General features: G+C 70.7%; 111 protein-coding genes, 3 tRNA genes and 1 pseudogene (2 of these 115 only partly in view). 47 read left to right on the top strand and 68 right to left on the bottom strand.

Features of this window, described 5'->3' with window-relative positions; genetic code table 11:
- The 3 genes in view from ACZ4A5_RS03265 to ACZ4A5_RS03255 are tightly spaced (at most 11 nt apart) and all read left to right on the top strand, a layout consistent with a single transcriptional unit that may run on beyond the window.
- Positions 1-3,072: the 3' portion of a DUF6531 domain-containing protein gene (locus ACZ4A5_RS03265; RefSeq protein WP_467577898.1), read on the top strand. 1,095 nt of this gene lie to the left of the window's left edge; the window shows 3,072 of its 4,167 coding nt (coding positions 1,096-4,167); its start codon lies off the left edge, out of view; it ends in the stop codon at positions 3,070-3,072.
- Positions 3,073-3,083: 11 nt separating this feature from the next.
- Positions 3,084-3,533, top strand: coding sequence for a hypothetical protein (locus ACZ4A5_RS03260; RefSeq protein WP_467577896.1), 450 nt, complete (start codon positions 3,084-3,086; stop codon positions 3,531-3,533).
- On the top strand, positions 3,530-3,745 hold the full coding sequence (locus ACZ4A5_RS03255) for a hypothetical protein (RefSeq protein ID WP_467577894.1): 216 nt from the start codon (positions 3,530-3,532) through the stop codon (positions 3,743-3,745). Before ACZ4A5_RS03260 ends, ACZ4A5_RS03255 begins: the two co-directional genes overlap by 4 nt.
- 82 nt (positions 3,746-3,827) lie before the next feature.
- Here the strand turns inward: ACZ4A5_RS03255 and ACZ4A5_RS03250 are convergent, their stop codons facing one another.
- Positions 3,828-4,226, bottom strand: coding sequence for a hypothetical protein (locus tag ACZ4A5_RS03250; protein ID WP_467577891.1), 399 nt, complete (start codon positions 4,224-4,226; stop codon positions 3,828-3,830).
- A gap of 111 nt (positions 4,227-4,337) precedes the next feature.
- A complete protein-coding gene (locus ACZ4A5_RS03245) occupies positions 4,338-4,787 on the bottom strand; it encodes a hypothetical protein (protein ID WP_467577889.1) in 450 nt (149 codons plus the stop codon).
- A 255-nt stretch (positions 4,788-5,042) separates the two neighbouring features.
- On the opposite strand from ACZ4A5_RS03245, the gene ACZ4A5_RS03240 reads away from it, so the two are divergent.
- The gene (locus tag ACZ4A5_RS03240; RefSeq protein WP_467577886.1) at positions 5,043-5,483 is read left to right on the top strand and encodes a hypothetical protein; all 441 of its coding nucleotides are present in this window, start codon (positions 5,043-5,045) and stop codon (positions 5,481-5,483) included.
- A gap of 61 nt (positions 5,484-5,544) precedes the next feature.
- On the opposite strand, the gene ACZ4A5_RS03235 is transcribed toward ACZ4A5_RS03240, so the two are convergent.
- Positions 5,545-5,970, bottom strand: coding sequence for a nuclear transport factor 2 family protein (locus tag ACZ4A5_RS03235; protein WP_467577883.1), 426 nt, complete (start codon positions 5,968-5,970; stop codon positions 5,545-5,547).
- A 139-nt stretch (positions 5,971-6,109) separates the two neighbouring features.
- Here ACZ4A5_RS03235 and ACZ4A5_RS03230 point away from each other — a divergent pair, with 139 nt between their 5' ends.
- Positions 6,110-6,502: a contact-dependent growth inhibition system immunity protein gene (locus ACZ4A5_RS03230; RefSeq protein ID WP_467577880.1), complete on the top strand. Its 393-nt coding sequence runs from the start codon at positions 6,110-6,112 to the stop codon at positions 6,500-6,502.
- 22 nt (positions 6,503-6,524) lie between these two features.
- Here ACZ4A5_RS03230 and ACZ4A5_RS03225 read toward each other — a convergent pair whose 3' ends face one another.
- Positions 6,525-7,655 (bottom strand): site-2 protease family protein, encoded by a 1,131-nt coding sequence (locus ACZ4A5_RS03225; RefSeq protein WP_467577878.1) that lies wholly within the window; start codon positions 7,653-7,655, stop codon positions 6,525-6,527.
- Between the two features lie 231 nt (positions 7,656-7,886).
- On the opposite strand from ACZ4A5_RS03225, the gene ACZ4A5_RS03220 reads away from it, so the two are divergent.
- A complete protein-coding gene (locus tag ACZ4A5_RS03220) occupies positions 7,887-8,219 on the top strand; it encodes a hypothetical protein (protein WP_467577875.1) in 333 nt (110 codons plus the stop codon).
- 9 nt (positions 8,220-8,228) lie between these two features.
- Here the strand turns inward: ACZ4A5_RS03220 and ACZ4A5_RS03215 are convergent, their stop codons facing one another.
- The 3 genes from ACZ4A5_RS03215 to ACZ4A5_RS03205 are packed head-to-tail and all read right to left on the bottom strand — an operon-like array spanning position 8,229 to position 9,588.
- Positions 8,229-8,504 carry a hypothetical protein gene (locus tag ACZ4A5_RS03215; RefSeq protein WP_398871744.1) on the bottom strand — a complete coding sequence of 92 codons (276 nt, stop codon included), beginning with the start codon at positions 8,502-8,504 and terminating at the stop codon, positions 8,229-8,231.
- 26 nt (positions 8,505-8,530) lie between these two features.
- Positions 8,531-8,722 carry a DUF397 domain-containing protein gene (locus tag ACZ4A5_RS03210; RefSeq protein WP_398871742.1) on the bottom strand — a complete coding sequence of 64 codons (192 nt, stop codon included), beginning with the start codon at positions 8,720-8,722 and terminating at the stop codon, positions 8,531-8,533.
- Positions 8,723-8,733: 11 nt separating this feature from the next.
- Positions 8,734-9,588: a helix-turn-helix domain-containing protein gene (locus ACZ4A5_RS03205; protein WP_467577870.1), complete on the bottom strand. Its 855-nt coding sequence runs from the start codon at positions 9,586-9,588 to the stop codon at positions 8,734-8,736.
- Positions 9,589-9,835: 247 nt separating this feature from the next.
- Here ACZ4A5_RS03205 and ACZ4A5_RS03200 point away from each other — a divergent pair, with 247 nt between their 5' ends.
- The gene (locus tag ACZ4A5_RS03200; RefSeq protein WP_467577867.1) at positions 9,836-10,177 is read left to right on the top strand and encodes a DUF6255 family natural product biosynthesis protein; all 342 of its coding nucleotides are present in this window, start codon (positions 9,836-9,838) and stop codon (positions 10,175-10,177) included.
- Positions 10,084-10,851, top strand: coding sequence for a LuxR C-terminal-related transcriptional regulator (locus tag ACZ4A5_RS03195; RefSeq protein ID WP_467577864.1), 768 nt, complete (start codon positions 10,084-10,086; stop codon positions 10,849-10,851). The genes ACZ4A5_RS03200 and ACZ4A5_RS03195 overlap by 94 nt, the downstream gene beginning before the upstream one ends.
- Before the next feature lie 130 nt (positions 10,852-10,981).
- On the opposite strand, the gene ACZ4A5_RS03190 is transcribed toward ACZ4A5_RS03195, so the two are convergent.
- Both ACZ4A5_RS03190 and ACZ4A5_RS03185 read right to left on the bottom strand, forming a co-directional pair.
- The gene (locus ACZ4A5_RS03190; RefSeq protein ID WP_467578144.1) at positions 10,982-12,571 is read right to left on the bottom strand and encodes an ArnT family glycosyltransferase; all 1,590 of its coding nucleotides are present in this window, start codon (positions 12,569-12,571) and stop codon (positions 10,982-10,984) included.
- Positions 12,572-12,621: 50 nt separating this feature from the next.
- Complete coding sequence (locus ACZ4A5_RS03185) at positions 12,622-13,878, bottom strand: glycosyltransferase (protein WP_467577861.1); 1,257 nt, start codon at positions 13,876-13,878, stop codon at positions 12,622-12,624.
- Between the two features lie 247 nt (positions 13,879-14,125).
- On the opposite strand from ACZ4A5_RS03185, the gene ACZ4A5_RS03180 reads away from it, so the two are divergent.
- The 5 genes from ACZ4A5_RS03180 to ACZ4A5_RS03160 all read left to right on the top strand — a co-directional run bounded on the left by ACZ4A5_RS03180 (position 14,126) and on the right by ACZ4A5_RS03160 (position 18,601).
- A complete protein-coding gene (locus ACZ4A5_RS03180; protein ID WP_467577858.1) occupies positions 14,126-14,410 on the top strand; it encodes a hypothetical protein in 285 nt (94 codons plus the stop codon).
- A 526-nt stretch (positions 14,411-14,936) separates the two neighbouring features.
- Complete coding sequence (locus tag ACZ4A5_RS03175; protein ID WP_467577855.1) at positions 14,937-16,187, top strand: ATP-binding protein; 1,251 nt, start codon at positions 14,937-14,939, stop codon at positions 16,185-16,187.
- On the top strand, positions 16,184-17,275 hold the full coding sequence (locus tag ACZ4A5_RS03170) for a tetratricopeptide repeat protein (protein ID WP_467577852.1): 1,092 nt from the start codon (positions 16,184-16,186) through the stop codon (positions 17,273-17,275). The genes ACZ4A5_RS03175 and ACZ4A5_RS03170 overlap by 4 nt, the downstream gene beginning before the upstream one ends.
- 42 nt (positions 17,276-17,317) lie before the next feature.
- The gene (locus ACZ4A5_RS03165) at positions 17,318-17,677 is read left to right on the top strand and encodes a histidine triad nucleotide-binding protein (RefSeq protein ID WP_467577849.1); all 360 of its coding nucleotides are present in this window, start codon (positions 17,318-17,320) and stop codon (positions 17,675-17,677) included.
- Positions 17,678-17,692: 15 nt separating this feature from the next.
- The gene (locus tag ACZ4A5_RS03160) at positions 17,693-18,601 is read left to right on the top strand and encodes a ribonuclease Z (RefSeq protein ID WP_467577846.1); all 909 of its coding nucleotides are present in this window, start codon (positions 17,693-17,695) and stop codon (positions 18,599-18,601) included.
- 339 nt (positions 18,602-18,940) lie between these two features.
- Here the strand turns inward: ACZ4A5_RS03160 and ACZ4A5_RS03155 are convergent, their stop codons facing one another.
- Both ACZ4A5_RS03155 and ACZ4A5_RS03150 read right to left on the bottom strand, forming a co-directional pair.
- Positions 18,941-19,741 carry an HAD family acid phosphatase gene (locus tag ACZ4A5_RS03155; RefSeq protein ID WP_467577843.1) on the bottom strand — a complete coding sequence of 267 codons (801 nt, stop codon included), beginning with the start codon at positions 19,739-19,741 and terminating at the stop codon, positions 18,941-18,943.
- Positions 19,742-19,885: 144 nt separating this feature from the next.
- Entirely contained in the window at positions 19,886-21,265 is a 1,380-nt protein-coding gene (locus ACZ4A5_RS03150; RefSeq protein WP_467577840.1) for a 6-phospho-beta-glucosidase, read from the bottom strand.
- Between the two features lie 70 nt (positions 21,266-21,335).
- Here ACZ4A5_RS03150 and ACZ4A5_RS03145 point away from each other — a divergent pair, with 70 nt between their 5' ends.
- The 4 genes from ACZ4A5_RS03145 to ACZ4A5_RS03130 all read left to right on the top strand — a co-directional run bounded on the left by ACZ4A5_RS03145 (position 21,336) and on the right by ACZ4A5_RS03130 (position 25,413).
- Positions 21,336-22,508 (top strand): carbohydrate kinase family protein, encoded by a 1,173-nt coding sequence (locus ACZ4A5_RS03145; protein ID WP_467577837.1) that lies wholly within the window; start codon positions 21,336-21,338, stop codon positions 22,506-22,508.
- A 100-nt stretch (positions 22,509-22,608) separates the two neighbouring features.
- A complete protein-coding gene (locus tag ACZ4A5_RS03140) occupies positions 22,609-23,610 on the top strand; it encodes a PhoH family protein (protein ID WP_467577834.1) in 1,002 nt (333 codons plus the stop codon).
- Positions 23,611-23,623: 13 nt separating this feature from the next.
- A complete protein-coding gene (gene ybeY / locus ACZ4A5_RS03135) occupies positions 23,624-24,121 on the top strand; it encodes an rRNA maturation RNase YbeY (RefSeq protein WP_467577832.1) in 498 nt (165 codons plus the stop codon).
- Positions 24,118-25,413: a hemolysin family protein gene (locus ACZ4A5_RS03130; protein ID WP_467577830.1), complete on the top strand. Its 1,296-nt coding sequence runs from the start codon at positions 24,118-24,120 to the stop codon at positions 25,411-25,413. Before ybeY ends, ACZ4A5_RS03130 begins: the two co-directional genes overlap by 4 nt.
- 255 nt (positions 25,414-25,668) lie before the next feature.
- Here the strand turns inward: ACZ4A5_RS03130 and ACZ4A5_RS03125 are convergent, their stop codons facing one another.
- Positions 25,669-27,117: an MFS transporter gene (locus tag ACZ4A5_RS03125; protein WP_467577827.1), complete on the bottom strand. Its 1,449-nt coding sequence runs from the start codon at positions 27,115-27,117 to the stop codon at positions 25,669-25,671.
- Positions 27,118-27,290: 173 nt separating this feature from the next.
- Between ACZ4A5_RS03125 and ACZ4A5_RS03120 the strand changes: the two genes are divergently transcribed.
- The 3 genes from ACZ4A5_RS03120 to era all read left to right on the top strand — a co-directional run bounded on the left by ACZ4A5_RS03120 (position 27,291) and on the right by era (position 29,612).
- Positions 27,291-28,109, top strand: a complete 819-nt coding sequence (locus ACZ4A5_RS03120; protein WP_467577825.1) for a helix-turn-helix transcriptional regulator — start codon at positions 27,291-27,293, stop codon at positions 28,107-28,109.
- A gap of 122 nt (positions 28,110-28,231) precedes the next feature.
- Positions 28,232-28,579 (top strand): cytidine deaminase, encoded by a 348-nt coding sequence (locus ACZ4A5_RS03115; protein WP_467577823.1) that lies wholly within the window; start codon positions 28,232-28,234, stop codon positions 28,577-28,579.
- Positions 28,580-28,670: 91 nt separating this feature from the next.
- Positions 28,671-29,612: a GTPase Era gene (gene era / locus ACZ4A5_RS03110; protein WP_361527312.1), complete on the top strand. Its 942-nt coding sequence runs from the start codon at positions 28,671-28,673 to the stop codon at positions 29,610-29,612.
- A 19-nt stretch (positions 29,613-29,631) separates the two neighbouring features.
- On the opposite strand, the gene ACZ4A5_RS03105 is transcribed toward era, so the two are convergent.
- Positions 29,632-29,898 carry a protealysin inhibitor emfourin gene (locus ACZ4A5_RS03105; protein ID WP_467577820.1) on the bottom strand — a complete coding sequence of 89 codons (267 nt, stop codon included), beginning with the start codon at positions 29,896-29,898 and terminating at the stop codon, positions 29,632-29,634.
- Between the two features lie 29 nt (positions 29,899-29,927).
- Positions 29,928-30,971, bottom strand: a complete 1,044-nt coding sequence (locus ACZ4A5_RS03100; protein WP_467577818.1) for a M4 family metallopeptidase — start codon at positions 30,969-30,971, stop codon at positions 29,928-29,930.
- Between the two features lie 369 nt (positions 30,972-31,340).
- Here ACZ4A5_RS03100 and leuA point away from each other — a divergent pair, with 369 nt between their 5' ends.
- Positions 31,341-33,122 carry a 2-isopropylmalate synthase gene (gene leuA, locus ACZ4A5_RS03095; protein WP_467577816.1) on the top strand — a complete coding sequence of 594 codons (1,782 nt, stop codon included), beginning with the start codon at positions 31,341-31,343 and terminating at the stop codon, positions 33,120-33,122.
- Positions 33,123-33,482: 360 nt separating this feature from the next.
- Entirely contained in the window at positions 33,483-34,220 is a 738-nt protein-coding gene (locus ACZ4A5_RS03090) for a TerB family tellurite resistance protein (protein ID WP_467578142.1), read from the top strand.
- Between the two features lie 7 nt (positions 34,221-34,227).
- On the opposite strand, the gene ACZ4A5_RS03085 is transcribed toward ACZ4A5_RS03090, so the two are convergent.
- Positions 34,228-34,983 carry a hypothetical protein gene (locus ACZ4A5_RS03085; RefSeq protein WP_467577813.1) on the bottom strand — a complete coding sequence of 252 codons (756 nt, stop codon included), beginning with the start codon at positions 34,981-34,983 and terminating at the stop codon, positions 34,228-34,230.
- 182 nt (positions 34,984-35,165) lie between these two features.
- Between ACZ4A5_RS03085 and recO the strand changes: the two genes are divergently transcribed.
- Together recO and ACZ4A5_RS03075 are read left to right on the top strand one after the other, a co-directional pair.
- Complete coding sequence (gene recO, locus ACZ4A5_RS03080) at positions 35,166-35,912, top strand: DNA repair protein RecO (RefSeq protein WP_398871694.1); 747 nt, start codon at positions 35,166-35,168, stop codon at positions 35,910-35,912.
- A 40-nt stretch (positions 35,913-35,952) separates the two neighbouring features.
- Entirely contained in the window at positions 35,953-36,774 is an 822-nt protein-coding gene (locus tag ACZ4A5_RS03075) for an isoprenyl transferase (protein WP_467577808.1), read from the top strand.
- Positions 36,775-36,795: 21 nt separating this feature from the next.
- On the opposite strand, the gene ACZ4A5_RS03070 is transcribed toward ACZ4A5_RS03075, so the two are convergent.
- The 4 genes from ACZ4A5_RS03070 to ACZ4A5_RS03055 form a co-directional block, all read right to left on the bottom strand.
- On the bottom strand, positions 36,796-37,206 hold the full coding sequence (locus tag ACZ4A5_RS03070; RefSeq protein ID WP_467577805.1) for a Fur family transcriptional regulator: 411 nt from the start codon (positions 37,204-37,206) through the stop codon (positions 36,796-36,798).
- A gap of 198 nt (positions 37,207-37,404) precedes the next feature.
- The gene (locus ACZ4A5_RS03065) at positions 37,405-38,301 is read right to left on the bottom strand and encodes a metal ABC transporter permease (protein ID WP_467577802.1); all 897 of its coding nucleotides are present in this window, start codon (positions 38,299-38,301) and stop codon (positions 37,405-37,407) included.
- Positions 38,301-39,071, bottom strand: a complete 771-nt coding sequence (locus ACZ4A5_RS03060) for a metal ABC transporter ATP-binding protein (protein WP_467578140.1) — start codon at positions 39,069-39,071, stop codon at positions 38,301-38,303. Before ACZ4A5_RS03060 ends, ACZ4A5_RS03065 begins: the two co-directional genes overlap by 1 nt.
- Positions 39,072-39,085: 14 nt before the next feature.
- Positions 39,086-40,063: a metal ABC transporter substrate-binding protein gene (locus tag ACZ4A5_RS03055; RefSeq protein WP_467577799.1), complete on the bottom strand. Its 978-nt coding sequence runs from the start codon at positions 40,061-40,063 to the stop codon at positions 39,086-39,088.
- A gap of 176 nt (positions 40,064-40,239) precedes the next feature.
- Between ACZ4A5_RS03055 and ACZ4A5_RS03050 the strand changes: the two genes are divergently transcribed.
- On the top strand, positions 40,240-41,622 hold the full coding sequence (locus ACZ4A5_RS03050; protein ID WP_467577796.1) for a glycine--tRNA ligase: 1,383 nt from the start codon (positions 40,240-40,242) through the stop codon (positions 41,620-41,622).
- 72 nt (positions 41,623-41,694) lie between these two features.
- Here ACZ4A5_RS03050 and ACZ4A5_RS03045 read toward each other — a convergent pair whose 3' ends face one another.
- On the bottom strand, positions 41,695-42,297 hold the full coding sequence (locus ACZ4A5_RS03045; RefSeq protein WP_467577793.1) for a Uma2 family endonuclease: 603 nt from the start codon (positions 42,295-42,297) through the stop codon (positions 41,695-41,697).
- 261 nt (positions 42,298-42,558) lie between these two features.
- Between ACZ4A5_RS03045 and ACZ4A5_RS03040 the strand changes: the two genes are divergently transcribed.
- The 4 genes from ACZ4A5_RS03040 to ACZ4A5_RS03025 all read left to right on the top strand — a co-directional run bounded on the left by ACZ4A5_RS03040 (position 42,559) and on the right by ACZ4A5_RS03025 (position 46,643).
- On the top strand, positions 42,559-43,929 hold the full coding sequence (locus tag ACZ4A5_RS03040) for a M14 family zinc carboxypeptidase (protein ID WP_467577790.1): 1,371 nt from the start codon (positions 42,559-42,561) through the stop codon (positions 43,927-43,929).
- Positions 43,930-44,057: 128 nt separating this feature from the next.
- Entirely contained in the window at positions 44,058-45,317 is a 1,260-nt protein-coding gene (locus ACZ4A5_RS03035) for a sensor histidine kinase (RefSeq protein ID WP_467577787.1), read from the top strand.
- On the top strand, positions 45,305-45,949 hold the full coding sequence (locus ACZ4A5_RS03030) for a response regulator transcription factor (RefSeq protein WP_467577784.1): 645 nt from the start codon (positions 45,305-45,307) through the stop codon (positions 45,947-45,949). The genes ACZ4A5_RS03035 and ACZ4A5_RS03030 overlap by 13 nt, the downstream gene beginning before the upstream one ends.
- A 31-nt stretch (positions 45,950-45,980) precedes the next feature.
- The gene (locus ACZ4A5_RS03025; RefSeq protein ID WP_467577781.1) at positions 45,981-46,643 is read left to right on the top strand and encodes an HAD family hydrolase; all 663 of its coding nucleotides are present in this window, start codon (positions 45,981-45,983) and stop codon (positions 46,641-46,643) included.
- Here the strand turns inward: ACZ4A5_RS03025 and ACZ4A5_RS03020 are convergent.
- Positions 46,624-47,901: a transcriptional regulator gene (locus ACZ4A5_RS03020; RefSeq protein ID WP_398871672.1), complete on the bottom strand. Its 1,278-nt coding sequence runs from the start codon at positions 47,899-47,901 to the stop codon at positions 46,624-46,626. The genes ACZ4A5_RS03025 and ACZ4A5_RS03020 overlap by 20 nt on opposite strands.
- Positions 47,902-48,088: 187 nt before the next feature.
- Between ACZ4A5_RS03020 and ACZ4A5_RS03015 the strand changes: the two genes are divergently transcribed.
- Positions 48,089-48,406, top strand: a complete 318-nt coding sequence (locus ACZ4A5_RS03015) for a DUF6415 family natural product biosynthesis protein (RefSeq protein WP_467577777.1) — start codon at positions 48,089-48,091, stop codon at positions 48,404-48,406.
- A gap of 43 nt (positions 48,407-48,449) precedes the next feature.
- Here the strand turns inward: ACZ4A5_RS03015 and ACZ4A5_RS03010 are convergent, their stop codons facing one another.
- The 3 genes from ACZ4A5_RS03010 to ACZ4A5_RS03000 form a co-directional block, all read right to left on the bottom strand.
- On the bottom strand, positions 48,450-49,034 hold the full coding sequence (locus tag ACZ4A5_RS03010) for a TetR/AcrR family transcriptional regulator (protein ID WP_467577774.1): 585 nt from the start codon (positions 49,032-49,034) through the stop codon (positions 48,450-48,452).
- 64 nt (positions 49,035-49,098) lie between these two features.
- Entirely contained in the window at positions 49,099-50,103 is a 1,005-nt protein-coding gene (locus tag ACZ4A5_RS03005) for an aldo/keto reductase (RefSeq protein ID WP_467577772.1), read from the bottom strand.
- 174 nt (positions 50,104-50,277) lie between these two features.
- Positions 50,278-51,720, bottom strand: a complete 1,443-nt coding sequence (locus ACZ4A5_RS03000) for an MFS transporter (RefSeq protein WP_467577769.1) — start codon at positions 51,718-51,720, stop codon at positions 50,278-50,280.
- A 101-nt stretch (positions 51,721-51,821) separates the two neighbouring features.
- Between ACZ4A5_RS03000 and ACZ4A5_RS02995 the strand changes: the two genes are divergently transcribed.
- Complete coding sequence (locus ACZ4A5_RS02995) at positions 51,822-52,742, top strand: helix-turn-helix transcriptional regulator (RefSeq protein WP_467577766.1); 921 nt, start codon at positions 51,822-51,824, stop codon at positions 52,740-52,742.
- A gap of 512 nt (positions 52,743-53,254) precedes the next feature.
- On the opposite strand, the gene ACZ4A5_RS02990 is transcribed toward ACZ4A5_RS02995, so the two are convergent.
- Together ACZ4A5_RS02990 and ACZ4A5_RS02985 are read right to left on the bottom strand one after the other, a co-directional pair.
- Positions 53,255-53,683: a MarR family winged helix-turn-helix transcriptional regulator gene (locus tag ACZ4A5_RS02990; RefSeq protein WP_467577763.1), complete on the bottom strand. Its 429-nt coding sequence runs from the start codon at positions 53,681-53,683 to the stop codon at positions 53,255-53,257.
- A gap of 7 nt (positions 53,684-53,690) precedes the next feature.
- On the bottom strand, positions 53,691-55,124 hold the full coding sequence (locus ACZ4A5_RS02985) for an MFS transporter (protein WP_467577760.1): 1,434 nt from the start codon (positions 55,122-55,124) through the stop codon (positions 53,691-53,693).
- Positions 55,125-55,210: 86 nt separating this feature from the next.
- On the opposite strand from ACZ4A5_RS02985, the gene dusB reads away from it, so the two are divergent.
- The 3 genes from dusB (at position 55,211) to ACZ4A5_RS02970 (ending at position 61,594) form a co-directional block, all read left to right on the top strand.
- Positions 55,211-56,353, top strand: coding sequence for a tRNA dihydrouridine synthase DusB (gene dusB / locus ACZ4A5_RS02980; protein WP_398871656.1), 1,143 nt, complete (start codon positions 55,211-55,213; stop codon positions 56,351-56,353).
- Positions 56,354-56,785: 432 nt separating this feature from the next.
- A complete protein-coding gene (gene ppdK, locus ACZ4A5_RS02975; protein ID WP_467577757.1) occupies positions 56,786-59,500 on the top strand; it encodes a pyruvate, phosphate dikinase in 2,715 nt (904 codons plus the stop codon).
- A 1,044-nt stretch (positions 59,501-60,544) separates the two neighbouring features.
- Positions 60,545-61,594: an ArsR/SmtB family transcription factor gene (locus tag ACZ4A5_RS02970; RefSeq protein ID WP_398871652.1), complete on the top strand. Its 1,050-nt coding sequence runs from the start codon at positions 60,545-60,547 to the stop codon at positions 61,592-61,594.
- Between the two features lie 129 nt (positions 61,595-61,723).
- Here the strand turns inward: ACZ4A5_RS02970 and ACZ4A5_RS02965 are convergent, their stop codons facing one another.
- The 4 genes from ACZ4A5_RS02965 to ACZ4A5_RS02950 form a co-directional block, all read right to left on the bottom strand.
- Positions 61,724-62,569, bottom strand: a complete 846-nt coding sequence (locus tag ACZ4A5_RS02965) for a carbohydrate ABC transporter permease (RefSeq protein ID WP_467577754.1) — start codon at positions 62,567-62,569, stop codon at positions 61,724-61,726.
- Positions 62,566-63,507 carry a carbohydrate ABC transporter permease gene (locus ACZ4A5_RS02960; protein WP_467577752.1) on the bottom strand — a complete coding sequence of 314 codons (942 nt, stop codon included), beginning with the start codon at positions 63,505-63,507 and terminating at the stop codon, positions 62,566-62,568. Before ACZ4A5_RS02960 ends, ACZ4A5_RS02965 begins: the two co-directional genes overlap by 4 nt.
- A complete protein-coding gene (locus ACZ4A5_RS02955) occupies positions 63,508-64,755 on the bottom strand; it encodes an ABC transporter substrate-binding protein (RefSeq protein ID WP_467577749.1) in 1,248 nt (415 codons plus the stop codon).
- A 1,136-nt stretch (positions 64,756-65,891) separates the two neighbouring features.
- Positions 65,892-66,116 carry a hypothetical protein gene (locus ACZ4A5_RS02950; RefSeq protein ID WP_467577747.1) on the bottom strand — a complete coding sequence of 75 codons (225 nt, stop codon included), beginning with the start codon at positions 66,114-66,116 and terminating at the stop codon, positions 65,892-65,894.
- A gap of 326 nt (positions 66,117-66,442) precedes the next feature.
- On the opposite strand from ACZ4A5_RS02950, the pseudogene ACZ4A5_RS02945 reads away from it, so the two are divergent.
- Positions 66,443-67,475: pseudogene (locus tag ACZ4A5_RS02945) on the top strand (helix-turn-helix domain-containing protein).
- A gap of 534 nt (positions 67,476-68,009) precedes the next feature.
- Here the strand turns inward: ACZ4A5_RS02945 and ACZ4A5_RS02940 are convergent.
- A complete protein-coding gene (locus ACZ4A5_RS02940) occupies positions 68,010-69,860 on the bottom strand; it encodes an APC family permease (RefSeq protein WP_467577744.1) in 1,851 nt (616 codons plus the stop codon).
- Positions 69,861-70,082: 222 nt separating this feature from the next.
- On the opposite strand from ACZ4A5_RS02940, the gene ACZ4A5_RS02935 reads away from it, so the two are divergent.
- Complete coding sequence (locus tag ACZ4A5_RS02935) at positions 70,083-70,691, top strand: hypothetical protein (RefSeq protein ID WP_467577741.1); 609 nt, start codon at positions 70,083-70,085, stop codon at positions 70,689-70,691.
- A 12-nt stretch (positions 70,692-70,703) separates the two neighbouring features.
- Here the strand turns inward: ACZ4A5_RS02935 and ACZ4A5_RS02930 are convergent, their stop codons facing one another.
- Positions 70,704-71,609 (bottom strand): oxidoreductase, encoded by a 906-nt coding sequence (locus ACZ4A5_RS02930; RefSeq protein ID WP_467577739.1) that lies wholly within the window; start codon positions 71,607-71,609, stop codon positions 70,704-70,706.
- Positions 71,610-71,837: 228 nt separating this feature from the next.
- Between ACZ4A5_RS02930 and ACZ4A5_RS02925 the strand changes: the two genes are divergently transcribed.
- Both ACZ4A5_RS02925 and ACZ4A5_RS02920 read left to right on the top strand, forming a co-directional pair.
- A complete protein-coding gene (locus ACZ4A5_RS02925; RefSeq protein WP_467578138.1) occupies positions 71,838-72,614 on the top strand; it encodes a TSUP family transporter in 777 nt (258 codons plus the stop codon).
- A gap of 222 nt (positions 72,615-72,836) precedes the next feature.
- Complete coding sequence (locus tag ACZ4A5_RS02920) at positions 72,837-73,727, top strand: trypsin-like serine peptidase (protein WP_467577736.1); 891 nt, start codon at positions 72,837-72,839, stop codon at positions 73,725-73,727.
- Between the two features lie 36 nt (positions 73,728-73,763).
- Here the strand turns inward: ACZ4A5_RS02920 and ACZ4A5_RS02915 are convergent, their stop codons facing one another.
- Positions 73,764-74,438: a SanA/YdcF family protein gene (locus ACZ4A5_RS02915; protein WP_467578136.1), complete on the bottom strand. Its 675-nt coding sequence runs from the start codon at positions 74,436-74,438 to the stop codon at positions 73,764-73,766.
- Between the two features lie 138 nt (positions 74,439-74,576).
- Between ACZ4A5_RS02915 and ACZ4A5_RS02910 the strand changes: the two genes are divergently transcribed.
- The 4 genes from ACZ4A5_RS02910 (at position 74,577) to ACZ4A5_RS02895 (ending at position 80,786) form a co-directional block, all read left to right on the top strand.
- Positions 74,577-75,902, top strand: a complete 1,326-nt coding sequence (locus ACZ4A5_RS02910; RefSeq protein ID WP_467577733.1) for a deoxyguanosinetriphosphate triphosphohydrolase — start codon at positions 74,577-74,579, stop codon at positions 75,900-75,902.
- 163 nt (positions 75,903-76,065) lie between these two features.
- Complete coding sequence (locus ACZ4A5_RS02905; protein WP_467577731.1) at positions 76,066-77,331, top strand: NAD(P)/FAD-dependent oxidoreductase; 1,266 nt, start codon at positions 76,066-76,068, stop codon at positions 77,329-77,331.
- A 50-nt stretch (positions 77,332-77,381) separates the two neighbouring features.
- A complete protein-coding gene (gene dnaG / locus ACZ4A5_RS02900; protein ID WP_467577729.1) occupies positions 77,382-79,280 on the top strand; it encodes a DNA primase in 1,899 nt (632 codons plus the stop codon).
- A 312-nt stretch (positions 79,281-79,592) separates the two neighbouring features.
- The gene (locus tag ACZ4A5_RS02895; protein ID WP_467577727.1) at positions 79,593-80,786 is read left to right on the top strand and encodes an RNA polymerase sigma factor; all 1,194 of its coding nucleotides are present in this window, start codon (positions 79,593-79,595) and stop codon (positions 80,784-80,786) included.
- Positions 80,787-80,816: 30 nt separating this feature from the next.
- On the opposite strand, the gene ACZ4A5_RS02890 is transcribed toward ACZ4A5_RS02895, so the two are convergent.
- Both ACZ4A5_RS02890 and ACZ4A5_RS02885 read right to left on the bottom strand, forming a co-directional pair.
- Positions 80,817-82,241, bottom strand: a complete 1,425-nt coding sequence (locus ACZ4A5_RS02890; protein ID WP_467577725.1) for an FGGY family carbohydrate kinase — start codon at positions 82,239-82,241, stop codon at positions 80,817-80,819.
- Between the two features lie 42 nt (positions 82,242-82,283).
- Positions 82,284-82,583, bottom strand: a complete 300-nt coding sequence (locus tag ACZ4A5_RS02885) for a YtxH domain-containing protein (protein ID WP_398871628.1) — start codon at positions 82,581-82,583, stop codon at positions 82,284-82,286.
- A 209-nt stretch (positions 82,584-82,792) separates the two neighbouring features.
- Here ACZ4A5_RS02885 and ACZ4A5_RS02880 point away from each other — a divergent pair.
- The 3 genes from ACZ4A5_RS02880 to ACZ4A5_RS02870 all read left to right on the top strand — a co-directional run bounded on the left by ACZ4A5_RS02880 (position 82,793) and on the right by ACZ4A5_RS02870 (position 83,196).
- Positions 82,793-82,865 (top strand) — tRNA-Asn (locus ACZ4A5_RS02880).
- 5 nt (positions 82,866-82,870) lie between these two features.
- A tRNA-Asn gene (locus ACZ4A5_RS02875) sits at positions 82,871-82,946 on the top strand.
- A gap of 176 nt (positions 82,947-83,122) precedes the next feature.
- Positions 83,123-83,196: transfer RNA gene (locus tag ACZ4A5_RS02870), tRNA-Ile, on the top strand.
- A 127-nt stretch (positions 83,197-83,323) separates the two neighbouring features.
- Here ACZ4A5_RS02870 and ACZ4A5_RS02865 read toward each other — a convergent pair.
- Complete coding sequence (locus ACZ4A5_RS02865) at positions 83,324-84,907, bottom strand: tyrosine-type recombinase/integrase (RefSeq protein WP_467577721.1); 1,584 nt, start codon at positions 84,905-84,907, stop codon at positions 83,324-83,326.
- A gap of 154 nt (positions 84,908-85,061) precedes the next feature.
- Between ACZ4A5_RS02865 and ACZ4A5_RS02860 the strand changes: the two genes are divergently transcribed.
- Positions 85,062-85,268 (top strand): helix-turn-helix transcriptional regulator, encoded by a 207-nt coding sequence (locus tag ACZ4A5_RS02860; protein ID WP_467577718.1) that lies wholly within the window; start codon positions 85,062-85,064, stop codon positions 85,266-85,268.
- Between the two features lie 80 nt (positions 85,269-85,348).
- On the opposite strand, the gene ACZ4A5_RS02855 is transcribed toward ACZ4A5_RS02860, so the two are convergent.
- From ACZ4A5_RS02855 to hemC (ACZ4A5_RS02700), 32 genes are all read right to left on the bottom strand, one after another.
- Positions 85,349-86,377: a YgjP-like metallopeptidase domain-containing protein gene (locus ACZ4A5_RS02855; RefSeq protein ID WP_467577715.1), complete on the bottom strand. Its 1,029-nt coding sequence runs from the start codon at positions 86,375-86,377 to the stop codon at positions 85,349-85,351.
- Positions 86,378-86,446: 69 nt separating this feature from the next.
- Positions 86,447-86,794 (bottom strand): hypothetical protein, encoded by a 348-nt coding sequence (locus ACZ4A5_RS02850; RefSeq protein WP_467577712.1) that lies wholly within the window; start codon positions 86,792-86,794, stop codon positions 86,447-86,449.
- A gap of 57 nt (positions 86,795-86,851) precedes the next feature.
- Positions 86,852-87,508 carry a hypothetical protein gene (locus tag ACZ4A5_RS02845; protein WP_467577709.1) on the bottom strand — a complete coding sequence of 219 codons (657 nt, stop codon included), beginning with the start codon at positions 87,506-87,508 and terminating at the stop codon, positions 86,852-86,854.
- Between the two features lie 61 nt (positions 87,509-87,569).
- The gene (locus ACZ4A5_RS02840; protein WP_467577707.1) at positions 87,570-87,926 is read right to left on the bottom strand and encodes a hypothetical protein; all 357 of its coding nucleotides are present in this window, start codon (positions 87,924-87,926) and stop codon (positions 87,570-87,572) included.
- Positions 87,927-87,983: 57 nt separating this feature from the next.
- Entirely contained in the window at positions 87,984-88,772 is a 789-nt protein-coding gene (locus tag ACZ4A5_RS02835) for an adenine nucleotide alpha hydrolase family protein (protein ID WP_467577704.1), read from the bottom strand.
- Positions 88,769-89,839: an N-6 DNA methylase gene (locus tag ACZ4A5_RS02830; RefSeq protein WP_467577701.1), complete on the bottom strand. Its 1,071-nt coding sequence runs from the start codon at positions 89,837-89,839 to the stop codon at positions 88,769-88,771. Before ACZ4A5_RS02830 ends, ACZ4A5_RS02835 begins: the two co-directional genes overlap by 4 nt.
- Before the next feature lie 223 nt (positions 89,840-90,062).
- Positions 90,063-90,278 (bottom strand): hypothetical protein, encoded by a 216-nt coding sequence (locus tag ACZ4A5_RS02825; protein ID WP_467577698.1) that lies wholly within the window; start codon positions 90,276-90,278, stop codon positions 90,063-90,065.
- Positions 90,279-90,491: 213 nt separating this feature from the next.
- The gene (locus tag ACZ4A5_RS02820) at positions 90,492-91,448 is read right to left on the bottom strand and encodes a hypothetical protein (protein ID WP_467577695.1); all 957 of its coding nucleotides are present in this window, start codon (positions 91,446-91,448) and stop codon (positions 90,492-90,494) included.
- 46 nt (positions 91,449-91,494) lie between these two features.
- A complete protein-coding gene (locus ACZ4A5_RS02815; RefSeq protein ID WP_467577692.1) occupies positions 91,495-92,727 on the bottom strand; it encodes a DNA cytosine methyltransferase in 1,233 nt (410 codons plus the stop codon).
- Positions 92,724-93,074 (bottom strand): hypothetical protein, encoded by a 351-nt coding sequence (locus ACZ4A5_RS02810; protein ID WP_467577690.1) that lies wholly within the window; start codon positions 93,072-93,074, stop codon positions 92,724-92,726. Before ACZ4A5_RS02810 ends, ACZ4A5_RS02815 begins: the two co-directional genes overlap by 4 nt.
- Positions 93,075-93,078: 4 nt before the next feature.
- Positions 93,079-93,618, bottom strand: a complete 540-nt coding sequence (locus tag ACZ4A5_RS02805) for a hypothetical protein (RefSeq protein ID WP_467577687.1) — start codon at positions 93,616-93,618, stop codon at positions 93,079-93,081.
- A 55-nt stretch (positions 93,619-93,673) separates the two neighbouring features.
- Entirely contained in the window at positions 93,674-94,126 is a 453-nt protein-coding gene (locus tag ACZ4A5_RS02800) for a hypothetical protein (protein WP_467577683.1), read from the bottom strand.
- Positions 94,127-94,273: 147 nt separating this feature from the next.
- A complete protein-coding gene (locus ACZ4A5_RS02795; protein ID WP_364960633.1) occupies positions 94,274-94,588 on the bottom strand; it encodes a hypothetical protein in 315 nt (104 codons plus the stop codon).
- 198 nt (positions 94,589-94,786) lie between these two features.
- Complete coding sequence (locus ACZ4A5_RS02790) at positions 94,787-95,407, bottom strand: hypothetical protein (RefSeq protein ID WP_467577681.1); 621 nt, start codon at positions 95,405-95,407, stop codon at positions 94,787-94,789.
- An 87-nt stretch (positions 95,408-95,494) separates the two neighbouring features.
- Positions 95,495-95,833, bottom strand: coding sequence for a hypothetical protein (locus ACZ4A5_RS02785; protein WP_467577678.1), 339 nt, complete (start codon positions 95,831-95,833; stop codon positions 95,495-95,497).
- A gap of 68 nt (positions 95,834-95,901) precedes the next feature.
- Positions 95,902-96,252 carry a hypothetical protein gene (locus ACZ4A5_RS02780; protein ID WP_467577676.1) on the bottom strand — a complete coding sequence of 117 codons (351 nt, stop codon included), beginning with the start codon at positions 96,250-96,252 and terminating at the stop codon, positions 95,902-95,904.
- Positions 96,253-96,340: 88 nt separating this feature from the next.
- Positions 96,341-96,592: a hypothetical protein gene (locus ACZ4A5_RS02775; RefSeq protein ID WP_467577673.1), complete on the bottom strand. Its 252-nt coding sequence runs from the start codon at positions 96,590-96,592 to the stop codon at positions 96,341-96,343.
- A gap of 126 nt (positions 96,593-96,718) precedes the next feature.
- On the bottom strand, positions 96,719-97,174 hold the full coding sequence (locus ACZ4A5_RS02770) for a hypothetical protein (RefSeq protein WP_467577671.1): 456 nt from the start codon (positions 97,172-97,174) through the stop codon (positions 96,719-96,721).
- 26 nt (positions 97,175-97,200) lie between these two features.
- Positions 97,201-97,716 carry a hypothetical protein gene (locus tag ACZ4A5_RS02765; RefSeq protein WP_467577668.1) on the bottom strand — a complete coding sequence of 172 codons (516 nt, stop codon included), beginning with the start codon at positions 97,714-97,716 and terminating at the stop codon, positions 97,201-97,203.
- Entirely contained in the window at positions 97,713-98,315 is a 603-nt protein-coding gene (locus ACZ4A5_RS02760; RefSeq protein ID WP_467577665.1) for a hypothetical protein, read from the bottom strand. The genes ACZ4A5_RS02765 and ACZ4A5_RS02760 overlap by 4 nt, the downstream gene beginning before the upstream one ends.
- 200 nt (positions 98,316-98,515) lie before the next feature.
- On the bottom strand, positions 98,516-99,394 hold the full coding sequence (locus tag ACZ4A5_RS02755) for a hypothetical protein (RefSeq protein WP_467577662.1): 879 nt from the start codon (positions 99,392-99,394) through the stop codon (positions 98,516-98,518).
- 79 nt (positions 99,395-99,473) lie between these two features.
- Entirely contained in the window at positions 99,474-100,625 is a 1,152-nt protein-coding gene (locus ACZ4A5_RS02750) for a PD-(D/E)XK nuclease family protein (protein WP_467577660.1), read from the bottom strand.
- Between the two features lie 64 nt (positions 100,626-100,689).
- The gene (locus ACZ4A5_RS02745) at positions 100,690-101,814 is read right to left on the bottom strand and encodes a hypothetical protein (RefSeq protein WP_467577658.1); all 1,125 of its coding nucleotides are present in this window, start codon (positions 101,812-101,814) and stop codon (positions 100,690-100,692) included.
- Positions 101,815-101,852: 38 nt separating this feature from the next.
- A complete protein-coding gene (locus ACZ4A5_RS02740) occupies positions 101,853-102,203 on the bottom strand; it encodes a hypothetical protein (RefSeq protein WP_467577655.1) in 351 nt (116 codons plus the stop codon).
- 124 nt (positions 102,204-102,327) lie between these two features.
- A complete protein-coding gene (locus tag ACZ4A5_RS02735) occupies positions 102,328-102,900 on the bottom strand; it encodes a hypothetical protein (RefSeq protein ID WP_467577651.1) in 573 nt (190 codons plus the stop codon).
- Between the two features lie 326 nt (positions 102,901-103,226).
- Positions 103,227-104,405 carry a bifunctional class I SAM-dependent methyltransferase/NUDIX hydrolase gene (locus ACZ4A5_RS02730; protein ID WP_467577649.1) on the bottom strand — a complete coding sequence of 393 codons (1,179 nt, stop codon included), beginning with the start codon at positions 104,403-104,405 and terminating at the stop codon, positions 103,227-103,229.
- Positions 104,405-104,995, bottom strand: a complete 591-nt coding sequence (locus ACZ4A5_RS02725) for a class I SAM-dependent methyltransferase (RefSeq protein ID WP_467577647.1) — start codon at positions 104,993-104,995, stop codon at positions 104,405-104,407. Before ACZ4A5_RS02725 ends, ACZ4A5_RS02730 begins: the two co-directional genes overlap by 1 nt.
- Entirely contained in the window at positions 104,992-106,281 is a 1,290-nt protein-coding gene (locus tag ACZ4A5_RS02720; protein WP_467577644.1) for an MFS transporter, read from the bottom strand. Before ACZ4A5_RS02720 ends, ACZ4A5_RS02725 begins: the two co-directional genes overlap by 4 nt.
- On the bottom strand, positions 106,278-108,335 hold the full coding sequence (locus ACZ4A5_RS02715; protein WP_467577642.1) for an ABC transporter ATP-binding protein: 2,058 nt from the start codon (positions 108,333-108,335) through the stop codon (positions 106,278-106,280). The genes ACZ4A5_RS02720 and ACZ4A5_RS02715 overlap by 4 nt, the downstream gene beginning before the upstream one ends.
- Entirely contained in the window at positions 108,332-108,796 is a 465-nt protein-coding gene (locus ACZ4A5_RS02710; RefSeq protein WP_467577639.1) for an NUDIX hydrolase, read from the bottom strand. Before ACZ4A5_RS02710 ends, ACZ4A5_RS02715 begins: the two co-directional genes overlap by 4 nt.
- A gap of 330 nt (positions 108,797-109,126) precedes the next feature.
- On the bottom strand, positions 109,127-109,813 hold the full coding sequence (locus tag ACZ4A5_RS02705; RefSeq protein WP_467577637.1) for a hypothetical protein: 687 nt from the start codon (positions 109,811-109,813) through the stop codon (positions 109,127-109,129).
- Between the two features lie 58 nt (positions 109,814-109,871).
- Entirely contained in the window at positions 109,872-110,783 is a 912-nt protein-coding gene (gene hemC, locus ACZ4A5_RS02700; protein ID WP_467577634.1) for a hydroxymethylbilane synthase, read from the bottom strand.
- A gap of 105 nt (positions 110,784-110,888) precedes the next feature.
- On the opposite strand from hemC (ACZ4A5_RS02700), the gene hemC (ACZ4A5_RS02695) reads away from it, so the two are divergent.
- Positions 110,889-111,062 carry the 5' end (the start) of a hydroxymethylbilane synthase gene (gene hemC / locus ACZ4A5_RS02695; protein ID WP_467577631.1) on the top strand. Its footprint extends 759 nt past the window's final position, so 174 of the gene's 933 nt are visible here — the first part of the coding sequence; it begins with the start codon at positions 110,889-110,891; its stop codon lies beyond the right edge, outside the window.

Genomic DNA, 111,062 nt, shown 5'->3' with positions numbered 1-111,062 from the left:
ACCGTCACCGACCCGGCCACCGGTGTCGTACGGACCTTCGGCGGGCTCACCCCCACCGACGTCCCCGGCGCCGTCCAGCTGCCACTGACCGAGGTGTCCGACCGCAACGGCGCGCGAATCGGCATCGAACGCACCGCGACCGGCGTCCCGACCGCCCTCCGGCACTCCGGCGGCTACTACCTCGCCGTCGACACCGAGGGCACGCGCGTCACCGCCCTGCGCCTGCTGGACGAGGCCCCCTCGCCGTACGACCCGATGGGCGCGCCCGGCCGGGGCACGGATCTGGTCCGCTACGGCTACGACGACGCGGGAAACCTCACCGAGGTCATCAACTCCAGTGGCAATCCACTGCGGTTCACCTACGACGCCGAGGGCAGGCTCACCGCCTGGACCGACCGCAACGGCATGTCGTACGGCTATCACTACGACGCGCGCAGCCGGGTCGTGCGCACCGAGGGCACCGACGGCTTCCTCTCCGGCAGCCTCGTCTACGACGACGAGAACCGCGTCACGACCGTCACCGACTCGCTCGGCCGGCGGAGCACCTACCGCCACAACGCCGACGCCCGCGTGGTCGAGGAGACCGACCCGCTCGGCCACACGACCCGCACGGAGTGGGAGCCGAGGGGCGAGCAGCCCCTCGCCGTCACCGACCCGCTGGGCCGTACGACGCGCTACGCGTACGACGAGGCCGGGAACCTCACCCGTGTCACCCTCCCCGACGGCACCACGGGCACGGCGGCCCACAATGACCGCTGCCTGCCGACCGAGGTCACCGAGCCCGGCGGCGGGGTGTGGCGCCACGCGTACGACGAGCGTGGCAACCTCCTCGCCACGACGGACCCGGGCGGCGCGGAAACCCGTTACGGCTACGACGAGTCGGGCCACCTGGCGTCGGTCACCGACGCCCTCGGCCACACCCGCCGCGTCACCTGCGACGCGGCCGGGCTGCCGGTCGCCGTCACCGACCCCCTCGGCCACACCACCACCGTCACGCGCGACCGCTTCGGCCGCGTCATAGAGGCGACGGATCCGCTGGGGCACACGACCCGCACGACGTGGACGCCGGAGGGCAAGCCGAGCCGGCGCGAGTACGCGGACGGCACGCACGAGTCGTGGGCGTGGGACGGCGAGGGCAACCTCCTCAGCCACACCGACCAGGCGGGCAACACGACCCGCCACACGGTCGGCCACTTCGACCTCCCGGCCTCCCGTACGGACCCCGACGGCACGACGTACGCCTTCGCCTACGACACCGAGCTGCGGCTCACGGGCGTGACGAATCCACAGGGCCTGACCTGGTCGTACGCCTACGACGAGGCGGGCCGCCTGGCGTCGGAGACGGACTTCAACGGCCGCACGCTGAGCTATGAACACGACGCGGCGGGTGGGCTGACGGCCCGCACGAACGGCGCGGGCGAGACGCTCCACTTCGTGCGGGACGCGCTGGGGCGGGTGGTGGAGCAGGGCGCGGCGACGCTCTCCTACGACGCGGCGGGCGGCCTGGTGCGGGCGGTCAACCCCGACGCGGAGGTCGTCCTCGAACGCGACGCGCTCGGCCGCGTGCTGTCCGAGACGGTCAACGGCCGTACGGCGTCGTACGCGTACGACGCCGTGGGCCGCCGCACCCGGCGCGTCACCCCGTCCGGCGTCACGTCGAAGTGGACGTACGACCCGGCGGGCCGGCCCGTGGAACTGCGCGGCGACGGCGGCACGCTCACCTTCGCCTACGACGCGGCCGGCCGGGAGACGGAACGGCGCCTGGGCGACGCCGCCGTGCTCACGCAGGAGTGGGACCGGGCCGACCGCCTCACGTCCCAGATCGTCACGGGCCCGGCCGCCCGCATCCTCCAGCACCGCACGTACGCGTACCGCGAGGACGGCTACCTCACGGAGATCCGCGAACTCACGTCGGGCACGCGCCGTTTCGACCTGGACCGCACGGGCCGCGTCACCGCCGTGAACGCCCACGGCTGGAAGGAGACGTACGCCTACGACGCCGCCGGCAACCTCACCTACGCCAAGGCCCCGGCCCACGAGGCGCCGGGCGCGCGCGACGTCGAGGGCACGATCGTCCGCCGCGCGGGCCGCACGACGTACGAACACGACGCGCAGGGCCGCCTGGTCCGCCGGTGCCGCAAGCTCCTCAGCGGCCGGACGCGCACCTGGACCTTCGAGTGGGACGCGGAGGACCGCCTCACGGCGGCGGTGACACCGGAGGGGGAGCGGTGGGAGTACGCGTACGACGCGCTGGGCCGCCGAATATCGAAGCGGTGCGGGCTGGACGAGACGCTGTTCTCGTGGGACGGCACGAGACTGTCGGAACAGACCGCTCCTGACGACGCGATCACGACATGGGACTACGCCCCGGGCACGCACCGCCCTCTGACCCAGACGACGCACGTTCGCCACGCGCCATCCGGCTCGTCGATCGCGCATTTCGCGGAGCCGGCGCCGACGTTCCACGCGATCGTCACAGACGCGGTGGGAACACCGACGGAATTGGTGACGCCGTCGGGGGAGCTGGCGTGGCAGCGGCGGACGTCTCTTTGGGGGACGAGCTTGCCGGCGCCGCGGTCCGGCGTGGACTGCCCGCTTCGCTTTCCGGGGCAGTATCACGACGCGGAAACGGGGCTGCATTACAACTACTTCCGGTATTACGACCCGGAGGGGGCGCGGTACATAGCCCCTGACCCTCTCGGCCTGGACCCCTCGCCTAATCACTATGCTTATGCGAGCAATCCAACGCAGCAGATCGATCCACTCGGCCTTAAATGCCTGGATCTCTCTGAGGCTACCCCGCACAGTGGTCGTTTCCCGAAGTTCGCCAAGCCGAACGAGGTTCTCGTTCGCCGAAAGGAGGACGGGAGTGTGACCGCCTATGCGGAGTACGGTGCAGATGGCCTTCCGGTGAAGCGCGTAGATGTGGATCCGGACTCCAAGCCGCATGGAGGCGTACCGGCTCCGCATGTTCTTGAAACGGAAAGGCATGTAAACCCGAAGACCGGGGAAGAGTTCGTTACCTGGAAGAAGATGCCGAGGCCGGCACGGCCGGACGAGTTGCCTAAGTAGAGGGTTACCCAATGAATCCTTCCGAGTATTCCGAGATCAAGTCATGGGCTGAGGGGTTCTCGGGTGAAGTCGACTATGTCGACTTCCTCACGAAGAACAGCACTCTGGGGGAGTGGCTCTCCATGTGCCACGTGCTGTGGCCTCGCTTTGTTGTGCAACGGGGATGCTATCTCTGGGAGCGAGCTTATGACTCTGACGGGTTCAATGCCTGGTATCGGCACTTCGAAGGTGACGCGCGAAGCGTTGAATCCATGATCAATCGTTTGGTGCTGCAAGATGTCATTGATTGCGGTGACTCGCCTGAAGATGATGCGGCGCTTAAGGAGATTGCGGAGACCATTGGAAACGCTTGGCGCGCAGCACTGTCGACAGCATATCCGGGGAGGTCTTTTGACGTGATCGTCGATGACACGGATGACGGTCCTGTGGTCAGCTTCGCGACCTCGCGGCTGAGTGAATGACCGGGACGAGGGGGGCAACGATCACGCGCTGGGCGGCCGTCGCCCCTGGCTTCGCCGAGATCATCGGCCGCTGGGAGAGTGCCGGCTACGCCCACGTCTACCGGGGCGAGGAATGGCCCGCGCATGAGGGTGGGGAGCGCGTGACCGGCGAGGCACTTGAGGCGCTGCTCCTCCACTCATCCACCTGGGAATACCGGGAAGGGCCCCGGTAATAGGCTTGTTGGCAGCCGAAGGAAGCTCCGCGCTGTACTCACCGCCATCGGCGTGAGAGCCGATGAGCGGTGAGACGCTCACCTACCGGCACACCCCATGCGCCGTGCCCAGGATCTTCACCGTTTCCTTCGGGGTGATGCCGAGTTCCTTCGTCGTCTTCTTGGCCTGGTCCGCGAGCGCCTGGCCGTGCGCCGCGCAGAACGCGTTGCCGTGCTCGACGAGCAGGTCGTCGCTGATGCCGTCCAGATCCGAGTAATTCGTTCGGATCGTCCGGAGGTAGCTCGCGCGCAGCAAGCCCGTCAGTTGGCGCGCTTCCGCCGGAGTGGTCGCCGGGGCGGCCGCAGAGCTCTGAGCAGGGCTGGGGGAAGCGCTCGCGGAAGCCGGCGGTGCGGCGGCGGTCGAGTCGGACGTGCCGCACGCCGTCGTGCCGAGAGCGGTCGCCGCGAGGCAGAGGGCGAGGATGGGCAGGCGCTTGTGCATGAATCTCCTGGTGCATAGGGAAGCAAGGGATATCTTCGTCTATGCCCGAACTGTGCGCACCGGTGGGGCGGCCGGGACATGGCTCCCCGGTCGCCCCACCCTTTCGCCGTGCTAGTCGTCTTCGCCGATCGGGCGGACGAATTCCAGCGTCCACGTCTCCTGGAAGTCAGGCTTGGGCGGGACCAGTTCGAGCTGCGCACCGTGGTGTCCGACGCGCAAGGCGAGGCCCTTGTCCGACAGGATCTTGATTCCGCCGAGGACCGGCTCGAACGTGAACTTCGCCAGTTGTTCCCGTGAGACGTTGTTGACCCAGAGCTTGTCCTCCGCGATCACCAGGCCCGCCTGCTCGTGGAAGGCGAGGTTGATCACGTACGGCGCTCCCGGCACCGGCTCGGCGGGCGTGATGGCCCACTCCTGCTGGAACGGCGGGGTCATCGGGCGGTCGGTCGTGACGGGAGCGCCGTGCTCGACGGCGTGCTCGCGGGCTGTCACAAGGGAGGTCGGGCCGATGATGTGCGCGTGAATCCTGTAGATCCCGGGCTGGATCGGGCGCGGGGCCATGCGGAGCCACTTCCTCTCGGGCTCTCGGGCGGACAGTCGATGGCAGGTGCCACCAGTTCGTGGCCCACCATCACCGATACTCCGAGGGTCGAACAGGGGCAGATGCAGCCAAGTCGACTATGGCGTGTACCAATCGGTCACAACCGTAAAATCTAGCCAGCGGTCAGTTCGGCCAGTGCCCGCGTTTCCGAGGGCGAACCGGCTCGTTGAAACCGGCGAGACGTCCCGAATGAGAGGAAACGTTCTGTGCGCCGGATGAGTATCGCCCTCGCCGCGGCCCTTGTGATCGGTGGGGCGGGTGCCGCCCAGGCCCAGCCCCGAGCGCGTGCCGATCAGCCGCCCTTCCCGTACGCGGATTGCATCAACGCCGCCAAGCAGAACAAGGAGAGCGCGGCCCACGCCAAGTGGCACTGCGACGAGTTGGTGAAGAAGGGCTGGATCAAGAAGCCCATGGGCAATGAGGGGCAGCTCCAGAAGGCGCAGCCTCAGAAGCCGCAAGCCAAGAAGCCGCAACAGCCACAGAAGCCGCAGCAGCCGCAGGTCAAGAAGGCGCCGCCCAAGAAGGCCGTCGTCCACAGCCCGCACGCCAAGCGCGCGCACCTCAAGAGACTGCACGCCAAGAACACGCACGCGCAGCACCTGCACCCCCAGCACCCGCACACCCAGCACTCTCACATCAAGCATCCCCACACCTGATCCCGGCAGCGGCCCGCGAAGCCCGGCCCCCCGTCCCGGGCTTCGCGGGCCGCGCGCATTTTCAGGCCGGGTCGGCCGCGATGAGGGCGCGCTCCCAGTGCTGGGTGTCGGCGTATTCGCGCATGGTCACGATCTTCCCGTCACGTACGACGAAGACGCCGCTGTTCTTCTGGTCGTACGCCCTGCCGGTCCTGCCCGTCGCCCATGAATCCCACTCGACGAATACCTGCTCGCCCTCACCGAAGACATTGGTGACGCGCACGCCGATCTCCCGGTCGGGGTCGAGGTGGGCGAACGCGGTCGCGAGGAATCCGTCGATCACCTGGTCCCGCCCCTGCCAGGTGCCCGAGATCGGCAGGTCTCCGGCGTACCAGCAACTTCCGTCCTCCGCCCAGGAATTCAGAATGGTGTCCTGATCGCCGGCCGCCAGCGCCTCGAAGTAGCGCCGCACCACGTCCTTGGGTTCGCTGGTCTTGAGGCTGGTCATGAGCTCATTCCATTCTTTCCGTGGAAGCCGGGCGGTCCTTCTGCCCGACACCAAGTCAATCCGCGCCCGCGGCACCGGCCAAGGCGCAACCCGCGCACGCACTGATCACGAACGGCGATCAATGCGGGACGATGGGCCCATGACGCGATCCGTGAACCCCGACCGGTCCCTTGAGGAACTCGAACGCGACCGTTGGCCGACTCCGGCGGCGGGCGCGACGCGGCTCGTCGCGACGGTGCACGCGCTGCGGCGCCGGCCGATCGGCTCGCTGACCGTCGAGGAGCTGCGCGTACTCGTCCGGCAGGACGTCGGACTGCCTCATCTCCTGCCGCTGGCGATGAAGGTGCTGCGGGACGATCCGCTCTCGGAAGGCGACCTGCACGAGGGTGACCTCCTCGTGGCGGTCGTCACCAGAGCGCCATCCGTCTGGAGCGAATTCCCCGAGCTCGCGCGCGAGCTCCGCGCGATCGCGACGAAGGCCGCCGAGCTCTCTCCCGCGCTGCGGCCGGCAGCCGACCGGTTCCTCGGTTGACGACGGGGAGCCGGGGAAGATCTCAGGTCACCGAGCCGCGTGTCTGTTCCCGGCGGCGCGCCGTGCGGGCGATGTCCTCGCCCGTGACGGTCCCGACCAGGCGGCCGTCGACCACCACGAGGATCGCCAGCCGCGCCGCCGGGGTCGCCCGCTGCAGCACCCCGACCAGGTCGTCCGGCGGGGTGGCGACCGTGCACTGACCGAGTGGAACGGCCACGTCCCGGACGCGGACCTCGCCTCGTTGCGACGCCGGCACCATCGAGAGCCGCAGCCGTTCGGCCAGGCCGCTCGCCCGGCCCGCGAAGTCGAACAGCGGGACCGCGCGGCGGTCCGTCCGCGCCATGACCTCCGTGAGGAACCGGTCCACCGTGTGCCAGTCGGGTCCGGCCAGCGGCTCCGGCGTCATCACGTCCGCGACCCGTACGCCCTCCAGCGCGGACACGAGCACGGCCTGCCGGATCTCGGCGACGGCCGAGACGCTCACGAAGCCGCCGATGAGCATCAGCCACAGCCCCTGACCCGTCCCGCGCACGACCTCGAACCAGCCGACGACGACCAGCAGGAACCCCGCCGCCTGGCCGCAGCGCCCGGCGACGCGCTGCGCCCGCGCCCGGTCTCCGCCGCGCCACCACAGCGCCGCCTGCAGGATCCGCCCGCCGTCCAGAGGCGCGGCCGGGATCAGGTTGAACGCGCCCAGCAGCAGATTGGCCCACCCCGCCCAGACCAGCACGGCCGACGTCAGCGGCCGGTGCAGCGCGTGCCCGGCGGCGAAGCCGGCGGCCAGGACGATGCCGCCCAGGACCAGGCTGGTCAGCGGGCCCGCCGCGGATACGAGGAACTGGACGCGCGGCGTGGCGGCGCGCCCCAGCCGGGTGACCCCGCCCAGGCCCCAGACGGTGATGTCCTCGACCTTGATCCCGGCCCTGCGGGCGGTCACCGCGTGCGCCGATTCGTGCAGCAGCAAGCTCGCCGTCAGCAGCACGGCACCGGCCAGCCCGGCCGCGTCGTACGCGACGGAGGAGCGCCCCGGGACCCAGGCGGGCAGCGTTCCGCCGGCCAGTCCCGCGCCGAGGAGAACGATCAGTACGGGCGCGCTCCAGTGAATCCGCAGCGGAACGCCGAAGATCTTGCCGAGGGGTAGAGAGCCGCCCATCCGCCTGTCCCGTCACCCGGGCCGGGCCGCCACCACTGGGGCCCGGCGCTCCCCATTATCCGCCCGCCCCCGGAATGGCGGCCTGACAAGGGGCGCCGCCGGGCGCACGCATGTCTTCCGGGCTGCCACCGTGGTGGCCCGCCGCTCCCCGTCGTCCGCCCGGCGGCAGGCGACGTTAAAGTGATCTTGGCTCGCCACCGATGGGGTGGGTGCGCGGAAGGGGCTTGTCGCATGCTCGGTTGGACGATATCCGTGTACGGCCTGACGCCGGAGCAATTGGAATGCGGCACGGTCGGTGACCGCTTGGACGCGGAACTGGCTTACTGGGAAGTCGGTTACTTCGGACTGGACTGGCTTACGGAGCTTGTGGCCGCCGGCAAGGCGAAGCAGGTGTCACACGGCGGCTATCCCAACCGCCACGTCGCTCGCGCTGGCGACGTGCTGCCGCTGCTCGCTGACGGCGTCCCTGATGACAATCCCAGCCAGGTGAAGCTGTACACGGACCGTATGGCGGCCTGCCCCGCGGACCAGGTGCTGACGATCGTCACGTGGGACCAGTCCTGAGGGTTCGCCTCATGGACGGAACAGCAGCATGCTGCCCGCGAGAGCCATGACGGCTCCCACGGGGATCAGGACGGCGCCCAGAAACCGGAGGTAGCCCGCAGTCCCGAAGAAGGGGACGAAGACGGGGTCGAGGCGGCCGCTCGCCTGGTGAATGAGTTCCAGCTTCTTGCGGTTTCGCGCTACTCGGCGGGTCACCGTGCCGCGCACGTTGAAAGCCTGGATGACACCGAAGACCACCGCGCACAGGCCGACGGCTATGAAGATGACGGGGAGAAGAGCGGGCATCCCGCGATCGTAACCCGAGTTCGCGATCAGGGCATGCGCCCAAGGCCCTCCTTTATGCGGGTTATGAGGGGGCGGAGTCTGTCAGGGGTGGTCGTGAGGACGGTGCCGGGGAAGCCGCTCTCGCAGAGTTGGATGTTGCCGATGGGAGTGGTGGCCAGGTGCAGGCAGGTGGAGCCCGACTCGCAGAACGAGGATTTCTGCCAGTGCAGCGGAATCACGGTTCTTCCTTTCAGGATTCTTTCGCGATGCGGTGCATGAGGTCGCGTGACTTGGTGGGATTGAGCGCGACCTCCTCCATACGGTCGAGCATGGCGCGGAACCTCTCCAAGCTGGCGGCAAGGTCGATGAGTTGTCCGCCGTGGGCGGCGTCGATGGTGACCGTGTCGAGTTGGGGAACCGCGCCGTAGAAGTAGTCGACCCCGTGTCCGGAAACGGGGAAGGACTCTGCTGTGAAAGGGATGGCGACGACGGTCACGTTGGGCCGCTCGCTCATGGAAATGAGATGCGCGAGCTGAGCGGTAGCCGTCTCCGGGCCTCCGAACCGCATCCTCAGTGCGGCCTCGTGGATGATGGCCGTGTACTGGGGAGGCTCGTCGCGGAAGAGGATCATTTGCCGCTTGATGCGGTGCGATACGCGGTACTCCACGGCATGCGGTGGCAGTGAGGGCACGAACTCGCGGAAGATCGTGCGGGCGTGTTCCGGAGTCTGCAACAGGCCTGGGACCGTGATGGCCTGGGTGACGCGCAGTGCGGTGGCGTGGTGTTCGATCTCGGACAGCTCCAGCAAATTCTGCGGGAGCTGCTCCCGATACTCCTCCCACCAGCCGCGCTTGCGCTCGCTCGTCATCGCGGCAAGGGCTTCGACCAATGACCGGTCCGAGCAGTCATACGTACGCGCCAGCGCCCGCACCCTGTCCGCGCTCACTCCGTACCGACCGGCTTCGATATTGCTGATGCGCGATTGGGTGACGCCGAATCGAGCCGCCGCTTCCGTCGCGGACAGATCCGCCCGCTCCCGCAGTCTTCGCAGCTCGGCTCCAAGTCGGCGCTTTCGTACGGTCGGTAGAGGTGTGCTCGGCGGCATCGTGCTCCTCTTGGTGCTCGCACACAGTGCGCTGTTGTCACTCGATCGGGTCTCATGGGCTACTGCTCATGGATTACGGGGAATGTAGTCCATGGAGCGCGCTGCCGTGTGAGCCACGCCACTCGGCACCGCTGGAAGCCGTACGGCGCAAGGTGGTCGCGTCCGGCGCCGCGCAGCGGGCCGTCGAGGAAGCGACGATCGCCGTCCGCAGGCACTTCCGGAACGCCCGCCTCCTGAACGGGGACACGTGGTGAGGCATTGCGCGCACCGGTCGGGATGGACGCGCGACGGAAGCGCGTCGAGCTGCGACACCTGTGACACCCGCCGCTTCACCGACTACGCGTCCCTGCGCCCGCCGGGCCTCCCGCAATGGATCACCCCGAAACCCCGGCACCGCCACGAGGCCGACCGCGCGGCGGCCCGCCACGTGGCATGGATGACCGAAACCCACCCCCCGCCGCACCCTCTTCCCGCCATGAACGACATGCTCGGAGGATGTCGCAGCTCCACACTCAGGATTACGAGCGCATGCTCGACCTCGTCGCCGCCGTGCTCGGGAGCGACGACCCCGCGGCGTCAGGGCGGCTGATATCCGAGCATCTCCACACCGCCTTCGACTGCGGAACGGTGATCTTCGCCGAGATCCGTACCGCACAGCGCAGCGGGCGGGCGTTGGGGTGGGCGCCTGGGTCGATCGGGGCCGAGGCCGAGCACGTCATCCGGCGGCGGGTGGCGCAGCAGCATCCGATGATCTCGTACATGGCCGCCGGGCAGCAGAGCCCGGCGATCGTCAGCGACATCTGCGACAAGTGGCGCCACTCGCAGTGGTACTCCGAGGCCCGCCGGGACTACGGCACGACCCAGCAGCTCGGGCTTCCGCTGCCGGGGGAGCCCGGGATCCTGCGCGTCGTCTCGCTCGGCCGCATGGGGGATTTCGGCCGACGCGAGCTCGCGTTCGCCCAGCGGATCCAGCCACTGCTCGTGAGCGCGCACCGCAACATGCGGGAGCAGCAGCGGCTGCGCGACGCGCTGGCCGCGGCCACCGGGGCCGTGCGGCAGGTCGAGAGTCACGAGCTGACTCCTCGCGAACTCACCGTCCTCGGGCTGCTCGCCGAGGGGCTCACCGCCGAGGTCATCGGCCGGCGCCTCGCCATCTCCCCGCACACCGTCAACCGGCACCTGGAGAAGATCTACCGGAAGCTCGGCACCAACAACCGGGTCTCCACCGTATCGCTGGCCCGCCGCTTCGGCCTCGTCATGTGAGTAGGAAGACCTTCCTATAGCGGGGTCCGGCCACCTTCGTCAGGCTCGGAAGCAGAGGTGGAGCTGCCGACGCCGACCGCGGGGGATTCGGCGTCGGCGGACTCCCGCCCCGATCAGCGCTCCCACCCCGTCAACGGGACCGCTCCGCCACCCGGTCCACCCGGCGGATCTCGACCCGGGACGGGCCCTTGCCGAAGGCGGCGACGGGCGCGGAGTGCCGGAGGGCGGCGTCGACCGTGGGCAGCGACGGGGCGTCGCGGCGGACCGTCGGCGTCGTGACGACATAGTCGACATCCCGCCACCCGTGCGGCAGCGACCTCGCCACCGCCGGATCGAGATCCGCCTTGTAGAACCAGATCGCTCCGGTACGGGGTGAATAGCCGGCGTGCACCAGGTCGAGCCAGACCGCGTCGTCGGTGAGCACGCGCGTACGGCCCGGATCGGGCACCTTGTCCGGATCCCGCAGCCAGGAAACCGCAGCGCGGTAAGGGCGGTTGACGTCGGCGGTGAGCTCCGTGCGCGTGCCCGCGTACCAGCGCGGCCCGGCGTACGCGCCCGCCGCCGCGGCCAGCAGCACGACCGCCGTCCAGCGCGCCGGATACCACCGGCGGCAGAAGCCGGGCCGCGTGCGCAGCAGCGCGCACGCGACCGCCGCGGCCACCCCGGCGAGGGTCAGGGAGAGGAAGGGCAGCGCCTGGACGACGTACATCGCCGGGAGATAGCCGGACGGCCGCAGGGCCACGGCCGCGAGCAGCAGCACGGCCGCCGCGGGGCCCGCGAGCGCCCGGCCCGTGACCGAGCGGCGCACGCAGACCAGCAGCAGGACCGCGGCGAGCAGCCCGCCCAGCGGCAGGGCCCGGTCGTAGTACAGCCAGGAGTCCAGCACGCGGTGCGCCGCCGAACCGGGGGAGAGCAGGAAGCCCGAACCCGCCCGGCTCATCTGATAGGTGATGCCCTCCAGGAGCGACACATGGCCCGGCCCGGGCAGCAACTCGTGGTTGAGGAGCGCGAACAGCGGATACGACAGCCCGGTCAGCACGCAGGCCAGCACCGCCCCCGTGACCGCGAACTTACGGGTCGCCCGGTGACTGTGGCGCCACAGCGTCAGCAGCAGCGCGGGCAGCACGATCAGGATCGTCTCCTTCGACAGCACGCCGACCGCCGCCGCCAGGCCCGCCCCGAAGTGGTGCCACAGATGCCGCCGCGGCGAGGCCGCCAGGCAGAAGGCCAGCAGCATCCACATCACGGCGATGTTGTCGAGGAAGATCTCCCGCTGGAAGACGACGGACAGCGGCGAAAGACCGTAGAGCGCCATGGCCAGCCCCGCCGCCCAGTGCTGCAGCCCGAGCCGCCGCCCCAGCACATAGACCAGCACCACGCTCACCGCCGACACCAGCAGCATCGCGCAGCGCATCGGCGCGACCGACATCAGCTCCGGCGCGACGACCGAGGGCACCGCCGTCAGGAACGCGAGCTGAAGCCAGCCCAGGGGCGGGTGGTCGTACCAATACGTGTACGGCGTGAGCCCCTCGCCGTGCTGGACGGTCCACGCCTGCGCGAGATACGTCCCCTCGTCGTCGCTCAGGGAGGGGTAGCCCATGATGTTCCGGCCCTGCACCAGCACGATCACGACGAGCAGCAGCCCGCACAGCACCAGGTCCGGCGCGGACCGGCGCAGCCGCAGCACCGGTCTGACGACCACGTGCGGCCGCCGGAGCACGTGCGGCGGCCGGAAGGGGGTGACGGGCGGGGCGGAGGCGGCAAGCGGGGTCAAGAAGTGACGTCCTCTCGGATCAGATGCGCGCCTACGTGCTGGGTCAGCTCCCACTCGTCGCGGCCCCGCTGCTCCCGCCAGACCGCGCGGAGGGCGGCCCCGGCGAGCAGCAGTTGGTAACAGGGCCCGCCCGCGATCAGCTTGACGTAGTGCCGCAGGCGCACGCGCAGCCCGTACTGCACACCGAAGTCGTGCAGTCCGACGACCTCGAAGACGAAGGTGACGAAGGCGGTGACGGCCGGCAGGAACGTCAGCACGGCGATCTGCACGGGGACGTGCAGGAGGAACGTCACCACGACGTTGAGCGGGATGATGACGCCGGTGAACGCCTGCATGAACGGCGTCATCAGGGTGTAGCGGGCCAGCATCCGCTGCCCGAACGTGGGCAGCCGCTGCCAGTCCCGCTTGCGGTAGACCTGGAGGAAGCCCTGATTCCAGCGGGTGCGCTGCTTGAGCAGGCTCAGCAGGGTGTCCGGCGTCTCCTCGCGGGTGACCATCTCGGAGTCATACGCCACGACCACGCGCCGGCCCCTGCTGGAGAGCCGTACGCCCAGGTCGCAGTCCTCGGCGAGGCAGTCGGGGTCCCAGCCGCCGGCCTCGCGCAGCACGTCGGTGCGGACGAAGACGGTGTTGCCGCCCAGCGGGATGAACCCCTTCTGCGCGTGCAGGTGCAGGCGGCTGCGGAACCAGAAGAAGTACTCCAGGCAGTTGCGCAGGCTGTACCAGCTGGAGTGGAAGTTGATCAGCTGTACGCCGCCCTGCACCACGTCCGCCCCCGTCGCGCGGAAGGCGTGGTCGACGTGCGCGAGCAGCGCCGGGTGCACCTGGTCCTCGGCGTCGAAGACCCCGACGACATCGCCGAGGCAGTGGGGGAGCGCCGTGTTCAGCGCCTTGGGCTTGTTCTTCTTCGCGTGGGTGTCGACGATCACGCGTACGTGCCCGGGCGCCGCGGCCGCCACGCGCTCGGCGACCGCCGCGGTCTCCGGGTCGTCGTGCCCGACGATCACCAGGATCTCGAACCGGGTGTGCGTGGACTCCAGCAGCCGTCTGACGGTGGGTTCCAGCACGGCCTGTTCGTGCCGGGCGGGCAGTAGCAGCGAGAAGCTGAGGGCGGTGTCACCGCTCGGCCGCTCGAAGCTGGTCGCGGCGAGCGTCTCGGGTGTGCGCCACGCGTGCATCTGCCACCACAGCGTGAACGCGGCCATCCAGAACAACGTCAGGGACACGGCACCGACGACAACGGACGTGAGCAACGAAGTCCCCCCGCGGATGGCTCCCCATTCGCACGAGAGGGTACGGGCGGCGGGTGCGGGCGCGACGGTGAACGGAGGAAAGCGGACCCCCCGAACTGATGGGCGGTGAAAGGAAATTGACGGTTCGCCAACTTCCGCGTGGACGCACTACCGCCCGGCGGCCGGGAGTGGGAAGCTGCCCTCTATGGGTGCATTGAGGCGCATTCGGGACCGGCGGTTGCTGAGCGTGGCGGGAGCCGTGGCGCTCATGGGCCCGGCACTGCTGGCCCTCACCGGCTGTGAGCCGGCCGGCGACGGCGGCCTCGACGCGATCACCGTCGCTGTCACCACGGGCAAACGGGCCACGGACGAGCTGAAGGCCGAAGGCTATAACGTGCGCTGGCTCTCCTGTGCCGGAAAGGCGGAGGACGCCGGCGTCACGGACAAGGGGTCGCCGCGGCCGGTCTCGGCGGTCGGGGTCGACTGCGAGGGGCGGACGGGGGGTGGGGGGGAAGATCATTGTTTTCGGGCGGGTCACGGGGATTTCCGGTGATGCGTGCGTCAAGGGGCGGTTGACCGCGAAGGTGGATGGGCGGACGGTTTTCGTGGTGTCGGTGTTGGGGGATTGCTCCCGGGCGTCTTCCGGTGGGCCCGGGGGGTCCGGGGGGTCGGCTTCCGGTGGGTCCGGGGGGCCGTCTGCTCCGCCTGCGGATCGCTCGGGGGTGCCTAGTTGTTCGCCTTCGTCTTCGCATTCGCCCTCCGGGTGGGGGGTGTCGCCGTCGGGGGTGCCTGTGCCGTCGGTTGTGCCGGGGAAGTAGGGGTGGGTGGGGGGCCGTTGCGCCTGCGGCGGGCTTTTTCCCCTACCCGCCCCTTCCCGAACTGGGGCGCGTGCCCCAGGCCCCCGGCTGCGGGCCGGTTCGCCGCCTGCGGCGGGAGCGGCCTGCGGCCGCGTCCTCAAACGCCGGACAGGCTGGGTTCGCGCCCGAAACCGGGCTCCGTCTCCAACCCCCAACAGGCTGGAACACATCCCCCCACGGCCTGAAATGAAGCCTCCCCCCGCCCCGGCATACCCTGTTGCCATGTCCGAGTCACCGCTCATCATGAGTCTGCGTACGGCTGTCGAAGCCGCCCCCGACGACGTGCCCCTGCGTCTGCATCTCGCCCAGCTTCTGCTCGACGCGGGACTCGGTCAGGACGCCATCGCCCATGTCGCCGCCGCGTTGCAGCGCGATCCCGGCAACACCGAGGCGCAGGCGCTGATGGCCCGCGCCGTCGCGCCCCCGGCCGTCGCGCCCGCGCCCACGCCCGCTCCCGAGGCCGCCCCCACCTCGTACGACTGGAAGCGCGCCGAGAACGAGCTCTCCGACGTCGTGCCGCCCGCCTTCGTGCAGCCTGAGGAGGCGCACCCGCCGCTCGCCGCCGACGGCGACGACGCGGACGACGGGTCCCTGTGGGAGGTCGAGACCGGCGGTATCACGCTCGCGGACGTCGGCGGGATGCACGAGGTCAAGGACCGCCTGGAGGCGGCGTTCCTCGCGCCCATGCGCAACCCCGAGCTGCGCAAGCTGTACGGCAAGAGCCTGCGCGGCGGCCTGCTGATGTACGGGCCGCCCGGCTGCGGCAAGACGTACATCGCGCGCGCCGTGGCGGGAGAGCTCGGCGCGCGCTTCATGTCGGTGAGCATCAGCGACGTCCTCGACATGTGGATCGGCAGCTCCGAGCGCAACCTGCGCCAGCTCTTCGAGACCGCCCGGCGCAACGCCCCGTGCGTGCTCTTCCTCGACGAGATCGACGCCCTGGGCGCCAAGCGCAGCCAGATCCGGCACACGGGCATGCGCAACACCGTCAACCAGCTCCTCACCGAGCTCGACGGCGTCAACGGCAGCGCCAACGAGGGCGTCTTCGTGCTCGCCGCCACCAACCACCCGTGGGACGTCGACACCGCGCTGCGCCGGCCGGGCCGCCTCGACCGGATGCTGCTCGTCCTGCCGCCCGACCAGCCCGCCCGCGAGGGCATCCTCCACCACCACCTCAAGGACCGGCCCGTCGCGGGCATCGACCTGGCCAAGCTGGCCAAGCGGACCGACGGGTTCTCGGGCGCGGACCTCCAGCACCTGTGCGAGTCCGCCGCCGAGCGCGCGCTGCTGGACTCCGTACGGACCGGCCGGGCCCGCATGATCGAGATGTCCGACCTGCTCGGCGCGCTCGACCACGTGCGCTCCTCGACGGGCCCGTGGTTCGCCTCGGCGCGCAACGTCGCGCAGTTCGCGAACGAGGGCGGTGCCTACGACGAGCTGCTCGCGTACCTGAAGCGGAAGAAGATGCTTTGAGCACCACCACCCCCGGCCTGGTGACCCGCGCCATGGCCCTCATGGACATAGGCCGCACCGACCAGGCCCAGGAGCTGCTCGTGCGGCACCTGGCGCAGGAGCCCGAGGACTCGCGCGCCTGGGAGCGCTTCGCCGCCTGCCGGATCCGGGCGGAGGACTACCGGGGCGCCATCCAGGCCGCCGACCGGGCCCTGGCCGCGAACCCCGAGGAGGCGGACGCCCATCTGCGCCGCAGCGAGGCCCTCCGCTTCGTCGGCCTGTCGTACGAAGCCGTGGACTCCGCCCGCGAGGGCGTGCGGCTGCTCCCGGAGGAACCGGTCCCGAGGGTCGTGCTGTCGAAGGCGCTGCGGCTGATGCCCGGCGGCGAGGGGCGCGCCGAGGCGTACGACGCGGCGCTGGACGCGATCCGGCTGCGGCCCGAGCTGCTCGACGCGCACTTCGCGCTCTATCTCGTGGCGCACGACATGGGGCGCAAGGACATCTGCGAGCAGGCGATGCGCCACGTGCTCACCATCGACCCCGGGAACGGCGACGCCCGCAACAACCTCGCGGCCCTCGTCATCGAGCAGCCCCAGGGCGATCTCTACAGCGCCCTGGGCTATCTCTCCGAGGCGCTCGCCGCCGACCCGAACTCCTGGCACGCCCACCACAACCTCCAGCTCATCACCGGCAAGCTGATGCGCCGCGCGTGCCGGCCGGCCCTCGCGTGCTTCGTCATCGCCATCTTCACGATGATCGTCACCGACACCTCCGAGCCCGGCCGCGGGCTGCCCCCGGCCATCCCGCTCGCCGCCCGGCTCGCCGGGATCGCCGCGATGGCCGCGGTCTGGACGGGCAGCCTCCTGTGGGTCCGGCACAAGGTGCCGGCGCGCCTGCGCGGCTTCGTTGTGCAGCTGCCGCGCCGCAGCGTCTCCCTCCGGGCGATCGCCCTGGGCGCGGCGTGGTGCACCCTGGTCTCGACCCTGCTCCTGACGGTCCGCCTGGACCCCCAGTGGCTGTTCGGCGTCTTCAACATCAGCGCCCTGGGCGGCCTGGGGGCGTGCATGGCCTTCGCGGCCAGGACGAAGCGCTGGAAGGTGCCCCGGTAATATCCGCTGGGTATCAGCCGTCGAGATCCCAAGGAGCCACCGGTGGCGGGAGAACCGCAGGCCGACTGCCTGTTCTGCAAGATTGCCTCGGGGAAGGTCCCGGCGACCGTCGTCCGGGAGACGGACACGACGGTCGCGTTCCAGGACATCAACCCTCAGGCGCCCACGCACGTCCTGGTCATCCCCAAGGTGCACTACCCCGACGCCGCCTCCCTGGCCGCCGCGGAGCCGCAGGTCGCCGCCGACATACTGTGCGCGGCGGAGGAGGTGGCGGCCAAGACCGGCATCAAGGAGACGGGCTTCCGGATCGTCTTCAACACCGGCGCGGGCGCGGGACAGACCGTCTTCCACGCCCACGCCCACGTGCTCGGCGGCCGTTCCCTCAACTGGCCTCCCGGCTAGAGCGGAGCGACTCCCTTGTCCGTACGCGAACTCGTCGTCCTGGGCACCGCCAGCCAGGTGCCCACGCGGCACCGGAACCACAACGGCTACGTCCTGCGCTGGGACGGCGAGGGTCTGCTCTTCGACCCCGGCGAGGGGACGCAGCGGCAGATGCTGCGGGCGGGAGTGGCCGCGCACGACCTCGACCGGATCTGCGTCACCCACTTCCACGGTGACCACTCGCTCGGGCTCGCCGGGGTCGTCCAGCGCATCAACCTCGACCGCGTGCCGCACCCGGTCACCGCGCACTACCCGCGCAGCGGGCAGCGCTTCTTCGACCGGCTGCGGTACGCCACGGCCTACCGCGAGACGGTGAAGCTGCGCGAGGAGCCGGTGTCCGGCGAGGGCGCGGTGCTGGCCGAGACCCCGTCGTACGTCCTCGAGGCGCGCCGCCTCTCGCACCCCGTCGAGTCCTACGGCTACCGCCTCGTCGAACCCGACGGCCGGCGCATGCTGCCCCGCCTGCTCGCGGCGCACGGCATCACCGGCCCCGACGTGGGCCGCCTCCAGCGCGACGGCGCGCTCGGCGGCGTCACCCTGGACGAGGTCAGCGAGGTGCGGCGCGGGCAGCGGTTCGCCTTCGTGATGGACACGCGGCTGTGCGACGGGGTGTACGCGCTGGCCGAGGGGTGCGACATGCTCGTCATCGAGTCGACGTTCCTGAACGAGGACGCCGCGCTGGCGGTCGATCACGGGCATTTGACGGCGGGTCAGGCGGGGGCGGTGGCTGCGGGTGCCGGGGTGCGGCATCTTGTGCTGACGCACTTTTCGCAGCGGTACGAGGACCCTTCCGAGTTCGAGCGGGAGGCTCGGGGGGCGGGGTTCGCGGGGGAGATCACGGTTGCGCGGGATCTTGTGCGGGTGCCGGTGCCGCGGCGGGTGTGAGGGTTTTCCTGCGGGTGCGTGGCGCCTGCGGTGGGTTTTTTCCCCTACCCGCCCCTTCCCGAGTCTGGGGGCAAGCCCCCAGACCCCCAGCAACACGGCTTCGCCGCGTTGTCCTCAATCGCCGGACGGGCTGGTTGTGCTGGCTACGGTCCGCACAATCAGCCCGTTGGGGGCACCTCTGGGGGCACCCCCGGACGGAGTCTGGGGGAGGTAGCTGGGGGAGTTTGAGGACGCGGCCGCAGGCCGCTCCCGCCGCAGGCGGCAGGCGGACCGGCAGCCGGGGGCCTGGGGCACGTGCCCCAGTGCGGGAAGGGGTGGGGCCGGGGAAACAAACCCCCGCTACGGCAGGAAGTACATCGGGTTCGGCAGCTTGTACGTACGCTTCGCGTAACCACCCGACAGGTCGCTGTACTGGTCACCGAAGTTGGCCACGATCTCGTAGCCCTCGGACTCGATGTGCTTGCGGGTGCCCGACTTGTACTGCACCGTCGTGCAGGAGGCACCGCACGGCAGATACGCCGGCGGCGTCTTCTTGTTCTTCAGGAAGAAGTGCGCGGGGTCGGCGGCCGGCTTGTAGCCCGCGTTCTTGAGGTTGCGGACGCTCCAGTCGCGCTGGTGCTCGTCGCGGCCGGTGACGTAGAAGACCGTGATGCCCTTGGACTGCGCCCAGTTGACGAGCTGCGGCATGCCGAAGACGGGGGCCATGTCCGTGGACTTCAGGTAGGCGTCCTGCGAGGCGGGCGTGAAGTTGAAGCCCTGCTGGAGCTCGTAGTTGTAGGTCAGCAGGGTGGTGTCGTCGACGTCCAGCACGATGGCGGGCTTGGCGCCCTTCTTGCCGGACTTGTTCTTGACGACGTGCTCCAGCTGGGCCTTGGCCTTCTTCTGGATGTCCGCGAGCTGCTTGGCGTAGTTGCTGTCGGGCGAGGCGTAGTGCTGGCCCTTCTTGTCCACGGTGTCGCCGTAGAACGCCTTGATCTTGTCGGTGACCTTGGTGAGGTTCGGGATCTCCTTGTCCGTGCGCGGAGCGGAGTGGTCGGCGGTGGCCGCGCCCGCGGCGTAGAGGCCGGTGCCGACGGCGACGGCCGCGGTGACCGCGGCGATGCGGACGCGCTTGCGCTTGGACGTGAGGGAGGGCTGCACGAAGACTCCAGGTGAGCAGGGTGGGTGCAGCGCGAAACTAGAGGTTTGGCGGTCCTCGGTCAAGGGAATGAGGCGTGACATTTCTACGCGCGGAGATACACCACACGGACGGCGGGCCCCGGGCGGGGCCCGGCGCCCGCCGTCTCAGACCGCCGTGGTCTCCTGCCGCAGGGCCGCCGAGCCCCAGCCGTTCGCCTTCGCGCTCTCCGTCGCGCGGTCCAGGATGCGCGCCGCGGCCGCCGGGGAGTCGATCAGCGGGTGCAGCACCAGAGCGCGGAGAGCGGCCGTACGGTCCTGCCGTACGGCCGCCCGGATGGCCGCCCGTTCGACGGCCTTGAGCTGGAGCATCAGCCCGAGCTGGTCCTCGCTCAGCGGGGCGCACGGCAGCGGTCTCGCGCCGTCGGCGCCCACCTCGCAGACCGTCTCGATGATCGCGTCCGGGTCCAGTGCCGGAACGGTCGTCCCGTTGGGCACGTTGAGGATCAGGCGCGTGCGCTCGTCCCGGGAGACCGCCCGCATCAGGGCGAGCGCCACCTGGTCGTAGCCGCCGCCCTCCAGGTCGCAGGAGTCGCGCTGCCAGCCGCCGCTCGCGGCCCGGCTCTCGGCCATATAGGTCTCCTCGCGGCGCAGCCGGGTGCGCTCCCACAGGCGGTACGCCTGATCGGGTGACGCGGCCGCCTCGTGGAAGAAACCGCCCTGCTGCTGGTCGAGGAACTCGCCGCGGGTCTCGACCGCCTCCAGGACCGAACGCAAGGTCTCACGACGGAAGTAGTAATAGTGCAGATATTCGTTGGGCAACGAGCCCAGCGCCTGGAGCAGCTGCGCGCCGAAGAGCTTGCCCTCCTCGAAGGAGCCGAGCGCCGTCTCGTTCGCCAGGAGTCCAGGAAGGAGGTCCTTGTCGTCCACCTTCAACGAGCGCAGCCAGCCGAGGTGGTTGAGCCCCACGTAGTCGCAGGTCACCAGGTCGGGGTCGACCCCCGCGGCGCGCGCCGCGCGGCGCACCAGCCCCACGGGTGAATCACAGATCCCGATGACCCGTTCGCCCAGGACCTGTGCCATCGCCTGGGTGACCATGCCCGCCGGATTGGTGAAGTTGATGACCCACGCGTCGGGGGCGACCGCCGCCACCCGCTCGGCGATGTGCAGGGCCACGGGGATCGTCCGCAGGCCGTAGAGCACACCGCCCGCGCCCACGGTCTCCTGTCCCAGCACGCCCTCGCCGAGGGCGATCCGCTCGTCCCGTACGCGTCCCGCGGTGCCGCCCACCCGGATCGCGGAGAAGACGAAGTCCGCGCCGCGCAGCGCCTCGTCCAGGCTGCGGGCGATCCGCACGGCCGGGGCGTCCGGCACGTCCTTCGCCTGTGCCGCCAGCACGGACGCGATCACCCGCAGTCTCATGGAGTCGGTGTCGTAGAGCACGAGCTCTGTGCAGCGTCCGGGAGTGCCGCGCCGCGCGTCGTCCAACAGGGCCCGGTGCACCAAGGGCACCCGGAAACCGCCACCGCCGAGAATCGTCAGCCTCATGGAACGGAACGTATCGCAGCATCGGGCAGACTGTCCGGACCCGCACCCGTGAGAGGAGCAGCGAGCGAGCATGACGATCATTTCGCCTCATGCGGCACCGCAGTCGGCTTTCCCCGGCGAGCGCTTGCAGGGGGGTGGGCGCGCGGACGAGTTCGCCGGAACGGCCGTGCCCGTCCTCGACCCGCTCACGGACGTGCGGGCCGCGGGCGATCCGGAGACCGACGTCTATCTGACCGGCACGGTCTTCCTCGACATCATCTTCACCGGCCTGGACTCCGCCCCCGTGCGCGGCACCGAGTCCTGGGCGCGCGGCATGGGATCGAGCCCCGGCGGCATCGCCAACATGGCCACCGCCCTCGCCCGGCTGGGCCTGCGCACCTCGCTCGCCGCCGCCTTCGGCGACGACATGTACGGCGAGTACTGCTGGGAAGCCCTCTCCCGCGGTGAGGGCATCGACCTCGGCCTCTCCCGCACGGTCCCCGGCTGGCACTCCCCGGTCACCGTCTCCATGGCCTACGAGGGCGAGCGGACGATGGTCTCCCACGGGCACGAGGCGCCGCCGCCCGAGGAGCCCGCCCCCGAGTGCCCGCCCCCGGCCCGCGCCGCCGTCGCCCTCCTGGTGCCCGGCCGGCAGGAGGAGTGGATCGGACACGCCGCCCGCCGGGGCAGCCGGGTCTTCGCCGACGTCGGCTGGGACGAGACCGGCCGCTGGGACCCCGCCGACCTCGCCGACCTGGAGCACTGCGAGGCGTTCCTGCCCAACGCCGAGGAGGCCATGCGCTACACCCGCACGGACTGCCCGCGCGCCGCCGCCCGCGCGCTGGCCGAGAAGGTGCCGGTCGCCGTCGTCACCATGGGGGAGAGGGGCGCGTACGCCGTCGACAGCGCCACGGGCGAGAGCGCCGAGGTGCCCGCCATCGCGGTCGAGGCGCTCGACCCCACCGGCGCGGGCGACGTCTTCGTCGCGGGCTTCGTCACCGGCACCCTCGCGGGCTGGCCGCTCGCCGACCGCCTCGCCTTCGCGGGCCTGACCGCCGCCCTGTCCGTACAGGAATTCGGAGGGTCACTGTCCGCGCCCGGCTGGGTGGAGATCGCCGCCTGGTGGAAGCACGCGCGGTCCTTCGACGACCAGCCCCCGGCCGCCCTGCGCCGCTACGCCTTCCTCGACGGCATCCTGCCCGCGGCGGCCCGGCCCTGGCCGCTGCGCCGGGCGGTGCCCACGCTGGGCTTCCGCCAGCCGTAAATCCCCTCTGACCTGTCGGTCTCCCGACGTACCCTGAAGACACAGCAGTCAGACCCAGACGGACACGGAAAGAGGGATGAGCAGGCCCCAGAGCCGGCCCATGACTCAGACACCCACACAGCCGCAGGCGACCGCCCGGTTCACCGTCCCCGCCAAGCACCCCATGGTGACGGTCCTGGGCTCCGGGGACTCGCTCCTGCGCGTGATCGAGAAGGCGTTCCCCGGCACGGACATACACGTGCGGGGCAACGAGGTAAGCGCCACCGGGGAGCCGCGGGAAGTCGCCCTCGTGCAGCGCCTGTTCGACGAGATGATGCTGGTGCTCCGCACCGGACAGCCGATGACGGAGGACGCGGTGGAACGCTCGATCGCCATGCTGCGCGACGAAGCCGGGGGGACGGGCGCGGCGGAGACCCCCGCCGAGGTCCTCACGCAGAACATCCTTTCCAGCCGGGGCCGCACCATCCGCCCCAAGACGCTCAACCAGAAGCGCTACGTCGACGCCATCGACAAGCACACGGTCGTCTTCGGCATCGGCCCCGCGGGCACCGGAAAGACCTATCTGGCCATGGCCAAGGCGGTCCAGGCCCTGCAGTCCAAGCAGGTCAACCGGATCATCCTGACCCGCCCGGCCGTCGAGGCCGGCGAGCGCCTCGGCTTCCTGCCCGGCACGCTCTACGAGAAGATCGACCCGTATCTGCGCCCGCTCTACGACGCGCTGCACGACATGCTCGACCCCGACTCGATTCCCCGTCTGATGGCGGCGGGCACGATCGAGGTGGCGCCGCTCGCATATATGCGTGGAAGGACGTTGAACGACGCCTTCATCATCCTGGACGAGGCCCAGAACACCAGCCCCGAGCAGATGAAGATGTTCCTCACCCGCCTCGGCTTCGACTCGAAGATCGTCATCACCGGTGACATCACCCAGGTCGACCTCCCGGGCGGCAGCAAGAGCGGTCTGCGGCAGGTGCAGGAGATCCTCGAAGGCGTGGAGGACGTCCACTTCTCGCGGCTCACCAGCAACGACGTGGTCCGGCACAAGCTGGTCGGCCGTATTGTCGACGCGTACGAGCAGTACGACAGCCGCAACGGAAAGTAAGTCGCGTAGACCCATGGCAATCGACGTCAACAACGAATCCGGCACGGACATCGACGAGCAGGCCGTCCTCGATGTCGCCCGCTACGCCCTCGCCCGGATGCGTATCCACCCGCTCTCCGAACTCTCGGTCATCGTCGTCGACGCCGAAGCCATGGAGCAGCTCCACATCCAGTGGATGGACCTCCCCGGCCCGACCGACGTGATGTCCTTCCCGATGGACGAGCTGCGCCCGCCCGCCAAGGACGACGACGAGCCCCCGCAGGGCCTGCTCGGCGACATCGTGCTCTGCCCGGAGGTGGCGCGGAAGCAGGGGCAGGAGGCGCCGACCGGCCACTCCATGGACGAGGAGCTCCAGCTCCTCACCGTCCACGGCGTGCTCCACCTCCTCGGCTACGACCACGAGGAGCCCGAAGAGAAGGCCGAGATGTTCGGCCTCCAGGCCGCCATCATCGACGGCTGGCGCGCCGAGCGCGGGATCGAGGGGCCGTCCCCGGCTCCGACGTTCACGTGACCGGCCGGCTGATCGCGGTCGCGGTCCTGCTGCTCGTCGTCGCCTGGCTCGCCGCCTGCGCCGAGGCCGGCCTCGCCCGGACCACCCGGTTCCGGGCCGAGGAGGCCGTGCGGTCGGGGCGGCGCGGCAGCGCCCGGCTGATGGCCGTCGCCGCCGATCCCACCCGTTATCTCAACGTGGCGCTGCTGGTGCGCGTCGCCTGCGAGATGGCGGCGGGCGTCGTCGTCACCTACGCCTGCCTGCGCGAGTTCGAGGCCACCTGGCAGGCGCTGACCGTCGCCATCGCGGTGATGGTCCTCGTCAGCTATGTGGCCGTCGGCGTCTCCCCGCGCACGATCGGTGCCCAGCACCCGCTGGGCACCGCGACCGCCGCCGCGTACGTCCTGCTGCCGCTCGCTCGGATCATGGGCCCGGTGCCGCAGCTGCTGATCCTCCTCGGCAACGCCTTCACCCCCGGCAAGGGCTTCCGCAAGGGCCCCTTCGCCTCCGAGGCGGAGCTGCGGGCGATGGTCGACCTCGCGGAGAAGGAGTCGCTCATCGAGGACGACGAGCGCCGCATGGTGCACTCCGTCTTCGAGCTCGGCGACACCCTCGTCCGCGAGGTGATGGTGCCCCGCACCGACCTCGTCGTCATCGAGCGCGGCAAGACGATCCGTCAGGCACTCACGCTGGCGCTGCGCTCCGGCTTCTCCCGGATACCGGTGACCGGCGAGAGCGAGGACGACATCGTCGGTGTCGTCTATCTCAAGGACCTCGCCCGCAAGACGCACATCAGCCGCGACGCGGAATCCGAGCTGGTCTCGACCGCGATGCGGCCCGCGGTCTTCGTCCCCGACACCAAGAACGCGGGCGACCTGCTGCGCGAGATGCAGCAGCAGCGCAACCACTGCGCGGTCGTCATCGACGAGTACGGCGGCACGGCCGGCATCGTCACCATCGAGGACATCCTCGAGGAGATCGTCGGCGAGATCACCGACGAGTACGACCGCGAACTGCCGCCCGTCGAGGAACTCGGCGACGGCCGCTACCGCGTCACCGCCCGCCTCGACATCGGCGACCTCGGCGAGCTCTACGGCTTGGCGCTGGACGACGAGGACGTGGAGACGGTGGGCGGGCTGCTGGCCAAGGCGCTGGGACGGGTGCCCATCGCCGGGGCGGTGGCGGAGGTGGGGCTGGCGGATTACGGCCTCGCCGATGTGGGGGAGATGCGGGCTCTGCGGCTCACGGCTGAGGCGGCGGCGGGGAGGCGGAACCGGATTGTGACGGTGCTTGTCGAACCGGTGCGGTCGTAGGGGTGGGCTTGGGCTGGGCGCCGTTGCCGGGTGCGGGTTGCTTGCGCGTGCGGCGGGAGCGCCCTGCGGGCGCGTCCTCAATCGCCGGACGGGCTGGTTGTGCGGACCGTAGTCAGCACATTCAGCCTGTCCGGCGTTTGAGGACAACGCGCGAAGCGTGTTGCGGGGGTCCGGGGCCTCCCCGGTTTCGGGAAGGGGCGGGGTAGGGGAACAAAGCGCCGCAGGCCAACGGACCCGCACCCCAGAAGCAACCGGTCAGGCCGCGGAGCGCCGTCGCAAGCCCACCGCCACCACCACGGCGAGCACCGCGACCACCACCGCATCCGCCCCCAGCCCCAGCCGGATACCCCCCAGCGTCGAAGACGCGAAGGACGAGCCCCCGTCCCGCAGCGAAGCGATGCGCGCCGAGGACAGAGCGCTCAGCAGCGGGATGCCGAGGGTCAGGCCCACCTGCTGGGAGCTGGTGACCAGGCCCGTCGCCAGGCCCTGTTCGGCGTCCGGCAGGCCCGACGTCGCGGTGACGCCGTAGGACACGATCGCCCACAGATGGCCGACGCAGGCGATCGTCACCCCGGCCAGCGCCAGCCACGCGCCGGACCGGCCGAGGCCCAGGCCGAGCAGGGTGGCGGTGAAGACGGCCTGGATGACCAGGCCCGTCACCAGCGTCCTGTGGGCCCCGAGGCGGGCGATGACCTTCGGGGCGGTCACCCCGGCGAGGGCCGCGAAGGCGCCCTGCACGCCGAAGACCAGGCCCGTGCGGAAGGGCGAGAGCTCCAGGACCTCCTGGAGGTAGAGGGTGAGCAGGAAGATGACCGCGCTCATCATCGAGAAGGTGGTCAGCCCGGCGAGGTTCCCCCAGGCGACCGTCCGCCGCCGCAGCATCGGCAGCGAGACCAGCGGCTCCGCGGCCCGCGACTCCACGGCCACGAAGAGGACGAGCAGGGCGATCCCGGCGACCAGGGCGACGATCACGTCGGCGCCGCCGAAGCCGCGCTGGGCGGCGGTCGACAGGGCGTAGATCAGGGCCAGCAGGCCGCCGGTCACGGTCACCGCGCCCGGGACGTCGACGCGCGGCCGCCGCGGGTGCCGGGACTCGGTCAGCAGACCGGGGGCGACGGCCAGGATGCCGATGCCGGCCACGGCCAGCAGGCCCATCGTGGAGCGCCAGCCCAGGGCGTCCGTCATCACGCCGCCGAGCACCATGCCGACGGTGTAGCCGAGGGAGAGCAGGGTGCCGCTGATGCCGAGCGCCTTCTCGCGCTGCGGGCCCTCGGCGAAGGTGGTGGTCAGCAGGGACATGCCGGTCGGCACGATGACGGCCGAGCCCAGCCCCTGGAAGGCGCGGCCGAGGAGGAAGACCGCCGGGTTCGAGGCGAGCGTGGCGAGCACGGAGGCCAGGGTGAAGAGGGCGAGGCCGGTCAGGAAGAGCTTGCGCCGCCCGTAGCGGTCGGCGATCCGGCCGAAGAGCAGCAGGAAGCCGCCCGCGGGGAGCGCGCACGCGGTGACCGCCCACTGGAGATCGGCTTGTCCCATGCCCAGGTCGTCACCGAGGACGGGCAGCGCCACGTTCAGGATGGAGAAGTCGAGCGCGATGATGAACTGCGCGGCGCAGAGCACCAGCAGGATCATCTTCGCGCGGGTGGTCATGCCGTCGGCCGCCGCCGGCGGGGAGGTGGTCAGGGGAGGGGAACTGTCGATCGCCATGGGCAGCACCCTCCGGCGTACGGAATAGCCGTGGGGAGACAGTGCTTATGGTGGTGCCCGTACCACCAGGCGAGGGGGAGCCGTTGTCAGCCAGTTCGATCGAAGCGCGGACCGCGCCAATGGGGGCGCGGGGCCCCAAATCGCGTCGGCGTCAGGAGCTGCGTGAGTTCCTGATGAGCCGTCGGGCCCGGGTGAGCCCGGCGGAGGCCGGCCTGCCGGACGGCGGCGCCCGGCGCCGCACCCCCGGGCTGCGCCGCGAGGAGGTGGCCGTGCTCGCCGGGGTCGGCGCTTCCTGGTACCAGTGGCTGGAGCAGGGGCGGGAGATCACCGTCTCGCCGCAGGTGCTCGACTCCGTCGCGCGCGTGCTGAAGCTGGCGGGAGCGGAGCGCCGCCACCTCTACGCCCTGGCCGGGCTGAACCCGCCGCTGCCGGAGTCGGAGTACGACGCGGAGTATCTGTGCGCGGGGCTGCACCGGCTCATCGACGCCTGGATGCCCTACCCGGCGCACATGATGGACCCGTACTGGAACATCGTCGCCTACAACGAGGCGGCCGGGGCGGTCATGGGCTTCCGCCAGGAGACCGTGCAGAACTGCCTGATGACGTTCTTCACCGACCCCGTCTACCGCGCGCGGGCCGCGAACTGGGACGACAACGCCCACCGCGTCGTCGCGCAGTTCCGCTCCACCTGGTCGGAGCGCCCCGACGACGAGGGCTTCCAGGTGATCGTCGACGAACTCTCCGAGCAGAGCGAGGAGTTCGCCGAGCTGTGGGCGCGCGGTGACGTGCACGAGGGCGGCCAGCTGGTCAAGGAGCTGGAGCACCCGCTGGTCGGCGCGCTGTATTTCGAGAGCACCCAGCTGCGCGTCCCGGCCCGCCCGGACCTGACGATCGTGCTGCACAACCCGGTGCCGGAGTCGGGCACGGCGGCCAAGGTCGAGTGGCTCACCTCGCCGGAGGGCCGCCGCGGGATGTACTCGGTCGCGGGCTGAGCCCTTCGGCGGGCTGAGCCCTTCCCGCGTACGGTCCGGCACGCGTCGCGGTCCGGCATACGCAGCGGCCTGGGTACGGTCCGGCTGCCGCTCCCCGCGGGGCGCTGCATATGCTCGCGCGTATGACGGAGACGCTGGACCCCGAAGACCGCAAGATCATCACGCTGGCCCGCTCCGCGCGCGCCCGCAACGCCGTCCCCGAGGGGGCCGCCGTGCGCGACGAGACCGGCCGGACCTATGTCGCCGGGACCGTCGCGCTCGACTCGCTCAGGCTGAGCGCCCTCCGGACCGCCGTCGCGATGGCCGTGGCCAGTGGCGCGAAGTCGCTGGAGGCCGCGGCCGTCGTCTCCGAGCTCGACGCCGTCCCCGACGCGGACCGCGCGGCCGTACGGGACCTGGGCGGCCCGGAGACGCCCGTGCTGCTGGCGGGCCCGGACGGCGCGCTGCGCGCGAGGCTCCTGGCGGGCTGACCGGGCGGCCCGGCCCCGGCAGCCCGGGGCCGCCGGCCGGCGTGGCCACCGCTGGTCGGCGGTCGCCGGGGGATCGGGGAGAATATCGAGTATGGATAGAGCCTCCTCCCCGTCCCAGGCCCCTCACCGCGCGGGCTTCGCGTGCTTCGTCGGCCGCCCCAACGCGGGCAAGTCGACCCTGACCAACGCACTGGTGGGGACGAAGGTCGCGATCACCTCCAACCGGCCGCAGACCACCCGCCACACCGTGCGCGGCATCGTGCACCGCCCCGACGCCCAGCTCGTGCTGGTGGACACGCCCGGTCTGCACAAGCCCCGGACGCTGCTCGGCGAGCGGCTGAACGACGTGGTGCGCACCACGTGGGCCGAGGTCGACGTGATCGGCTTCTGCCTGCCCGCCGACCAGAAGCTCGGCCCCGGTGACCGCTACATCGCCTCCGAGCTGGCCGGCATCAAGAAGACCCCCAAGGTCGCCATCGTCACCAAGACGGACCTGGTGGACTCCAAGGCGCTCGCGGAGCAGCTGATCGCGATCCATCAGCTGGGCGAGGAGCTCGGCATCGAGTGGGCCGAGATCATCCCGGTCTCCGCCGTGGGCGACAAGCAGGTGTCGCTGCTCGCCGACCTGCTGGTGCCGATGCTGCCGGAGAGCCCGCCGCTCTACCCCGAGGGCGATCTCACCGACGAGCCCGAGCAGATCATGGTCGCCGAGCTGATCCGCGAGGCGGCGCTGGAGGGCGTGCGGGACGAGCTGCCGCACTCGATCGCCGTCGTGGTCGAGGAGATGCTGCCGCGCGAGGACCGCCCGGCGAACAAGCCGCTGCTGGACATCCACGCGAACGTCTACATCGAGCGCCCCAGCCAGAAGGGGATCATCATCGGTCCCAAGGGCTCCCGGCTGAAGGAGGTCGGCATGAAGTCCCGCAAGCACATCGAGGCGCTCCTCGGTACCCCGGTCTATCTCGACCTGCATGTGAAGGTCGCGAAGGACTGGCAGCGCGACCCCAAGCAGCTGCGCAAGCTGGGGTTCTGAGGCCGGCGACCGGGCGCCCTCACGCGCCTTCCTTGAGCACCGTCTGGATCAGTTCGCGCTGCTCGTGGGTGAGGTGGGGTTCGTCGAGGCGGACCGAGCGGCCGTCCACGGTGATCTCGTAGTGGAAGCCGTCCGGGACGCCGCGCCCGGGGGAGTCGGGGCCGGGGGCCAGTGCCCGGTGGCCCAGGGCCTCCAGGTGGGTCGCGTCGGGCCGGCAGCTGGTGTCCAGCTCGGCCCGACGCTCGATTCCGGTGAAACCGCCGGTTCGGGTGATGGCAATCCGCATATCGCCATCCTTACCCCGTAAGGCCGTCCTTACGAGGTGGGAACCCCCACCTGCGACCACGCCTTGAGAACGGCCGAAATCGCGTCCCCCTCGCCGTAGAGGCTCCGGGCCGTCGCCGCCGTCAGCCGCGCGAACTCCGCGAAGTCGGCGTCGGAGGCCAGCTGCCCGCCGGTCAGCGTGGCGTACCAGATCTTCCCGGCCCGCTCCCAGGCGTGGCCCCCGAGCGCGCTCGCCACGAGGTAGAAGGCGTGGTTGGGGATGCCGGAATTGATGTGCACGCCGCCGTTGTCCCGCGAGGTCCTGACGAAGTCGTCCATCGTGGCGGGCTGCGGGTCCTTGCCCAGGTGCGGGTCGTCGTAGGCGGTGCCCGGCGCCTTCATGGACCGCAGCGCCGTGCCGTGGATCCGCGGCGCGAGCAGCCCCGAGCCGATCAGCCAGTCGGCCTGGTCGGTGGTCTGGCCGAGCGCGTACTGCTTGATCAGCGAGCCGAAGACGTCCGAGAGGGACTCGTTGAGCGCGCCCGACTGGCCGTAGTACTCCAGGTTGGCCGTGTGCTGGGTGACGCCGTGGGTGAGCTCGTGGCCGATGACGTCCACCGGAATGGTGAAGTCGACGAAGAGATCGCCGTCGCCGTCGCCGAACACCATCTGGGTGCCGTCCCAGAAGGCGTTGTCGTAATTCGTGCCGTAATGGACGGTGGCATTCAGCGGCAGTCCCGCGTTGTCGATGGAGTGCCGCCCGTACACCTTCAGATAGAAGTCGAAGGTGGCGCCGAGCCCGGCGTTGGCACGGTTGACGGTCGCGTCCTTGGACGGGGCGTCGCCCTCGGCGTGCACCTTGGTACCCGGCTCGGTCTCCAGGTGCCCGGCGTCGAAGATCGTGCGCTGGGGTTGGTCGGACGGGGTGCCCGTCGGGCCCGCGGCACCGCCGAGCGTGGCGATCCGGCGGCGGGTGCGGTGGGCCGAGTCGTGTTCGAGGGTGCGCCGGGCGGGTTCATGGACGGTGGGGTCGTCGGACTGGGCGAGCCTGTCGAGAATGTGGGGAGGCACGATCGTGCAGAACACCGGTTTCATGGCGGCAATGTGGCACCGGGCCTCCGGTTTGTCACTGCCTTGCGTCACGATTAATGAAATCGAGTGGTTGGTTACTATTTAGGGGACAGCAATTCCGCATTCCCTTATCGGCCCCGCGCCGCCCGGGATATCCGGCCCCCGGGCCGCCCGTCCCGTGATCGCGTCCCGCATGCTGATACGGGGGGTCCATGGCGCGGCGGGCTCGGTTATCGTGCTGAGCATCATGCGTTTCGGGCTGCTTCTCCTTAGCTGCCGCGGCGAGGGTCTGCAGTAGGCCGACTCCCTCCCCGCGGAGTTCGGTGTTGCGGTCACTTGCCGGTGACCCGCCCCGTCGGCCGCCCAGCGGACCATACGAGGAGCCCCACGCAGATGCCCGAGCCCCGCACCCCCCAGATCGCGGCCGTACGCCCTCCCACACCCGTCACCGCGGCGACCGTGACCCAGCGCCCCTCGGGGATGCCGGTCCACAAATACGGGCCGTACGAAGCGGTCGACCTCCCCGACCGCACCTGGCCCGACCGGCGCATCACCGCCGCCCCCCGCTGGCTCTCCACCGACCTGCGCGACGGCAACCAGGCCCTGATCGACCCGATGTCCCCGGCCCGCAAGCGCGAGATGTTCGACCTGCTGGTGCGCATGGGCTACAAGGAGATCGAGGTCGGCTTCCCCTCCTCCGGCGCCACCGACTTCGACTTCGTGCGGTCGATCATCGAGGACGGCGCGATCCCCGAGGACGTGACGATCTCCGTCCTCACCCAGGCCCGCGAGGAGCTGATCGAGCGGACCGTTCAGTCGCTGCGCGGCGCCCACCGCGCGACCGTCCACCTCTACAACGCCACCGCGCCCGTCTTCCGCCGGGTGGTCTTCCGCGGCTCCCGCGAGCAGGTCAAGCAGATCGCGGTGGACGGCACCCGGCTGGTCGTGGAGTACGCCGAGAAGATCCTCGGCGACGACACGGTCTTCGGCTACCAGTACAGCCCCGAGATCTTCACCGACACCGAGCTGGACTTCGCCCTGGAGGTCTGCGAGGGCGTCATGGACGTCTGGCAGCCCGAGGCCGGGCGGGAGATCATCCTCAATCTGCCGGCCACGGTGGAGCGGTCGACCCCCAGCACCCACGCCGACCGCTTCGAGTGGATGTCGCGGCACCTGTCCCGGCGCGAGCACATCTGCCTCTCCGCCCACCCCCACAACGACCGCGGCACGGCCGTCGCCGCCGCCGAGCTGGCGGTCATGGCGGGCGCCGACCGCGTCGAGGGCTGCCTCTTCGGGCAGGGCGAGCGCACCGGCAACGTCGACCTGGTCACCCTGGGCATGAACCTCTTCTCCCAGGGCGTCGACCCGCAGATCGACTTCTCGCAGATCGACGAGGTCCGCCGCACCGCCGAATACTGCAACCAGATGGAGGTCCACCCGCGCCACCCCTACGCGGGCGACCTGGTCTACACCGCCTTCTCCGGCTCCCACCAGGACGCCATCAAGAAGGGCTTCGAGGCGATGGAGGCCACCGCTGCCGCCGCCGGGAAGACCGTGGACGACATCGAGTGGGCCGTCCCCTATCTGCCCATCGACCCGAAGGACGTCGGACGCTCGTACGAGGCGGTCATCCGCGTCAACTCGCAGTCCGGCAAGGGCGGTATCGCCTACGTCCTGAAGAACGACCACAAGCTGGACCTGCCGCGCCGGATGCAGATCGAGTTCTCCCGGATCATCCAGGCGAAGACCGACGCCGAGGGCGGCGAGGTCACCCCGCAGGAGATCTGGTCGGTCTTCCAGGACGAGTACCTGCCCACCGACGACAACCCCTGGGGCCGGATCGCGCTGCGCTCCCACCAGACCTCGACCACCAGCGAGGGCACCGACGCGCTCACCGTCGAGGCGGTCGTGGACGGCGTGGACACCGTGCTGACCGGCACCGGCAACGGCCCGATCTCCGCCTTCTTCGACGCGCTCGCCGCGATCGGGGTCGACGCCCGCCTGCTGGACTACTCCGAGCACACCATGAGCGAGGGCGCGAGCGCCCGCGCCGCCTCGTACATCGAGTGCGTGATCGACGGCAAGGTGCTGTGGGGCATCGGCACCGACCCCAACACCACGCGCGCCTCGATCAAGGCGGTCGTCTCGGCGGTGAACAGGGCGTCGCGCCGCTGACGCGGCGAAAACCAGGTCCTCGCCCTGCGCGTCGGCCGCGGGCCGGTCGCCACTCGCGGCAGGTAGCGCCCTGCGGGCGCGTCCTCGATCGCCGGACGGGCTCCAGTTGCCGCATGTGAGCGTCCGCCTGCGGCATTTCAGCCCGGCCGGCGATCGAGAACACCGGCCGCGAAGCGGTGGCACGGACGAGCCGCCCGTCAAGAACATGCCACCGAAACCACCGTATCCGGTGGCCCGGTGGCGTGTTCGCCCCACTGCCGCCCGAAGTCTGCGCACGGGGTACTGACGCCACATCAACGATGTGGCTAACATCACGTCAACGCGGCGACGAGGCCGCAGCGTTATGGAGGTTCCGCCGTGATGCACGCGCGAGGCCGATCCGGTCCGGACCGGTGTGTGGTGGGCGTACGCACCGTATGGCGCACCGTCGGCGACGGCGAGTTCTACTGCCCCGGATGCGGCGGCGACCGCAACTACCGCCGCCGTACGGGCCGCCGCCGGCTCGTCGCCTTCGGCGTGCCGCTGCTGCCGCGCGGGCCGGTCGGCCCGGTCGTCGAGTGCACCGCCTGCCGCGCCCGCTACAGCACGGACATCCTCGACCACCCCACCACCACGCGCTTCTCCGCGATGCTCCGCGACGCCGTGCACACCGTCGCCCTCGCCGTCCTCGCCGCGGGCGGCACCGAGGCGCGTACGGTCCGCAGGGCCGCGGTCGGCGCGGTGCGCGCCGCGGGCTTCGTCGACTGCAGCGAGGAACAGCTGATCACCCTGATCGAGGCGCTCGCGGCGGACACCGGCCGGCTCCCCGGGATGTATCCGAGCGGCGGCGGCCTCGGCGACGGCGGCTGCGGCCGCGACGGCTTCGACCCCCGCGGCACGGCCCTGGCCATCGAGCTCCACGAGGCGCTGGAGCCGCTCGCCCCGCACCTCGCCCCGGCCGGCCGGGAATCGATCCTCCTCCAGGGCGCCCGCATCGCGCTGGCCGACGGCCCCTACCGCCCCGCCGAGCGCGAGGTCCTGGCGACGGTGGGCCGGGCCCTGCTCCTGCGCCCGGAGGACACGGACCGCCTGCTGGCCTCGGCCCGCACCCCGTCGTAGGACGTCCTCACGCGCGGGACGGGTTCGGCCGCCGCCCCGTCCGCCGCCTGCGGCCCGTGGGGCGCCGCCGCTGCTGCCGGATCAGCCACAGGCCGGCGATGGCCACGGGGAACGCGGCCACGGCGCTGAGCAGCAGGGCCGTGGAGACCGTGTCCGTGGCGAGGGGCGCGAAGAAGGCGATGAGCGCCAGGCAGATGCCCGACGCGATCGCGACGCTGATCTGCCACAGGGTGCGCGCCGGGGCGTCCGCGGCCCGGCGGGCGAGTCCCTGGGCGAACCAGAGGAACATCGCGCTCAGCGGCAGCAGCGCCAGGCCGGTGCCCAGCGGGAGGCGGTACGCCTCCTTGGGGCGGTCGGTGGCGTCCTGCCGCATGCCGCGGAAGTCGACGTAGCGGACCTTGCCCCGCCACGACGTCATCGCCACCCGGTCACCGCGCCTGACCGCGCCGAAGACCGACGCCGACCGGCTCATGTCCACGCGGTGGGAGCCCCGGTCGGGCCCGGTCAGCGTGAGCCAGTGGTGCTCCGTCCCGCCGTCGCTCGTCGTCTCGGTCTTCTCCACGGTGGCCGGGACGGTCTTCCGGCACTCCGTGGAGGGCTCGTCCGGCAGGCAGGCGGGGGCCGTCGCGAAGGCCCAGGCGTCGGCCCGCTTGCCGGGCACGGTGACGCCCAGCAGAAAGGCCGCGACGACGGCCAGTCCGAGGCCGGCCACGCCCATGGCGAGTGTCGGCAAGGGGTTCCGGAGCGACGGGAAGATCAACATGCCGACATTCTCCAACGCCCCGGACCCCCGCCGTCCCGCCCGGCGCCCGGGGCACCCCCGGCCGTACGGGAGAATGGCCCCATGAGTCTGTTCCGCGACGACGGCATCGTCCTTCGCACCCAGGCGCCGTCTCCCGGGGGGCAACCCCCGGACCCCCGGCCGGACACCCGGTGGTGTGGACGATGAGTCTGTTCCGCGACGACGGCATCGTCCTTCGCACCCAGAAGCTGGGCGAGGCGGACCGGATCATCACGCTGCTGACCCGGGGGCACGGGCGCGTGCGGGCCGTGGCCCGCGGCGTGCGGCGGACGAAGTCGAAGTTCGGGGCGCGGCTGGAGCCGTTCTCGCACGTGGACGTGCAGTTCTTCGCGCGCGGCGGCGAGCTCGTCGGCCGCGGCCTGCCGCTGTGCACCCAGAGCGAGACCATCGCGGCGTACGGCGGCGGCATCGTCACCGACTACGCCCGCTACACCGCGGGCACCGCCATGCTGGAGACCGCCGAGCGGTTCACCGACCACGAGGGCGAGCCCGCCGTGCAGCAGTATCTGCTGCTCGTCGGCGGCCTGCGGACGCTCGCCGCGGGGGAGCACGCCCCGCACCTGATCCTCGACGCGTTCCTGCTGCGCTCCCTCGCCGTCAACGGCTACGCGCCCAGCTTCCACGCCTGCGCCAAGTGCGGAATGCCCGGACCGAACCGATTCTTCTCGGTGGCCGCGGGCGGTGTGGTGTGCGGTGACTGCCGGGTGCCCGGAAGCGTCGTACCCTCCTCGGAGTCGATCGGGCTCCTCGGCGCGCTGCTGACCGGGGACTGGGCGACGGCGGACGCGTGCGAGGCGCGGCACGTCCGGGAGGGCAGCGGCCTGGTGGCGGCGTATCTGCACTGGCATCTGGAGCGGGGGCTCCGCTCCCTCCGTTACGTAGAGAAGTAACCCAGAGAAGCAACCCTGGTATCGAGGAGAAGTGGCACGCATGGCACGACGCGGGATTCTGGGCCGTTCCCGACGCGAGTACCGCACGCCGGACCCGCATCCGTCCGGGGCGCGGCCGCCGAAGATCCCCGGCGAACTGGTCCCCAACCACGTGGCCATCGTCATGGACGGCAACGGCCGCTGGGCGAAGGAGCGCGGGCTGCCGCGCACCGAGGGCCACAAGGTCGGCGAGGGCGTCGTCATGGACGTCCTCAAGGGCTGCCTGGAGATGGGCGTCAAGAACCTCTCCCTGTACGCCTTCTCGACCGAGAACTGGAAGCGCTCGCCCGAAGAGGTGCGCTTCCTGATGAACTTCAACCGCGATGTCATCCGCCGCCGCCGCGACGAGATGGACGAGCTGGGCATCCGGGTCCGCTGGACCGGGCGGATGCCGAAGCTGTGGAAGTCGGTGGTCGAGGAGCTCCAGGTCGCGCAGGAGCAGACCAAGGACAACGACGCGATGACGATGTACTTCTGCGTCAACTACGGCGGCCGCGCGGAGATCGCCGACGCGGCGGCGGCCATAGGGCGCGACATCGCCGCGGGCCGGCTCGACCCGGCGAAGGTCTCGGAGAAGACCTTCGCGAAGTACCTCTACTACCCGGACATGCCGGACGTCGACCTTTTCGTCCGCCCGTCCGGCGAGCAGCGCACGTCCAACTACCTGATCTGGCAGAGCGCTTACGCCGAGATGGTCTTCCAGGACGTGCTCTGGCCCGACTTCGACCGCCGCGACCTGTGGCGCGCCTGCCTGGAGTTCGCCCAGCGGGACCGCCGATTCGGCGGCGCGGTCCCGAACGAGGACGAGCTCTCCAAGGGCTGACGGCCACGGCCGCCTGCGGGGTCAGCGCTGCTGGGCGCAGTCCCCGCAGGTGCCGAAGATCTCGATGGTGTGGGCGACGTCCTCGAAGCCGTGCTCGGCGGCGATGGAGTCCGCCCACTTCTCCACGGCGGGGCCCTCGACCTCGACCGCCTTGCCGCAGACCCGGCACACCAGGTGGTGGTGGTGCCCGCTGGAGCAGCGGCGGTAGACCGACTCGCCCTCGCTGGTGCGCAGCACGTCGACCTCGCCCGCGTCGGCGAGGGACTGCAGCGTGCGGTAGACGGTGGTCAGACCCACCGAGGCACCGCGGTGCTTGAGCATGTCGTGGAGCTCTTGAGCGCTACGGAACTCGTCCACCTCGTCGAGCGCGGCCGAGACCGCGGCCCGCTGCTTGGTGGACCGGCCGCGTACGGGGGGACCCGCGGTCGCCACAGTTGCCTCCAAAAGCTCGCCTGAACACCCATCCGCACGTGTCGCACGGCCAATTGTGCCAGCCCGCGGGACCGGGTGTGTAAGCCCCGAGACGCGTCTCGGACCCTGTACGCCGGGCGCCGCGTGCCGTACGCGGGTGCGGGACCGGCGCGCGGGGCGTTAGCGCCGGAGGGCGCGGGCCGGTCCCGGAGGGCGTCGTCAGACCCGTACGTCGTCGGCGGGCCGGCGGGCGTCGGGCACCGTGAGCGTGCAGCCGTCCTCGGCGGCCGCGGCGGCCTGCCGGGCGCGTTTCCGCGCGAGCGGCGTCGCGAGGAGGGTCAGGGTGACGAAGACGCCGATGGCGAGCAGCACGATGGAGGCGCCCGAGGGCACATTCACGTAGTACGACAGCGTGGTGCCGGAGACGGTCACCAGCACGCCGATGGCGATGGCCAGCGCGAAGGTCATCGCGAAGCTGCGGGCGATCTGCTGCGAGGCGGCCACGGGGATCACCATCAGGGCGCTGACGAGCAGCAGCCCGACGACGCGCATGGCGACGGTGACGGTGACCGCGGCGGTGACCGCGATCAGCAGGTTCAGCAGCCGCACGGGGAGGCCGGTGACGCGGGCGAACTCCTCGTCCTGGCAGATGGCGAAGAGCTGCCGGCGCAGGCCCAGCGTGGTGAGGATCACGAAGGCCGCCAGGACGCAGATCGCGACGATGTCCTGCTGCGAGACGGTGGTGATCGAGCCGAAGAGGTAGGTCGTGAGGTTGGCGTTGGAGCCGCTGGAGGACAGGCTCATCAGCATCACGCCACCGGCCATGCCGCCGTAGAAGAGCATGGCGAGCGCGATGTCGCCGCGGGCCTTGCCGTAGGAGCGGATCAGCTCCATCACCACGGCGCCGACGACGCAGACGGCGGTGGCCGTCCACACCGGGCTGGTGTTGAGCAGGAAGCCGAGGCCGACGCCGGTGAGCGCCACGTGGCCGATGCCGTCGCCCATCAGCGCCTGGCGGCGCTGGACGAGGAAGGTGCCGATCGCGGGCGCGGTGAGGCCGACCACGAGGGCGGCGAGCAGGGCCCGCTGCATGAAGGCGAAGTCGAGGATGTCCATCAGGTCAGCAGCCCTGTCCGTATCGGTTCCGCTGCCGGGCCGGCGTGCGGGTGTACATGGTCGTGGCCGGGCAGCGCGTGCTGGCCCACGGCCTCCGGCGGCGGGCCGTCGTGGACGACGCAGCCGTCGCGGAGCACGACCGCGCGGTCGATGAGCGGCTCCAGGGGGCCGAGCTCGTGCAGCACGAGGAGGACCGTGGCCCCCCGCTCGACCTGGGCGCGCAGGGCGGCCGCGAGGACCTCCTGGCTGGCCAGGTCGACGCCCGCCATCGGCTCGTCCATGATCAGCAGCTCGGGCTCCACGGCCAGCGCGCGGGCGATCAGCACGCGCTGGTGCTGGCCGCCGGAGAGCGCGTCCACGGAGTCCTTGAGGCGGTCGGCCATGCCGACGAGCTCCAGGGCCCGCACGACGGCCTCGCGGTCCGCCTTGCGCATGATGCCGAGCCGGGTGCGGGCCAGCCGGCCCGCGGCGACGACCTCGCCGACGGTCGCGGGCACGCCGCCCGCGGCGGTGGTGCGCTGCGGGACGTAGCCGAGCCGGGCCCAGTCGCGGAAGCGGCGCCGCGGGGTGCCGAAGAGGTCGAGCTCGCCGCCGGTCAGCGGCACCTGGCCGACGATCGCGCGGACGGCCGTGGACTTGCCGGAGCCGTTGGCGCCGAGCAGCGCCACGACCTCGCCGCGCTCGACGGTCAGGTCCACGCCGCGCAGCACCGGGCGCGAGCCCAGCGTGGCGGTCGCCCCGCGCAGGGATATGACGGGCTGCCCGTCCATGTCGTTGACCTCCGTCACTTGGTGCCCAGCGCCTTCCGCAGGGCGGCGAGGTTGGACTCCATGACGGCGAAGTAGTCGTCGCCCCTGGACTTGTCGGTGATGCCTTCGAGCGGGTCGAGGACGTCCGTCTGCACCCCGAGGTCCTTGGCCAGCGTCCGGGCCGTGGCCGGGTTGGCGATCGTCTCGAAGAAGACCGTGCTGACGTGGTGGTCCTTGGCCAGCTGGTGGAGGTCCTTCATCCGGGCGGCGCTGGGCTCGGACTCCGGGTCCAGGCCGCTGATGGCCTCCTCGGTGAGCCCGTAGCGCTCGGCGAGATAGCCGAAGGCCGCGTGGGTGGTGATGAAGGTGTCGGAGGCGCGGTTCTTCAGGCCGTCGGCGAACTTCGTGTTCAGCCCGTCGAGCCTCTTGACCAGCGCGTCCGTGTTCTTCTGGAAGTCGGCCCGGTGCTCGGGGTCGGCCTCGGCGAGGGTCTTGTTCACGCCCTTGGCGACCTCGGCGTACTTCACCGGGTCGAGCCAGATGTGGGGGTCCTTGCCGGCCTCGGACTCCGAGTGGGAGTGGTTGTCGCCGGTGGAGTGGTGGTGGCCGTCCACCTCGGTGCCGTGCTCCTCGAGATCCGTGAGGGCGGCCGCGTCGGCGACGTGCTTGTTCCCGGACTGCTTGATCGCCTCGTCCACGGCGGGCTGGAGGCCCTTGAGGTAGACGATCGCGCCCGCGTCGGAGAGGGAGCCGGTCTGCCTGGGCGTGAGCTCCAGGTCGTGCGGCTCGACGCCGGGCTTCGTCAGGTTCGTCACGCTGACGTGGTCGCCGCCTATCTCCTTGGTCAGGAACTCCAGGGGATAGAAGGAGGCGATCACCTTCGTCCTGCCGTCCGCCGCCTTGCCCGCCGCGTCGGAGGAGGAGCACGCGGAGAGCGTGAGCAGCCCCAGGGCTGCGGCCGTGGCGACGGCGGCGGTGGTTATTCGGCGGGAGTGCGGACGGCTTACGTTCATGACAGTCATTTTCAACAAAAGTGGAAACGATTGTCAACAACATGTTCGCAAAGGGGGCGCAACCGGGCCGCCCGGCCGATCGGGTCAAGCCAAGGCCAGAGCCGATTTGATGAGAGGGGGTGCGCCGCCGGTAACCTGAAGCATTCGCTGTTCGTCGTCGCAATGAAGAGAGCACCGTGGCCGCCGACAAGATCGACACCATCGTCAGCCTGAGCAAGCGCCGTGGCTTTGTCTATCCGTGCAGTGAGATCTACGGCGGACAGCGTGCCGCCTGGGATTACGGGCCGCTCGGCGTGGAGCTCAAGGAGAACATCAAGCGTCAGTGGTGGCGCTCCATGGTCACCTCGCGCGACGACGTGGTCGGTCTCGACTCGTCGGTGATCCTCGCCCGTGAGGTCTGGGAGGCGTCCGGCCACGTCGCCACCTTCTCCGACCCGCTGACCGAGTGCACCTCCTGCCACAAGCGCTACCGCGCGGACCACCTGGAAGAGGCGTACGAGGCCAAGCACGGCAAGCTGCCCGCGAACGGCCTCGCCGACATCAACTGCCCGAACTGCGGCAACAAGGGCCAGTTCACCGAGCCCAAGCAGTTTTCCGGCCTGCTCGCCACGCACCTCGGCCCGACGCAGGACACCGGCTCGGTGACCTACCTGCGCCCCGAGACCGCCCAGGGCATCTTCACCAACTTCGCCCAGGTGCAGACGACCTCGCGCAAGAAGCCCCCGTTCGGCATCGCCCAGACGGGCAAGTCCTTCCGCAACGAGATCACGCCGGGCAACTTCATCTTCCGCACGCGTGAGTTCGAGCAGATGGAGATGGAGTTCTTCGTCAAGCCGGGCGAGGACGAGCAGTGGCACGAGTACTGGATGCAGCAGCGCTGGAACTGGTACACCGGCCTCGGCATGCGCGAGGAGAACATGCGGTGGTACGAGCACGCCGCTGAGAAGCTCTCCCACTACTCCAAGCGCACCGTCGACATCGAGTACCGCTTCAACTTCGGCGGCTCGGAGTTCTCGGAGCTGGAGGGTGTGGCCAACCGCACCGACTTCGACCTCAAGGCCCACTCCGCGGGCTCCGGCCAGGACCTGTCGTACTTCGACCAGGAGGCCGGCGAGCGCTACTTCCCGTACGTCATCGAGCCGGCGGCCGGTCTCAACCGCGCCATGCTCGCCTTCATGCTCGACGCGTACAACGAGGACGAGGCGCCGAACGCCAAGGGCGTCATGGAGAAGCGCGTCGTGATGCGCCTCGACCCGCGCCTCGCGCCGGTCAAGGTCGCGGTCCTGCCGCTCTCCCGCAACCCGCAGCTCTCCCCGAAGGCCAAGGGCCTCGCGGCGGACCTGCGCAAGAACTGGAACATCGAGTTCGACGACGCGGGCGCGATCGGCCGCCGCTACCGCCGCCAGGACGAGATCGGCACGCCGTTCTGCGTCACCGTCGACTTCGACACGCTCGACGACAACGCGGTGACCGTGCGCGAGCGCGACACGATGAAGCAGGAGCGGGTCTCCCTCGACCAGATCGAGGGCTACCTGGGCTCGCGCCTCCTGGGCTGCTGACCCCTTTAGCCGAAACCCGAAGGCCCCGGTTCCCGCTTCGGCGGGGCCGGGGCCTTTCGGTACGGGGAGGGGTCAGCCACCCCAGCCGGTGGTGTCGAGCTTGCAGTCGAAGGGGGCGGGGATGTGGACCGTCTCGCCGAATTCGATCTCTGTACGGGTGCGGTACCCGTGTTCCGACGGTTCGGAGTGCACGATGACGGCGGCTTTCAGCATGTCGACGAGCACGTACACGGGCACGCCGGCCTTGCCGTAGACCTTGGCCTTCTCCCTGCGGTCGTTGTGGGCTGTCGACTTGGACGTCAGCTCACCCACGAGGGACAGCGCTTCGCCGGGCCGGTAGATGCTGTCGGTCCGCATGCCGTCGGAGTCCGCGACGTGGAAGTCGGGGCCGTAGGCGCCCGAGTGCTCGGCGAACTTGTAGAGGCTGCGGTATGCCCGTGCCCGGTGGCCCTCAGGGGCGTGTGGACCCAGCTGGTCGGTGAGTGCGTCGAGGATGAGGTCGTAGAAAGCCCTGGACCACGGTGACACTACGACCGTTCCCCCGATGATCTCCGTGTAGTAGCCGGCCGGAAGATCGGCGTCGACCTTCTCGAGAATCCTGCACAGCTCTTCGAAATCCGCTTCCGGTCCTTGGACGATCAGCGCGGGTGGTGGTGTCTCAACCATGACTGCCATGATGCGCCTCCTTCTCTGTGTAGGCGAACAGGTGCTCAACGTAGCGACGCTTGCGGGGCGTCCGGGGCCATCTCTTCGTGCGTTCGTCCGATAGTGGTACCGACTCTCGCCTTACCGAACGCAGGTTCGGTCTATGTAGCGCCTGGAGGGTGATACTCCCTTCCATTCGTGACATGGACACGGCATCATGCGCCTGCGGCCGCATGTCGGCCCCGCATCGGCAGCGGTCCCGTTCCGTCCCCACACGGAAAGGCCCACCCCATGTCCCGAAAACGCCTGGCAGGGCTGGCCGTCGGCGTGAGTGTCATGGCCGCGGCGGCCATGCTCCCGCAGGCCACGACGGCCCTCGCCGGAGCCTCGCAGCGCGGCCCCCACCGCGACACCGACGTCGTCTACGAGGTCCCGGCGCACCACAAGCAGGACGCGCAGACCCTCATCACCGCCGGATACGACCTCCTGGAACGCCGGCAGGGCGACCACCTCTTCGTCCTCGGCGACCGGACGACCGGTGACGGGCTGCGCCGCCTCGGCTTCGCGCCGACCGTCGTCCAGACCGTCAAAAGACCGGCGCCCGGGAAGACGGCGGCGGCCGGTGACACGTACGACGGCGGCTATCACACCGTCGGCGCGCACTACGCGCACCTGGACCAACTCGCCGCCCAGCACCCGGACCTGGCGACGGTCGTCACATACGGCAAGTCCTGGCTGAAGCAGACCGGTTCGGGCGGCAACGACCTCAAGGCCGTCTGCGTCACCAAGATGAAGCCGGGCGACTGCTCGCTCAACCCGAATTCGACGAAGCCCCGCTTCTTCCTGATGAGCCAGATCCACGCCCGCGAGCTCACCACGGGGGAGATGTCCTGGCGCTGGACGGACGAGCTCACGGGGCAGTACGGCAAGGACCCGGACATCACCAAGCTCATGGACACCACCGAGATGTGGGTCGTGCCGATCGCCAACCCCGACGGCGTCGACATCGTCGCGAGCGGCGGCGACAACCCCGTATGGCAGCGCAAGAACGCCGACGGCTCCCACGGCTCCTCCTGCGGCTGGAGCGGGCAGATAGGCGTCGACCTCAACCGCAACGCGGGCACCCACTGGGGCGGCCTCGGCACCTCCACCCAGCCCTGCAACGAGGTCTATCTCGGCCCCGCCGCCGACTCCGAGCCGGAGAACGCCGCGCTGGAGGGCCTCTTCCGGCAGCTCTACCCGGCCGTCCGCACCGGCACCGGCGACAGCGACCCCGCGCCCGCCGACGCCCGGGGCATGATGATCAGCCTCCACAGCGACGCCGGCATGGTCCTCTTCCCCTGGGAGTCCGACCACCGCGTGCACAGCGGCAACGACGCCGCGCTGCGCGCCCTGGCCGGCCGCATGGGCTCGATCACCGGCTATCAGTCCGGACAGGCGGGCGAGATCCTCTACGACGCCTCCGGCGGCACCGACGACTGGACGTACGACAAGCTCGGGCTGGCCAGCTTCACCATCGAGATCGGTGACAGCGACGGCCGCGGCTGCGACGGGTTCACCCCGGCGTACTCCTGCCAGGACAGCTATTTCTGGCCGAAGATCGAGCCCGCCCTGAGGTACGCGGCGCAGCACGCGGCGGCGCCGTACCGGTCCGCGGACTGAGGTTCTCCGGGTCCGGACCCCTTGGCGGCGGGGTCCGGACCCGGGCACGACGGTGGCACTGGCTACACCCCCAAGTCGGGCGGCAGTGCCATAGTCCGCCCCTGACCTGCGGCCTTACCGTTTGGAGCATGCGAATCCCCCTCGTGCTCCGGATCCTGCTCAAGCCGTTCGACGGCGCGGGACGGGCTGCCGCCTTCCTCGCCGCCGGCGCTCTCGTGCAGGTCGCGGCACTGTTCGTGCTGGCGGTGCCGTGGCTGCCCGGCGGGCCGACGGAGGTCTTCGCCGTGCTGGCCGCCGTGTTCGCCCCGTTGGCCGTGCTCGCCCTCGCCTCGCCCGTGCTGACCGTGATCCAGGGCGCGCGCTTCCGCGGCCGGCTCGGCGTGGACATCCCCCGGCCGGTCGGGGTTCCGGGCGCCACCCGGGCGGAGCGCGCCAAGCGGTGGCTGCGCTCGCCGGCCGCCTGGCGGCAGGTGCAGTACCACCTGTTCGCCGGCCCGCTGATCGCGCTCGGCGGCACGCTCACCCTGCTCGCGTGGGCGGCCGCCGCGGCCGCCGCCACCGTCTACGCCTGGATGTGGGTCCTGCCGGTGGAGGCGCGCGTCGACCACTTCGGCCTCACCACGCGGGCGGCGTACGTCACGGCCGCCGGGATCGCCGGGCTCTACGGCGCGGCCTGGCTCACCCGCGCCCTCGCCCGGCTCGACACCCGCGCCGCGCTGACACGGCTCGGCCCCAGCCGCGAGGAGCTCCTGCGGATCCGCGTCGCCGAGGTCACCGAGAGCCGCGCGGGCGTCGTCGACGCGGCGGACGCCGAACGCCGCCGCATCGAGCGCGACCTGCACGACGGCGCCCAGCAGCGCCTCGTCTCCCTCGCCGTCAACCTCGGCCTCGCCAAGGCCACGATGAAGGATCTGCCCGAGGACGCCCGCAAGGTCATCGAGGAGGCGCACCGCGAGGCCAAGGAAGCGATCACCGAGTTGTCCGACCTCGTACGCGGTCTGCACCCCGCCGTCCTGGAGGACCGTGGCCTCGACGCCGCCCTCTCCGGCATCGCCGAGCGCGCGCCGCTGCCCGTACGCCTGCACGTCGACCTCGCCTCGCGGCCCGCCCCGACGATCGAGGCCGTCGCCTACTTCGTGGTCTCCGAGGCTTTGGCCAATGTCGTCAAGCACGCGCAGGCGTCCCGGGCGGATGTCACCGTCGAGCGGTTCGGGGGGATACTGCTCGTGGTCGTCTCCGACGACGGCATGGGCGGAGCGGACTCTTCCGGTGGTACGGGGCTGGCCGGTCTGGCCAAGCGCGTCGCGTCGGTCGACGGCACGTTCTCGATCAGCAGCCCCACGGGGGGCCCGACCGTTGTGACTGTGGAGCTGCCGTGCGCGCCGTGATCGCCGAGGATTCCGTCCTGCTCAGGATCGGCCTGGTGCGGGTCCTGGAGACGGCCGGATTCGACGTGGTCGTGGAAGTGGGCGACGCGGAAGCGGTGTTGGCGGCGGTGGAGGAGCACCGCCCCGGCCTGGTCGTCCTCGACGTCCGCATGCCGCCCGGCTTCACGGACGAGGGCGTGCGCGCGGCGCTCGTCATCCGCCGGCAGTGGCCGGACACGGCGGTGCTGCTGCTCTCGCAGTACGTGGAGGAGCGGTACGCCGCCGATCTGCTCTCCGGCGACACGCGGGGCGTCGGCTACCTCCTGAAGGAACGCGTCGCCGACGTCGAGGAGTTCATCGACGCCCTGCGCCGCGTGGCCTCCGGCGGCACGGCGCTCGACCCCCAGGTGGTCTCCCAGCTCCTGCTCCGCCGCCACAGCGACCCCCTGGACCGCCTGACCCCGCGCGAGCGCGAGGTCCTGGAGTCGATGGCCTCCGGCCGCTCGAACGCGGGCATCGCGGAGGCGCTCTGCGTGAGCGAGTCCGCTGTGGCGAAGCACATCAATTCGATCCTGTCGAAGCTGGATCTGCCGAAGGCGGACGCGGATCATCGGCGGGTGCTGGCGGTTCTGCGGTTCTTGGGGGTGGGGTAGGGGAGTGGCCGGGTTGCTCTAGTCTGCCGTCATGATTCGCGCAGTGGTGTTCGATGTCGGCGAGTGCCTCGTGGACGAGACCCGCGAGTACGGGACTTGGGCCGATTGGCTGGGAGTGCCGCGGCATACCTTCGCCGCGATGTTCGGTGCGGTGATCGCGCAGGGTCGCGACTACCGCGAGACCTTCCAGGAGTTCCGGCCGGATTTCGACCTCGGCGAGCAGCGCGCGGCGCGCGCGGCGGCCGGGCAGCCGGAATGGTTCGGCGAGGAGGACCTGTACCCGGACGTGCGGCCCGCTCTGCGGGAGCTCCGGGAGGCGGGACTGTGGCTGGGCATCGCCGGAAACCAGACCGTCCGGGCCGGTGGTCTGCTCCGCGAGCTGTTCACCGGCGACGTGGACCTCATCGGGACCAGCGACGACTGGGGTGCGTCCAAGCCGGACCCGGAGTTCTTCGTGCGGGTCGCCGAGGCCGTGCCGTTCCGGCCGGAAGAGATCCTCTACGTCGGCGACCGCGTCGACAACGACATCAGGCCCGCGGCCTCCGCGCGCATGCGTACGGCCCTCGTCCGGCGCGGCCCGTGGGCGACGATCCAGTGGCGGACGCCGGATGCGCTGAGCGTTCCCACGTTCCGGGTCGAGAGGCTCACGGAACTCGTGGAACGCGTGGCGAAGTTCAACGCCGAAGCGCGCTGACGGTCGTACCCCAGGAGTACAGCCGGTCGTCGAGGCCCCGCACGCACGGCTCGTGCTGCCAGGCCGCGAGCGACCGGCGTACGTCCCGTACCCGGTCCATGCCCGTCGCGTACCAGGTTGCTCCGAGCTGTTCGAGGGCTTGGCAGGCGTAGGCGCACGCCTTCTCCGGGTCGCCTGCGGCTGCCTCGACTGCCGCGAGGTCGCCGAGGATCACCGTGCGCTGCTTGGCGGATTCGGCAGGCAGCTGATCGAGCGCCGATCGCAGGGTCTCTCGGGCCTGCGGAAGATGCCCTGCCTTCAGCTGGGTATTGCCCTTGAACGCGGCGAGTCGTGTCACGTCGAACCAGTCCATCCATGGCGGTGACGCGCCCTCGGATCCGTCCGCCAGCACATCCTCGCCGTGCCTGATCAAGTGGAGCGCTGTGCGCAGGTTGCCGCACCGTGTTTCGCATTCCGCCTCGACGGCGTCCAGCCATGCCCAGAACTCAGCCGACGCCGGGCCGCGACGGGCGTAAGTGCGAGCGGCTACGAGGCGCTCGATCGCGTCGTCTCTACGCCCGGCCCAGCCGGGAATGAACGCGGTGTGCGCGAGGATGGCGCTGCCCAGGAGGGAATCGTCCGCCTCGCCCGCGGCTTGCAGCGCACGCAGCAGCGTCTCGCCTGCCTGATCCGCTTGCCTCAGGTCGAAGAACTCGATACGCCCTGCGAGTAGGTAGCTCTCCGCGAGGGATGCCGCGACAACGGCTCGGCATCCGCCGACTGTCTCCGGGAGAAGCGCGCACCCCAGACGGGCGTGGCCGAGCACCGCCGGGTGCAGGGTGGCCGGGGCCACCGACCAGTACAGGCGTCGGTGTGCCCGGGTGACATCGGCGAAGTCCTGGCCGACGCTGGCCGGGTGGAGGCAGTTCGTCGCTCTGGAGGGTATGGGTGTCAAGGCCGCCGCAGCCGTACCGCCGTTGACGGGGTCGAGGAACATGGGGTCCGGCGGCCGGGTTTCGGACTGCCCCCACGGCGGGGTGAAGCCCAGCTCCTCCAGAGGCTGACGGAGCAGATGCGCGAGGACGCGGCCGACGTCCGGGTGAGGCCAGGGCGGGGCGGCTGATTCCCAGCGCCGCACCTGACGCACACCTGCCGTCACACCTCGCATCCCCAGCTTGGGCGCGGCCCGGCCGATGGCATCCGCCAGCGCCTGCTGCGACGCGAAACCGGCAGCCACTCGCGCTGATTTCAACCGGACGTTCCCAGGTGCTCGTGACACGGACCCTCCAGACGTAGCCGTCGTCCCCAAGTTACGTCTCGGCAGGGCCTGATGAGGTCACCCACTCGGGTCTATCGACGTCCCCTGGGGGTCCCCTCGGCGTCCTCCAAGAGTCCTCGAATCGGACCGGCTCGAACGAGAGGCTCTCACCAAGGCTGACTACCCACCATCAACGGCGAGGACCCCCATGCCCGATCTCATCGACGCCGCCCAAATCAACCGCACCATCGACCGGGCCCTCACAACTCCCGTGCTGCCGACGCACACAGAGCTCAAGGAGCTGGAGCAGGCCCTGCGCCGGCACATCCACGCCCTGCTGCCCGTCATCGACGCGCAGACCACCCGCATGAACCCCAGGAGCAAGGAGTGGGCCATGCGAAAGTTCACGCACGCCCGCGCCCGCGCCGTGCTGCTCGACGGGCCCGGCGCCGGGCTGCGGTCCGCCGCCGAGTACGTGGACAGCCTCGCCCACGTCTGCCGGGCCCTGCTCGGCCAGAGCCTGTGAGCACCCGGCCCACGGAACCGCCTGCCGGTGACGGCGGGCCCGCTCACGCCGGGCGCAACCCCCGCAGCACCAGGTCGCAGACTGCCTCGAACGCCGCGTCGATCTCCGAGCGGGACCACTCCTGCGCGTACGCCGGGTCGTGGAAGCGGTTCGTCGCGTCCCAGACCGCCCGTGCGGTGGGGGCCGGGTCGGCGGTGGTGAACTCGCCGGTCGTCGCGCCGTCGGCGATGATGCGGGCGAGCTGCTCGATCATCGTCTCGATGTGGCGGTCGACGACGGCGCTGTTCTCGCCGACGAGGACCATGTACGTGGCGAAGAGCTCGGGGTCGTCGCCCGCCTTGTGGCGTTTGGCGGTGAAGAGGGCGGCGAGCCACTGGCGCAGGCGCGGCTCGGCGGGGCCCTCCGCGTCGGCGAAGGCGGAGAGCGCGGTGTGCGACTGGTCGAGCCAGCGCTGGGTGACCGCCTCGCGGAGGGCGGCCTTGCTGCCGAAGTGGCGGTAGACGCTGCCGTGACTGACGCCCAGGGCCCGCGCCACGTCGACCACGGTGGCCTTGGCAGGGCCGTAGCGGCGCAGCACGTCCTCGGTGGTCTCGAGGATGCGGGCGGGGGTCAGGGTCTCGGGCGGCATCGGGGCGTACGGCCTTTCCGTGAGGGGCGGGGGCGCGGGGAGCCCCCGTAGTGACCGTACCCGCTCACTTCTCGCTGTCGAGATGGGCCATCTGGTCCGTGGGGTAGCGGTCGCCCGCGGCCGCGCCGGCCGGGACGGCCCGCTCGATGGCGGCGAGGTCGGCCTCCTCCAGCGTGACGTCGAGTGCGCCGAGCGCCTCGGTGAGACGGTCGCGGCGGCGGGCGCCGACGAGGGGGACGATGTCCTCGCCGCGCGAGAGGACCCAGGCGATGGCGGTCTGGGCGACGGTCGCGCCCTTGGCCTCGGCGACCTCGCGGAGCGCGTCGACGAGGTCGAGGTTGTGCTGGAGGTTCTCGCCCTGGAAGCGCGGGCTCATGCCGCGGAAGTCGTTCGCGGCGAGCTGCCGGTCGCGGGTGAAGTGGCCGCTGATCAGGCCGCGCGAGAGCACGCCGTACGCGGTGACGCCGATGCCCAGCTCGCGGAGGGTGGGCAGGATGTCGTCCTCGATGCCGCGCGAGATCAGGGAGTACTCGATCTGGAGGTCGGAGATCGGGGCGACGGCGGCGGCCCGGCGGATGGTCTCGGAGTTCACCTCGGAGAGACCGATGTGCCGGACGTGCCCGGCCTCGACGAGCTCCGCGATGGCGCCGACCGTCTCCTCGATGGGGATGTTCGGGTCGAGGCGGGCGAGGCGGTAGATGTCGATGTGGTCGGTGCCGAGGCGCTGGAGCGAGTAGGCGGCGAAGTTCTTCACGGCGTTCGGGCTGCCGTCGACTCCGGTGAAGCCGCCCTCGACGGTGCGCAGGGCGCCGAACTTGACGCTGGTGAGGGCGCGTTCGCGGGCGCCCGCGGGGGCGGTGCGCAGCGCTTCGTTGATGAGCAGTTCGTTGTGACCCATGCCGTAGAAGTCGCCGGTGTCGATCAGCGTGACGCCCGCGTCGAGGGCGGCGTGGATCGTGGCGATCGACTCGGCGCGGTCGGCCTCGCCGTAGAGGGCGGACATGCCCATCGCGCCGAGACCGAGAGCGGATACCTGGGGGCCGGTGGTGCCGAGGGTGCGGTGCTGCACGGGGACTCCTTCGTGGGGACTGGGGAGTGCCTCCTCGCGGCCGGCTCCCGGGAGGGGCCGTCGGCGGAGGGCACACCAAAAGAGTGACACATGGACTGACAGATTTCAATATCTGTCAGTCCATCCATCCTCTCCACCCTCGGCTCGGGGCCCGAGGGCGCCCCAGGGGCGATTTCAGGCCATCGTGCGCGGCAGTCGCAGACTCAGCACGACCGACACGGCCACAGCCACCAGTTGCACCGCCAAGGTCACCGCCAGCGCCTCCCGCATCCCTGCCGACGGGGCCAGCGAGAGGAAGAGCGACCCCAGCGTGGCCACGCCCAGCGCCATGAACGACTGCTGCGTGGTCACCATCACGCCGCCGCCGACGCCCGCCTGTGCCACCGGCACCTCGCTCAGCACGACCCGCAGCGTCAGCGGAAGGAGCAGCCCCTGCCCCAGCCCCTGCACGGCCAGCGCCGGTGCCAGGCCCCACGCGCCCAGACCGTCCCAGCCCCAGTAGAAGGTCGCGGCCACCGCCAGCACGCCGATGGCCTGGATCAGCGTCCCGGCGGCGATCACCCGGCCGCCGTACCGAGCCGCCAGCCGCGGCCCGAGCAGCGAACCGGCGAAGAACGTCACGCACAGCGGCAGCAGCGCCAGCCCCGCGGCGAGCGGCCCCAGCCGCAGCCCCTCCTGCAGGGCCACCGCGATGACGAACATGTAGCCGCCCCAGCCGAGCGAGAAGGGCACCAGCAGCGCCAGCCCGCCGCGCACCGAGCGGATCCGCAGCAGCGACGGCGGCACCAGCGGCGTGCGCCCGGCCGCCTCCTCGCGCCGCTCCACCAGCACGAACGCCACCGCGGCCACCGGGAAGACGGCCAGCAGCACCCACGACCACACCGGCCAGCCCGCAGCCCGGCCCTCCGTCAGCGGCAGCAGCAGAGACACCAGCGTCAGCGACAGCAGCGCCGTGCCGCGCCCGTCCACCCGCGTCGGGTGCTCCGAACGCGTCTCCGGCACCGTGCGCACCGCCAGCAGCAGCGCGGCCACCGCGACCGGCGCGTTCACCAGGAAGATCGACCGCCAGCCGGTGCCCGCGACATCGAAGGACACCAGCACGCCGCCGAGCACCTGGCCGACCGCGCTGGCGACACCGGCCGTACCGCCGTACAGGCTCAGGGCCCGCGCGCGGTGCTTGCCGTGCGTCGTGGCCTGGATCGTCGCGAGCACCTGAGGCAGCATCAGCGCGGACGCGGCGCCCTGCGCGACCCGGGCGGCCACCAGCGTCCAGGCGTCCGGGGCCAGCCCACAGGCCACGGACGTCACCCCGAAGGCGGCCGTACCCCACAAGAACAGCCGCCGCCGGCCGACCATGTCGCCCAGCCGGCCGCCGAGCACGAGCAGGACGGCGTACGCGACGCCGTAGCCGCCCACGACCATCTCCAGCAGCGCCGGGCCCGCGTGCAGATCGCGGTCGATGGTGGGGAGGGCGACATTGACGATGAAGAAGTCGACCATCGGCAGGGCCGCGCCGACGAGCACGGTGAAGAGGCCCAGGGGGCTGAGGGCGGAGGTCGGTCCAGTGGTGACGGCCGTGGCCGCCGGGGCAATCGGGGATATTCGGGTTTGGCTCACACAGGAGACGATGCCGACTCGCTCAGGCGGGTACCAGAGTCTCTTTATCCTGGTACCAGGACTACCTGCCAACCGGCTCGCGGGTCCGGCATGCTGGAGCCATGACCACGATGGTGCACGAGCGACGGCCTGCCGGCCCGACAGTTCCGGCGACCCCTGCCTCCGCCCCCGCCCCGGCTTCGGCGCCGGCCTCGGCCGATGACGTACGACGCGGCGAGCTCGCCGCCTTCCTGCGCAGCCGCCGCGAGCGCATCACCCCCGAACAGGCGGGCCTCCCGCGCGGACCCCGCCGCCGCACCCCCGGCCTGCGCCGCGAGGAGGTCGCCCACCTCGCCGCCGTCGGCGTCACCTGGTACACGTGGCTGGAGCAGGCCCGCGACATCAAGGTCTCCGCGCAGGTGCTCGACGCCATCGCCGACGCGCTCATGCTCGACCGCGGCGAGCGCGGCCACCTCTTCGCCCTCGCCAACTCCGTCGATCCGCGGCCGGACACGGAGTGCGCCGGGGTGCCGGCCGCGCTGCGCCTGATGCACGATCAGCTGGAGCCGTTCCCCGCCTGCGTCCAGAACGCGCGCTACGACATCCTCGCCTACAACCGCCCCTACGGCCAGCTGATGTGCGACCTCGACGCCCTCCCCCGGGAGGAGCGCAACTGCATGTGGCTCGCCTTCATGAACCCCGACTGGTGCGCCAGCCTCGTCGACCGCGAGGAGGCGGTCCGCATCATGGCCGCCAAGTTCCGCGCGTCGATGGCCGAACACCTCGCGGACCCCGCCTGGAAGTGCCTCCTCCGGCGGCTCCAGGAGGGCTCGGCGGAGTTCCGCGAGATCTGGGAACGGCACGAGGTGGTCCGCTTCGCGTCCCGCACGAAGGCGTTCCGGCAGTCCCGGGTGGGGTTGCTGCGGCTGGACTACACGGCGCTTTGGCTGGGGCCCAACGCGGGGTCGAAGCTTCTCACTTATACGCCGGCGGATGAGGAGTCTCGGGAGAGGTTGGAGCGGTTGCGGTCGCTGTACGTGTAGGGGGTGCGGTCTTTTGTCGGGTGCGGGTTGTTTGTGCCTGGTGTGGGGTGGCCTCAGGCGCCGGCCGGGCTTGGGTGTGTGGTGGGTGCCGGGGGCGGGTCTTCCGGGCTGAGGACCTGGAACGCGGTGCGCTGCGGGTCTCCCGCATGGAGTGCCCCAAAGACGCACCGCGTTCCAGAACCCCACCCTCCAGCCCCACCCTCCCACCGGAGGGCGACATCAGGTTTCGGGGTGCGCCAGTCTTTTCTTTTCAGCCCGTTGGGGGCACCTCTGGGGGCGCCCCCGGACGGAGTCTGGGGGAGGTAGCTGGGGGAGTTTGAGGACAACGCGCGAAGCGTGTTGCGGGGTCTGGGGCACAGCCCCAGTTCCGGGGCGAGCACTGTTGCGGGGGTCTGGGGGCCGGCCCCCAGTTTCGGGAAGGGGCGGGTAGGGGAAAGGCCCGCCGCAGGCGCCACCCACCCGCAGCCGGGGGCTGGGGCCCGCGCCCCAGTGCGGGAAGCGCGGGGCCGGCCTCAGCCCGCCGCCAAGCGGGACGCGATCCGGTCCAGGGCAGCGAGATCCTCCGGCGGCAGAGCGAGCAGCGCCGCCGGCGGCGACCCCAGAATGCGATTCGCCCGCTCCGCGGCCTCGCCGCCCGCTGCCGTCACGGAGACGATCTTCGACCGCCGGTCCGCGGGGTTCGGCGTCCGTTCGACCAGACCCCGCCGCTCCAGATCGTCCACGACCAGCGTCGTGTAGGGCCGGTCGGTGAGCAGTTGGTCGGCGAGCTCCCGGAGGGTCATCGGGCCCTGGGCGATCCGGCGCAGCGCCTTGACGCGGAAGAAGCTCATGCCGAGCGCCTCGACGACCTCCTTGCGCCGCTCGTTGCCGCCCAGGACGACCTCCCGGAGGTTCCCCCAGGCGCGCTCCGCGGTCCGCGTGGTCTGCTCGTGCGTGGTCATGGTGTCGTCACCGGGATCCTGATCTCGTGGGGAGCGAGTCGGCGGCCGGGTGTGTGCCGCCCGCGCCGAGGCGGGTGGCGGCGCGCTCGGCGGTGCGGCGGGCCCGGCGGCCGGTGGTGATCGTACCCAGCAGCAGGACGGCGAGGCCGCACCCGGCGATGATCCACCAGCCCGTGAGCTGGAGCCCGGCGGCGACGGCCGCGCCGATCACGGCGACGCCGAGCGACTGGCCGACCTGCCGGCTGGTCGAGACGATCGCGGCGGCGACCCCGGCGCGCGAGCGCGGCATGCCGGAGACCGCGGTGTTGGTGATGGGGGCGTTGACCAGGCCGAAGCCGATGCCGAAGAGGACGTACGCGGTGAACAGCGCCGCGTCCGTCGAGCGCGCGTCGAAGGCGGCGAACATCAGGCCGCTGGCCGTCATCGCCGTACCGCCCAGGACGAGCGGCAGCCGGGGGCCGCGCGCGCCGACCAGGCGGCCCGAGAGCGGGGCGCAGACCAGGGTCATGGCGGCCATCGGCAGCATGAAGAGCCCGGCGTGCAGGGCGGAGAGCCCGCGGTCGTTCTGGAGGTAGAGGGTGTTGAGGAAGAGGAAGCCGCCGAGCGCGGCGAAGGCGCTCACGCCGATCACGGTGGCCCCGCTGAAGGGGACGCTGCGGAAGAACCCCAGCTCGACCAGTGGTTCGTGGCGCCGCCTCTCATACGTCAGCAGTCCGGCGAGCGAGCCGAGGGCGAGCGCGAAGCAGCCCAGGATCAGCGGCGAGGTCCAGCCCGCGGCGGCGCCCTCGATGATGCCGTAGGTCACGGAGCCGAGCAGCGCGATCACCAGCAGCTGGCCGACCGGGTCGGGCCTGCGCGGCTTGGGGGCGCGGGACTCGGGGACGAAGCGGGCGGTCATCACCAGGGCGAGCAGCCCGACCGGCAGGTTGATCCAGAAGATCGAGCGCCAGCCGACGGACTGGACGAGCGCGCCGCCGACGATGGGACCCGCGGCCATGCTGATGCCGACGACACCGCCCCAGACGCCGATCGCGCGGGCCCGCTCCTTCGGGTCGGTGAAGGTGTTGGTGATGATCGACATCGCGACCGGGTTGAGCATCGAGCCGCCGACGGCCTGGAGCATCCGGAAGGCGATCAGCCAGCCGAGCCCGGGCGCGAGGCTGCACAGCACGGATCCGGCGGTGAAGAGCGTCAGACCGGTCTGGAATATCCGTCTGCGCCCGATCCGGTCGGCGGTCGAGCCGCCCAGCATCAGCAGCGAGGCCAGCACGAGCGTGTAGGCGTCGATCGTCCACTGGAGGCCGGGGACCGAGGCGTGGAGCTCCTTCTGCATCGACGGCAGCGCCACGTTGAGGATCGTGTTGTCGAGGCTGACGATCAGCAGGCTCGTACAGCAGATCGCCAGGACGAGGAGCCGTCGGCGGCGGGACAACTCAGGCATGCGGCAGCACCTCTGACAGTTGTATTCGTCTAATGATTTAAAGACTACAACTAAACTGGGTGGATGGGTACGCGACAATGGACGGCATGACGAACGACGCCGCCACACCCCTCCAGATCGGCCCGCACACCGTGTGGCCGCCGGTGGTGCTCGCCCCCATGGCGGGAATCACCAACGCGCCCTTCCGCACGCTGTGCCGCGAGTTCTCCGGCGGCAAGGGGCTGTTCGTCAGCGAGATGATCACCACCCGGGCCCTGGTCGAGCGGGACGCCAAGACCATGCGCCTGATCCATTTCGACGGCACCGAGAAGCCGCGCTCCATCCAGCTCTACGGCGTGGACCCGGACACCGTCGGCAAGGCCGTCCGCATGATCGTGGACGAGGACCTCGCCGACCACGTCGACCTCAACTTCGGCTGCCCGGTCCCCAAGATCACCCGCAAGGGCGGCGGCTCCGCGCTCCCGTACAAGCGCAATCTGCTGCGCTCGATCCTGCGGGAGGCCGTCGGCAACGCCGGTTCCCTGCCGGTCACGATGAAGATGCGCAAGGGCATCGACGACGACCACATGACCTACCTCGACGCCGGGCGGATCGCCGTCGAGGAGGGCGTCACGGCCATCGCGCTGCACGGCCGCACCGCGGCCCAGCACTATGGCGGCACGGCCGACTGGGACGCCATCGCGCGGCTGAAGGAGTCCGTCCCCGAGATCCCGGTGCTCGGCAACGGCGACATCTGGTCGGCGGACGACGCCGTGCGGATGATGCGCGAGACCGGCTGCGACGGCGTCGTGGTCGGCCGCGGCTGCCTCGGCCGGCCCTGGCTCTTCGGCGACCTGGTGGCCGCCTTCGAGGGCGGCGGCGCGCCCGCGGCGCCGGTCTTCAAGGAGGTCGCCCGCGTCATGGTGCGCCACGCGGAGCTGCTGGGGGAGTGGCTGGAGAGCGAGGAGCGCGGTGTCATCGACTTCCGCAAGCACGTCGCCTGGTACACCAAGGGCTTCTCGGTCGGCTCCGACCTGCGCAAGAAGCTGGCCGTCTCCTCCTCCCTGGACGAGCTGGCCGCTCTTCTGAGCGAGGTCGACGGCGACCAGACCTGGCCCCTGGGCGCGGACGGCCCGCGCGGCCGTACATCCGGGCGCAACCGGGTCGTGCTGCCCGACGGGTGGCTGGACGACCCGTACGACTGCGCCGTCGTCGGCGCCGAGGCGGAGCTGGACACCTCCGGAGGCTGAGCGGGCCACGCGGCGCGGGCGCGAGAGGAAGGGCCGGGATTCAGTCAGGTCGGGGCGTGATTCTCGCCACCACTGATCGGGGTTGCGCTCAGATGAGCGGCCGAAAAGGATCCGTACCCTTCTGAAGGGTGGCACTGGGTGCCACCCTTCTTGCGTTCATTGGTTGATGACTCACCCCTTGATCCGTCGACGCTGCGTGACCTCACGGATTCACCTTGTCATCCTTGCTTCAAGTGTTGAACGAGCGGGTTTCGGCCCCTTTTCCGGGCCTTGACTTTCGATCTGCTGGCAGACGGGTGGTTGCGGCCTCATGACCGTGGAGTGGACCTCCCGAGAAGCCTTCGATCTGGGTACGCTCCCCGCCGTCAGCATCGTTTGAGCAGCCTTCCCCTCACCTGTGTACGGGGGGACCCCAGTGAGGAGTCGAGTCCCGTGCCGGAAACCCAAGATCGCCAGAAGTTCGTCTACGACTTCACCGAGGGCAACAAGGACCTCAAGGACCTGCTCGGCGGGAAGGGCGCCAACCTCGCCGAGATGACGAACCTGGGCCTGCCCGTACCGCCCGGCTTCACCATCACCACCGAGGCGTGCAAGGTCTACCTCGCCAGCGGCAGCGAGCCCACGGCCATGCGTGACGAGGTCTCCGCCCACCTGGACGCCCTCGAGGCGAAGATGGGCAAGAAGCTCGGCCAGGCCGACGACCCGCTGCTGGTGTCCGTCCGCTCGGGCGCCAAGTTCTCGATGCCCGGCATGATGGACACCGTCCTCAACATCGGCCTCTCCGACGCCTCGGTCACCGGGCTCGCCGCCCAGGCCGGCGACGAGCGGTTCGCCTGGGACTCCTACCGCCGCCTCATCCAGATGTTCGGCAAGACCGTGCTCGGCGTCGACGGCGACCTCTTCGAGGAGGCGCTGGAGGAGGCCAAGCGGGCCAAGGGCGTCACCACCGACGTCGACCTCGACGCCGGTGACCTCCAGCGGCTCGTGGCGGAGTTCAAGGGCATCGTCTCCAAGGAGACCGGCCGCGACTTCCCGCAGGAGCCGCGCGAGCAGATGGACCTCGCCATAAGGGCGGTCTTCGACTCGTGGAACGGCGACCGCGCCAAGCTCTACCGCCGCCAGGAGCGCATCCCCGGCGACCTGGGCACCGCCGTCAACATCTGCTCCATGGTCTTCGGCAACCTCGGCCCCGACTCCGGCACCGGCGTCGCCTTCACCCGCGACCCCGCCAGCGGCCAGCAGGGCGTCTACGGCGACTACCTCCAGAACGCGCAGGGCGAGGACGTCGTCGCGGGCATCCGCAACACCGTGCCGCTCGCCGACCTGGAGCGCATCGACAAGTCCTCGTACGACGAGCTGATGCAGATCATGCAGACGCTCGAGACGCACTACAAGGACCTGTGCGACATCGAGTTCACCATCGAGCGCGGCAAGCTCTGGATGCTCCAGACCCGCGTCGGCAAGCGCACCGCGGGCGCCGCCTTCCGCATCGCGACCCAGCTGGTGGACCAGGGCCTGATCGACGAGGCCGAGGCGCTCCAGCGCGTGACGGGCGCCCAGCTGGCGCAGCTGATGTTCCCCCGCTTCGACGAGAAGGCGAAGGTGGACCTCCTGGGCCGCGGCATCGCCGCCTCCCCGGGCGCCGCGGTCGGCAAGGCCGTCTTCGACTCCTACACCGCGGTGAAGTGGTCCCGGTCCGGCGAGAAGGTCATCCTGATTCGCCGTGAGACCAACCCCGACGACCTCAACGGCATGATCGCCGCCGAGGGCATCCTCACCTCGCGCGGCGGCAAGACCTCGCACGCCGCCGTCGTCGCCCGCGGCATGGGCAAGACCTGTGTCTGCGGCGCCGAGGAGCTGGAGGTCGACACCAAGCAGCGCCGGATGACCGCCCCGGGCGGGGTCGTCATCGAGGAGGGCGACGTCGTCTCCATCGACGGCTCCACCGGCAAGGTCTACCTCGGCGAGGTGCCCGTCGTGCCCTCCCCGGTCGTCGAGTACTTCGAGGGCCGCATGCACGCGGGCGCCGACGACGCCGACGAGCTGGTCCAGGCCGTCCACCGGATCATGGCCTACGCCGACCGCACGCGCCGGCTGCGCGTACGGGCCAACGCCGACAACGCCGAGGACGCCTCCCGCGCCCGCCGCTTCGGCGCCCAGGGCATCGGCCTGTGCCGCACCGAGCACATGTTCCTCGGCGAGCGGCGCGAGATGGTCGAGCGGCTGATCCTGGCGGACCACGCGGACGAGCGGGACGAGGCCCTCGGCGCCCTGCTGCCCCTCCAGAAGGCCGATTTCATCGAGCTCTTCGAGGCCATGGACGGGCTGCCGGTCACGGTCCGCCTGCTCGACCCGCCGCTGCACGAGTTCCTGCCCGACATCACCGACCTGTCGGTGCGGGTCGCCCTCGCCGAGGCCCGCCACGAGCCGCACGAGAACGACCTGCGCCTGCTCCAGGCCGTGCACAAGCTCCACGAGCAGAACCCGATGCTCGGCCTGCGCGGCGTCCGGCTCGGCCTGGTCATCCCCGGCCTGTTCGCCATGCAGGTACGGGCCATCGCCGAGGCCGCTGCCGAGCGCAGGAACGCCAACGGCGACCCGCGCGCCGAGATCATGATCCCGCTGGTGGGCACGGTCCAGGAGCTGGAGATCGTCCGCGAGGAGGCCGACCGCGTCATCGCCGAGGTCGAGGCCGCCACCGGCACCGAACTCCGGCTGGCCATCGGCACGATGATCGAGCTGCCACGCGCCGCGCTGACGGCCGATCAGATCGCCGAGGCCGCCGAGTTCTTCTCCTTCGGCACGAACGACCTCACCCAGACGGTGTGGGGCTTCTCCCGTGACGACGTGGAGGCGAGCTTCTTCACCGCCTACCTGGAGAAGGGCATCTTCGGCGTCAGCCCCTTCGAGACCATCGACAAGGACGGCGTCGGCTCGCTCGTCCGCGCGGCCGTCGAGGCGGGCCGGGCCACCCGCCCCGACCTCAAGCTGGGCGTCTGCGGCGAGCACGGCGGCGACCCGGAGTCGGTGCACTTCTTCCACGAGGTGGGCCTGGACTACGTCTCCTGCTCCCCCTTCCGCATCCCGGTGGCCCGCTTGGAGGCGGGCCGGGCGGCGGCGATCAGCACGGGTAGTGACAGCCGCTAGGCGCTGGCCTGACAGGGTCTCGCCTGCGGGTTCGCTGCCGCCTGCGGGCCGTCCGCCGCCTGCGGCGGGAGCGGCCTGCGGCCGCGTCCTCAATCGCCGGACGGGCTGGATTTGGTGCAGGTGATCGTCAGCCTGCGGGCCGTCCAGCCCTGTCCGGCGTTGAGGGTTCGGGGCACCTGGCGCCCCGTCAGGGGCGCGGGGAACTGCGCGATCAGCCCCCACTGGCCCGCGGGTGGGCATGGGTTCGGGGTGAAGCCTGGGGGTGGCTTGCGCGTGCCGCCTGCGGCGGGGGCGGCCTGCGGCCGCGTCCTCAAACGCCGGACGGGCTGGATGTGCTGCGGGTTGACGACCGCCTGTGGCGCTCCAGCCCGTCCGGGCGTGTGGGGTCGGGATGCCGGGTCCCGTCCGGACGTTGAGGTCGGGCGCCGCGCCCCGTCTGGGCATGTGAGGCCGAGGTGGGGGCGCCCCGTCTGGGCGTGTGGGGTTGGGGTGCCGGGCCCCGTCCCGGCCTGTGCGGCCGGGGCGAGGGCGCCCCGTCAGGGGCGCGGGGAACTGCGCGATCAGCCCCCACTGGCCGGTGGACGGACAAGGGGTCCGGGGCGAAGCCCCGGGGTGATCCGCGCGTGAGGCGGGCCTCACCGCGGCGGACCGCGGCCCGCAGCCGAGCAGGGGACGGGGGCGAAGCCCCCGGGTAACCCGCACGTAACGCGCACCGCACCACAAGCTCGAGCCCGCGCCGGACGGCGACACGGCGGAGGGGCGGCGCCCGTGCGGGAGCGCCGCCCCTCTTTAACTCCCCCACCGGGAGTTGTCGCCGCCCGCATCGGCTCGGGCGGCAACTCGCATACTCAGCGGCCGCTTTTTCGCTCGCCACCCCCCACGGGAACGAGCGGGGGCGGCCCCGAGTGCGTGAATAGCATTTCGCTTCCGCGACGTTCCCCGCGAGTCCTTTCAACTGTGGCCAAAAGGACGTGGTAACAGCTCGTATCGGTGTGCATACTCAGTGAGCGGGGGGTGGTTGCGGATGTCTCATGTGGGGGTTTGGTGCTACGCGTCCATTTCACTGGACTCGATCTGGCCCGGTTGCGCCTGGCCGGAGACCCGGACGCACTCTGGGAAACCGTTTTGAGTCTGCACCGTCTCCGGGACAAACAAGGCGAGTCGATCTTCGGCGATTGGCGATCGGAAACCCGGGCCCGGTTGAATGGTGAAACTCGGCTTCTCGCCCCGCTGGTTCCCTCCCGCGGCTATTTTCCGGACTTCCTGACGCCCCCCGAAGGCGTACTCGGACTGGACTCGGGCATGCAGGCGCTGCGCGAGACGCCGCCCGACCGGGTGCACCGGGAGCTGGGCCGGCTCTCCACCGTCCGCACGCTCCCCGCTTGGATACGATCCATGGCGGAGGGCGACTCGCGGGCCTTCGCCAAGCTGACGGGCGCGCTGCACGCCTACCACGAGGCGGCCGTCGCGCCCTACTGGAGCCACATACAGGCCCAGATAGAGGGGGACCGCGCGGTGCGCGGCCGGGCCCTGCTCGACGGCGGCGCGGACGCGCTGCTCTCCTCGCTGCCGCCGATGATGCGCTGGCGCGCCCCCGTGCTGGAGGCCGACTATCCCGTCGACCGCGACGTCCATCTCAACGGGCGGGGCCTGCTGCTGGTTCCCTCCTTCTTCTGCCGCCGGACGCCGGTCACCTATCAGAACCCCGACCTCACGCCCGTGCTCGTCTATCCCGTCCGGCACATGGCGGAGTCCTCGCCGCCCGTGGACGCGCCGCCACGCTCGCTGGGCAAGCTCGTCGGGCACACCCGCTCGGCCGTGCTCGGCTCGATCGGCGGCGGCTGCACCACGAGCGAACTCGCCCGCCGCGTCGGGGTGTCGGCGGCCTCCGCCAGCCAGCACGCCGGTGTGCTGCGGGAGGCGGGCCTCGTGCTGACGCTGCGCAACGGCAGCGCCGTGATGCACACCCTCACGCCGCTGGGCGCGGCCCTGCTGCGCGGCGGCCACCGCGCCCCGCAGCCGTCCCGCCGCCCCCGGCCGTCGATCCCGGAGCGCTCGGCCCCGGCCACGATGCTGCAGTCTCCCGGGGGATGACCCCCGGGCCCCCGGCCGGGCCGGGTCGCCGTGCTCAGCCGTCGATCCCTGAGCGCTCCACCCCCGCCACGATGCTGCAGTCCCCCGGGGGATGACCCCCGGACCCCCAGCCGGGCCGGGTCGCCGTGCTCAGCCGTCGATCCCTGAGCGCTCCACCCCCGCCACGATGTAGCGCTGAAGCACCAGGAAGACCACGAGCAGCGGCACGATCGACACGGCCGCCGCGACGAACAGTTCGTGGATGTTGACGGTCTGCGCCGTCGTGAAGGTCGACAGCGCGACCTGCACCGTCCACGCGTCGCGGTCCTGGCCGATGACCAGCGGCCACAGGAACGCGTTCCAGGCGCCGATGAAGACGATCGTGCCCACCGCCGCGAACACCGGGCGCGAGTTGGGCACGACGACCCGCCAGTACGTGCGCCACGGGCCCAGCCCGTCCACCTGCGCCGCGTCCTCCAGCTCCCGGGGGAAGCCCAGGAAGTACTGGCGGAAGACGAAGCAGGCGAAGGCGCTGAAGAGCGTCGGCACGATCAGCCCGCGCAGCGTGGAGATCCACCCGAGCGAGGAGACGAGCACGAAGGACGGTACGAAGGTGACCGCCGCCGGGACCATGAGCGTGCCCAGGACCGCGTAGAAGACGGCGTTCGCGTGCCGGTAGGGGATCCGGGCCAGGCCGTAGCCGGCCAGGGAGGCGAGCAGGAGGGTGCCCGCCGTGGTGGCCACCGCGATCAGCGTGGAGTTGAGCAGCGCGTGCGTCATCGGCACGCTAGGGTCGTCGAACAGCTCCCGCAGGTTGGACCAGCGCAGCTCGCGCGGGAAGAACGTCCAGCCGGGCGCGGTGATGTCGGCCTCGGTGGCCAGGCCGTTCCGCAGCAGGAGGTAGAAGGGGATCAGGAACAGCGCGGCCAGCGCGATCAGCAGCACCAGCCGCAGCGCCCGTCCGGCCCGTACGAGGCCGTCGTCCGTCCGCCTCATCCCTCCGCCTCTCGCCTGCCCAGGCCGAACCAGCGGGCCTGTGCCACCGTCACGACCGCGATGATCAGCGCCAGGACCACGGCCCCCGCGCTGCCCAGGCCGAGATTCTGCCCTTGCCCGAGCGCCGTGTAGTAGAGGTAGACCAGCGGCGGCCGGGCGTAGGGGGGATAACCGCGGGCGTCCGAGAGGAGGTTGTAGAACTCGTCGAACGCCTGGAAGGCGTTGATGACGAGCAGCAGCACCACCGCGACCGACGTGGCGCGCAGCGCCGGGAAGGTGATGTGGCGGAAGGTCTGCCAGCCGGGCCGGGCGCCGTCGACGGCCGCGGCCTCGTACAGCTGCGGCGGGATGCGCTGGAGCCCGGCGAGGAAGAGCACCATATAGAAGCCCGTCTGGAGCCAGAGCCGCACGGTGACCAGCACCAGCCAGTACCAGGGCGGGTCGGTGGTCGACAGCCAGGCGACCTGGTCGGCGCCGAACCAGCCGAGGACGGTGTTGGCCAGCCCGAACCGCACCCCGTTGAAGATCGACAGCTTCCAGACCAGGGCCGCGACGACATACGAGCACGCGGTCGGCAGAAAGAAAACCGACCGGAAGAATGCGCGCGCGAAGCGCAGCCGGCCCACCGCGAGGGCCAGGCCGAGCGAGAGGGCATAGGTGGCCGGGACGATGAAGGCGGTGAAGACGGTGAAGGTCACCAGGGAGGAGCGGAAAGCCGGTTCACCCAGCACCGCCGTGTAGTTGTCGAGGCCGATGAAGTGGGTCGGGGAGACGGTGTTGTGGGCGTCGAAGAAGCTCAGCCAGACGCTCCAGGCGAGCGGCACATAGGTGAAGAGCGCGAGACCCAGCGCGAACGGGCCGACGAAAATCCAGAACCAGATGGTCTGATTCCGTTCGCGTGGGGTGAAACGCCGTCGGGTCGTGCCCCGGGCGGCCATTCAGGACTTCTTCCGTACGCGCCGGAGTTCGTCCTCCGTCGTGCTCAGTGCCCCTCGCACCTCGCGCTCGGGGTCGGCGCCGTCCTTGATGACGCGGCTGAGGGCGTCCTGATAGGCGGTCGCGCTCGCCACCGTCCACAACAGCGGCTGCGCATAGCCGTGATCGGCCGTGAAGCGCACCACTTCGGCCGCCGGGCCTTCTTTCAGCCGGTCCGCCTTCGCGGCGAGCGACAGACGGGCCGGTATGTGAAATCCGTAGGACAGTGCGAAGTCCTCCTGGAAATCGGTGCGGTCGATCCACAGCCACTTCACATACGCCTTGGCCGCGTCCCGCCGCTTGCTCCGGGCGCTCACCGCCGAGCCGTACGCGCCGACCGGCACGGCCGGCTTGCCCGCAGGGCCGTCCGCCGGGAACGGCAGCACCCCGAAGTCGTCCCCCAGCGCCTTGCGCACCGCGGGCAGCGCCCACAGGCCGGACCACTGCATCGCGGTGAGCCCCTGCACCAGCGCGGACGGGTCGGACCAGTCCGCGGGCGCGCCCAGCAGCAACGACTTGTCGGCGTAGAGCCGGTGGAGCTTGCCGAGGGCGCGGGCGGCGGCCGGGTCGTCGAAGCCGGGCCTGCCGTCGTCGGTGACCAGGGACAGGCCCGCGGCGTAGAGGGGCGTGCCGCCCAGGGCGCCCGCGCCGCCGTCGTTGCCGAGGAAGAGGCCCTTGGTGCGGGAGTCCGTGAGCCGCTTCGCCGCGTCGACCAGTTCGTCCAGCGTCCGCGGGGGCTTCACCCCCGCCTTCTCCAGCAGGCTCTTGCGGTAGTAGAGCACCTGCGTGTCGACGACCTGCGGGACGGCCCACACCCGGCCGTCGTAGATCTTGGGCGCGAGGGCCGCCGGGTGGAAGTCCGCGCGGACGTCCTTGACCAGGTCGGTGAGGTCGACGACCTGGCCGCCGCGGATCTGGTCCAGCGTCGGCCCGTTGACCTCGAACACGTCGGGCCCCGCGGTGGTCAGCAGCGCGGCCGCGAGCTGCTGGTCGTAGGCGCCGGGGCGCCACTGGACGCGTACGCGGGCGTCCTTGTACGCGGCCGCGTAGCGCCGCACGGCCTGCTCCGTGCCGGCCTCGCCGTACTGGTGGTACCACTGCTCCACGGTGGCGCCGCTCCCGCGGCCGGTGTTGTCGCCGCACGCGGCGAGCGCGCCCGCCAGCGTGAGCGCTGCGCTGCCCGTCAGGAGTCGTCTGCGGCTGATCACCATCTCGTCCCCTCGCTCTCGGCTTGGCCGTACGGCTCAACGATCAGCGATGGCGGGGGATTACGACAGGCCGCGTGGCGCGGTGGTTTTGCCTGCGGCGCTTGTTCCCCGGCCCCGCCCCTTCCCGGCTGCACCTGATATGCGGCTCCGCCGCGTGGGGGGAGACCCCCGGACCCCCAGCGCCCTGCGGGCGCGTCCTCGAACTCCCCCAGTTAACGCTGGGAGGTGCCCCCAACAGGCTGAATATCCAGCCTGTTGGGGGCACCTCCCAGCGGTAGCTGGAACGGTACGCCCTCCGGGATACGTGCTCCTGAACAGCAAGGAGCCCCGGCCAGCACTCAGAGAGCGCCGACCGGGGCGGTAGATCAGGAACGGGTGCGCTCGCGCTGGCAGTGCCGGCACACGTACCGGGCTCGGAGCACCAGTCGCATGGCTTCCGGGTCCTTGTGGATCTGGCAGAGCCACGACAGCTCAGACGCCTCGGGGAACGCGCGTTTCAGGAACCGCCGAGCCGTCGCGCGGGCGCTTCCGTCTCCTGATCCGGGGGTGCTACTTGTCATCTCCGTTGCCGTCCTCGTCAGGCTCCGGCTCCGGCTCGGGGGCGCTGATGATCTCGTTGCCCGCCACGTCGTAGCCGTTCACATTGTCGGTGCCCACGTCGGGCCTCCTTCGGTTTTAGCGGTCCGAGGGCGGGCATTGGAACCCCGCCCATCCTGTGGTGGTGCGACCCGCCCGGCCGCTGATCCATTGCCAGTGAAAGCGACCGGGCGGGGGCTGGAGCCTGTCTCTGCCGGGTCCAGTGACAGGGAAGGCGTCTCAGGCATCCGGCAGAGACAGGGGTCTAGTAGCGCCCTGGGGCGCCGTGGACGGCGAGCCAGACGACGAGGGTGCAGACGAAGGTCAGGAAGCCGCCGAGGAACACGCCTTCGGCGATACCCGGCCAGTCCACCCAGCGACGTTCCCGCCGTCGCCGAATCAGTGCCGTTCGGCGCGGTGCCGCTCCCATCCGGCGCGGTGTCCAGCGAGTCGCTTTTCGGCCGCCTTGATCGCTTCGGAGTCGTCCTGAACGCGTGCCCAGCCCAACCCTCCGATGGCAGCGTTGATGTTTTCGCGGTAGCTCTCGCAGGCTCTGCACCACATCACCACCCCCGCTGTTCATGGGTGAGCAACAGGTTGCGGGCCCGCGCACGGTCGCCGTCAGTGCCCTTGCGGTACTCCGAGGTGCGCCACAGCTCCCCGGCACCGAACGGCTTCAGCGTCACTTCCAGCCGGTGGCCGTCCCACGCAACCGCCGTTCCGACTGTGCCCCGGGCGGTATCGGCCACCAGATCCCCGGGGGCGGGAATCCACATGGCTTCGGTCACTCCGCCACCGCCATGTGACGCGTCTTGTTGTGGTCCGCCAAGGCGTCGTCCAGTCCCCGGCGGACGGGCGGCTGAGCGTGCGTCGGTCGTCCTTTGCCCCGCTGCCCGTCGAGGGCTGCTCCTGCTTATGCTCTCTCATGGCTGCCTGCCTCTTTCAGGTGGTCCATGCCCCCGGGCCGGGAGCACGGTCGCGGCGGTGCACGCTTTGTGTGCCCCCAACGTCCCGCCTGCTGGACTGGCCGTGTAGGGGCATGAGTAGAAGCAAGTCCCGCCCGAACCGGGGTTCTTGCCGTACCTGGGGGCAGCGCTAGGGGCAAGATGGGCCTATGGCCGTCGGCGCACTGATCAGGGACCTCCGTGAGGCACGAGGATGGTCCCAGGGACGACTGGCGGATGAGATCAACGATGCCTTCGGGGCGGGGCTCACTCGTGAGTACGTCAGTCGCTGGGAACGCTCCGAGGTGGAACCAGGAGCGTTCTGCCTCCGATGTTTGTCGGCCGTCCTGGACGTGCCCCTAGCGGTTCTTGAGGGTGAAGTGAAACGTCGTACATTCCTGTCCGATGTGGCAGCCACCGCCATCGCGCCGGTGGTGGCCTCAGACTTGCTCAGCGTTGGGTTCGCTGCCCGACTTCGCGGCGGCCCCTCCGTAGGCGACTGGGAAAGCAAGCTGGCCGCCTACGGAACTGAATACATGAGCCTCGGCGCCGCCGACATTCAGCGGCGCGTGTCTGTACGCAAAAACGTTTCCAGGCTCTGACGGCGCCAAGGCTGTGAATTGGTACCGCCTTGCCGCTGAGGCGGCGGACCAATCCGGCGACGATGACGCCCGCGTGTGGGTTCGGGGGCGTGCCGCTATCGCCTTGGGCTACGAGGGCGCTTCCCTCGGAGTTGCTGATGTGCTCGCCGATCAGGCGATAGCGATCAGCGACAAGCCATCACTGGGGTTCCTGAACGCGATCATGGGGAAGGCGCACGCCGCAGCCATCCGGGGAGACGCCGAAACGGCTCGCCAACTCATGAATCAAGGACGCCATGTGTTCGATAAGGCGGCATCCGGTGAACAGACATCTGACTATGCAGTGCCCTGGTGGCGAATGAACGTTTTCATCTCTCTCCTTGCTGCGCGGCTTGGTGAAGAAAAGGTAGCGGTAGAAGCTCAGGAAGCAGCCCGCCTGGAGCTTCCCTCGGTTCTACCGCGATTCGCAACTCACCTTGAGATGCACCGAGGGTTGATGCTGGCTCGCTCCGGAGATAAGTACGGCGGCACCAAGTATGCGCGGGCAGCGCTTGACGCTCTTCTGTCAGAAAAGCACTCACTTACGCTTCGCATGCTTATGACTGAAGTGGAACAGTCCTAGTCAGCGGTCGTCCGTAGTGGCGAATGGCCAATGAAAAAGCCCCCGACGTCTGCCGGCGGGGCGGCGTCGAGCAGGCCGAGGAAACGCAACAGGGGGTGCGCCACGGGAACACCGTGACGCGGAGGCTGAGCGCGAGCTCAGCACGGGCAGGGTCAGCGGTATCGGTCACGTCCCGGTTCGAGTGAGTGGAACGCCTGATCACGACGGGCGGCATGTCCCCGCGAAGGGGTGCGAGCGTTCTGGCAGGGGCGAAGGTCTTCACGCCCTGGGTCTCGAGTCAATTGGCAGGCGCAGAGGTGGTCACACTGGCTGTAGACATCGGCGGATTCCCCAGGGAACGGCCCAGGACGCCCGGCACTGCGACACCGGTGTCCTAGGGGGCGAACAGTTCCCTGGGGGAGTTTGAGGGCAACGCGCGAAGCGTGTTGGGGGGCTGGGGGCTCGCCCCCCCACGCGGCGGAGCCGCACATCAGATGCAGCCGGGAAGGGGCGGGGCTGGGGAAGAAGCCCGCCGCAGGCGTACCCCTACCCCCCCTACTCCCCGACGCGGAAGCGCAACCGGCAGATCACCGCATCCGTATCGCGCCGCACCGCGTGCGCGACCACCGCCCCCCGCTGGTTCTGCAGCAGCCGCTGCCACACATGCGCCGGCTCGACCTCGGGGATCAGAACGGTGACGCGGTTGTCGGGGTGCCGGTCGGTGACGTCGCGGACGTAGGAGACGATCGGACCGCCCAGCGCCCGCGTGGGCGCGGGGAGTTCGACGAGCTCGACGCCCGGGTTCCACAGTTCCCAGTCGCGCCGCAGCGACTCCGCGGCCCGCCGCCCCTCGGCGTCGGGCTGGGAGACGGTCACGGCCACCACCTCGTCGCCGAGCGACACGGCGGCCGTCAGGGCCTTGCTGGTCAGCCGGGAGAGCGAGGAGACCGGCACGACGACCAGGGAGTGGCAGCGGCGCGGCGGCTCCGGCACCCGGCCGAGACCGAGCCGGTCGCCGATCCGCCCGTACGCGCGGTGCACGGCCTCGAAGGCCGCCACCATCAGCGGCAGCGCGAGGACGATCAGCCAGGCGCCCTCGGCGAACTTCGTCGCGGTGACGACGACGGCCGAGACACCGGTGAGCACGGCGCCGAAGCCGTTGATCAGCGCCTTGCCGCGCCACTTGAGGGAACGTTCCTGCCGCCAGTGCCGGACCATGCCGACCTGGCAGATGGTGAAGCCGACGAAGACGCCGATGGCGAAGAGCGGCACCAGGGTGTTGACGTCGCCGCCGGAGAAGACCAGCAGCAGGGCGGAGACGGCGGCCAGCGCCAGCACGCCGTGCCGGTGCACCTGGCGGTCGGCCTTGAGGCCGAAGACGTGCGGCAGGTAGTTGTCCCGGGCCAGCAGGCCCATCAGCACGGGCAGCCCGCCGAAGGAGGTGTTCGCGGCCAGCGCCAGCAGCACCACGGTCGCGAACTGCACGACGTAGAAGGCCCAGTTGTGGCCGAGCGAGGCGTCCGCGAGCTGGGCGAGGACGGTGACGCCCTCGACCGGCTGGAGGTGGAAGCGGCCGATGAGCACCGACAGGCCGATCAGCATGGCGCCCAGCAGCGCGCCGAGCGCGACCTCCGTGCGCTGCGCCCGCCGGGGGGCCGGGGCGCGGAAGGACGGCACGGCGTTGGCCACGGCCTCGACGCCGGTCAGCGCGGAGCAGCCCGCGGCGAACGCCTTCAGCAGGAGCAGGGCGCCGACGGCGGTGGCGTTGCCCGCGAGCGCGGACGCGTGCCCGGCGGCGGCCTCGGTGCTCGCGGGGGCGTCCCGCAGCAGCCCGGCCACGATCATCGTCAGGATCGAGCCGATGAAGACGGCGGTCGGCACCATGAACCACTTGGCCGACTCCACGATGCCGCGCAGGTTCACGCCCGTGACCAGGGCCAGCACGGCCAGGCAGATCCACAGCCGGTCGGCGTAGAGGGAGGGGAAGGCGGAGGTGAGAGCCGCGACGCCGGCGGTCACGGAGACCGCCACGTTCAGGACGTAGTCCAGCACCAGGGCGGCGGCGGTCACCAGGCTGGTGCGCCGCCCGAGGTGCCGCTTGGCGACCGCGTAGGAGCCGCCGCCGTCCGGGAAGGCCGCGATGACCTGCCGGTAGGAGGCCACGAGCACGGCCAGCAGCGCCGCGATCGCGACGGTGACCGGGAGTGTGAAGCCGAGTCCGTAGGCCCCCGCCGCCGCCAGCACCAGCACGATCGACTCGGGTCCGTACGCGACGGACGCCATCGCGTCGAGCGACAGGGCGGCCAGGCCCTGGGTGGCGGTCAGCCGGTGCCGGTCCTCGGCGCCGGTATCGGGCGGTTCCTCGCGGACCCCGGTGCGCTCGTCCGTATTGGCCACCATGGACATCTTTTGTCGTACCTCCGTGACGTGGGACGGCCAGCGTGCGCCCGCCCTCGGCCGCCCGCGCGAGGTCTTGGCGGTCTTTTGGCGCCGCCCGGACGGATCCTCACGCCTTCTTGATACGCGGGACCGCGCGATGTCAGTGACGCGTCAGGGTCCGGCCGCCGGACGTCAGCGTGGCATCAACGTCCGCCGACGGCTCGCCCCGGCGGTTCTAGCGTCACCACCATGGGACGGCGACAGCCCTTGCGGGTACGAAGCGGCGGACACGCCTCGCGGCAGCGCGGCTTTGGACGGGAGCGGCACCGGCCCCGGACGACGGCCCCGCCGGGCGGCGCGGTCCTCGCCCACGACCGCACCTGGCGGCGCGAGGCGCGGGCGGCGTGGTGCTCGGGCGTGGCGCTCGCCGGCGTCCTCACCGGCATCGACCTCGTCCGCGGCGCGCTCGACGGGCTCCGCGGCTGCTGCTGGGTGACACTCGGCGCCCTCCTCCTCGCGGTGCTCATGCCACAGCGGGTCACCGCGGGGGACGGCTGGCTGGCCACGCGCGGGCTGCTGCGCGAGCGGCGCGTACGGACCGACCTGCTCACCCGGGTGTGGCGCTCCGACGGCATCACCCCGCGGCTGGTCCTGCGCGACGTGGGCGGCGGCCGGATCGAGCTCGACCCCGAGGTCCTTGTCGCCAACCCCCTCCTCTGGCACCACCTGGAAGCGGGCGTCCGCCGCGCCCGCGCCGCAGGGCTGCTCCGCGAGGGGGTGACTCCTCTGGCGTGTGTGGGGCGGCGCGTGGACGAGGAGGTGGCACGGGTGCTGCTGAAGGAGGCGGGGCTGGAGTGAGGCCCCGGTTTTTCAGCGCCAGTCGTACGTGACGCCCGTCAGCCGCTCCGAGGCCGCCCACAGCCCCGCGCTCGCCCGGGAGTCCCGCGTCCACGTCGCCCGCGGGGCGGGTCTGGGGACGCCCGGCCCGAAGAAGGCGTCCGGCCGGACCTCCGGTGCCGTCGCCGCGTAGAGCGTGGGCAGCGCGCCCGCCTCCGGGCTCTGCGCCACCGTGCGGTTGAGCATCTCGAACAGCCGCTCCAGCCAGGCCCGCTCCTCCATCCGGGCCCCCTTCGTCTGGAGGGCCGTCGCCGCGTAACCGGGGTGCGCGGCCGCGGCCACCACGGGCGCGCCCTCCGCCGCCAGCCGCCGGGACAGCTCGTGCGTGAAGAGAAGGTTGGCGCTCTTGGAGCGGGCGTAGGCGGTCCAACGGCGGTAGCGGTGCTCCATGTTCGGGTCGCGCGGGTCGACCGTCCCCAGGAAATGCATCAGGCTGGACACGGTGACGACCCGCGCCCCTCGTCCGGCCGCCCGCAGCCGGGGCAGCAGCAGGCCGGTCAGCGCGAAGTGGCCGAGGTGGTTCGTGCCGAACTGCATCTCGAAGCCGTCGACCGTCTTGCGCTCCGGGAGCGCCATCACTCCGGCGTTGTTGACCAGCAGGTCGAGCCGGTCGTCCGGGAACCGCTCGGCGAAGCCCCGTACCGACGCCAGGTCCGCGAGGTCCAGCGGGACGGACAGCACGTCCGCCCCGGGCGCCTCGGCCCGGATCCGCTCCTCGGCCGCCCCGGCGCGCGTCGCGTCCCGGCAGGCCAGCACCACCCTCGCCCCCCGGCGGGCGAGCTCCCGCGCGGTGACGTAGCCCAGGCCGCTGTTGGCGCCGGTCACCACGGCCGTGCGGCCGCTCTGGTCGGGGATGTCGCTCGCGCTCCAGCCGTTCACGTCCACCGTTCCTGCGCGTGAGTGCTCCGGGGAGCCACCAGCGTAGGGGACGGCGGCCCGCGCGGCCGCGCCATTCGCCCGGGCGGCGTACGGGCGGCCCGCGCCGGGAAGGGGCGGGGCGGGGGAGCAGGCCCGCCGCGGGGCGGCGGCGCGCGGCCCCCGGGCCGTCACCGACCCGGCGCCGCCGGTCAGTTGACCGACCCGTAGCATCCGCACGTGAGCCCTGACATGCCGCTGACGACGCTGATACTCCTCTGCCTCGCCGCGGCCGCGGCCGGCTGGGTCGACGCGGTGGTCGGCGGCGGCGGTCTCATCCAGCTCCCCGCCCTGCTCGTCGGGCTGCCCACCGTCGCCCCCGCGCACGTCCTCGGCACCAACAAGGCCGTCGCCATCTGCGGCACGGCCGCGGCCGCCGTCGCCTACACCCGACGGGCCGCCCTGGACCTGCGCACCGCCTTACGGATCGGCCTCGCCGCCCTCGGCGGCTCGCTCGCGGGCGCCTTCTTCGCCTCCGGCATCAACAGCGCCGTGCTGCGCCCCCTGATCATGGCCATCCTCCTGGCGGTGCTCGCCTTCGTGCTGCTGCGCCCCACCTTCGGCGTGACGGAGCTCGCGACGGGAGCCTCGGTGACGCGCCGCCGGATGCTGACCGCGATCCTCGTGGCGGGCCTGGGCATCGGCTTCTACGACGGGCTGATAGGCCCCGGCACCGGCACCTTCCTGGTCCTCGCGCTGGTCGCGACCCTCCATATGGACCTGGTGACCGCTTCCGGCACGGCCAAGATCGTCAATGTCTGCACCAATGTGGGGGCCCTGGTGACGTTCTCGCTCCAGGGGTCCGTGATCTGGCAACTGGCCGCCCCCATGGCCCTCTTCAACCTCGCCGGTGGCGCGCTGGGCGCCCGGATGGCACTGAAGCGGGGGAGCGGGTTCGTGCGGGTGGTGCTGGTGGTCGTCGTGGTGTCCCTGCTCTGCAAGCTGGGCTACGACCAGTGGGGCGGATGACGGCAGGCGTTGCGCGGCACGCCGGGAGGTGCCTCCGAGGAGGTCGCACAGGCCATTCGTACGCTGGCCTTATGCCCGATCGTGTGTCATCCGGCTGTACGAAAATAGATCCGGCGTGGGCCACATCCGGGCAGTTGCGGTTAGCCTGGCGACGACCTTCCTGACGCGGTGGGGGTGTACGTGCGTTTCTCCCGGTGGCGCCGGGCCCGGTGGGGCCGGGCCGTGCTCGCGGGACTCTATGTCGTCACGCTGGCGGCGGCGGTGCCCAAGGGCGCCGGCGGCCACGCGCGGGACGGCGGCTGGTCCAGCGAGGAGGCCCGGCGGTTCTGGGGGCCCGCGCGGATGTCCGCGTCGTCGGGGAGCGGCTCCGACGGCTCCTCCGGCAAGGACGCCGACTCCGAGGCCCAGCAGATCAGCGGCAGCGCCCGGCACTTCGACGGGGTGCCGTCGGTGGGCGTGCTGTTCTACGTCGGCGAGGACATGAAGGACCACCACTGCACGGCGAGCGTGGTGCACAGCCCCAAGGGCAACCTCATCATCACCGCGGGCCACTGCTCCTTCGGTGACCAGGCGGCCTTCGTGCCGGACTACCGCACGGGCGCGGACAAGCAGCCGTACGGCGTCTGGGCGGTCGACCGCACCTTCACCGACCCGCGGCGCACCGACAGCGGTGACGGCTCCGACCTGGACTTCGCCTTCGCCACCGTCAAACCGGACACGCTGGGCCGCCGGCTCGAACGCGTCACCGGCGCCAACCGGCTCGTCCGCACGCCCGGTTACACCGGCCTCGTCACCGTCATCGGCTACCCCGACGCCGACGACGACCCCGCCGACCAGGCGATCCGCTGCACGGCCATGACGAGCCGCCTGGAGAACTACCGGCAGCTGAAGATGCGCTGCGACGGCTTCTACTCCGGCACCTCGGGCAGCCCCTGGCTGATGCACTTCGACGAGAAGAGCAAGACGGGCGACCTGGTCGGCGTGCTCGGCGGCCTCAACGGAGGCGGCCCCGACGGGGACACGAGCTCGCAGATCTCGTACAGCCCGATCAACGACGACGAGATCTTCAAGCTCTACCTCGACGCCATAAACAACCGCGACCCCAGTCGCTAGGCGCGGCGGTCAGCGCCTCCGGTGGCCGCCGTACGGTCAGCGCTCCTCCCGCAGCGCCCTGGACAGGCCCGGCTCCCGTGGGCCCAGGAAGCGGGGGCCCGGGCGGACCAGGGCCTCCACGGCCGCCTTGCCCGCGGCGAGGACCTCCCGGGCCCCGCCGGCGTACCAGGTCAGGTCGTGCGCGTCGGCGGCCGCGCCCACGCCGTACGCCTCGATGCCCGCCGCCCCGCACAGCGCCAGCGCCCGCCGGATGTGGAAGCCCTGACTGATCAGCACCGCCTTGCGCACCCCGAAGACCCGCACCGCGCGCGTGCACGAGTCCCAGGTGTCGAAGCCCGCGAAGTCGCTGACGACACGGCTGTCCGGCACGCCACGCGCCGTCAGATAGGCGCGCATCGCGTCCGGCTCGTCGTAATCCGCGCGGCTGTTGTCCCCCGTCACCAGCACCACCTTGACCTTGCCCGCGCGGTACAGCCCGACCGCGGCGTCGAGGCGGTGCGCCAGATACGGGGACGGCTCGCCGTCCCGCAGGCCCGCGCCGAAGACCATGGCGACCGGGGCTTCCGGCACGTCGGCCAGGCTCCGCACCCGAGGGGTCGCCGAGGCGTACACCCACGTGACCGGGGCCAGCGCGAGCAGGCAGCCCGCCATGGCCGCCCACAGCGCGCGCCGCCGCCCCGCCGTCGTCCGCGGCAGCAGCGGCCGGCCCATCGGCTTCATCTCGAACACCTTTCCGTCGACATGGATCAACGCCACCGCGGCCCGGCCGGTTCCACGCGGCGGCCGGAACCCCTCCCGCGGGACGGCGCTCCATCGCCGCTGTCACACCCGGCGGTTACCGTCGGGGGTATGAACGGCACAGCACGGACGGCCAAGGAACAGCCCGGCATCGCCGGATACGAGGCGTCGGACCTGGAGCGCTGGGCGCCCGAGCCCGACAAGCGCCCGGGGCGCACCGCCTTCCAGCGCGACCGGGCGCGCGTCCTGCACTCCGCCGCGCTGCGCCGCCTCGCCGGGAAGACCCAGGTCGTCACGCCCGGCGTCAGCGGCCAGGCGTGGGACGCCAGCCCGCGCACGCGCCTGACCCACTCCCTGGAGTGCGCGCAGGTGGGCCGCGAGCTGGGCGCGGCCCTCGGCTGCGACCCCGACCTGGTGGAGGTCGCCTGCCTGGCCCACGACCTCGGCCACCCGCCCTTCGGGCACAACGGCGAGCAGGCGCTCGACGAATTCGCCGGGCCCTGCGGCGGATTCGAGGGCAACGCCCAGTCACTGCGCCTGCTCACCCGCCTCGAACCCAAGCGCTTCGTCCCCCGCGACGGTGAGCTGTGCAGCGTCGGCCTCAACCTCACCCGGGCCGCCCTCGACGCGGCGACCAAATACCCCTGGCCGCGCGGCGGGCACCCCACGGACCCGGACTCCCGCAAGTTCGGGGTGTATCCGGACGACATGCCCGTCTTCACCTGGCTGCGGCAGGGCGCCCCGGAGCACAGACGGAGCTTCGAGGCCCAGATCATGGACTGGTCCGACGACGTGGCCTATTCCGTCCACGACGTGGAGGACGGCCTGCACGCCGGCCACCTCGACCCGAACGTGCTCCTCGCCGGCCCCGAGCGCGGCGAGGTCTTCGCCGTCGCGGCGGGCCGCTATGCCCCGGGCGCCGCGCCCGAGGAGCTCGCCGAGGCCCTCGACCGGCTGCTCGAACAGGAGTGGTGGCCGCACGGCTACGACGGCTCCTCCGTCGCCCAGGCCCGCCTCAAGGACGCCACCAGCCAGCTCATCGGCCGGTTCTGCCTCGCGGCCGAGACCGCCACCCGCGCCGCCTGGGGGCACCGCCCCGGCGCGCTCACCCGCTATCGCGCCGAGCTCGTCGTGCCCCGCGCCACCCGCCTGGAGTGCGCCGTCCTCAAGGCCGTCGCCGACCGCTTCGTGATGCAGCGCCCCGACCAGGAGAAGCTCCGCGCCGACCAGCGCGTCGTCATCGCCGGGCTCGCCGAGGCGCTCGTCGCCCGCGCGCCCGACGGGCTCGACCCGCAGTTCCGCTCCCTCTTCGCCGCCGCGCACGACGACGCCGGACGGCTGCGCGCCGTCGTCGACCAGATCGCCGCCCTCACCGACGTCTCCGCGCGCACGCTCCTCGCCCGGCTCACCGGGGCGGGGACTGTGGCAAAAGGGTGACCGAATGTCCACACAATCCGAGCACTTCCCCCGCACCATGCGGGTACGGACCCGTCCGGGGTAGTCCCTCTTCCGGCGGCGCACTCCGTGCGGGACCCTCTGCACGGGCTTTCGACCGGGGGCGGTAGCGCAGACGCACTGCGTGGCAGCGAGGAGGCAGCAAGTGGTCGACGCACACCAGACGTTCGTCATCGTCGGAGGGGGCCTGGCCGGCGCGAAGGCCGCCGAGACCCTCCGCTCGGAGGGCTTCACCGGGCGTGTGATCCTCATCTGCGACGAACGTGACCACCCCTACGAGCGGCCGCCGCTCTCGAAGGGGTATCTCACGGGCCAGGACGACCGCGACAGCGTCTTCGTCCACGAGCCCGCCTGGTACGCCCAGGCCGACATCGAGCTGCACCTCGGCCAGCCGGCCGTCCACCTCGACCGCGAGGAGCGGTCCGTGCGCCTCGGCGACGGCACCCGCATCCACTACGACCGGCTGCTGCTGGCCACCGGTTCCGAGCCCCGCCGCCTGGAGATCCCCGGCACCGGCCTCGCCGGCGTCCACCACCTGCGCCGCCTCTCCCACGCCGAGCGGCTGCGCGGCGTCCTCGCCTCCCTCGGCCGCGACAACGGCCACCTCGTCATCGCCGGAGCGGGCTGGATCGGCCTGGAGGTCGCCGCCGCCGCCCGGGGCTACGGCGCCGAGGTGACCGTCGTCGAGCCCGAGCCCACGCCGCTGCACACCGTGCTCGGGCCCGAGCTCGGCCAGCTCTTCACCGACCTGCACAGCGAGCACGGCGTCCGCTTCCACTTCGGCGCCCGCCTCACCGAGATCGCCGGGCACGACGGCATGGTCCTCGCGGCCCGCACCGACGACGGCGAGGAGCACCCCGCCCACGACGTCCTCGCCGCCATCGGCGCCGCCCCGCGCACCGCGCTCGCCGAAGCCGCGGGGCTCGCCCTCGTCGACCGCGCCGACGGCGGCGGCATCGCCGTCGACGCCTCCCTGCGCACCTCCGACCCCGACATCTACGCCGCCGGTGACGTCGCCGCCGCCGAGCACCCCTGGCTGCGCACCCGGCTGCGCGTCGAGCACTGGGCCAACGCCCTCAACAGCGGCCCCGCCGCCGCCCGCGCCATGCTCGGGCAGGAGGTCGTCCACGACCGGGTGCCCTACTTCTTCTCCGACCAGTACGACGTGGGCCTCGAATACTCCGGCTACGCCCCGCCCGGCTCGTACGACCAGGTCGTCTGCCGGGGGGACGTCGGCAAGCGCGAGTTCATCGCCTTCTGGCTGTCCGAGGGGCGCCTCCTCGCGGGCATGAACGTCAATGTGTGGGATGTCACCGAGACGATCCAGGCCCTCATCCGCTCCGGCACCCGCCTGGACGCGGACGCCCTGGCCGACCCGTCCGTCCCGCTGGAGTCGCTGCTCGCCCCGTGAGCGCCGGAGGTCCGGCTCGAGCGGCGGAGTCCCGGCCGTAGAATTCACGTGTGGCAGGACGGATCAACGATGACGACGTGAAGGCGGTCCGGGACGCGGTCCCGATCGACTCCGTCGTGTCCGAATACCTCCAGCTCCGCAACGCCGGCGGCGGCAATCTCAAGGGCCTGTGCCCCTTCCACGACGAGAAGTCCCCGTCCTTCCAGGTCAGCCCCGCCAAGGGGCTCTTCTACTGCTTCGGCTGCCAGGAGGGCGGGGACACCGTCGACTTCGTCATGAAGATCGACCATCTCTCCTTCGCCGAGACCATCGAGCGGCTCGCCGGCCTGGCGGGCATCACCCTGCGCTACGAGGAGGGCGGCTACACCCCGGGCCGCCAGCAGGGCGAGCGCATCCGCCTGGTCGAGGCGCACAAGCACGCCGCGAAGTTCTACGCAGACCAGCTCGACGGCCCCGAGGCGGAGATCGGCCGGGCCTTCCTCGCCGGGCGCGGCTTCGACCAGGCCGCCGCCCAGCACTTCGGCGTCGGCTACAGCCCGGCCGGCTGGGACCACCTCACCCGCTTCCTGCGCGGCAAGGGCTTCAGCGACAAGGAGCTGATCCTCTCCGGCCTCGCCCAGGACAGCCGCAACGGCCGGCCCATCGACCGCTTCCGCGGCCGCCTGATGTGGCCCATCCGCGACATCACCGGCGAGGTCATCGGCTTCGGCGCCCGCAAGCTCCGCGACGACGACAACGGCCCGAAGTACCTCAACACCCCCGAGACCCCCCTCTACCGCAAGTCGCACGTCCTCTACGGCATCGACCTCGCCAAGAAGGACATCGCCAAGACCAGCCGCGCCGTCGTCGTCGAGGGCTACACCGACGTCATGGCCTGCCACCTCGCCGGGGTCACCACCGCCATCGCCACCTGCGGCACCGCCTTCGCGGCCGACCACGTCAAGATCCTCCGCAGGCTGCTGATGGACAACTCCCGCTCGAAGGTCATCTTCACCTTCGACGGCGACGCCGCCGGCCAGCGCGCCGCCCTGCGCGCCTTCGAGGACGACCAGAAGTTCGCCGCGGGCACCAACATCGCCGTCAGCCCCGGCGGCATGGACCCCTGCGAGCTCCGCCTCGACCAGGGCGACGAGGCCGTGCGCCGGCTCGTCGAGGACAGCACCCCCCTCTTCGAGTTCGCGATCCGCTCCGTGGTCAAGCGGCACGAGGTCGACACCCCCGAGGGGCAGGCCGCCGCCCTGGAGGAGGCCGCGCCGATCGTCGCGGGCATCAAGGACAGCTCGATCCGCCACCAGTACGCGGTGCGCCTCGCCGGGCTGCTCGGCATCCTCGACACGCAGTTCGTCGTCATGCGCGTCGGCCAGCTCGCCCGCTGGGCCCGCGAGCGCGGCAACCGCCCGGACCAGGGGCGTACGCACCGCGCCACCGCCGCGGCGCCCCAGCCTGCGGCCCCCCGCGGCGTGCGCGGCCCCGCCCTCAACCTCCGCAGCCCGGCCCAGCTCACCGAGCGTGAGCTGCTGAAGCTCGCCCTCCAGCGCCCCGATCTCGTCGCCCCCGCCTTCGACGCCTACGGTGAGGACGAGTTCACCGCCGAGCCGTACGTGGCGGTCCGCCGCGCCATCGAGCAGGCCGGCGGCGTCACCGACGCCCCCGCCGACTACCTCACGCGCGTGCGGGACGCGGCCCCCGACGACACTGTCCGCGGGCTGGTCACGGAGCTGGCCGTCGAGGCGATCCGGCACAAGAGCGTCGACGAGATCTACGCCGGGATGCAGCTGGTCCAGGTCCGCCTGCGGGCCGTGGAGCGGCGCGTCAAGGAGGTCCAGGGCAGCCTGGTCCGGCTGGGCGCGGACGCCGCGCCGGAGCATCTGGCCGCCGTGCAGAACGAGTTGTGGGTGCTGGAGCAGTACGGCCGGGCGCTCAAGGACCGCGGCGCGGCCGCGCTGTAGCGCGGGCCCTTTCCGGGTGCCGGTCCGTCTTCGTCCGCGGCTCATCGCGCCCGCGGTGGAGCGCCCGCCGGGCTTGATGTGGCTGATGTGGCTCCCCGGGCCGGCCCCCGGCCCGTAAGGCACCCTTCCCTCGTAACCCCAGGTCACGAAGCGGACTCAGAAAGTGCCCGCACGCCCCTCGTGGCGGACCTGTGTCGTACCCCACACTGGTGGGCGGTACCTGGTCCGGTCGCAGGGACCCGGAAACCTCCGCGAAGTCGCCCTTGAACCACGGGACGGACGCCGCCCCGGCCGCTGCCGCCCCTTCGTCGCATGCCACCCCCCGAACCGGCAGCGATCACCTTGGAGGTCGCCCCCGTGCAGACCCGGACCCCGACCCGGCCCCAGACGCCGACCCGCTCTCCGGCCGATACGGCCCCCGCCGTGCCGCAGCAGGCCGAGCCACCCGGCTGTGAGAGCCTCTCCGGCGAGGCGTCACCGGCCCCCGGCCCCGAGCCGGGACCGCCACCGGCCGCCCGAGCCGGCATCGAGTCCGGCGGCGCGGAGGCCGCCGACGAAGCACCCCAGGCCGAGGCGGCCCGCGCCGACACCGGCGGCCCGTCCTCCGACCTCTTCCGCCAGTACCTCCGCGAGATCGGCCGGATCCCGCTGCTCTCCGCGGCCGAGGAGGTGGACCTGGCCCGCTGCGTCGAGGCCGGTCTCTTCGCCGAGGAGAAGCTGGGCAACACCCCCGACCTCGACACCCAACTCGCCCTGGATCTCGACCGCCTGGTGGTCCTCGGCCGGATGGCCAAGCGCCGCCTGATCGAGGCGAACCTGCGCCTGGTCGTCTCCGTCGCCAAGCGCTACATCGGCCGCGGCCTCACCATGCTCGACCTGGTGCAGGAGGGAAACCTCGGCCTGATCAGGGCAGTTGAGAAATTCGACTACGCCCGGGGCTACAAGTTCTCCACATACGCGACCTGGTGGATCCGCCAGGCCATGTCCCGCGCGCTCGCCGACCAGGCGCGGACGATCCGCGTCCCCGTCCACGTCGTCGAGCTGATCAACCGTGTCGTCCGCGTCCAGCGCCGCATGCTCCAGGAGCAGGGCTACGAGCCCACCGCCGAGGAGGTCGCCGCCCAGCTCGACCTGACCCAGGAGCGGGTCAGCGAGGTGCTGCGCCTCGCCCAGGAACCGGTGTCGCTGCACGCGCCCGTCGGGGAGGAGGACGACGTCGCCCTCGGTGACCTCATAGAGGACGGCGACGCGACCTCACCCGTGGAGTCGGCCGCGTTCCTGCTGCTCCGCGAGCACCTGGAAGCCGTCCTCTCGACGCTCGGCGAGCGCGAGCGCAAGGTCGTGCAGCTGCGGTACGGGCTGGCGGACGGCCGCCCCCGCACCCTGGAGGAGATCGGCCGGATCTTCGGCGTCACGCGCGAACGCATCCGCCAGATCGAGTCCAAGACCCTCAACAAGCTCCGCGACCACGCCTTCGCGGACCAGCTCCGCGGCTATCTGGACTGAGCCGCGCCGTCCGCCGGCGTACGGGATCGCCTACTGGAACGCCCCGGGGTGGGTCTGCTCGCGCACGGTCACGTACTGCTGCCGCACCGCCTGCCCCACCGGCATCTCCTCGCCCGTGGCCTCGAGGACCTGGCCGGCCGCCGCGGGCCACAGCGGGGGCCGCTGCGGCGACAGCGTGCCGTGCTGGACGCCGAGCGCCCAGGCCGCCTGCCGCGCCGCGCCCAGCGCCGCGTAGTCCGCGGGCTGCGGGACGACGACCTGCGCGCCGAAGAGCGACGGCGCGATCGCCTGCACGGCGGGCAGCTCGGCCGCGGCGCCCAGCAGGAAGACCCGCCGCACCTGCACCCCGCGCGTGCGCAGCACGTCGAGGGCGTCCGTGAGCCCGCAGAGCATCCCCTCGAACGCGGCCCGCGCCAGGTGCTCGGCCTTCATGCTCTCCCGGCGCAGCCCGGTCAGGGTGCCCGCGGTGTGCGGCAGATGCGGGGTGCGCTCGCCCTCCAGATAGGGGAGCAGCACCATGCCGTACGACCCGGGCGAGGAGCGCAGCGCCAGCTCGGACAGGCCCGCGAGGTCCGTGCCCAGCAGCTCGGCGGTGCCGCGCAGCACCCGGACCGCGTTGAGGGTGTGCACCACGGGCAGGTGCATGCCGGTCGCGTCCGCGAAGGAGGTGATGATGCCGGTGGGGTCGACGAGCGCCTCGTGGTGCACGGCGAAGACCGAGCCGGAGGCGCCCAGGGAGATCACCGCGTCGCCGGCGCCGACGCCGAGCCCGAAGGCGGCGGCCATCGTCTCGCCCGTGCCCGCGGAGATCAGCAGTCCCTCGGGGGTGTGCCCGGCGGGCTCCGCGGGGGCGAGCACATCGGGCAGCGTCACCGGGTGGCCCAGGGCCAGCTCCACGAGATCCGGCCGCCAGGAGCCGGTCGCCGCCGACCAGCAGCCGGTGCCGGAGGCGTCGCCGCGGTCCGTCGTGCGCCGCACCGGCCGGCCCAGCAGCTGCCAGACCAGCCAGTCGTGCGGCTGGAGCACCGCGGCCGTCCGCGTCGCCGACTCCGGTTCGTTGCGCGCCAGCCAGCGCAGCCTCGCCGGCACCTGGCCGGGCTGGGGCACGGACCCGACGGCCTGCGCCCAGGCCGCGCGGCCGCCGAGCGCGTCCGTGAGGTCGGCCGCCGCGGCCTGCATCCGCTTGTCGTTGCCGAGCATCGCGGGCCGCACGAGCACGCCGCCCGCGTCCAGCGCGATGAGTCCCTGCTGCGCCGAGACGCCGATGGCCTGCACGCCTTCCAGCAGCCCGCCCGCGGCGGCGTCGCCGAGCGACATCAGCCACGCCTGTGGATCACCTTCGGGGGTCGAGGGGTGCGGTGCGTACCCCTGACGGAGCACGGCCCCTGTGTCCGCGTCGCAGACGACGATCCGTGTGCTTTCGGTGGAACTGTCCAGCCCGGCGACTATGCCCATGCGGTGATGATGCCAAACGGACGCGCTCCGGCCCTCATCCGGTCAGGTGTTGCTGGTGCCCCAGTCGTCGTCGTTGCCCTGGCCGCGCTCGCGCAGGGAGCGGACCCGGTCGCCGATCGCGCCCGGCATCTTGTCGCCCATCTTGTCGCCGACCTTGTCGAAGGCCCGGGCGGCCATGGCCCGGCCGTTCTGCGCGGCGGACTCCGCCGTATTGCGGACGGCGGGGTTCTGGGCGACCCGCTGCGCTCCCTTCCGAAGCTGTTCGTACCGCTCGCGGCCGGCCCGTGCGCCGAGCACGTACCCGACGGCTGCTCCGACGATGAACGTCAGCCGGTAGCGCATCCCGCTCCACCCTTCCCTCGGATCCCTCGCGCCCCACGCGTTTCACGGGGGCCGCCGGGCTGTGCTTCGCGCCTACCCCCCGGGTGCGAAGGTCACTCCCGGGGTACCGATTGGCGGAGCACCCCCCTGCTTGCGCTAATGTATGTGTCGCAGCGAGCGCACGCCGCCCGGAAGACCGGACGGCAGAGCATTCGAGGCACACGCAGCAATCCCCTGTAGCTCAATTGGCAGAGCAGCCGGCTGTTAACCGGCAGGTTACTGGTTCGAGTCCAGTCGGGGGAGCGCGATCCCCTGTAGCTCAATTGGCAGAGCAGCCGACTGTTAATCGGCAGGTTACTGGTTCGAGTCCAGTCGGGGGAGCCAGCGGATCAGGACCCCTCAGGGGTCCTTTTTTGCGTCCGGGCGGGAACCAACCCGGCGTGATCGAAGTCCTCATGGTCAGGTCGGTCACGCAAAAAGGCCCCACCAGGGCAGCAGATCGTATGAGCGGCTATGCTGCGGCAGACGGCGCGCACAGATGTGCGCGACGCGCCGTGAACGGGGCGGTAGCTCAGCCGGTTAGAGCAGCGGACTCATAATCCGTCGGCCGTGGGTTCGAGTCCCACCCGCCCCACTTCGCGGTAGCAGTGCAGAAACGTTCTGACCTGCACTGGAGCAGTAGAAGGGCCGCCATGGACACCATGGCGGCCCTTCTGTTTTCCCTGATCAGGGCCCTGCGGGGACGAAGCGGGGACGAAGGGCTAGGCAGCTGCCAGAACGGGCTCTGCGGGGACGGGCTGCGGGGACGAAGCCGGTGCCGCAGCCTCCTTCGGAGTCATTTCCTGGGCCGCCGGTTTTGTGGTCTTGGCTGCACGGGGCACGACGGCGACGGTGGCCTCGGCCTCCGCGCGCATCAGCTGCGGAACGACGCTCGTGTACGTGTCCGAGGTGATCTGCCGTGAGGAGTGCCCCAGGCGCTCCTGGACCACCTTGATGTCGGCGCCGCCGACGAGAGCCAGGGTGGCCGAGCCGTGACGCAGGTCGTGCAGGCGGACCGGCGGCAGCTCGTAGATCTCGACCAGGCGCTTGAAGCGTCGGCTGAGCCAGTCCGGGTGAAAGCCCTCGCCGTTCTCCTGGGTGAAGACGAACCCGGTCTCGACCCAGGCGCCCGCGGCCTCCATGGCGGCCCGCTCGCGCTCCTGCTCGGCTCGCCACTCGCGCAGGACCTCGACGGCCTCCTCGCTGAGCCGGATGGAGCGGACGCTGTCCGCCTTCGGAGCTTCGGCGTACGTGCGGTAGGCGACGTCGACTATCTGTGCCGAGACGCGCAGCCAGCCGTTGTCCAGGTCGATCTCGGACCAGGTGAGTGCACACGCCTCGCCGCGCCGCAGGCCCAGGAAGACGAAGATGTGCCAGAGCGGGTAGAGCCGGTCGGGCACCATGAGGTCGAGGAAGCGCCCGGTCTGCTCGGGGGTCCAGACCATGACCGGGGAGGGTCGCTCGCCGGTCTGGAGCCACCGCTGTACGCGCTCGTCGCTCCACACCAGGGCCTTGGGGCGGGTGGCCGGCGGCAGTTCGACGAGGGCCGCCCAGTTGCGGCTGATGAGCTGTCGCTTGACGGCATGTCCGAGGGCGGACGAGAGGGTGCGGTTGATTGAGTGCTGGGTGGCTGCGCTGGTGATCTTCCGCAGGTCCCTGCTGATGGCCTTCACTGCGTCGTTGGCGTCCAGGAAGGCGCGCCGGGCCTTCTGGCGTACCTCGGAACCCGGGCGAGTGCTGCGCATGCAGGTTTCCCATGCCTGCTTCTTGGCTGCGCATTCGAGCTTGGCCTCTTCGACGCGGGCGCGATGGAGGAGGCGTTCGGCGTTCTCCTTGTGGATGGCATCGAACATGGCGTCGATGTGATGGGTGCGCAGATCGCGGAGGCGGTAGCGGCCCAGATGGGGCATCAGGTAGAGGTCGATGTGCGCCTTGTAACCGTTGGCGGTCGTGCGGGCGAGGCGTCGTTTGCTCTTGAGCCAGCGGGTCAGGTACTCGCCGACGGTCTCGTTGGAGAGCACGTCGACGCCCTGGTCGGCTTCCTTGACGACCTTGTCCGCCGCTTTCTCGGCGTCGGTCTTGGTGCGATGGCCGCCTCGGCGTACGCGGCGGCGGTGGTTGTTGGCGTCGGGTTCGAGCTCGACGAAGAAGTACCAGGACCCGTGGTTTTTCTTTGGGAGGTCTGGGCAGCTTGCGCCGAGCTCCCTGAGACGGGGTTTCCCGTCGGCTTTGAGGATCGGGTTGCCGTCGGCGTCGAGCTTGGGTGCTCGGCAGGTGCACCGCCGGTAGTAGCTGATCTCGGGCATGGACTCCCCACATGTTCCAGGTGTGCCGGGTCCTGCCTGATCCTTCGGTATCGAGCGCGATTTTCCGCCTGTGGCCGTATTCTTTCGGTCAGGTGGCGCGGGGAGATTGGTTTGACCACCTATGGCTACATTTGTTGCTTCTGTCGTTGAGGGCGTGCACGAGGGTGCCGCGATGTCGTGGGAGGAGCTTCGGGCGCTGCCGCCGTTGGTCAGCGTGGTGACCGCCGCACGGGCCCTGGGCATCGGGCGGACCACGGCTTACCGCCTGATCAAGGAGGGCACGTTCCCGGTTCGGACCCTGCCGTTGGGCGGCTCCACGAAGGTGTCGACTGCCTCGCTGTGGGAGCTGCTCGGAGCCTGAGCCGTGGCCGGCCGGGAGCGCCGCCGCGTGTGGTGGACCGGTGCTTCGACGCTCCACCACACGGGAATCCGGACGGCCGGTCAGGCGTCGAGGACCATGCGCTGCTCTGCGGCTGACCACCGGCATTCTCGGTACACGCGGTTGTAGTCCGGCAGGGCCCGGGGGGCGCGGGCGTTGCACGGTTCGTACCCGTCGGAGGTTGCGCGGCAGAAGAAGCCGTACTCGATGCACGCCGCGAGGTGCGGGTGCTGGCCGCTCCAGACGGTGTTGCAGGCCGCGTCCGAATGCCCGCAGTCGCTCCGCTGGCGGCCGGTGCGGGCGCACAGGGCCGAGGAGCAGTTCTCCGCGTGGAGGGTATTAACGGCCGCGCTGCACTCTCGGCACGGCTGAGTGGTCGGGGCGAGGGCGCGGTGCGGCCGGAGGTCACCGATCCACAGGGTACGGAGGGCTCGCTCGTACAGGTGGTTGTGCGTGACGCTGTGCAGGCCGAGCGTGCGGTGGATCAGTTCCCGGATGCAGACCGTGGACAGCTGGGCGGTGGCCCAGTGGAGGGTGAGCCCCCGGTCCGGGTGGAAGTAGGCCCAGTTCGTGCGCATGCGCGTGGACATCTTCATCGGCAGGTCGGGGGTGGTCGTTTGCCGGGTGATGGACGGAGCGTGGGTGTCCAGCCACTCCTGGCCGGTGCGGGTGTAGAAGCCGATCAGCTCTTCGCGGGCTGCCTCGGCGTTGCGGGCCGTGGTGCTGCGCATGTGGAGCCACGGCCCTCTCTCGCTCCACCGGTGTTGGACGAGCGGCTGGTCCTGGTCGGCGTCGTTGACGATGCGCAGCCGGTGTCCGTGGCCGAGGACAACGAATGTGGTGCCGCCGATCAGCTCCTTGACGTGGCCGTCGGGGGCGGTCTCCTTGAAGTGTTTCAGCTGACGGTAGATCCACTCCCGGCGCCGGTAAACGAGGTCGATGGCTTGCTCGTCGGTGGTGCCGTGAGGGCCGCGGACTACGACGTCTCCGGTGTGGCTGATGGTGATGCCGAAGGTGGTGCGGTTTGTGGTGCACAGGGTGAAGACGAAGCTCTTTGTGGCTACGCGGCGCTCTGTTGCACACGCGGTCATCTGGTGTCCTTGAAGCAGATGTGGAGGGCGGGGCCGCTGTGGGTGACGGCCCCGCCGGTTCAGGGGTGGTCAGTGCCGGGCGCAGACGAGGATTTTCGGTTCCCCGTTGGTGGCGAGGTCGAGATCGGAACGGGTCTCGGTGCCGCACAGGAAGCAGGGCAGGTGGAAGGTCCGCGGCATGCGCAGCGGCCGGACGTCTTCCGTCTCACGTATGCACAAGGGCAGGTCGGAGCCGTCGACGTGGAGGAGCCGGAACCCGGTGAAGCGGCTGTCGGCTCGTGCGTTGAGCACGGTGAGCGGGGTCGGGTCCTCGGGGAAGGCGAAGGTGTCGCCCACCTGGAGCTTGCTTGCGGGCAGGGGGTCGGGCAGGGGTTCAGTGACGATGAAGGGTGTGGTTGCTGGTTCGCTGTTCTGCACGGTTTCTCCGAGTTCGGCGGGGCGTGGGTGAAGGGGACGGGTTCGGAGGCCGTGGAGTCAGCTGCTGCCCGTGCTGAAGGAGCTGAGGCGTTCGACTTCGCCGAGGAGTTCGTCGATGACGGTGTCGGCCCACTCCCAGTCGCGGAACTCGGATGCGGCCTTGGAACGGATCTCCGCGATGCGATCGGCCGTCATGGTGCTGTGTGGCTCCGGCCCGGAGGAGGTGGCCGACGACGGGCGGAGCTGAATGCGTTCCACGGCCAGCTTGAGCAGGACCGCGAGATCGTTGCGTGCCACGGAGACATGCGGCAGCACACCGTCGGGATCGAGACGGGTCTGGATCTGCGCGAGGATCTGGGCCGGGTGGTTGGATTCGGCCTGCCAGCGTTCGTGCTGGGCGCGGGTGGCGTACTGGTAGCTGCCCCCGCCGTTGATCCGGAGCTCCGGGTTGAAGCGCAGGCCGAGGATGCGGCGCCATTCGGTGGTGCGCAGCAGGACCAGATTGCCGTCGGTGCGCATGACGTCCAAGTTGTTGAAGAACTCCAAGGTGTTGCCCGCGATCTTGGCGTCGCGGATGTCGTTGATCGTTCGGTAGACGGTGGGGTCCGCGCCGGCGGCCCAGACGAGGCGCTGCATGATGTCGTAGCGCGGCAGCGGGTGATCGACGGTTTCAAGGAGTTCACGGATGGCGTTGCGGCTGTAGTTGACGTTCATGCGTTGCCCTTTCGGCGGTGTGGTGGGGCAGCGGCCACCGCTGCCCCGTGGCGGTGATGGGTCAGTTGGTGGTGCGGGAGCAGACGTTGCGAATGAGGCTGTAGACGTCGTCCGGGAGCGCGACGAGGTCGCCGTTGTGGCGGTAGCCGGTGAAGACGACCGCTCCCATCGCGTCGTGGAATTCGGTCGAGAGGTCTTCCAGCGCGATGCCGGCGTGAAAGTTCGGGAGCGATCGCGCGCGGTTCAGGCCAGCGATCACCGCGAGGCAGCCCGCGGGACGGTGGATGTACGCGATGACCTCGGGAGCGTCGAGGAGGGCTCGGGCGAGGGCCTTGGCCTGCTGGCCCGGGTACTCGGTGAGGTCGAGTTCGGTCAGGGTGCCGTCGACGGCGATGCGCAGGGCAGTGGCTGCGGGCATGGCAAAGATGTCCTTTTCGGTAAAGAAGGGGGATGTAGGTGACGTGTCGACGACCGGTCAGGTCATGCACCAGCCGGAGTCACAGCCGACGTCGATGGGGAGTTCGTCCTGAGCGCGGGTGATGGCTTCACGCAGGGGGCGGCCCGTGCTGGTGAGGAAGACGGGGTCCCGCTGGTCGTGTTGGCGCCGGATGTTGAGGATGTCTTCGAGGTGGCACGCCTGGCGGAACAGCTGCGGGCGGTCGCGGTGCATCTTGGCCCAGGAGTGCAACGACTTGAAGGGGCAGAAGAAGCAGGCGGATTTGTTGGGGAGCAGCAGCCCGGCCTTGCGGATGATCTCGATGCAGTCGGTGCGGCGGAGCCCGAGGTCGAGCAGCGGGTAGTGGATGCGCTCGTACGGTTCGTTGCGGCGGTTGGTGGCCCGGCTGATCTCGTCGAGGCTGATGCCGATGCCGACGTCCGCGGGGTTCTCGACGCTCGCGCCGTGGAACTTCAGCCACTTGCCGATGACCTTGACCTTGAAGTCCGTGGTGCAACTGCGTTTGCCGGGTTTGCCGTTGCTCATCCGGACGGGTATGGGAAGGGCGCGGGAGTCGCGGCGCATCATGCGGCCCCACAGCGTCTCCAACTCGCCGTAGCGGGTGCGCCGGTCCAGGATGTGCAGGTCGATGCCGCGCTTGGTCGCGTAGCCAGATGCGATGTGGCGGACGTAGTTGAGGGTGCGGGGATCTTCGCTGTCGTCGCCCGTGTTCGCGAACAGGAAAGTGCGGTAGGGGATTTCGCGCTGGGCGGCCAGGACGAGGAGGGCGGTGGACTGCACGCCGCCGCCGTAGCTGATGACCCTCACGCGGCCGCCACCACCTGGTCGAGGAGGCGCTGGGCCTTGCGCACTGCGCCGATCACGGCGGCTCGGCCGAAGAGCTGGTCGCGGTGCTCGATGATGGCGCGCGCTTCCTTTGCGGCCTGCTCTACGGCGTCAGGGTGGACGAGGATGTCGGCACAGGCGACGGTCACACGGGGGCCGAGCCCCCAGATGATCGCGTTGACGGCTGTACAGGCGGCGGCGATCTGGTCGATGTCGACGCCCGACCAGCGCACGGAAGCCGGATCAAGTCCGCGTTCGCGCATGCCCTGCGCGGCTGCACGCAGGAGGCCGCCACTGCCGCACGCCGGGTCATGGATGTGCTCTCCCGGACGCGGTTCCCTCATGGCGAAGCCCGCCATGAGGATGTGGCCCATCGCCTCGGCCACGGGGGCGGGGGTGTGGTACTCGCCCAGCCCCTTCTGTGCGCCGTCAGAGCGGGTGAGGGCCATGACGGGTGACAGCACGTCGGTTGCGGCCCGGAAGTAGGGGTCGTCGTGACCGGTCAGGTCGAAGATCCCGTTCCGCAGCGCGGCCTTGGTGACGGCCCGGGTGACGTACAGGCGGTGTTTGTTGTGTTCGTCGTCGTTGAGCCACTCGTGGAGGATGCGGGCGCGGTCGATGAGGTCGGGGCGCTGCATCCAGTGCCCGGCCCATATCTGGCGGTACATCTTGATCAGCTCGTCGTCGTCCTGGCTGAGGATCTGTCGGGCGAGGTCCGGGCCTTTGGGGGCCTTGGGGCGGATGAGGGCGAGGGCGGCGACGATGCCGATGGGTACCTCGATGGCGGTGCCGCCTTGCTGTGTGTGCCAGGTGGAGGAAACGGCCTCGCCGAGCCGCATGGCCGTCTCGTGGGGGTTCTTCGGCAGGCGGGGACGCAGGGAGCGGACCGAAGCGGCGGGCGCGGGGGCGGCAGCGGGCTTGGCGGCCGGGGTCGAGGGCGCGGTGGCCGGCTTGGAGTTAGTGAACGTGGCGGGGATCTTCGCTGCCGCCTTGGGGCGGGGCAGCTCGTCGGGGGTGTCGATGCTGGCGAACAGATCGAGTTGAGTCATTCTCGCGTCACTCTCCGTGGTGGGTGGTGGGCGCGCTTCGCCCCGCCCCGTGGGTCGCGGGGTGGGTAGGGGATCGGGCGCGGATGGGGCTGCCTGCGTGAGGCCTTGGTCCGCCGTGTTGCGGCGGCCGGGGCTGGCGCGGGCGGTAGGGGCGCAGTCGACTGCGCCCCTACCCCCGTACCCGCATGAGCACGGGCCAGGTGCGGCCGGTGGGTATGACGGGTTAGAAGCCCATACCGAGGGCGTCGGCGGTCTGCCCGTCGAGGGGCGCGCCGTCGGGGCCGTCCAGGGTGAACCAGACTGCGCCGTCAACCTGGTTGACCGCGACGATGTCGAAGGTGTGGATCTCGGCGGGGCCGACGCGGAGGGCTGCCTTCAGGCTGCGGCCGGTGATGCGGACGGTCAGGGTCTGGCTGGCGGTGTCGGTGGCGTCAGTCATGGCGGGTGCTCTTTTCGATCAGGGTTTGCAGGTGGGGGGTTCCCCCTCCTTCGTTACCAATATTCTAGTACCTTTGCGGGGGGTGTCAACTCTGCGTAATCGTCAACACCCCCCATGGTCACAAGACTTGGGCTGGTGTGAACATCAGTGGCCTCGGTCGAGGATCAAGTCCGGCAGCGCCCCCAGGCTCGACGATCGTCCCGGGGCCCGGACCTACTCCAGCGACGGCGCCCGGAAGACCGCGTAGCTGGAACCGCTGTCGAGCTTCGTCCAGCCGGCCGACCCCAAAGCCACCGCGTAGCGATGCAGCAGGTCAGCCATGACGCTCCGGCGCACCTGCGCCTCGTTGAACGTGCAGTCGTCGATCAGCCCTCGCCCGTCGGCGAAGGCGAGCTCGACCAGGACCTGGTCCTCCTCCTTGCCCGCGGACACCTTGAACCCCATGAGGTGATCAATCGGCTCCCACAGGCCCCGGTGCAGCAGCTCAGCGCGGGCCTGAACCACCACCCCCGGCACGCCTTGCTGCCCGGGCGGAACGGCTATCCACGCGTCGAAGTTCTCCGGGCCGTCGCTCGTCACCGACCAGCCGGCGGCCATCAGCACTCCCGGCACCACGGCGTGCTGCTCGGCCATGGCCAGCCCGACGAAGTCGATGTCGATGCTGCCCCACCGGTACGTTGATTCCCCGCCGATCGCGAAGCCGTGCTGCTCCACCGCGTATCTGTCCGGCTCCACCTCCACTCCCCACTGCGCAGGGGTGAGCCCGGCGTCGAGGAGGACGCGCAGCGCCGCCCGGGTGATCGGGCCGATGCTGCCCCGCCGGGGGAAGTGACCCACCGTCGGGTTGGAGGACTTCGGGGCCCATTCGATCCTGCGCGGTGCCCAGAACGGGCCGCCTCGGTAGGACACGAGCAGGCCGCGCTTGTGCACGGGCTGGCCGTTGGCAAGGACCGTCGCCAGCTCCAGCAGGGCATCCCGGCGGGGCCACGTCCGCAGAGGGGGCTCGGGCTCGTTGAAGTTGCTCCACTCGGACTGGACGAAGTGCTGGCCGTCGCCGAGGAGCAGGGCGGCCATCGGCAGCTGCTTGCGGACCCGCAGGGTCGCGACCTCGGTGGCTGCGCGCAGCGCGGTGTCCTCGGGCTCGGGCGTGTTCGGGGGAAGAGTTGTCATCGAAAGTGTCTCCGTGAAGAGGGCGGCCGTCGTCCGGCCGGCGGGGTTACAGGACTGCGGCGATCCGCCGGGCGAGCCAGCTGCCGACGGCCGGGGGCACGGCGTTGCCGACGAGGCGGGTCTGTTCGGTTGCGTTGCCCTGGAAGTAGTGGCTGTCGGGGAAGGTCTGGGCGCGGGCTCGCTCCCGCACGCTGAGCATGCGCACCCGGCAGTCGCCGAGCGAGTCCCCGGGGATCACCAGCATGTGATGGGTGCCCGCGGCCGTGACGGTGCCGATCGGCTCGTCCAGGGACTGGGCGACGCAGTGGTTGCGCAGGATCGCGATGAACGGTTCGCCGCCGAAGCGGGCCCGGCCGAGGTCGACCTTGCGGACGGTCTCCGGGGCGTACGGGCGGAAGACCTTGCCGGGCTTGCCCGCGCTGATCCTGCGGGTCGGGAGGCTCCAGTCGATGCTGTCCCGGATCGGGCGGAGGACCGGCTTGACCTCCCGGTGCCCGCACCTGCGGTTCGGGCACACGTAGATGTACGAGGTGCCGTAGGTGCCGACGCGGCGTCGGCTTTGCGTCTCCCACCGCTGCACACCGCGCACGAGGTCGCAGTGCGGGCAGGAGGACAGCGGGCGGGGGCGAAGGTCCGGCGCCGGAAGGCCCTTGCGGACGAAGACGTACAGCAGCCGGTGGCGATGCTGGGGGGCTTGGCCGAGGTCGCCGGCGTCCAGATGCGCGGCGTCGACGGAGGCGAGGAACGGCATGTAGGTGAGGTCGTGGAACGCCCTGATCCAGGCGCTGAACAGCGGCCACCGGGTACCGAAGCCCGGCACGTTCTCGCCCGCGATCACGTCGTACGGGCGGCCGGTGACCATCGCGACCTCGGCGGCGCGCACGAAATCCCAGGCGGTGGCCCGGGTGCGGGACCAGGCCGCGGGCGTCAATTTCTTGCTCTCCTCCGAATCCTCGTCGGTCTCGTTGTCGTCGACGGCGTCGTCCAGGGACAGCTGGACCTTCGGGGTCGCATGCCCGCCACTGGGGCTGCTTTCTGTGCATATCGGCGAACCCACGAGCACTCGGGCGCGGGGCAGGCGCCGCATGTCCAGGCCGTTGATGTTCTCCAGGTGGGTCCGGATGCCGGGGAAGTTCGCCTTCGCCGTCGCGATGGCCGGCGGGGCGTGGTTGGCGGCGAACCGAGGCCCGAAGCCCGCGTTGGCGAAGCCGACCATGTCGCCGCATCCGCCGTTGAACAGGTGATTAGTAGGGATCAGGGTGTCTGTCGCGGTGCTCATCGGGGGCTTTCGTCTGAAACAAGAACGGGGTGGAGACGGGTGTGCTGCAGGGCGCGCTGGTCGGCGGGCATGAGGCAGATGCGGCACATCAGGTGAGGGACCGAGGGCGGCTCGGCCTTCCACTGCACGGCGCGCCCACACAGGGCCTGCGCTGACATGACGTGCTCGGGCTCGCGGTGTTCGGCCCAGAGGGAGTCGGGGTTGCCGGGCCACCGGGAGTACCGCCAGTCCTCGGCGAGGATGTGCACGATGGGACCGGAGTGCTCGGAGCGCCCGTATCCGAACGGGGCGTCGGGGGCGGCCGGTGAATCCTCCGGCCGCTCGTCGGGGTGACGGGAAGTGCGCATGGGTTCAGCCGTTGTCGATCCACAGCACGCCGTAGGGCGTGAACCGCCACTCGGTCATCGCGGCCTTCGCGATGTCGGCGAACACGTCGCTCCAACGGACGGCGCCGTCGGACGTGTAGAGGCGCGGGTCCAAGCCGGCCGGGAGGCCCATGAGGATCTCTTCGCGGGTGCGGCCGTGGCCGATGACGCGGTCGCGGTAGGACTGGTGGACGTCTCGGAGTTCGCTGCGCCAGGCGTCGTCGCGCGGTGTGTCTCCGGGGTCCAGGAGACGCCGGGTGTACTGGTCGCGGATGGCGCCGCATTCGTTGAGCGCGGCCCAGGCGACAGCCCGGTCGCGGCAAAACACGTCCTGCATGCACCGGACGCTCAGGCAGCGGACCGCTTCCCGAGGCAGGGAGGCGAACTCCGGGGCGCTGTTGCTGAGCAGTATGCGCGCCCGCAGTTCAGCGTCGGACCGGCGGAAGGTCACGAGGGACAGGGGGAACGAGTACGTCCAGAGGCGGTTGCCGTACCGGAGGGTGACGCGCCAGTGGGAGTCGAACACGGGGTGGGTCCTTCCAGGGCGCCCCGCCGCCGAGACAGCGGGGCGAGAGGATGATTTAGGGGCGGGCGTCTTCGATTTCGCTGGCCTCCCAGCGGGCGAAGAGGTGCGGGTTGGCCTGGCGCAGCGCGTTGATGTACAGGGCGGCGCGAGCGGCGGCGTCGGCCCGTTCCCGGCTCGTGTACGGGACCTTGACGCGCTGGCCGTTGATGAGGCGTGGGCCCGTGGAACCGTTCGCGGCGACCTTCAGGAACCACATGAGGTTGATGTAGAGGAAGGCGGGGGTCTGCCGGCTGATCGGGTCGGCTTCCATGTGCTCGATGCGGCTGGAGTCGGCGTAGTAGAAAGCCTGGGGCTCGGCGGCGTCGTAGGGCATCGAGACCCACACGCGCTGGCCGTGGCGCTCGTGTGGTTCGACCTTTTCGACGAGTTGGCCCAGGGCCAGGGCTGTGCCGTTTATGGTCGACCAGTACACGATGCTGACGCGGTCGAGCGGCTTGTACGAGGGCATGGTGAAGCTCCGTTCGGTGCAGAGGATGTAGGGGGAGAGACCGCCGTGGCCGGAGGGCGGCGCGGCAAGAGCCGCTCGGTGAGCGCCGGAGGCGCCGTGGAGCGGGGCCCGGCCCGGCATGACCGGCCGGGCCCCGGAGGGGAGCGGCTAGTTCGCGCCGCCCATGTTCCAGTGGATGCCGCGCCGCTCATCGGCCTCGGCCTTACGCATCCACTTCAGGCGGGTGTCGCGCTCTTCGGGGGATTCCTGCCAGACCTCGACGTCCGCGACGTTGACGTGCCTGTAGGCGCGCGCCGTGATCTCGGCTGCGGCTTCCGCCCCCAGCTCCTGCTCGCCCTTGTTGAGGAACGTCGTCTGCGAGTGGCGGCCGCCCTTCGCCCAGTAGCAGCGCGGGTCGCAGGTGCAGTCGTAGCTGTAGCTGATCTTCCAGCGGCGGCTGGCGAGAACCTGGTCGCGACTCATGTGGGCCCTTTCTTCTTAGTGAGGGCTTTCCCTCAACTCATACCAATATTCTAGTACCTTACAGGGGGGTGTCAACTCCATTCCCCCAGGTCAGGGAGGGGGTGCCGATGAATCCGAAGGTGACTCCCAGGGCCCGCCCGCAGCGTGCCGGACCGTGGCGCCCGGCGGCGCGCAGAACCCTGCGGGCGACCGCCCGCGTCAGCGGCGAGGTCGCTGACGGCCTGCGGCCTGGGCCCGGATCGTTGCCGCGATGTCGCTGGGCAGGCCGCCCCAAGCGTCGCCCCGGCAGAGCGGCCCGACGAAGACGGCGCTGCCGTAGACGCGGTGCTCGGTGTTGCCCTCCAGTGCGTCCAGGACCCGCGTGGCGTACGGGTTGTACGACAGGAGCCCCGTGTTCCTCCCGGCCACGCAGAAAGCCCGGTCGCCGGCCGGTATCGGGGAACGGACCATCGTGCCCGTGATCTTGTAGAAGAGCCGCTGCTGGCCGACGTAGTCGTGCGGCAGATGCAGCTCCTCCACGGCGCCGTCCATACCGATGAACAGGCCGACCCTGCGCCGGACGCGCAGCGGCGCCTGCGTCGCCAGCTTGGGTATCGCCGGTGTCGCCGGGGTGAGCCGGTCGGACGTGTGCCAGCCGCCGAACACCTTCTGCAACGTCCGGTTCTTGCTGGCCAGGCGGTACCAGATGGCGCTGCGCGGCACTCTGTCGATGGCGGTGATCCGGAACCGCGCGGGCGTGCCGTCGCCGTCGGCAACGGGCTGGCCGTTGGCCTGCCGCAAAAAGACGCGACTGCCAAGGGGGTACTTCGATGAACTCATGTGTCTTCCATGCGTCTTGGAGTGAATGTTGACCGTGTGGCGTGCGGAGGAGGAGGGGCTCGCGGTGCTCTCGGGGAGCCTGCGGGTTCAGGCGGCCGCGGCAAAGGGGAGGTCTTCGCTGGGGCGGGCGCCGGCGCTGCGGGCATCCTCGAGAACCTGTGCGGCCTGCGCCAGGACGCGGGCTTCGCGGCGGCGGCCAAGGTGCCCGAGGGCGCACACCTCGAACATCAGCGGCCAGTGGCACTTCGGGACCCTGTCGGCGAACTCCTCGAAGGAGCGACCTTCCTGGGGGCCGCCGCGGTGCTGCCACGCGCGGTAAACGATGTGCAGAACGGACGCATTGGCCTGCCGGGCCTGCTGAGGGGTGAGCTTGAGGTCGTCGATGATGTCGGCGACCTCCGGGGGCGACAAATGGCGGGTGAGCACGGAGGATCCTCGCGGTGGGAGGCTGCTCCCCAGCCCGCCCCCGACGGGGCGGACCATGGGTGCGGTGATTAGCGGATGGTGACGCGCTGGCGGCCGGTGGTCAGCACGCGGGGGCGGCGCGGTTGGCGGCGCTTGTGCTGTCCGTGGCCGGGGCGGCGGCAGCCTTCCAGGCACAGCTTGGCCGCCATGCCGACGGTGATTTCTTCCAAGTCCCGGAAATCCTGGGGGCCGAGGTGGCGTTGCCACATCTCCATTGCCTGTACGTCGTTCCCGTCCTTGTCATAGCGGTCGGCGTATGCGCGCCAGATGATCTGCTCGACCTCGCCGTGCATGAGGATTGCATGTTCGGCGACGCGCTCGGGGATTTCGTACGCCATTGCCATCCAAGAGATGTCGCCTTCAGTCATTTTGTAGATCACGGGGGATCTCCTTTGTGATTTCGGTGGGAGGTGCGTTGCTGTCGCTGGGGGGCAGAGATGGCGTACTCTGCCGCCTCCGGCGGGGTCTTCAGCCGTTTGTCGCCCTTGCGTCCTTCATGCGTTGACGGAAGGCGGCCTTATGTTCCTCCAGGGCCTGGAGGAACATGGGGTTAAGTTCGTGTACCTCCGTTGTTGCTCCCCCGTTTGCGATGACCTTCTGCTGCCAGTCGGCAATGTGCGTACACGGGGTTCCGGCGGGGAACTGGGCCACCGCGAATAGGCTGCCGTCCCGGTGCCATTGAAGGAAACTGGTCGACTGTTCGGTGATCCGCTCGTCCATTGATGCCTCCGTGGTGCTGTGATTTTGGGTAGCGATATGAGCTGGAATCCCATCCCCTTGGCAATATTTTAGTACCTTTCGGGTGGGGGGTCAAAGAATTTCCGCAGGTCAGGTAGCTGTTAAGGGTCAGGCGGCGGCGAGTTGGTCCGCGCGCTCAGGCCGCTTTCGGATGTTGGCACGCCCTGCCTGCCGCGAACTCGCGCGCAGCTGGGAGTCCCGGCATTTTCCGCACAGCGGCTCATTCAACGTTTCATGCCGGCGGCGACCCGTCACCTCTCCGCAAACTCCGGCCAGCGACGGAAGCTTGGGCACATCAGGGGCTGAGTCGGCTTTCGCGATCAGTCTGCCGTTGATCCACAAGTGCCCTGCACACACGCCATCAAAATTCTCCCTCGGCCGCACGCGCTCGAAGCATTCCTTCACGTAAGGGCAGGCGTCCGCGCACTTCTGCATCAGCGGTGCGCAGGAGTCCATAAGCTTCTCCTTCGAGCCTCGCAAAAGAGATTCGTCGGGCACGTAGTCGGCGATACCGGCACACGGGGCGTTGTCGGTCCACAAGGCGGACGCGGTCGAGGTGATCACGAGGCTGGCTTTCTTGGTTCAGGCGGCTAGAAGAGCGCGGGGTGTGAAATGGCGGCGGGGACGATCGCGTCACGGGCGCATGCGGCGGTGAGCTGAAGTTCGCTAGCCCTCCTGGACCACGGGCGAGAGAAGGCCTCCGCCCATGCCTCGGGAGTGCGGAACGGCGCGAACGACGGGACGTACGCGCGGTCGTGCTCCCGCACAGCCGTGACGGCCGAGCACAGTCGCGCATAGCGCACAGGCGTCGCACGGCTGGCCAGGTAGGCGGACACCTCACCCCATGACACATCGAGGGCGCGCGGCCGCGGAGTGACACCGATCTCGTACCTGAAGCCGCCCGAGGCCGGTCTCCACCAGGCCGTGGCCCCCGCGTCCGGCTCGCCGGCCAGCCTCCGGAAGGACAGCTGGCCGTCGTGCCGGGCGAACAGCCCCGTACCCCAGTCCGCGAGCCCTTTGGTGCCTTCGCGGCCAAGCGCGTCCAGCAGGGCGGCGGGATCATCGAAGAGGCCGCGCACCGCCATCACGAAGTCGTCGTCCGTCACAGCGCCGCCGCCTCGCACTCTTCGCACCAGTCGTGACAGAGCATGGCGGCACCGGACTCCTGGCCCAGGCCACACGCACGGCAGTTGGCCCATCCGCGGACCGTGAAGGCGACCTGGGGGCTGCCGCAGCCCGTGCAGCGCACGCCATGCGCGAGGGCTGACGCCTCGTCGCCGACTGCGGACTCCCCGGGGCGCCCCTCGGGTTCCGTCGACCGGTGGGGGCAGGCCTTGAGGTGGGCGACGGCGGCGGCGACCACCGCCTCGATCCCTTCTTCGGCTCCGGCGCTGCGGTCGGCTGCCACGGCGTCGTGCACGATGCAGCGCCACACTGTCCCCGGCTCGTCTTCCGCCGCGTGGGCGAGGTGCCACCCGGCCAGCTTGTCGCGATCCCAAGGAAGGGCGTCCTCGCTCGCGACCGTCAGAAGCGAGCCGTCCGGCGTGAGCGCGCAGATCGCGAGGCCGCCGCGCGTCTCGACGTAGGCGGGGAACCCCGTCCTTTCGAGGGCGTCGATCACGTCTCCGTAGATCTCGACGGCCTGGTGCTCGTCCGGCCCGTACTCGGCGCGGATCGCGGCCACGGCGTCAGCAGCATTCGGCATCACATTAACCTCTTCTATAGACAGCTACATATTTAAGTCAAGTTGCAGCGAGCTTGTCCGGCGCGCATCCGGAGGGAGTGTCGGCACGGACCGCCCATGTCAGGGTGGCCGTAGAGCGGGTTGCCCTCCTTGCCTGATGGCAATATTTTAGTACCTCTCGTAGTGATGGGCAAATCTTGCCATGTGAGGCAGCTACATATTTAACGCCCGAGGGACGAACGCGCTTTGCCGTTGCCGCCCTCAGGTACTTCCAGCCGTTGCTGTCTCACCAGTTCCCTCATGCGCACCCACGTCTCCCGTGTGCTCTCCGACATGGTCCCGTCGCGCTGCACCTCGGCCAGGAGCCGCGCATCCGCCTCCTGCTCCCGAACCCGGCGCCGCTCCTTCTCTGCCTGCTTCTCCTGCTGGGCGCGCGCCCGCGGGCTCGTTCCGCACGCACGGCAGGACCGGCCTGGACCATCCCGGTGCGTGCGGCAGGAGCGGACTTCAGCGACAGAAGGGCCAGCATCGGCAGGCGGCTCGCCCCCCTCACCGTTCGACGGCATCGGTTCGACACCAGCGGCAGCGGGCTCCCCTGCTGCGTCAGCGGCGGGGGTAGGGGGGATTTTGGTCTGGGTCTTAGTAATCACGCCTGATTTACCGGCGACCGGTTCGCCAGCGCCTGGTTCACCGACGCCTGATATTCCGTCTTCGGTGACCTCGTTCTCCCTTTCCTCTTCTATCTGGCGGGCTGCCTTGCGGGTGAGCCGGCGTGCCTCCTTCTCGCGGTACTCCTCGGCCACCCATTCCTGAGCCGTGTCGAAAACCTCGGTGTAACAGCGCAATGTGCCGTCCCCTCGGCGGTCGTCCACCACCCGGTAGTAGCCCGCGGCCTTCAGCTCCTGGACGGCCTTCCGGACAGCGTCCCGGCCCTCCTTTCCCGCGCGGGCGATGGCGTCGGTGCGGGCCTCCCAGTCGTCCGGCTTGGCGATCAAGAAGGCCAAGATGCCCCGCGCCCGGAAGGACAGGCGGGGGTCCTCCAGCGTCGCGGTCGGCAGGACGGCGAAGCCGGAGGAAAGCTGACGGCGCAGAATGGTCACGGGGGGTGTCTCCAAGAGCAGTGCGCGGAACAGGGAGATGACCCCGCACGGCCCGTGCGGGGTCGAGAAGTCGGGGGCGTCAGGCGACCTTGGGTGCGCGCGTGACGCTGATGGTGCGCGAGGTCTTCTGGCCCGCGGCCTTGCGCAGCGGGACGGCGACGCCGGCCAGCCGGGCCGTCTTCACCATCGCGTCCACGTCCGGGACCATGGGCACCGGCAGGTCGGCGTTCTCGAACTTGTCGATGAGCGCCTGGACGTCGGTCTGCTCGACCGCGTTGCCGCCCTTCCAGGCAAGCCTGTTCGCCCCGTACACGCCTTCTGGGGAGGCGGCGAGCATCGCGCGCAGCACACCCTGCCGCTTCTTCGCTGCGCTGGCCCGCTCCCGGGCCTTCACGTACTCCTCAAGCGCGGCTTCGCGGTCCTCGTCGTCGTGTACGAGGATCGTCTGCGCTGGCACACCGGGGGCGGCTCCGGCCCAGCACGTCGAGACCCATGGGCAGTAGTCGCACAGCGTCTTCGTCTCCAGCCCCGGCCCGTCATGGTCACGCGTCAGCTCTTCCGGGGAGTCGGCTTCCATGACCCGGTCCACCCACCAGCGAGCCTCGTCCGCCAGCCATGGGTCGAAGTCGATTTCGTCGACGTGCTCTTCGCCAGTGTCCCGGCATATGAAGCGGAAGCGGATGCGCTTCACGGGGATCGGGCCGATGCGGTGCAGGTACCTCTGCCCGGCGATGTCCGCGAACCCCACGGTCCTCAGTAGGTCCGCGTACAGAAGGACTTGCCGCATCTCGGCGGCTGTCGGGCCGTAGCGCAGCACCCGGTCCCACACCCGCAGCGACTTCGTCTTCACGTCCTCGACAGTCAGGACCTCGGCGGGCTCCACCGGCCGGTGCCGCTTCGGCAGCCGGGCGGCGGTCGCCTCATCGAGCTGTACGACGTCGATGTGGCCACGGATCTGGCCGTCGCGCACCGCCCGCTCGACCAGCCAACCGAACTCGGTGCGCGCGGACTCCAGCAGACCGGCGTGGATGTAGGTGCCCAAGATCGCGGCCCGGGTATCGGGGGTATCAGTGCGCGGCACCTGGTGGACGACGTAGCCGGCACGGCGCTGACAAACGGTGTCCGAGGCGCCCAGCTGGGTCTGGCGCGAGCGGGGCCGCCGCTCGTCGACAGCCGTGGCGGCAGTCCAGATCGATCCTGGAGCGCCCGGGGTAAGAGTTGTTGCGGTCACGGAAAGAACTCCAAGAGGTACCGCCGGGCCCGCCCGCGCAGGTGGGCCCGGCGAAGAAGGGGGATCAGGCGGCGGACATCCAGTTCGGGTCGTCATCGAACGGATCCGGCTCGCTCTGCTGCTCCTGCTGCGCGGCGGCAGCTGCCCGGAGCTTGGCCGCTTCGCTCGTCGGGTCGGCGATGGGGTCGCCCATCTCGCGCGGGTTCTGCAACTCGGCCGCCGCCCGCTCGATCGCCGACCGGATCACGGCGATCTCATGCCGGGACAGGTCCTCCTTCGCAGCCCCGACTTTCCGCCAGAGCTTCTGCAGGCCCTCAACGCCGTCCTTCTGGGCGGTCTTCTCGATCTTCCGGAGCCACGGCTGCGTGAGATCACCGGCCAGCTCGGGCGCCTGGTGGGGCTGCGTGTGAGGGGTGCAGCCCAGCAAATCGAAGACCAGGTGCTCGATCGAGAAGTTCGCCACGGGCATCGGCCTGCCCTCGCGCGGGACCTGGAAGTGCAGCGACCGGGCGCCGACCACGTAAGCACGGTCGTCGCCGCGCAGCATCCGCACCCACACGCTCGCGTCGAAGGCAAGGTGCTTGTGGCCCTCGACCCGCCAGGTCTTCGTCTTCGGGATGGGGTCACCGTTGCCGTCCACGGCGGTGACCTCCTTGCCGCGGGCCAGCACCAGCACGATCGCGGGCATCGTGCGGACCAGGTACATCACCCGGTTCCATCGTTCGACCGCGTCGTTCCACAAGTTCATGCCGGGCTTGATCTCGGCGTCCGGGTCGAACTTGAGTTTGTTCTGCCCCGAATTGCTCCGGCGTCCACGTTCCTGGGTCCAGTTCACGAGCATCCGCCACAGCAGCGAGACGGAGTCGATGACGAGCACGACGGGCGGCTCCTTGGCGGCGGCGGCGCGCTTCGCCTCGGCGTGGACTGCCTCCAGCTGTCCGAGGATGTCGCGGTAAGTCCCGTCGTGCTCGATGATCACGTAGTCCGCGCCGGGAACGTTCACGTACTCGTCGGCCGAGTCTTCGCCCAGCTCCAGCCAGTACGCCTGGCCGGTCTTCTCGCAGCCGGTGAAGCGGGCGGCCTCGAAGGACTTGCCCGCCTTCTCTTCCCCTTCCAGGAGGATCACCGGCCAGGGGATGATCCCGGTCGGTTTGCGGGTGCGCAGCTTCGGGGTGGTCGTCGGACTCATGAAGATCTCCAAGAGGTATCGATAGGCAGTTACCTATTTCAGGGGCGATGCAGGCGCCTGGTCTCGAACGCGGTCGCCCACTCAGGGTGGCGTTCGAGCAGGAGGCGTACGTAGCGCGAGCGGAAGTCGTTGTTGAGCCGCCAGGGCTCTTGTCCCGCTGTCGCGCGTCCGTACTGCCAGCGCAGCACCTCGAAGAGCATCCCGATGCCCACGCGCTTACTGCCGTGGTGGATGCAGTCGGCCGTCAGGGCCTCCAGCTGGTCGCATATCCACGGGTTGAGCTCGTGGAACGCCTCGAATCGCTCCTGGATGCTGACCTCGCTCCCCACGGGGTCGGGGTGGCGCAGCGGCGTGATGGGCAGCTCAAGCTGCAACGGCTCCATCGTCATCTCTCCCCTCCTGAGAAACAGGTACATATTTTGCTACACGAGGTCGGACGGCCGTCGGCCGCCCTCTCGTAAGCAATATTCTAGTATCTATTGTGGTGGGGTCAAGTCAGCTCCCCCCGGGGACTCAGCCGGCCTGCGCCGCCTTCTTGCCTCGCGCCAGAACCACCGAACCTGGCCCGTCGTACGTACCGGACTCCAGAGCCTCGGCCACGTCCCCGCGCATCGACCACACCCCCGTACGCGACGCGGCGGCCGCCGTCGGGGCATACGCGAGAACCGCGTCCACCAACCAGACCGGCGACCCAGACACGTAATAGTCCGGCTTCGCCACCAGGGGCGAATTCGCCTTCACGTACCCCGCGACCCGAGAGTGCACGGTGCCGTACAGCTCCGCGTACTCGTGTGTGCCCATCAACTTCGGCAGCTCGGCCTTCGTCTCCGGCGTCCAGGTCGCGCCCTGCTCCTCCACCAGCGCGGCCAGCGCCGCCTTATTCAGCTGCCGGCCGTTCGAACCCTCCGGCAGAGCGAAGCCCACGGCGACGCCCCCAGGGAACACGTACTTCCCCGAGACGACGACGGCATCGTCATACGAGATCAGACCCCGCGGGACCCACCTCGCGTTCAACGCGTTCTCTGCCACGTCGTACAGCCGCGCGAACTCCTGCCGCCCCGCCAGCAGGGGCTTCTTCCTCTCCACCGGATACTCCTAGCCGTCTCAAAGAGGTACCAGAATATAGACCTCCGGCTGAGAGCCCGATTAGCGCAAACAGCCCACGCGATGGTCCTGCACGTAGCCACTGCTTCGGCGCTTCGCCAGCGGGAGCGCCCGGCCTGGGGTAGGGGGGCTGCCTGCTGCCCACGGGCGGAGAGACTACGGAGCGGCGCGCCGCGTTGCGACTGTTACGCTGAAAGCACCTTCCAAGAGGTACGCCAAGGCCCCCACGCGCATGGGGGCCTTCGCAGTTGCCACTCAGGGCTCTCGGCCGATCCGTACCGACCCCGGGCGGGTCGGCCGGTCGCTGGCTATGCGGTCGCCGAAGTGATCCGGTAGACGTGAGCGGGCGGATGGTCGACGGGCAGCTCCGGCCGCCACGCGCGAAGTCCCTGAGCGGAGGGCACGAAGAGCGGTCCCGGCAGCGCGTCAGTCTTCGCCCACTCCCACCGGCTCACCAGCTCCGGCTCCGCCGCTACCGGGACGCCCTCGTACACGGTGACCACAACGATGGCGGTCGCCCGGTTCGTGCCGCCGACCTCGTCTAGCAGCAGCGCGATCACCTGCACGTCCTCCGTGCAGGTAGACAGAGAGGTCTCCTCGTACAGCTCACGGACCGCGGTCTCCTCGATGGACTCCCCGGGTTCGACTTTCCCGCCGGGGCACTCCCACACCCCGGATCGGTGCAGGCCCAGCAGGACCCGACCGTCGGCGTCGGTGGCGATCACGCACACCCCCAGAGCGGTCTGGGCGATGGGTGGGTTCGCGCTGCGCGGCCGGCTGGCCACCCGGGCCCGGGGGACGGCCTGCTGCCGGCGCGCGGTGATCAGCTGGCAGACCACAGGGTCGCCCTCCACGGGCGACGGCAGCAGGGTGACGCTCTCGACGAGGAACCCGGCTTCGACGAACAGGTCCTCCCACAGGGCTGGGGTGAGGACCCACATCGGGGTGGTCAGCATGGCCTCGTCGCCCAGACGTACGTTCTCGGGGCGCGGGCTGACGGTCGAGGACGGGCCGAGACTGTCACGGTTGGTGTGCAGCACGGAGACGACCAGGCGCCCGCCGGGACGGATACGAGAGGCGAGAGCCGGAAGGAGCCGGTGCGGGTCGATGAAGCCGAGGGCGTGCTGTGCGTACGCGACGTCGTACGGGTCCTCCTCCCGCTGGAGGTGGTCGAGGATGTCGGCCAGGATGAACCGTACGCCCGGTTCGCCTTGGCCGTAGCGGGCGAGTGCCCGCTGGTGCTGGGTGGGTGAGCCGTCGACCGCGTCGACGACCGCACCGTACGCGCGGGCCAGGTGCACGGCGTAGCGGCCGGTGCCGCTGCCGATGTCGAGTACCCGGCGGCCGGCGAGGTCCCCGAGGACCTCGTCGCCGGGCTCCCCGTCCCAGAACCCCCACTTCATCTTCTCGGGCTCGGGCGGGGTGCTCCCGCGCTCGAGATGGAAGCGTCCGAAGTCGTTCCACACGTCGGCGGCCGTGTCGCTCATCAACATCCCTTTGTCTCGGTACTGGCGTCGCCCCAGGCCCGCAGGGCGTAGCAGCGCAGGCTGCCCACGTCCGTGGCGCGGACCCAGGCCCACAGACTGGTCAGCAACTCCTCCTCCACGCGGGTAATTCCGATAGATGCCTGGTCGGGAGGGAGCCGTTCGGCTATGGGCGTGACCACCCAGAAGACGCCGCCGAAGGTCAGGAGGCTGCGGACCCGGGACAGGAAGGCCGGTTTGTCCTTGATGAACGCGAAGACGAGACGGGCGGTGATCAAGGCGTAGGCCCGCTGGGGCAAGGGCGGCTGCTGTGGGGCCTCGAAGTCCACGCAGCAGTACTGCACGGGTCCGGCGCTCGGCTCGGCGAGGGCGGGGGCGACCGGGGTGCAGTCCAGGCCGGTGGTCTGAAAGCCGAGCTCGGCGAGGTGGCGGGTCAGTGCGCCGTCGCCGCATCCGATGTCGAGGGCGAGCCGCCCTCGGCCGGGGCCCGCGTGCTGATCGAGGAACGTGGTCTCGGTTTCGCCGAGCGGGCTGTACTGGCGGCCCGACGCCCACAGCTCGCCCCAGTAGGTGGCCGGGTTCTCGATCGTCACGCCGGTTCTCCTTCCGGATGGGACGGCCGAGGGGCGGGCGGGGCGCCGGGGACGTGGTGCAGGGTGCGGATCGAGGACGCGAGAAGTACCAGGAACGGCAAGGCCAGGGCGGCGGTGCCCAGGGCGAGGGTGGTCCACAGGCCGAGCCAGGTGCCGGCGGCCCCGGCGAGGAGGGCGGCGAGTGGGCGGGTGCCGTAGGTGATCCATTGGCCGGTGGCGAGCATGCGGCCCTGCATGCCGGGGTCGCATACGGCCTGGCGGATGCTGCGCTGGGTGGAGCCCTGGGCGGTGGAGCATGCCATCTGGATGAACATGCCTGCGGCGATGGCGGCCTGTCCGGTGCGGCCGGGCGCGGCGAGCAGCAGCGGTACTTCGGTGAAGGGCGTGATAGCCAGGGCGGTGAGCATGACGCGGGCCGGACCGTACCGGTCCACGAGTCGGCGGACGGCGAGGGCGCCTGCAACTCCGCCGAGGGCCGCCACGCTGAGCAGCATGCCCAGGACGGTCGCGGTGCCGTGCAGTTCGCGCAGCAGGTACACATCCCACAAGGTGGTCAGGAAGGCGAAGACCGCGGTGTAGGCGGTGCCGGTCAGTAGCAGCGGCCGGATCGTCGGGTGACGCACCACGTACCGCACGCCTTCCGCGATCTCGGTGCGCAGCGACCCTTGCCGTGCGGAGCGGTCGGGCGCTGGTTCGGGGGTGCGGATGCTGCCGAGAAGGAACGCGCAGGCCAGGTAGGAGGCGACGTCGAAGTACACGGCGCGGGCAGCGCCGAGGACGGTGACGATGGCGCCGCCGAGCTGGGCCCCGGCACTGTCGGCCAGGGAGGAGACGGCGCCGATCTTCGCGTTCGCCTCCAGCAGCCGCTCGCCGGGCAGCAGGGACGGCAAGTAGCTGATCCGCGGGGTGGACCCGAGGAGGCTGGCCCCGGAGGTCACCAGCGCCACCGCGTACAGCAGCTCCAGCGACAGGTGACCGGCGGCGTCAGCGAGCGGGACGGCGGTGAACGCGGCGGCGCACACGAGGACCGCGCCGATCATCAAGGGGCGTTTGCGGTGCCGGTCGGCGAGTGCCCCGGCGGGAAGAGCCACCAGCAGGGGCGGCAGCCGCTCGGCGAATGACAGCAGCGACACCTGCCACACGGTGGCGTGCAGGGAGACGACGGCGATCAGCGGCAGCGCGACCCCGGTGACGCCGCTGCCCGCGATGTCGACCGCGCACGCCGACCAGTAGCGCACGAAGTCCCCGTGCCGCCACAGGCTCCGCCCCGCCGGGGCCGTGCTCACTGTGCGTCGCTCCTTTCTTCCGCGTCGGCTGGCTGGCGTGGTCCCGGCACGGGGGCGTCCTGGTACTGGCGGGCCTGCATCTCATACAGCTCGCGGAAGATCCCGGCCGCCTTCGGGGACAGCAGTTCCTCGAAGGTTCCGGACTCGCGGAGCTCCCCGTGCTCCAGGACGTGGATGAGGTCGGCGTAGCGGACGGAGGCGAGGCGGTGGGTGATCAGCACGACCGTCTGGCCGGTGTCGGCGAGACGGCGGATCTGCTCGAAGACGTCCTGCTCCGCCTTCGCGTCGAGGGCGGAGGTGGGTTCGTCGACGATGAGGATTTCGGCGTCGCGGTAGCGGGCTCGGGCGATGCCCAGCTTCTGCCACTGGCCGCCGGAGATCTGGTGACCGCCCCGGTACCCCTTGTTCAGCAGCGTGTCCCAGCCGTGGGGCAGCTCCTTCACCACCGAGTCCGCCCCTGCGTAGACGGCCGCGCGCTCCAGCTCCTGCTGGTCCGTGGGGCGGTCGGGGCGGCCGATGGCGACGTTCATCCGGCATGTGAACGGCCAGCGGTGGAAGTCCTGGCCGACGACGGCGAATTGGGCGAAGAGCTGTGCCCGGTCGAGGTCGCCGGCCGGGATGCCGTCCCACAGGATGCGTCCGCTGTCCGGCTGGTAGAGCCCGGCCAGCAGCTTGGAGACGGTCGTCTTGCCTGAGCCGTTCTCACCCACGAGCGCGACGATCTTCCCGACCGGGATGTCCAGGCTCACCCCCTTCAGCGCGGGCCGCTCCACCTCCGGCTCGTCCTTTGCCGCCCCCTCCCGCTCAGGCTCCGGCTCGTCGTCGTTGTCGGTCGGGTAGGTGAAGGTGACGTTGTCGAAGCGGATCAGCGACAGCCCGCGGGGGACCGGCCGGCCGCCCTCGGGGATCGCCCACTTCTCCGCGTCGACGAACAGCCGCTCCAGATCCTGGACGTAACAGGCTTCCTCGTAGAGGTTGTTGACCTGGAGGACGAGCGTGGACAGGCTTTGCCCGCCGGTGCGCACGGCCAGGACGGCGGTGCCCGCCACCGACAGGGCCATCACTCCGGTGACGAGCAGCCCGGCGAGCGCCGCGTAGGTCAGGAGCGCGGCGAGGCCGGTGAGTGCGGAGGCGATCAGCCGGACCCGTGCGGCGTCGGCCGCAAGGCGGGCCTGCTCGGTCTCGGAGGCCTGCGACATCTGCCGGAAGTGCTCCAGGATGAACGGGCCGACGCTATGGACGCGGATCTCCGGCGCCGGGCCGGTGCGCACCAGGGTCTGGCTCAGCAGCCTCCCGGCCCGCGAGTGTTCCATCCACCGGAGGTAAGAGCCGTATTTCGCGCGGGAGTTCTGCAGGGAGGCCCAGGAGCGGGGCACGGTCATGAGCAGCAGCAGGGGCAGCAGTGCGGGATGGAGGACGGTGAGGACCCCGGCGGCGGAGACGAAGGAGATCAGGGAGCCGACCACTCCGGTGCAGGCGTTGACCATGCGCCGGGATGCCTGGGCGCCGTACTGCGCGGAGTCCATCAGCCGCTGGAAGGCAGCGTCCTCGACGGCCGCGAGCTCCACTTTGATCACGTGCGCCAGGTACATTTCGGTGGCGACCCGCTCGACCTTCGGCTCCAGCCGCCCCGCGCCGGAGGTGGCCGCGGCGTTGGCCAGGGCGCCGAGGACGCCGGTGGCGGCCGCGCCGATCATGGCGGGGACCGCGGACTGCACGCGGTGCCCGATCTCCCCGGTGGCGAGTACGGCGGCCAGGATCGCGTTGACCGCGATCAGGCTGACGGCCTGGCTGATCCCGCGGGCGAGCGTCCCGAGGCCCACCGTCCACAGGGCGTGACGGTCGGCCCGCCACGCCAGCTTCGCGGTGAACGCGACGAGACGTGGCAGGCGCAGGGCCATGGCCCACAGCGACATCTCGAAGTAGGCGTTGCGGTAGTTCGCCCACTTCGCCGCGTAGACCAGCGGCCCGCCGAACAGCAACTGCTCCGACGGCGACCCTTCGGTCTCCTCACTCGGCGGGCTGGCCGCCCGCTGCCGTTTCGTCGTCTTCACGCGGCTCCTCCCGTCGGCCAGCCGTGCACGGACAGCAGATCTCCGGCGCAGAACCGGCGCAGGACGGCGGCGGTGTAGGGCACGCAGTCCGCCGGCGGCCGTGCGGGGTCCGCCCACACCAGCTGCGAGCACTTCTCCGGCTCGCGGATCGACGGCTGACCCGTCCAGTGCTGCGTGGTGAAGACCATCCCCATGCGGCCCTCGCCTTCGGGGCTGCGGTGGTGGATGGCGTGGCAGAACTCCAGGTCCGCAGGCGCGATCACGACCCCGACTTCCTCGGCGACCTCGCGCAGGGCGCCGGCGGTGACGGTCTCGCCGTCCTCCAGGTGCCCGCCGGGCGGGCACAGCAGCCCGGAGGCGTAGACCTGTCCGGCCCGGCGGAGCAGCAGGACCCGCCCGTCGTCGCGGACCATCAGCACCATCACGTCGACCACGAGCCGGTAGCGCGGCGGCTGTGTCATGCCCGCCTCCCCGTGGTCGTCGAGGCCCGGCCGGAGCCGGGCCGCCGCATGCGGTGTTCGACTCGCAAACGCACCCCCGTGGCATTTGTGAACCGTTCCTGGTGGTGATGCATGACGCCTCCTCGTTGACGAGCGGGTCGGACGAGTGATCGGAAAAACGGCCCCCGGATGGGTGTGGTCACGGCCTCCCAAGGGCGCTTCGTCGCATGGGAATTCGAGTCATCGTCAACGGGCCCGCCGTTGCTGGGCACGGCGCCCGAGGCCACCCGTGCGATTCACCCTGCCGTGTCCTGTCACCCGATCCAGGACTTGCGTTGCTGCGGGGAACGATCACCGGGCGGCCCGCTCTCCGCCGATTCCGGCCGGACTGCCACCCGGGTTTGCAGACGGGCAGGAATCCTCCGCGCCATCGCCGTCCGGGCCCGGCCGGCTGGGAGCGGCGCCCGTGGCTTCCGGGGCGGCCGGGCAGTCCTGGCGTGTGTAGATCCCGAGCTCCCAGGCGCGCCGGACGGCATGGGCCGCATTACGGGCCTGCAGCCGGGTGAGCACGCTCCTGTTGACGATGGTCAGGTCCCGTCGCCGGATGCCGCGGGACCTGCCCAGCTGGCCCAGAGTGACGCCGCCGGCGTGGGCGTTGAGCACGAGCCACTCGTCGGTATCGAGCTTCGGCGGCGGGGTCACTCTGGGCTCGTTCGCGCTCGGCGAGGGGTAGTGCGGGTGCCGGTAGGCGGTGTGCAGCAGGGCCGAGGTGTGACCGCCCGATTGGAGGGCCCGGTCCGCACGGTCCAGGGCGGATTCCAAGGCGTACTTGCTCAGACCCATGATCGCCGCGGCCTGGCAGTGGGTCTCGCCGAGGGAGACCAGCGTGATCGCGACGCGCTGCTGGGGCGTGAGCACCGGGGCGGCGCGCAGCGCCTCCAGTTCGGCTTCGGCCACCTGGCCGTGCAGGGGCGCGAACACGTCGTCGGCAGCCTCGGTGCCGTGGCCGGTGTGGGGTGGAACGGTGTGCGTGGACACGATGGGGCTCTCTCGTTCGGTTGAGCTGCGGGCCAGGGAGAGGCGGGCGGCAGGGCGGTTACTGGTGGGCCGCTCGGGCGGCGATGAGGTGGTGGCCTCTGCTGGAGAGCAGGGCGAAGCCGACGGCCGTACCGAGGTCCATCGGGTGGCTGCCGCGCTGGTGGGAGGCGACGAACCGGCTGCCGTCGGGGTGGAAGAGGACGCCACGCAGGGACAGCTGCCCGTTGCGCAGGGTGGTGCAGAATCCGGCCGCAGGGGCGTGCCCTCCGGCCCGCAGGACGCACGCCAGCATGCGCTCGGCGTCGATCTCCCGACGGGTGCGGACGTCATCGGGCAGCCCGACGACCGCGATGGTCTCCTCGTCGTCATTGCGGCATTGGAGGGCGGTCGCGGCAGCCCCCAGGGGCGGGCACAGACGCTCCACAGGAAGCCACTCGCTGGCCCGGTGCTGCTGGCCGAGCAGGTCCAGGGCGTGGGACGCGAGCACCAGGGCGTCGACCTCGCCGGCCTCCAGGGCCTTGAGACGCTGCTCGACGGTCCCCAGGACCGGCATCACCGTCACGTGCGGGTGGCTGCGGGCCAGGTAGGCGGCGCGCCGTACCGAGGTCGTGCCGATGGTCGTGCCGGGGAGGAGCCGGTCGAGGGGCAGCCCGCCGGGATGCACGAGCGCGTCGCGAACGTCGCCGCGCACCGGATAGGCACCGACCACGGTCCCTCGGCGGGCCAGCGGGACAACGGGCATGTCCTTCACATGCCGCACCGCGACATCACAGCGACCCTCCAAGAGCGCCTGTTCGACGGCGTTGGCGGGCGCGTCCATCCCGGGCGCGCGGGCGGCGACGGAAATGGGGACGACGGTGACAGTGGCGGGCGGCCGTAGTTTCTCCAGGGCGGCCCGGACGTGCTCGGCTTTGGCCAGGGCCAGGGGTGCGTCCTGCACCCCGATACGAATGTGCCTGCGCTTGCGCACGCGGGATCTCCAGACATTCAAGACCGACAAAGCGTCGGAAAGCGGTGTGATGCGGGACGGCTACGATGCGCCCAACCCTGCTGTCGGCAGAAGGAGTTGATGGTCATGGCCGTGATCACGGTCGGGTCCCGGGCGAGCCACCTGGCGCGCGCCCAAGTCGCCGAGTACCTGGCGCCGCTGCGCCGCCGCTTCCCCCACATCGACTTCCGGCACCGGGTAGTGGTCGAGAGCGCCGACAAGGACCGGCGCACCTCCCTGACCGAGGTCTCCCGCGCAGCG

The sequence above is a fragment of the Streptomyces sp. NPDC025618 genome (genome assembly GCF_055558795.1).
Note: the sequence above shows the minus strand (reverse complement) of the source record. Positions and strands in the feature narration are given on the sequence as shown.

Coding starts and splice junctions, on each gene's coding strand:
- ACZ4A5_RS03260 (WP_467577896.1), top strand. CDS start 3,084: ATGAATCCTTCCGAGTATTCCGAGATCAAGTCATGGGCTGAGGGGTTC.
- ACZ4A5_RS03255 (WP_467577894.1), top strand. CDS start 3,530: ATGACCGGGACGAGGGGGGCAACGATCACGCGCTGGGCGGCCGTCGCC.
- ACZ4A5_RS03250 (WP_467577891.1), bottom strand. CDS start 4,226: ATGCACAAGCGCCTGCCCATCCTCGCCCTCTGCCTCGCGGCGACCGCT.
- ACZ4A5_RS03245 (WP_467577889.1), bottom strand. CDS start 4,787: ATGGCCCCGCGCCCGATCCAGCCCGGGATCTACAGGATTCACGCGCAC.
- ACZ4A5_RS03240 (WP_467577886.1), top strand. CDS start 5,043: ATGAGTATCGCCCTCGCCGCGGCCCTTGTGATCGGTGGGGCGGGTGCC.
- ACZ4A5_RS03235 (WP_467577883.1), bottom strand. CDS start 5,970: ATGACCAGCCTCAAGACCAGCGAACCCAAGGACGTGGTGCGGCGCTAC.
- ACZ4A5_RS03230 (WP_467577880.1), top strand. CDS start 6,110: ATGACGCGATCCGTGAACCCCGACCGGTCCCTTGAGGAACTCGAACGC.
- ACZ4A5_RS03225 (WP_467577878.1), bottom strand. CDS start 7,655: ATGGGCGGCTCTCTACCCCTCGGCAAGATCTTCGGCGTTCCGCTGCGG.
- ACZ4A5_RS03220 (WP_467577875.1), top strand. CDS start 7,887: ATGCTCGGTTGGACGATATCCGTGTACGGCCTGACGCCGGAGCAATTG.
- ACZ4A5_RS03215 (WP_398871744.1), bottom strand. CDS start 8,504: ATGCCCGCTCTTCTCCCCGTCATCTTCATAGCCGTCGGCCTGTGCGCG.
- ACZ4A5_RS03205 (WP_467577870.1), bottom strand. CDS start 9,588: ATGCCGCCGAGCACACCTCTACCGACCGTACGAAAGCGCCGACTTGGA.
- ACZ4A5_RS03195 (WP_467577864.1), top strand. CDS start 10,084: ATGTCGCAGCTCCACACTCAGGATTACGAGCGCATGCTCGACCTCGTC.
- ACZ4A5_RS03180 (WP_467577858.1), top strand. CDS start 14,126: ATGGGCCCGGCACTGCTGGCCCTCACCGGCTGTGAGCCGGCCGGCGAC.
- ACZ4A5_RS03175 (WP_467577855.1), top strand. CDS start 14,937: ATGTCCGAGTCACCGCTCATCATGAGTCTGCGTACGGCTGTCGAAGCC.
- ACZ4A5_RS03150 (WP_467577840.1), bottom strand. CDS start 21,265: ATGAGGCTGACGATTCTCGGCGGTGGCGGTTTCCGGGTGCCCTTGGTG.
- ACZ4A5_RS03145 (WP_467577837.1), top strand. CDS start 21,336: ATGACGATCATTTCGCCTCATGCGGCACCGCAGTCGGCTTTCCCCGGC.
- ACZ4A5_RS03140 (WP_467577834.1), top strand. CDS start 22,609: ATGACTCAGACACCCACACAGCCGCAGGCGACCGCCCGGTTCACCGTC.
- ybeY (WP_467577832.1), top strand. CDS start 23,624: ATGGCAATCGACGTCAACAACGAATCCGGCACGGACATCGACGAGCAG.
- ACZ4A5_RS03125 (WP_467577827.1), bottom strand. CDS start 27,117: ATGGCGATCGACAGTTCCCCTCCCCTGACCACCTCCCCGCCGGCGGCG.
- ACZ4A5_RS03120 (WP_467577825.1), top strand. CDS start 27,291: ATGAGCCGTCGGGCCCGGGTGAGCCCGGCGGAGGCCGGCCTGCCGGAC.
- ACZ4A5_RS03115 (WP_467577823.1), top strand. CDS start 28,232: ATGACGGAGACGCTGGACCCCGAAGACCGCAAGATCATCACGCTGGCC.
- era (WP_361527312.1), top strand. CDS start 28,671: ATGGATAGAGCCTCCTCCCCGTCCCAGGCCCCTCACCGCGCGGGCTTC.
- ACZ4A5_RS03105 (WP_467577820.1), bottom strand. CDS start 29,898: ATGCGGATTGCCATCACCCGAACCGGCGGTTTCACCGGAATCGAGCGT.
- ACZ4A5_RS03100 (WP_467577818.1), bottom strand. CDS start 30,971: ATGAAACCGGTGTTCTGCACGATCGTGCCTCCCCACATTCTCGACAGG.
- leuA (WP_467577816.1), top strand. CDS start 31,341: ATGCCCGAGCCCCGCACCCCCCAGATCGCGGCCGTACGCCCTCCCACA.
- ACZ4A5_RS03090 (WP_467578142.1), top strand. CDS start 33,483: ATGCACGCGCGAGGCCGATCCGGTCCGGACCGGTGTGTGGTGGGCGTA.
- ACZ4A5_RS03085 (WP_467577813.1), bottom strand. CDS start 34,983: ATGTTGATCTTCCCGTCGCTCCGGAACCCCTTGCCGACACTCGCCATG.
- recO (WP_398871694.1), top strand. CDS start 35,166: ATGAGTCTGTTCCGCGACGACGGCATCGTCCTTCGCACCCAGAAGCTG.
- ACZ4A5_RS03075 (WP_467577808.1), top strand. CDS start 35,953: ATGGCACGACGCGGGATTCTGGGCCGTTCCCGACGCGAGTACCGCACG.
- ACZ4A5_RS03065 (WP_467577802.1), bottom strand. CDS start 38,301: ATGGACATCCTCGACTTCGCCTTCATGCAGCGGGCCCTGCTCGCCGCC.
- ACZ4A5_RS03060 (WP_467578140.1), bottom strand. CDS start 39,071: ATGGACGGGCAGCCCGTCATATCCCTGCGCGGGGCGACCGCCACGCTG.
- ACZ4A5_RS03055 (WP_467577799.1), bottom strand. CDS start 40,063: ATGAACGTAAGCCGTCCGCACTCCCGCCGAATAACCACCGCCGCCGTC.
- ACZ4A5_RS03045 (WP_467577793.1), bottom strand. CDS start 42,297: ATGGCAGTCATGGTTGAGACACCACCACCCGCGCTGATCGTCCAAGGA.
- ACZ4A5_RS03040 (WP_467577790.1), top strand. CDS start 42,559: ATGTCCCGAAAACGCCTGGCAGGGCTGGCCGTCGGCGTGAGTGTCATG.
- ACZ4A5_RS03035 (WP_467577787.1), top strand. CDS start 44,058: ATGCGAATCCCCCTCGTGCTCCGGATCCTGCTCAAGCCGTTCGACGGC.
- ACZ4A5_RS03025 (WP_467577781.1), top strand. CDS start 45,981: ATGATTCGCGCAGTGGTGTTCGATGTCGGCGAGTGCCTCGTGGACGAG.
- ACZ4A5_RS03015 (WP_467577777.1), top strand. CDS start 48,089: ATGCCCGATCTCATCGACGCCGCCCAAATCAACCGCACCATCGACCGG.
- ACZ4A5_RS03010 (WP_467577774.1), bottom strand. CDS start 49,034: ATGCCGCCCGAGACCCTGACCCCCGCCCGCATCCTCGAGACCACCGAG.
- ACZ4A5_RS02995 (WP_467577766.1), top strand. CDS start 51,822: ATGACCACGATGGTGCACGAGCGACGGCCTGCCGGCCCGACAGTTCCG.
- ACZ4A5_RS02990 (WP_467577763.1), bottom strand. CDS start 53,683: ATGACCACGCACGAGCAGACCACGCGGACCGCGGAGCGCGCCTGGGGG.
- ACZ4A5_RS02985 (WP_467577760.1), bottom strand. CDS start 55,124: ATGCCTGAGTTGTCCCGCCGCCGACGGCTCCTCGTCCTGGCGATCTGC.
- dusB (WP_398871656.1), top strand. CDS start 55,211: ATGACGAACGACGCCGCCACACCCCTCCAGATCGGCCCGCACACCGTG.
- ACZ4A5_RS02965 (WP_467577754.1), bottom strand. CDS start 62,569: ATGAGGCGGACGGACGACGGCCTCGTACGGGCCGGACGGGCGCTGCGG.
- ACZ4A5_RS02960 (WP_467577752.1), bottom strand. CDS start 63,507: ATGGCCGCCCGGGGCACGACCCGACGGCGTTTCACCCCACGCGAACGG.
- ACZ4A5_RS02955 (WP_467577749.1), bottom strand. CDS start 64,755: ATGGTGATCAGCCGCAGACGACTCCTGACGGGCAGCGCAGCGCTCACG.
- ACZ4A5_RS02940 (WP_467577744.1), bottom strand. CDS start 69,860: ATGTCCATGGTGGCCAATACGGACGAGCGCACCGGGGTCCGCGAGGAA.
- ACZ4A5_RS02935 (WP_467577741.1), top strand. CDS start 70,083: ATGGGACGGCGACAGCCCTTGCGGGTACGAAGCGGCGGACACGCCTCG.
- ACZ4A5_RS02925 (WP_467578138.1), top strand. CDS start 71,838: ATGCCGCTGACGACGCTGATACTCCTCTGCCTCGCCGCGGCCGCGGCC.
- ACZ4A5_RS02915 (WP_467578136.1), bottom strand. CDS start 74,438: ATGGGCCGGCCGCTGCTGCCGCGGACGACGGCGGGGCGGCGGCGCGCG.
- ACZ4A5_RS02910 (WP_467577733.1), top strand. CDS start 74,577: ATGAACGGCACAGCACGGACGGCCAAGGAACAGCCCGGCATCGCCGGA.
- ACZ4A5_RS02895 (WP_467577727.1), top strand. CDS start 79,593: ATGCCACCCCCCGAACCGGCAGCGATCACCTTGGAGGTCGCCCCCGTG.
- ACZ4A5_RS02890 (WP_467577725.1), bottom strand. CDS start 82,241: ATGGGCATAGTCGCCGGGCTGGACAGTTCCACCGAAAGCACACGGATC.
- ACZ4A5_RS02885 (WP_398871628.1), bottom strand. CDS start 82,583: ATGCGCTACCGGCTGACGTTCATCGTCGGAGCAGCCGTCGGGTACGTG.
- ACZ4A5_RS02865 (WP_467577721.1), bottom strand. CDS start 84,907: ATGCCCGAGATCAGCTACTACCGGCGGTGCACCTGCCGAGCACCCAAG.
- ACZ4A5_RS02855 (WP_467577715.1), bottom strand. CDS start 86,377: ATGACCGCGTGTGCAACAGAGCGCCGCGTAGCCACAAAGAGCTTCGTC.
- ACZ4A5_RS02845 (WP_467577709.1), bottom strand. CDS start 87,508: ATGAACGTCAACTACAGCCGCAACGCCATCCGTGAACTCCTTGAAACC.
- ACZ4A5_RS02840 (WP_467577707.1), bottom strand. CDS start 87,926: ATGCCCGCAGCCACTGCCCTGCGCATCGCCGTCGACGGCACCCTGACC.
- ACZ4A5_RS02830 (WP_467577701.1), bottom strand. CDS start 89,839: ATGACTCAACTCGATCTGTTCGCCAGCATCGACACCCCCGACGAGCTG.
- ACZ4A5_RS02825 (WP_467577698.1), bottom strand. CDS start 90,278: ATGACTGACGCCACCGACACCGCCAGCCAGACCCTGACCGTCCGCATC.
- ACZ4A5_RS02820 (WP_467577695.1), bottom strand. CDS start 91,448: ATGACAACTCTTCCCCCGAACACGCCCGAGCCCGAGGACACCGCGCTG.
- ACZ4A5_RS02815 (WP_467577692.1), bottom strand. CDS start 92,727: ATGAGCACCGCGACAGACACCCTGATCCCTACTAATCACCTGTTCAAC.
- ACZ4A5_RS02810 (WP_467577690.1), bottom strand. CDS start 93,074: ATGCGCACTTCCCGTCACCCCGACGAGCGGCCGGAGGATTCACCGGCC.
- ACZ4A5_RS02800 (WP_467577683.1), bottom strand. CDS start 94,126: ATGCCCTCGTACAAGCCGCTCGACCGCGTCAGCATCGTGTACTGGTCG.
- ACZ4A5_RS02795 (WP_364960633.1), bottom strand. CDS start 94,588: ATGAGTCGCGACCAGGTTCTCGCCAGCCGCCGCTGGAAGATCAGCTAC.
- ACZ4A5_RS02790 (WP_467577681.1), bottom strand. CDS start 95,407: ATGAGTTCATCGAAGTACCCCCTTGGCAGTCGCGTCTTTTTGCGGCAG.
- ACZ4A5_RS02775 (WP_467577673.1), bottom strand. CDS start 96,592: ATGGACGAGCGGATCACCGAACAGTCGACCAGTTTCCTTCAATGGCAC.
- ACZ4A5_RS02760 (WP_467577665.1), bottom strand. CDS start 98,315: ATGCCGAATGCTGCTGACGCCGTGGCCGCGATCCGCGCCGAGTACGGG.
- ACZ4A5_RS02745 (WP_467577658.1), bottom strand. CDS start 101,814: ATGAGTCCGACGACCACCCCGAAGCTGCGCACCCGCAAACCGACCGGG.
- ACZ4A5_RS02740 (WP_467577655.1), bottom strand. CDS start 102,203: ATGACGATGGAGCCGTTGCAGCTTGAGCTGCCCATCACGCCGCTGCGC.
- ACZ4A5_RS02730 (WP_467577649.1), bottom strand. CDS start 104,405: ATGAGCGACACGGCCGCCGACGTGTGGAACGACTTCGGACGCTTCCAT.
- ACZ4A5_RS02710 (WP_467577639.1), bottom strand. CDS start 108,796: ATGACACAGCCGCCGCGCTACCGGCTCGTGGTCGACGTGATGGTGCTG.